The 115,343-nt window shown below is 36.2% G+C and carries 134 protein-coding genes (1 of these 134 running past the window's edge); 35 read left to right on the forward strand and 99 right to left on the reverse strand.

The features are described 5' to 3' along the window. Window positions 1-399: 399 nt before the first annotated feature. From salA to CD112_RS00620, 7 genes are all read right to left on the reverse strand, one after another. A complete protein-coding gene (salA, locus tag CD112_RS00590; RefSeq protein WP_002479500.1) occupies window positions 400-1,473 on the reverse strand; it encodes an iron-sulfur carrier protein/transcriptional regulator SalA in 1,074 nt (357 codons plus the stop codon). 174 nt (window positions 1,474-1,647) lie between these two features. Then, window positions 1,648-3,105: an MDR family MFS transporter gene (locus CD112_RS00595; protein WP_002479502.1), complete on the reverse strand. Its 1,458-nt coding sequence runs from the start codon at window positions 3,103-3,105 to the stop codon at window positions 1,648-1,650. 82 nt (window positions 3,106-3,187) lie between these two features. Then, complete coding sequence (locus tag CD112_RS00600; RefSeq protein ID WP_002479503.1) at window positions 3,188-3,646, reverse strand: SepA family multidrug efflux transporter; 459 nt, start codon at window positions 3,644-3,646, stop codon at window positions 3,188-3,190. Window positions 3,647-3,749: 103 nt separating this feature from the next. Next, a complete protein-coding gene (sdrM, locus tag CD112_RS00605) occupies window positions 3,750-5,087 on the reverse strand; it encodes a multidrug efflux MFS transporter SdrM (RefSeq protein WP_031262411.1) in 1,338 nt (445 codons plus the stop codon). An 83-nt stretch (window positions 5,088-5,170) separates the two neighbouring features. Next, on the reverse strand, window positions 5,171-5,854 hold the full coding sequence (gene trhA / locus CD112_RS00610) for a PAQR family membrane homeostasis protein TrhA (protein WP_023014942.1): 684 nt from the start codon (window positions 5,852-5,854) through the stop codon (window positions 5,171-5,173). A 20-nt stretch (window positions 5,855-5,874) separates the two neighbouring features. Continuing rightward, the gene (locus CD112_RS00615; RefSeq protein ID WP_023014943.1) at window positions 5,875-7,068 is read right to left on the reverse strand and encodes a UTP--glucose-1-phosphate uridylyltransferase; all 1,194 of its coding nucleotides are present in this window, start codon (window positions 7,066-7,068) and stop codon (window positions 5,875-5,877) included. 193 nt (window positions 7,069-7,261) lie between these two features. Continuing rightward, window positions 7,262-7,777 (reverse strand): metal-dependent hydrolase, encoded by a 516-nt coding sequence (locus tag CD112_RS00620; RefSeq protein ID WP_002479507.1) that lies wholly within the window; start codon window positions 7,775-7,777, stop codon window positions 7,262-7,264. A gap of 188 nt (window positions 7,778-7,965) precedes the next feature. On the opposite strand from CD112_RS00620, the gene CD112_RS00625 reads away from it, so the two are divergent. Beyond that, entirely contained in the window at window positions 7,966-8,226 is a 261-nt protein-coding gene (locus CD112_RS00625; RefSeq protein WP_002479508.1) for a SunI/YnzG family protein, read from the forward strand. Window positions 8,227-8,307: 81 nt separating this feature from the next. Here CD112_RS00625 and CD112_RS00630 read toward each other — a convergent pair whose 3' ends face one another. After that, on the reverse strand, window positions 8,308-9,399 hold the full coding sequence (locus CD112_RS00630) for a low temperature requirement protein A (protein ID WP_103363686.1): 1,092 nt from the start codon (window positions 9,397-9,399) through the stop codon (window positions 8,308-8,310). A gap of 149 nt (window positions 9,400-9,548) precedes the next feature. Here CD112_RS00630 and CD112_RS00635 point away from each other — a divergent pair, with 149 nt between their 5' ends. Next, complete coding sequence (locus tag CD112_RS00635) at window positions 9,549-9,884, forward strand: heme oxygenase (RefSeq protein ID WP_103363687.1); 336 nt, start codon at window positions 9,549-9,551, stop codon at window positions 9,882-9,884. Between the two features lie 50 nt (window positions 9,885-9,934). On the opposite strand, the gene CD112_RS00640 is transcribed toward CD112_RS00635, so the two are convergent. The 7 genes from CD112_RS00640 to CD112_RS00670 all read right to left on the reverse strand — a co-directional run bounded on the left by CD112_RS00640 (window position 9,935) and on the right by CD112_RS00670 (window position 18,776). Then, window positions 9,935-11,305, reverse strand: coding sequence for a YjiH family protein (locus CD112_RS00640; protein ID WP_002479511.1), 1,371 nt, complete (start codon window positions 11,303-11,305; stop codon window positions 9,935-9,937). Between the two features lie 175 nt (window positions 11,306-11,480). Then, entirely contained in the window at window positions 11,481-12,443 is a 963-nt protein-coding gene (locus tag CD112_RS00645; protein ID WP_002479512.1) for a FecCD family ABC transporter permease, read from the reverse strand. Then, a complete protein-coding gene (locus CD112_RS00650; protein ID WP_083309986.1) occupies window positions 12,440-13,465 on the reverse strand; it encodes a FecCD family ABC transporter permease in 1,026 nt (341 codons plus the stop codon). Before CD112_RS00650 ends, CD112_RS00645 begins: the two co-directional genes overlap by 4 nt. Window positions 13,466-13,496: 31 nt before the next feature. Continuing rightward, window positions 13,497-14,486, reverse strand: a complete 990-nt coding sequence (locus CD112_RS00655; RefSeq protein ID WP_002479514.1) for an ABC transporter substrate-binding protein — start codon at window positions 14,484-14,486, stop codon at window positions 13,497-13,499. 281 nt (window positions 14,487-14,767) lie between these two features. Then, window positions 14,768-15,838, reverse strand: a complete 1,071-nt coding sequence (locus tag CD112_RS00660) for an alanine racemase (protein ID WP_070626363.1) — start codon at window positions 15,836-15,838, stop codon at window positions 14,768-14,770. A 5-nt stretch (window positions 15,839-15,843) separates the two neighbouring features. Then, entirely contained in the window at window positions 15,844-17,601 is a 1,758-nt protein-coding gene (locus CD112_RS00665) for an IucA/IucC family protein (RefSeq protein ID WP_070626364.1), read from the reverse strand. After that, entirely contained in the window at window positions 17,598-18,776 is a 1,179-nt protein-coding gene (locus tag CD112_RS00670) for an MFS transporter (RefSeq protein WP_103363688.1), read from the reverse strand. The genes CD112_RS00665 and CD112_RS00670 overlap by 4 nt, the downstream gene beginning before the upstream one ends. Before the next feature lie 106 nt (window positions 18,777-18,882). On the opposite strand from CD112_RS00670, the gene CD112_RS00675 reads away from it, so the two are divergent. Further along, the gene (locus tag CD112_RS00675) at window positions 18,883-20,850 is read left to right on the forward strand and encodes an IucA/IucC family protein (RefSeq protein ID WP_070626365.1); all 1,968 of its coding nucleotides are present in this window, start codon (window positions 18,883-18,885) and stop codon (window positions 20,848-20,850) included. A gap of 92 nt (window positions 20,851-20,942) precedes the next feature. Here the strand turns inward: CD112_RS00675 and CD112_RS00680 are convergent, their stop codons facing one another. The 11 genes from CD112_RS00680 to ppdK all read right to left on the reverse strand — a co-directional run bounded on the left by CD112_RS00680 (window position 20,943) and on the right by ppdK (window position 33,088). After that, window positions 20,943-21,446 (reverse strand): Asp23/Gls24 family envelope stress response protein, encoded by a 504-nt coding sequence (locus CD112_RS00680; RefSeq protein ID WP_103363689.1) that lies wholly within the window; start codon window positions 21,444-21,446, stop codon window positions 20,943-20,945. A gap of 67 nt (window positions 21,447-21,513) precedes the next feature. Beyond that, window positions 21,514-21,753, reverse strand: a complete 240-nt coding sequence (locus tag CD112_RS00685; RefSeq protein WP_002479520.1) for a DUF2273 domain-containing protein — start codon at window positions 21,751-21,753, stop codon at window positions 21,514-21,516. A gap of 15 nt (window positions 21,754-21,768) precedes the next feature. Next, window positions 21,769-22,317 (reverse strand): alkaline shock response membrane anchor protein AmaP, encoded by a 549-nt coding sequence (amaP, locus tag CD112_RS00690; RefSeq protein ID WP_002479521.1) that lies wholly within the window; start codon window positions 22,315-22,317, stop codon window positions 21,769-21,771. Between the two features lie 151 nt (window positions 22,318-22,468). Then, window positions 22,469-24,025, reverse strand: a complete 1,557-nt coding sequence (locus CD112_RS00695; RefSeq protein ID WP_002479522.1) for a BCCT family transporter — start codon at window positions 24,023-24,025, stop codon at window positions 22,469-22,471. Between the two features lie 166 nt (window positions 24,026-24,191). Beyond that, entirely contained in the window at window positions 24,192-25,205 is a 1,014-nt protein-coding gene (locus tag CD112_RS00700; protein ID WP_103363691.1) for a zinc-binding alcohol dehydrogenase family protein, read from the reverse strand. Window positions 25,206-25,342: 137 nt separating this feature from the next. Beyond that, window positions 25,343-26,353: a zinc-binding alcohol dehydrogenase family protein gene (locus tag CD112_RS00705; protein ID WP_070625791.1), complete on the reverse strand. Its 1,011-nt coding sequence runs from the start codon at window positions 26,351-26,353 to the stop codon at window positions 25,343-25,345. A gap of 12 nt (window positions 26,354-26,365) precedes the next feature. Beyond that, on the reverse strand, window positions 26,366-27,385 hold the full coding sequence (locus CD112_RS00710; protein WP_070625712.1) for an NADP-dependent oxidoreductase: 1,020 nt from the start codon (window positions 27,383-27,385) through the stop codon (window positions 26,366-26,368). A gap of 58 nt (window positions 27,386-27,443) precedes the next feature. Next, window positions 27,444-28,331 carry an alpha/beta hydrolase gene (locus tag CD112_RS00715; RefSeq protein WP_070625714.1) on the reverse strand — a complete coding sequence of 296 codons (888 nt, stop codon included), beginning with the start codon at window positions 28,329-28,331 and terminating at the stop codon, window positions 27,444-27,446. A gap of 125 nt (window positions 28,332-28,456) precedes the next feature. Then, complete coding sequence (locus tag CD112_RS00720) at window positions 28,457-29,470, reverse strand: NADP-dependent oxidoreductase (RefSeq protein WP_070625716.1); 1,014 nt, start codon at window positions 29,468-29,470, stop codon at window positions 28,457-28,459. Window positions 29,471-29,643: 173 nt separating this feature from the next. Further along, complete coding sequence (locus CD112_RS00725) at window positions 29,644-30,459, reverse strand: pyruvate, water dikinase regulatory protein (RefSeq protein ID WP_103363693.1); 816 nt, start codon at window positions 30,457-30,459, stop codon at window positions 29,644-29,646. Continuing rightward, entirely contained in the window at window positions 30,446-33,088 is a 2,643-nt protein-coding gene (gene ppdK, locus CD112_RS00730; RefSeq protein WP_057509869.1) for a pyruvate, phosphate dikinase, read from the reverse strand. The genes CD112_RS00725 and ppdK overlap by 14 nt, the downstream gene beginning before the upstream one ends. Before the next feature lie 216 nt (window positions 33,089-33,304). On the opposite strand from ppdK, the gene CD112_RS00735 reads away from it, so the two are divergent. The 9 genes from CD112_RS00735 (at window position 33,305) to CD112_RS00775 (ending at window position 40,839) form a co-directional block, all read left to right on the forward strand. Next, window positions 33,305-33,946, forward strand: coding sequence for a Crp/Fnr family transcriptional regulator (locus tag CD112_RS00735; RefSeq protein ID WP_023014963.1), 642 nt, complete (start codon window positions 33,305-33,307; stop codon window positions 33,944-33,946). An 85-nt stretch (window positions 33,947-34,031) separates the two neighbouring features. Further along, on the forward strand, window positions 34,032-35,966 hold the full coding sequence (locus CD112_RS00740) for a heavy metal translocating P-type ATPase (RefSeq protein ID WP_070625720.1): 1,935 nt from the start codon (window positions 34,032-34,034) through the stop codon (window positions 35,964-35,966). Beyond that, window positions 35,905-36,120: a heavy-metal-associated domain-containing protein gene (locus tag CD112_RS00745; protein ID WP_057509872.1), complete on the forward strand. Its 216-nt coding sequence runs from the start codon at window positions 35,905-35,907 to the stop codon at window positions 36,118-36,120. The genes CD112_RS00740 and CD112_RS00745 overlap by 62 nt, the downstream gene beginning before the upstream one ends. A 102-nt stretch (window positions 36,121-36,222) precedes the next feature. Then, on the forward strand, window positions 36,223-36,747 hold the full coding sequence (locus CD112_RS00750; protein WP_060803675.1) for a YfiT family bacillithiol transferase: 525 nt from the start codon (window positions 36,223-36,225) through the stop codon (window positions 36,745-36,747). Between the two features lie 190 nt (window positions 36,748-36,937). Next, window positions 36,938-37,414 carry a PTS sugar transporter subunit IIA gene (locus tag CD112_RS00755; RefSeq protein ID WP_070625722.1) on the forward strand — a complete coding sequence of 159 codons (477 nt, stop codon included), beginning with the start codon at window positions 36,938-36,940 and terminating at the stop codon, window positions 37,412-37,414. A gap of 17 nt (window positions 37,415-37,431) precedes the next feature. Then, on the forward strand, window positions 37,432-37,734 hold the full coding sequence (locus tag CD112_RS00760; protein ID WP_070625724.1) for a PTS sugar transporter subunit IIB: 303 nt from the start codon (window positions 37,432-37,434) through the stop codon (window positions 37,732-37,734). Window positions 37,735-37,782: 48 nt separating this feature from the next. Further along, window positions 37,783-39,186 (forward strand): PTS galactitol transporter subunit IIC, encoded by a 1,404-nt coding sequence (locus CD112_RS00765; protein WP_070625726.1) that lies wholly within the window; start codon window positions 37,783-37,785, stop codon window positions 39,184-39,186. Between the two features lie 182 nt (window positions 39,187-39,368). Further along, window positions 39,369-39,848 (forward strand): PTS sugar transporter subunit IIA, encoded by a 480-nt coding sequence (locus tag CD112_RS00770; protein ID WP_002479534.1) that lies wholly within the window; start codon window positions 39,369-39,371, stop codon window positions 39,846-39,848. Window positions 39,849-39,993: 145 nt separating this feature from the next. Next, window positions 39,994-40,839 carry a CPBP family intramembrane glutamic endopeptidase gene (locus CD112_RS00775; RefSeq protein WP_070625730.1) on the forward strand — a complete coding sequence of 282 codons (846 nt, stop codon included), beginning with the start codon at window positions 39,994-39,996 and terminating at the stop codon, window positions 40,837-40,839. 75 nt (window positions 40,840-40,914) lie between these two features. Here the strand turns inward: CD112_RS00775 and CD112_RS00780 are convergent, their stop codons facing one another. The 39 genes from CD112_RS00780 to rpsJ all read right to left on the reverse strand — a co-directional run bounded on the left by CD112_RS00780 (window position 40,915) and on the right by rpsJ (window position 62,747). Next, complete coding sequence (locus tag CD112_RS00780; RefSeq protein ID WP_070625732.1) at window positions 40,915-42,135, reverse strand: PAS domain-containing protein; 1,221 nt, start codon at window positions 42,133-42,135, stop codon at window positions 40,915-40,917. A 96-nt stretch (window positions 42,136-42,231) separates the two neighbouring features. Continuing rightward, window positions 42,232-42,771 carry a histidine phosphatase family protein gene (locus CD112_RS00785; RefSeq protein WP_070625734.1) on the reverse strand — a complete coding sequence of 180 codons (540 nt, stop codon included), beginning with the start codon at window positions 42,769-42,771 and terminating at the stop codon, window positions 42,232-42,234. Beyond that, window positions 42,768-43,010, reverse strand: coding sequence for a DUF7695 domain-containing protein (locus CD112_RS00790; RefSeq protein WP_023014969.1), 243 nt, complete (start codon window positions 43,008-43,010; stop codon window positions 42,768-42,770). Before CD112_RS00790 ends, CD112_RS00785 begins: the two co-directional genes overlap by 4 nt. Before the next feature lie 32 nt (window positions 43,011-43,042). Then, window positions 43,043-43,885: a glycosyltransferase family 8 protein gene (locus tag CD112_RS00795; protein WP_070625735.1), complete on the reverse strand. Its 843-nt coding sequence runs from the start codon at window positions 43,883-43,885 to the stop codon at window positions 43,043-43,045. Between the two features lie 205 nt (window positions 43,886-44,090). Continuing rightward, window positions 44,091-44,483 carry a 30S ribosomal protein S9 gene (rpsI, locus tag CD112_RS00800; protein WP_002479540.1) on the reverse strand — a complete coding sequence of 131 codons (393 nt, stop codon included), beginning with the start codon at window positions 44,481-44,483 and terminating at the stop codon, window positions 44,091-44,093. Window positions 44,484-44,502: 19 nt separating this feature from the next. Next, on the reverse strand, window positions 44,503-44,940 hold the full coding sequence (gene rplM, locus CD112_RS00805) for a 50S ribosomal protein L13 (protein ID WP_002479541.1): 438 nt from the start codon (window positions 44,938-44,940) through the stop codon (window positions 44,503-44,505). A 213-nt stretch (window positions 44,941-45,153) separates the two neighbouring features. Continuing rightward, window positions 45,154-45,957: a tRNA pseudouridine(38-40) synthase TruA gene (truA, locus tag CD112_RS00810; protein ID WP_002479542.1), complete on the reverse strand. Its 804-nt coding sequence runs from the start codon at window positions 45,955-45,957 to the stop codon at window positions 45,154-45,156. A gap of 4 nt (window positions 45,958-45,961) precedes the next feature. Next, the gene (locus CD112_RS00815) at window positions 45,962-46,768 is read right to left on the reverse strand and encodes an energy-coupling factor transporter transmembrane component T family protein (RefSeq protein ID WP_002479543.1); all 807 of its coding nucleotides are present in this window, start codon (window positions 46,766-46,768) and stop codon (window positions 45,962-45,964) included. After that, window positions 46,758-47,618 carry an energy-coupling factor transporter ATPase gene (locus CD112_RS00820; protein WP_070625736.1) on the reverse strand — a complete coding sequence of 287 codons (861 nt, stop codon included), beginning with the start codon at window positions 47,616-47,618 and terminating at the stop codon, window positions 46,758-46,760. The genes CD112_RS00815 and CD112_RS00820 overlap by 11 nt, the downstream gene beginning before the upstream one ends. Further along, on the reverse strand, window positions 47,615-48,424 hold the full coding sequence (locus CD112_RS00825; RefSeq protein ID WP_031262423.1) for an energy-coupling factor transporter ATPase: 810 nt from the start codon (window positions 48,422-48,424) through the stop codon (window positions 47,615-47,617). Before CD112_RS00825 ends, CD112_RS00820 begins: the two co-directional genes overlap by 4 nt. Window positions 48,425-48,781: 357 nt before the next feature. After that, on the reverse strand, window positions 48,782-49,150 hold the full coding sequence (gene rplQ / locus CD112_RS00830; protein WP_002479546.1) for a 50S ribosomal protein L17: 369 nt from the start codon (window positions 49,148-49,150) through the stop codon (window positions 48,782-48,784). A 22-nt stretch (window positions 49,151-49,172) separates the two neighbouring features. Continuing rightward, complete coding sequence (locus tag CD112_RS00835) at window positions 49,173-50,117, reverse strand: DNA-directed RNA polymerase subunit alpha (RefSeq protein ID WP_002479547.1); 945 nt, start codon at window positions 50,115-50,117, stop codon at window positions 49,173-49,175. An 89-nt stretch (window positions 50,118-50,206) separates the two neighbouring features. Next, window positions 50,207-50,596, reverse strand: coding sequence for a 30S ribosomal protein S11 (gene rpsK / locus CD112_RS00840; RefSeq protein WP_002479548.1), 390 nt, complete (start codon window positions 50,594-50,596; stop codon window positions 50,207-50,209). A gap of 22 nt (window positions 50,597-50,618) precedes the next feature. Continuing rightward, window positions 50,619-50,984: a 30S ribosomal protein S13 gene (gene rpsM, locus CD112_RS00845; RefSeq protein ID WP_002479549.1), complete on the reverse strand. Its 366-nt coding sequence runs from the start codon at window positions 50,982-50,984 to the stop codon at window positions 50,619-50,621. A gap of 22 nt (window positions 50,985-51,006) precedes the next feature. After that, on the reverse strand, window positions 51,007-51,120 hold the full coding sequence (gene rpmJ / locus CD112_RS00850) for a 50S ribosomal protein L36 (protein ID WP_002479550.1): 114 nt from the start codon (window positions 51,118-51,120) through the stop codon (window positions 51,007-51,009). 33 nt (window positions 51,121-51,153) lie between these two features. Then, complete coding sequence (infA, locus tag CD112_RS00855; protein ID WP_002479551.1) at window positions 51,154-51,372, reverse strand: translation initiation factor IF-1; 219 nt, start codon at window positions 51,370-51,372, stop codon at window positions 51,154-51,156. A gap of 188 nt (window positions 51,373-51,560) precedes the next feature. Next, window positions 51,561-52,211 (reverse strand): adenylate kinase, encoded by a 651-nt coding sequence (locus tag CD112_RS00860; protein WP_002479552.1) that lies wholly within the window; start codon window positions 52,209-52,211, stop codon window positions 51,561-51,563. A gap of 16 nt (window positions 52,212-52,227) precedes the next feature. Then, window positions 52,228-53,520 carry a preprotein translocase subunit SecY gene (gene secY, locus CD112_RS00865; RefSeq protein WP_002479553.1) on the reverse strand — a complete coding sequence of 431 codons (1,293 nt, stop codon included), beginning with the start codon at window positions 53,518-53,520 and terminating at the stop codon, window positions 52,228-52,230. Next, window positions 53,520-53,960 (reverse strand): 50S ribosomal protein L15, encoded by a 441-nt coding sequence (rplO, locus tag CD112_RS00870; RefSeq protein WP_002479554.1) that lies wholly within the window; start codon window positions 53,958-53,960, stop codon window positions 53,520-53,522. Before rplO ends, secY begins: the two co-directional genes overlap by 1 nt. 27 nt (window positions 53,961-53,987) lie before the next feature. Beyond that, entirely contained in the window at window positions 53,988-54,173 is a 186-nt protein-coding gene (gene rpmD, locus CD112_RS00875; protein WP_002479555.1) for a 50S ribosomal protein L30, read from the reverse strand. Window positions 54,174-54,189: 16 nt separating this feature from the next. Beyond that, window positions 54,190-54,690, reverse strand: coding sequence for a 30S ribosomal protein S5 (rpsE, locus tag CD112_RS00880; protein ID WP_002479556.1), 501 nt, complete (start codon window positions 54,688-54,690; stop codon window positions 54,190-54,192). Window positions 54,691-54,711: 21 nt separating this feature from the next. Next, entirely contained in the window at window positions 54,712-55,074 is a 363-nt protein-coding gene (gene rplR, locus CD112_RS00885; RefSeq protein ID WP_002479557.1) for a 50S ribosomal protein L18, read from the reverse strand. A gap of 32 nt (window positions 55,075-55,106) precedes the next feature. Further along, window positions 55,107-55,643, reverse strand: a complete 537-nt coding sequence (gene rplF / locus CD112_RS00890; protein WP_070625738.1) for a 50S ribosomal protein L6 — start codon at window positions 55,641-55,643, stop codon at window positions 55,107-55,109. A 25-nt stretch (window positions 55,644-55,668) separates the two neighbouring features. After that, a complete protein-coding gene (rpsH, locus tag CD112_RS00895; RefSeq protein WP_002479559.1) occupies window positions 55,669-56,067 on the reverse strand; it encodes a 30S ribosomal protein S8 in 399 nt (132 codons plus the stop codon). A 32-nt stretch (window positions 56,068-56,099) separates the two neighbouring features. Beyond that, entirely contained in the window at window positions 56,100-56,285 is a 186-nt protein-coding gene (locus CD112_RS00900; protein WP_002479560.1) for a type Z 30S ribosomal protein S14, read from the reverse strand. 26 nt (window positions 56,286-56,311) lie between these two features. Next, window positions 56,312-56,851 carry a 50S ribosomal protein L5 gene (gene rplE, locus CD112_RS00905; RefSeq protein WP_002479561.1) on the reverse strand — a complete coding sequence of 180 codons (540 nt, stop codon included), beginning with the start codon at window positions 56,849-56,851 and terminating at the stop codon, window positions 56,312-56,314. A 25-nt stretch (window positions 56,852-56,876) separates the two neighbouring features. Next, window positions 56,877-57,194, reverse strand: coding sequence for a 50S ribosomal protein L24 (rplX, locus tag CD112_RS00910; RefSeq protein WP_002479562.1), 318 nt, complete (start codon window positions 57,192-57,194; stop codon window positions 56,877-56,879). A 32-nt stretch (window positions 57,195-57,226) separates the two neighbouring features. Further along, the gene (gene rplN / locus CD112_RS00915; protein WP_002479563.1) at window positions 57,227-57,595 is read right to left on the reverse strand and encodes a 50S ribosomal protein L14; all 369 of its coding nucleotides are present in this window, start codon (window positions 57,593-57,595) and stop codon (window positions 57,227-57,229) included. 28 nt (window positions 57,596-57,623) lie between these two features. Beyond that, complete coding sequence (gene rpsQ / locus CD112_RS00920) at window positions 57,624-57,887, reverse strand: 30S ribosomal protein S17 (protein ID WP_001829723.1); 264 nt, start codon at window positions 57,885-57,887, stop codon at window positions 57,624-57,626. Between the two features lie 24 nt (window positions 57,888-57,911). Beyond that, window positions 57,912-58,121, reverse strand: a complete 210-nt coding sequence (gene rpmC, locus CD112_RS00925) for a 50S ribosomal protein L29 (protein WP_000644737.1) — start codon at window positions 58,119-58,121, stop codon at window positions 57,912-57,914. After that, window positions 58,111-58,545, reverse strand: coding sequence for a 50S ribosomal protein L16 (rplP, locus tag CD112_RS00930; RefSeq protein WP_002479564.1), 435 nt, complete (start codon window positions 58,543-58,545; stop codon window positions 58,111-58,113). Before rplP ends, rpmC begins: the two co-directional genes overlap by 11 nt. 2 nt (window positions 58,546-58,547) lie before the next feature. After that, window positions 58,548-59,201, reverse strand: coding sequence for a 30S ribosomal protein S3 (rpsC, locus tag CD112_RS00935; RefSeq protein ID WP_002479565.1), 654 nt, complete (start codon window positions 59,199-59,201; stop codon window positions 58,548-58,550). 24 nt (window positions 59,202-59,225) lie between these two features. Continuing rightward, window positions 59,226-59,579, reverse strand: coding sequence for a 50S ribosomal protein L22 (rplV, locus tag CD112_RS00940; protein ID WP_002479566.1), 354 nt, complete (start codon window positions 59,577-59,579; stop codon window positions 59,226-59,228). A 32-nt stretch (window positions 59,580-59,611) separates the two neighbouring features. Next, window positions 59,612-59,890 (reverse strand): 30S ribosomal protein S19, encoded by a 279-nt coding sequence (rpsS, locus tag CD112_RS00945; protein WP_002479567.1) that lies wholly within the window; start codon window positions 59,888-59,890, stop codon window positions 59,612-59,614. A 64-nt stretch (window positions 59,891-59,954) separates the two neighbouring features. Further along, the gene (rplB, locus tag CD112_RS00950; RefSeq protein ID WP_002479568.1) at window positions 59,955-60,788 is read right to left on the reverse strand and encodes a 50S ribosomal protein L2; all 834 of its coding nucleotides are present in this window, start codon (window positions 60,786-60,788) and stop codon (window positions 59,955-59,957) included. 33 nt (window positions 60,789-60,821) lie between these two features. Continuing rightward, entirely contained in the window at window positions 60,822-61,097 is a 276-nt protein-coding gene (gene rplW, locus CD112_RS00955; RefSeq protein ID WP_002479569.1) for a 50S ribosomal protein L23, read from the reverse strand. Beyond that, window positions 61,097-61,720 carry a 50S ribosomal protein L4 gene (gene rplD / locus CD112_RS00960; RefSeq protein ID WP_002479570.1) on the reverse strand — a complete coding sequence of 208 codons (624 nt, stop codon included), beginning with the start codon at window positions 61,718-61,720 and terminating at the stop codon, window positions 61,097-61,099. The genes rplW and rplD overlap by 1 nt, the downstream gene beginning before the upstream one ends. A 28-nt stretch (window positions 61,721-61,748) precedes the next feature. Further along, entirely contained in the window at window positions 61,749-62,411 is a 663-nt protein-coding gene (gene rplC, locus CD112_RS00965; protein WP_023014975.1) for a 50S ribosomal protein L3, read from the reverse strand. 27 nt (window positions 62,412-62,438) lie between these two features. Continuing rightward, window positions 62,439-62,747, reverse strand: a complete 309-nt coding sequence (gene rpsJ / locus CD112_RS00970; protein WP_002479572.1) for a 30S ribosomal protein S10 — start codon at window positions 62,745-62,747, stop codon at window positions 62,439-62,441. A gap of 337 nt (window positions 62,748-63,084) precedes the next feature. On the opposite strand from rpsJ, the gene CD112_RS00975 reads away from it, so the two are divergent. Both CD112_RS00975 and CD112_RS00980 read left to right on the forward strand, forming a co-directional pair. Beyond that, a complete protein-coding gene (locus CD112_RS00975) occupies window positions 63,085-63,471 on the forward strand; it encodes a hypothetical protein (RefSeq protein ID WP_002479573.1) in 387 nt (128 codons plus the stop codon). A 242-nt stretch (window positions 63,472-63,713) separates the two neighbouring features. After that, window positions 63,714-64,505, forward strand: a complete 792-nt coding sequence (locus tag CD112_RS00980; RefSeq protein WP_103363694.1) for a glucose 1-dehydrogenase — start codon at window positions 63,714-63,716, stop codon at window positions 64,503-64,505. Between the two features lie 101 nt (window positions 64,506-64,606). Here CD112_RS00980 and CD112_RS00985 read toward each other — a convergent pair whose 3' ends face one another. Continuing rightward, on the reverse strand, window positions 64,607-65,941 hold the full coding sequence (locus tag CD112_RS00985; protein WP_002479575.1) for an NCS2 family permease: 1,335 nt from the start codon (window positions 65,939-65,941) through the stop codon (window positions 64,607-64,609). A 186-nt stretch (window positions 65,942-66,127) separates the two neighbouring features. Beyond that, window positions 66,128-68,260, reverse strand: a complete 2,133-nt coding sequence (locus CD112_RS00990) for a DNA topoisomerase III (protein WP_103363695.1) — start codon at window positions 68,258-68,260, stop codon at window positions 66,128-66,130. A gap of 143 nt (window positions 68,261-68,403) precedes the next feature. Here CD112_RS00990 and CD112_RS00995 point away from each other — a divergent pair, with 143 nt between their 5' ends. Beyond that, window positions 68,404-69,267 (forward strand): GNAT family N-acetyltransferase, encoded by an 864-nt coding sequence (locus CD112_RS00995; protein WP_070625743.1) that lies wholly within the window; start codon window positions 68,404-68,406, stop codon window positions 69,265-69,267. Between the two features lie 121 nt (window positions 69,268-69,388). Continuing rightward, entirely contained in the window at window positions 69,389-70,243 is an 855-nt protein-coding gene (locus tag CD112_RS01000) for a GRP family sugar transporter (RefSeq protein WP_002479578.1), read from the forward strand. An 87-nt stretch (window positions 70,244-70,330) separates the two neighbouring features. On the opposite strand, the gene CD112_RS01005 is transcribed toward CD112_RS01000, so the two are convergent. Beyond that, entirely contained in the window at window positions 70,331-71,242 is a 912-nt protein-coding gene (locus CD112_RS01005) for an AEC family transporter (RefSeq protein ID WP_002479579.1), read from the reverse strand. 135 nt (window positions 71,243-71,377) lie between these two features. On the opposite strand from CD112_RS01005, the gene CD112_RS13550 reads away from it, so the two are divergent. Continuing rightward, the gene (locus tag CD112_RS13550; protein WP_002479580.1) at window positions 71,378-71,545 is read left to right on the forward strand and encodes an SE1832 family protein; all 168 of its coding nucleotides are present in this window, start codon (window positions 71,378-71,380) and stop codon (window positions 71,543-71,545) included. 71 nt (window positions 71,546-71,616) lie between these two features. Continuing rightward, a complete protein-coding gene (gene mspA / locus CD112_RS01010) occupies window positions 71,617-71,934 on the forward strand; it encodes a membrane stabilizing protein MspA (protein WP_002479581.1) in 318 nt (105 codons plus the stop codon). A 72-nt stretch (window positions 71,935-72,006) separates the two neighbouring features. On the opposite strand, the gene CD112_RS01015 is transcribed toward mspA, so the two are convergent. Both CD112_RS01015 and CD112_RS01020 read right to left on the reverse strand, forming a co-directional pair. Beyond that, window positions 72,007-75,144 carry an efflux RND transporter permease subunit gene (locus CD112_RS01015; RefSeq protein ID WP_103363696.1) on the reverse strand — a complete coding sequence of 1,046 codons (3,138 nt, stop codon included), beginning with the start codon at window positions 75,142-75,144 and terminating at the stop codon, window positions 72,007-72,009. 165 nt (window positions 75,145-75,309) lie between these two features. Next, window positions 75,310-76,563 carry a lipid II:glycine glycyltransferase FemX gene (locus CD112_RS01020; RefSeq protein WP_023014981.1) on the reverse strand — a complete coding sequence of 418 codons (1,254 nt, stop codon included), beginning with the start codon at window positions 76,561-76,563 and terminating at the stop codon, window positions 75,310-75,312. Window positions 76,564-76,683: 120 nt separating this feature from the next. On the opposite strand from CD112_RS01020, the gene CD112_RS01025 reads away from it, so the two are divergent. After that, on the forward strand, window positions 76,684-76,935 hold the full coding sequence (locus CD112_RS01025; RefSeq protein WP_023014982.1) for a hypothetical protein: 252 nt from the start codon (window positions 76,684-76,686) through the stop codon (window positions 76,933-76,935). A 3-nt stretch (window positions 76,936-76,938) separates the two neighbouring features. On the opposite strand, the gene CD112_RS01030 is transcribed toward CD112_RS01025, so the two are convergent. Next, entirely contained in the window at window positions 76,939-77,694 is a 756-nt protein-coding gene (locus tag CD112_RS01030; protein WP_023014983.1) for a VOC family protein, read from the reverse strand. 259 nt (window positions 77,695-77,953) lie between these two features. On the opposite strand from CD112_RS01030, the gene CD112_RS01035 reads away from it, so the two are divergent. Both CD112_RS01035 and CD112_RS01040 read left to right on the forward strand, forming a co-directional pair. Beyond that, the gene (locus tag CD112_RS01035) at window positions 77,954-78,370 is read left to right on the forward strand and encodes a MarR family winged helix-turn-helix transcriptional regulator (protein ID WP_070625749.1); all 417 of its coding nucleotides are present in this window, start codon (window positions 77,954-77,956) and stop codon (window positions 78,368-78,370) included. A gap of 58 nt (window positions 78,371-78,428) precedes the next feature. Continuing rightward, complete coding sequence (locus tag CD112_RS01040; protein ID WP_052032787.1) at window positions 78,429-79,577, forward strand: MFS transporter; 1,149 nt, start codon at window positions 78,429-78,431, stop codon at window positions 79,575-79,577. A gap of 35 nt (window positions 79,578-79,612) precedes the next feature. Here the strand turns inward: CD112_RS01040 and CD112_RS01045 are convergent, their stop codons facing one another. Genes CD112_RS01045 through CD112_RS01060 form a run of 4 tightly spaced genes read right to left on the reverse strand, consistent with a single transcriptional unit; the run spans window position 79,613 to window position 82,900 of the window. Continuing rightward, window positions 79,613-80,218: a response regulator transcription factor gene (locus CD112_RS01045; RefSeq protein ID WP_023014986.1), complete on the reverse strand. Its 606-nt coding sequence runs from the start codon at window positions 80,216-80,218 to the stop codon at window positions 79,613-79,615. Beyond that, window positions 80,215-81,315: a sensor histidine kinase gene (locus CD112_RS01050; protein ID WP_180991543.1), complete on the reverse strand. Its 1,101-nt coding sequence runs from the start codon at window positions 81,313-81,315 to the stop codon at window positions 80,215-80,217. The genes CD112_RS01045 and CD112_RS01050 overlap by 4 nt, the downstream gene beginning before the upstream one ends. Next, complete coding sequence (locus CD112_RS01055) at window positions 81,315-82,046, reverse strand: ABC transporter permease (protein WP_070625751.1); 732 nt, start codon at window positions 82,044-82,046, stop codon at window positions 81,315-81,317. The genes CD112_RS01050 and CD112_RS01055 overlap by 1 nt, the downstream gene beginning before the upstream one ends. Next, window positions 82,043-82,900 (reverse strand): ABC transporter ATP-binding protein, encoded by an 858-nt coding sequence (locus CD112_RS01060; RefSeq protein WP_002479593.1) that lies wholly within the window; start codon window positions 82,898-82,900, stop codon window positions 82,043-82,045. Before CD112_RS01060 ends, CD112_RS01055 begins: the two co-directional genes overlap by 4 nt. A 305-nt stretch (window positions 82,901-83,205) precedes the next feature. On the opposite strand from CD112_RS01060, the gene CD112_RS01065 reads away from it, so the two are divergent. Continuing rightward, window positions 83,206-83,550 carry a transcriptional regulator, SarA/Rot family gene (locus tag CD112_RS01065; protein WP_002479594.1) on the forward strand — a complete coding sequence of 115 codons (345 nt, stop codon included), beginning with the start codon at window positions 83,206-83,208 and terminating at the stop codon, window positions 83,548-83,550. A 71-nt stretch (window positions 83,551-83,621) separates the two neighbouring features. Here the strand turns inward: CD112_RS01065 and moaA are convergent, their stop codons facing one another. From moaA to CD112_RS01095, 6 genes are read right to left on the reverse strand one after another with little or no spacing between them, the layout of a single operon-like run. After that, window positions 83,622-84,644 (reverse strand): GTP 3',8-cyclase MoaA, encoded by a 1,023-nt coding sequence (moaA, locus tag CD112_RS01070; RefSeq protein WP_023014989.1) that lies wholly within the window; start codon window positions 84,642-84,644, stop codon window positions 83,622-83,624. Between the two features lie 45 nt (window positions 84,645-84,689). Next, complete coding sequence (gene mobA, locus CD112_RS01075; RefSeq protein WP_070625753.1) at window positions 84,690-85,292, reverse strand: molybdenum cofactor guanylyltransferase MobA; 603 nt, start codon at window positions 85,290-85,292, stop codon at window positions 84,690-84,692. 4 nt (window positions 85,293-85,296) lie between these two features. After that, window positions 85,297-85,530, reverse strand: coding sequence for a molybdopterin converting factor subunit 1 (gene moaD / locus CD112_RS01080; protein ID WP_002479597.1), 234 nt, complete (start codon window positions 85,528-85,530; stop codon window positions 85,297-85,299). After that, window positions 85,527-85,982, reverse strand: a complete 456-nt coding sequence (locus CD112_RS01085; RefSeq protein WP_002479598.1) for a molybdenum cofactor biosynthesis protein MoaE — start codon at window positions 85,980-85,982, stop codon at window positions 85,527-85,529. Before CD112_RS01085 ends, moaD begins: the two co-directional genes overlap by 4 nt. After that, entirely contained in the window at window positions 85,979-86,461 is a 483-nt protein-coding gene (gene mobB / locus CD112_RS01090; RefSeq protein WP_057509892.1) for a molybdopterin-guanine dinucleotide biosynthesis protein B, read from the reverse strand. The genes CD112_RS01085 and mobB overlap by 4 nt, the downstream gene beginning before the upstream one ends. After that, window positions 86,458-87,717 (reverse strand): molybdopterin molybdotransferase MoeA, encoded by a 1,260-nt coding sequence (locus CD112_RS01095; protein ID WP_023014991.1) that lies wholly within the window; start codon window positions 87,715-87,717, stop codon window positions 86,458-86,460. The genes mobB and CD112_RS01095 overlap by 4 nt, the downstream gene beginning before the upstream one ends. 63 nt (window positions 87,718-87,780) lie before the next feature. On the opposite strand from CD112_RS01095, the gene moaC reads away from it, so the two are divergent. Further along, window positions 87,781-88,260, forward strand: a complete 480-nt coding sequence (moaC, locus tag CD112_RS01100) for a cyclic pyranopterin monophosphate synthase MoaC (protein ID WP_002479601.1) — start codon at window positions 87,781-87,783, stop codon at window positions 88,258-88,260. Between the two features lie 299 nt (window positions 88,261-88,559). On the opposite strand, the gene CD112_RS01105 is transcribed toward moaC, so the two are convergent. The 9 genes from CD112_RS01105 to CD112_RS01145 form a co-directional block, all read right to left on the reverse strand. Beyond that, complete coding sequence (locus tag CD112_RS01105) at window positions 88,560-89,069, reverse strand: MogA/MoaB family molybdenum cofactor biosynthesis protein (protein WP_070625755.1); 510 nt, start codon at window positions 89,067-89,069, stop codon at window positions 88,560-88,562. Between the two features lie 25 nt (window positions 89,070-89,094). Then, window positions 89,095-90,096 carry a ThiF family adenylyltransferase gene (locus CD112_RS01110; protein ID WP_070625757.1) on the reverse strand — a complete coding sequence of 334 codons (1,002 nt, stop codon included), beginning with the start codon at window positions 90,094-90,096 and terminating at the stop codon, window positions 89,095-89,097. 134 nt (window positions 90,097-90,230) lie between these two features. Then, window positions 90,231-90,851: an ATP-binding cassette domain-containing protein gene (locus tag CD112_RS01115; protein ID WP_070625760.1), complete on the reverse strand. Its 621-nt coding sequence runs from the start codon at window positions 90,849-90,851 to the stop codon at window positions 90,231-90,233. A 1-nt stretch (window position 90,852) separates the two neighbouring features. Beyond that, window positions 90,853-91,524 carry a molybdate ABC transporter permease subunit gene (gene modB, locus CD112_RS01120; protein ID WP_002479606.1) on the reverse strand — a complete coding sequence of 224 codons (672 nt, stop codon included), beginning with the start codon at window positions 91,522-91,524 and terminating at the stop codon, window positions 90,853-90,855. Window positions 91,525-91,535: 11 nt separating this feature from the next. After that, window positions 91,536-92,300 (reverse strand): molybdate ABC transporter substrate-binding protein, encoded by a 765-nt coding sequence (gene modA / locus CD112_RS01125; RefSeq protein ID WP_103363697.1) that lies wholly within the window; start codon window positions 92,298-92,300, stop codon window positions 91,536-91,538. A gap of 140 nt (window positions 92,301-92,440) precedes the next feature. Next, entirely contained in the window at window positions 92,441-93,934 is a 1,494-nt protein-coding gene (galT, locus tag CD112_RS01130) for a UDP-glucose--hexose-1-phosphate uridylyltransferase (RefSeq protein ID WP_070625765.1), read from the reverse strand. A gap of 16 nt (window positions 93,935-93,950) precedes the next feature. Further along, window positions 93,951-94,943 (reverse strand): UDP-glucose 4-epimerase GalE, encoded by a 993-nt coding sequence (gene galE, locus CD112_RS01135; protein ID WP_103363698.1) that lies wholly within the window; start codon window positions 94,941-94,943, stop codon window positions 93,951-93,953. Between the two features lie 11 nt (window positions 94,944-94,954). Continuing rightward, window positions 94,955-96,121 carry a galactokinase gene (locus CD112_RS01140; protein WP_070625767.1) on the reverse strand — a complete coding sequence of 389 codons (1,167 nt, stop codon included), beginning with the start codon at window positions 96,119-96,121 and terminating at the stop codon, window positions 94,955-94,957. Between the two features lie 84 nt (window positions 96,122-96,205). After that, window positions 96,206-97,204, reverse strand: coding sequence for a LacI family DNA-binding transcriptional regulator (locus CD112_RS01145; RefSeq protein WP_070625768.1), 999 nt, complete (start codon window positions 97,202-97,204; stop codon window positions 96,206-96,208). 147 nt (window positions 97,205-97,351) lie between these two features. Here CD112_RS01145 and fdhD point away from each other — a divergent pair, with 147 nt between their 5' ends. After that, entirely contained in the window at window positions 97,352-98,161 is an 810-nt protein-coding gene (gene fdhD / locus CD112_RS01150) for a formate dehydrogenase accessory sulfurtransferase FdhD (RefSeq protein ID WP_023014998.1), read from the forward strand. Window positions 98,162-98,188: 27 nt separating this feature from the next. On the opposite strand, the gene CD112_RS01155 is transcribed toward fdhD, so the two are convergent. The 3 genes from CD112_RS01155 to CD112_RS01165 all read right to left on the reverse strand — a co-directional run bounded on the left by CD112_RS01155 (window position 98,189) and on the right by CD112_RS01165 (window position 100,559). Further along, the gene (locus CD112_RS01155) at window positions 98,189-98,944 is read right to left on the reverse strand and encodes a GNAT family N-acetyltransferase (protein WP_070625771.1); all 756 of its coding nucleotides are present in this window, start codon (window positions 98,942-98,944) and stop codon (window positions 98,189-98,191) included. 22 nt (window positions 98,945-98,966) lie between these two features. Further along, on the reverse strand, window positions 98,967-99,518 hold the full coding sequence (locus tag CD112_RS01160; RefSeq protein ID WP_002479614.1) for a biotin transporter BioY: 552 nt from the start codon (window positions 99,516-99,518) through the stop codon (window positions 98,967-98,969). Between the two features lie 96 nt (window positions 99,519-99,614). Further along, window positions 99,615-100,559: a nucleoside hydrolase gene (locus CD112_RS01165; protein WP_103363699.1), complete on the reverse strand. Its 945-nt coding sequence runs from the start codon at window positions 100,557-100,559 to the stop codon at window positions 99,615-99,617. A gap of 194 nt (window positions 100,560-100,753) precedes the next feature. Here CD112_RS01165 and CD112_RS01170 point away from each other — a divergent pair, with 194 nt between their 5' ends. Together CD112_RS01170 and CD112_RS01175 are read left to right on the forward strand one after the other, a co-directional pair. Beyond that, complete coding sequence (locus CD112_RS01170; RefSeq protein ID WP_373364843.1) at window positions 100,754-101,905, forward strand: acyl-CoA dehydrogenase family protein; 1,152 nt, start codon at window positions 100,754-100,756, stop codon at window positions 101,903-101,905. A 164-nt stretch (window positions 101,906-102,069) separates the two neighbouring features. Next, the gene (locus CD112_RS01175; RefSeq protein WP_002479617.1) at window positions 102,070-102,996 is read left to right on the forward strand and encodes an iron-hydroxamate ABC transporter substrate-binding protein; all 927 of its coding nucleotides are present in this window, start codon (window positions 102,070-102,072) and stop codon (window positions 102,994-102,996) included. A 55-nt stretch (window positions 102,997-103,051) separates the two neighbouring features. Here the strand turns inward: CD112_RS01175 and yut are convergent, their stop codons facing one another. After that, window positions 103,052-103,981 carry an urea transporter gene (gene yut / locus CD112_RS01180; protein WP_002479618.1) on the reverse strand — a complete coding sequence of 310 codons (930 nt, stop codon included), beginning with the start codon at window positions 103,979-103,981 and terminating at the stop codon, window positions 103,052-103,054. Window positions 103,982-104,277: 296 nt separating this feature from the next. Here yut and CD112_RS01185 point away from each other — a divergent pair, with 296 nt between their 5' ends. From CD112_RS01185 to CD112_RS01215, 7 genes are read left to right on the forward strand one after another with little or no spacing between them, the layout of a single operon-like run. Continuing rightward, complete coding sequence (locus CD112_RS01185) at window positions 104,278-104,580, forward strand: urease subunit gamma (RefSeq protein WP_002479619.1); 303 nt, start codon at window positions 104,278-104,280, stop codon at window positions 104,578-104,580. 16 nt (window positions 104,581-104,596) lie between these two features. After that, complete coding sequence (locus CD112_RS01190; protein ID WP_023015003.1) at window positions 104,597-105,010, forward strand: urease subunit beta; 414 nt, start codon at window positions 104,597-104,599, stop codon at window positions 105,008-105,010. Next, the gene (ureC, locus tag CD112_RS01195; protein WP_103363701.1) at window positions 105,007-106,722 is read left to right on the forward strand and encodes an urease subunit alpha; all 1,716 of its coding nucleotides are present in this window, start codon (window positions 105,007-105,009) and stop codon (window positions 106,720-106,722) included. The genes CD112_RS01190 and ureC overlap by 4 nt, the downstream gene beginning before the upstream one ends. A gap of 13 nt (window positions 106,723-106,735) precedes the next feature. After that, entirely contained in the window at window positions 106,736-107,188 is a 453-nt protein-coding gene (gene ureE / locus CD112_RS01200; RefSeq protein ID WP_002479622.1) for an urease accessory protein UreE, read from the forward strand. Continuing rightward, entirely contained in the window at window positions 107,181-107,870 is a 690-nt protein-coding gene (locus tag CD112_RS01205; protein ID WP_002479623.1) for an urease accessory protein UreF, read from the forward strand. Before ureE ends, CD112_RS01205 begins: the two co-directional genes overlap by 8 nt. 12 nt (window positions 107,871-107,882) lie before the next feature. After that, complete coding sequence (gene ureG / locus CD112_RS01210) at window positions 107,883-108,497, forward strand: urease accessory protein UreG (RefSeq protein ID WP_002479624.1); 615 nt, start codon at window positions 107,883-107,885, stop codon at window positions 108,495-108,497. Further along, window positions 108,497-109,336, forward strand: coding sequence for an urease accessory protein UreD (locus tag CD112_RS01215; protein WP_103363702.1), 840 nt, complete (start codon window positions 108,497-108,499; stop codon window positions 109,334-109,336). Before ureG ends, CD112_RS01215 begins: the two co-directional genes overlap by 1 nt. A gap of 89 nt (window positions 109,337-109,425) precedes the next feature. Here CD112_RS01215 and CD112_RS01220 read toward each other — a convergent pair whose 3' ends face one another. Then, window positions 109,426-110,286 carry a patatin-like phospholipase family protein gene (locus CD112_RS01220; protein WP_103363703.1) on the reverse strand — a complete coding sequence of 287 codons (861 nt, stop codon included), beginning with the start codon at window positions 110,284-110,286 and terminating at the stop codon, window positions 109,426-109,428. Between the two features lie 36 nt (window positions 110,287-110,322). Beyond that, window positions 110,323-110,799 (reverse strand): TspO/MBR family protein, encoded by a 477-nt coding sequence (locus tag CD112_RS01225; RefSeq protein ID WP_023015009.1) that lies wholly within the window; start codon window positions 110,797-110,799, stop codon window positions 110,323-110,325. A gap of 178 nt (window positions 110,800-110,977) precedes the next feature. Here CD112_RS01225 and CD112_RS01230 point away from each other — a divergent pair, with 178 nt between their 5' ends. Continuing rightward, window positions 110,978-111,403, forward strand: a complete 426-nt coding sequence (locus CD112_RS01230) for a very short patch repair endonuclease (protein ID WP_057509910.1) — start codon at window positions 110,978-110,980, stop codon at window positions 111,401-111,403. 93 nt (window positions 111,404-111,496) lie between these two features. On the opposite strand, the gene CD112_RS01235 is transcribed toward CD112_RS01230, so the two are convergent. Beyond that, the gene (locus CD112_RS01235) at window positions 111,497-111,853 is read right to left on the reverse strand and encodes a transcriptional regulator, SarA/Rot family (RefSeq protein WP_002479629.1); all 357 of its coding nucleotides are present in this window, start codon (window positions 111,851-111,853) and stop codon (window positions 111,497-111,499) included. A 334-nt stretch (window positions 111,854-112,187) separates the two neighbouring features. Here CD112_RS01235 and CD112_RS01240 point away from each other — a divergent pair, with 334 nt between their 5' ends. Beyond that, window positions 112,188-114,449: an ATP-binding cassette domain-containing protein gene (locus CD112_RS01240; protein WP_002479630.1), complete on the forward strand. Its 2,262-nt coding sequence runs from the start codon at window positions 112,188-112,190 to the stop codon at window positions 114,447-114,449. Window positions 114,450-114,509: 60 nt separating this feature from the next. On the opposite strand, the gene CD112_RS01245 is transcribed toward CD112_RS01240, so the two are convergent. Together CD112_RS01245 and CD112_RS01250 are read right to left on the reverse strand one after the other, a co-directional pair. Then, window positions 114,510-114,866: a DoxX family protein gene (locus CD112_RS01245; protein ID WP_023015013.1), complete on the reverse strand. Its 357-nt coding sequence runs from the start codon at window positions 114,864-114,866 to the stop codon at window positions 114,510-114,512. A gap of 13 nt (window positions 114,867-114,879) precedes the next feature. After that, window positions 114,880-115,343, reverse strand: partial view of an LLM class flavin-dependent oxidoreductase gene (locus CD112_RS01250; protein ID WP_103363704.1) — the end only. It continues 589 nt past the right edge of the window; 464 of the gene's 1,053 nt are visible here — the last part of the coding sequence; its start codon lies beyond the right edge, outside the window; the stop codon is at window positions 114,880-114,882.

The raw sequence follows: 115,343 nt of genomic DNA on the forward strand, positions 1-115,343 counted from the left end.
ACTAATTGTTTTAAAACGTCCTTAGGACGTTTGTTAATTTGGAATTAACGTTGACATATTGTCATTCAGTTTTCAATGTTCATTTTTTCAGTAACGTTATCCATTGTAGCACTTCGTGTTTTCGAAGTCAACACTTAATTAACATTACTTTTACAATTTTAAAATGTTTTCTTCATTTCCGCAAGAGTAAGTTTTACACTCTTGATAACTCGTCGTTTTTTAGCGACTTTATTATCTTAGCACCTTCAAAGTGTTAAGTCAATAACTTTTTTTCAGGTTTTTTAAGTGTTTATTTAACTTGTTTTTCTCGCTCACAAAAATATATTCTAACAGGATTTCAGAAAAACGCAAGAGAAAAACGCAGATTTTTTGAAAAAACCTGCGTTTTATTTAGACTTCTTATTTTTTCATTGTTTTAGTGATAACTTTTTGCGCGATTTGTTGATAAATTTCACCAAGTTGATCATCAGGTTGATAAATAGAAGGTGAAAAATCTTTAGGATCCCATGTAGGTTGTGCTAATGGTAATTGACCTAATAAGTCAGCATTAAGTTCATCTGCTAGTTTTTTACCGCCATCTTTACCAAAGATATATTCTTTATTTCCAGTTTCCTTACTTTCGAAATAAGACATGTTTTCAATAACACCTAAAATAGAATGTTCTGTATGTTTTGCCATTGCTCCAGCACGTGCTGCTACAAATGCTGCAGTTGGATGAGGTGTTGTTACGATAATTTCTTTACTTGATGGCAACATTGTATGTACATCCAATGCCACATCACCTGTACCTGGAGGTAAATCTAATAGTAAGTAATCAAGATCTCCCCATTTTACGTCTGTAAAGAAGTTCGTCAACATTTTACCTAGCATTGGTCCACGCCAAATTACAGGTGCATTCTCTTCAACGAAGAATGCCATAGACATTACTTTTACACCATGACGTTCAACTGGTTTTACTGATTTACCTTCAATGCCTGGTTTATTATCGATACCCATCATATCAGGAACACTGAAACCATAAATGTCAGCATCGATTAAACCGACTTTTTTACCTTCACGTGCTAATGCCACAGCAAGGTTAACTGCTACTGTAGATTTACCTACGCCGCCTTTACCAGATGCAATCGCAATAAATTCAACAGGGTTACCTTTTGAAAGTAGACCTTCGATTGTTTGCGGTTGGTCTTCTGCTGGATCATCACCAGTAAACTTAGCAACCGTCTCAGAATCTAATTCTTCAAAACGAATACCAACTGTGTTTGCTCCATTTTCTTTCAATGTTTCAACAATTGCCATTTGCAAGTCTAATTGAGGTTTTCCACCTAATTTTGCCATCGCAATTTTGACACTGACATGTTCAATTTCTTCTTTAATCGTGATATTCACAATACCACCTGTATCTTTAAATGGTACATCTAAAATTGGATCTTTCAGATTCCCCACTAGTTCGTTGACTTGTTCAACTGTTAACAAAGTACGTCACCCCAAATATAAATTAATGTTTACTCTTATTATTTTAACAAACTTAATGTATAAGTGGTAACGAATAATCCAAAGAACTTCCCCTTTCCTAGAAAACCTAACAAAAACCAGCAAAACAATCTATATATTGCTTTGCTGGTTTTATGTTTAAAGATTGATTCAGTTTTAAATTTTACGTGCATTCATTTGCTTTTTAGTTTCACCTTTTATTCTATCTCTAATGAATAAACCTATAATGAAGCCAATTAATACAATAACTGTCACTACACCAAATGATAAATCCACACCACGCGCAATTGCTTCGCGATGGAATAATTCTTTAGAAGCCACTTCATTTGGATTTGGCGCAAATGTTCTTGTACCTAATGTCATTAATGCAACCATAATCGCTGTACCAATTGATGAAGCCATCATACGAGCGAAGTTCATAATTGCTGTACCGTGTGAAATATCTTTATTCGGTAATGCATTGACGCCCGCTGTATTAAGCGGCATCGCAAGTAATGACACTGAGAACATTCTTAACGCATAAATTAATACAAGATACCAGAATGGTGTATCTACTTTTAAGAATGCTAAGACTCCAGTAAATATAGTCAACATGGTAAAGCCGATAATCACTAATGGTCTAACACCGTATTTATCGTAGAACTTACCGGTGTAGATAGACATCACGCCATTGACCACTGCACCAGGTAATATCACAATACCTGATAAGAAAGCTGATAAGCCCATCGCATTTTGTACATAAATGGGAATCAACAGTGCTGGGCCAATCATTGATGTCATTACGATCATTGAACAAATAGCTGATAGCGTAAATGTTTTGTTTTTAAAGACGCGCAAGTTCAAGATTGGATTCTCGATTGTTAATTGACGTTTCACAAACACCCAAATGACAAATAGGCTGGCAATAAATGGTACATAGAACGTCCAGCTGTCAAAGCCTGAAGAACCCGCACTACTGAATGCTAATAACATTACACCGAATCCGATTGTTGAATAAATCACAGATTTCATATCTAATGTAATATCTTTAGGTTCATTGAAGCTTTTAATACTGATTGCTCCGAAGATATATCCAATTAACGCAATCACAGCTACTGCGATAAATGGTGTACGCCAACTTGAAACATCAATAATCAAACCTGAGACTGTAGGTCCGATAGCTGGTGCGAAGGAAATAACGAGACCAGCTAATCCCATTGCGAAGCCACGTTCATTTTTTGGGAAAAGTGTAAATAAAGTGAATTGCATCAACGGCATAATAATGCCTGCACCCATAGCTTGGATGACACGTGCAGTCATTAAAACACCGAAGTTCGGTGCAATTGCCGCTAATATAGTACCAATTAAAAATATTCCCATTGATGCTAAATATAACGGTCTGGTTTTGATTTTATCCATTAAGAAGGCAGTTAAAGGAATCATGACTCCGTTAACTAACATAAAACCAGTTACTAGCCATTGGGATGTGTTCTCTCCAATGTTGAAACTACGCATGATAGCAGGCAGTGCAGTATTAAGTAGCGTTTGGTTTAATATCGCAATGAATGCGCTCGTAATCATAACTGTGACAATCAAATTTCTTTTTTGCTTAGAAATAGTAGCCTGCTCTGGCATAGATATAAACACTCCTTTATAAACTTACCATAATATAATGCACTAAAAATAGTTAGCAAAGCAAACTAATTGCTCATGCAGGTCACTTATTTCTATTCAAGTCTTCACTATCAGGATAAAAGACTTCTTTACATACGTAAAAGAACGCCATAATCAACATAATGACCCAAAAATCAATGTTGATATATGCATAATGAATATGGACTACAAAATAGAACATTACCGTTGTAACGGAGTATGAAATCAAATGAAAGATTTCACCATGAAAATATGGGCTATGCGGCAATTTCTTTTTGAAATAATCCATCAGATATTCTACTAAGAACATTGTGAAGTAACCTAATACAATATAGCTGCCGTAGTAAAATAAGTTTTGGTAGAAACCTTTGTTATATCCGAAATACCCTAGATGCCAAAAAATAAGCAAACGACTCAATCCAAATAATACGAAGCCTAAAAGTGTGAGGAAAATCGCACCGGAAATCACAAACACTAATAGCACAATTAATGTAGATATTAAATTGAATATATTGAATTTCAAGTTTTCCTCACTCCTTTCGCTCTTTCTTTATACACCCGTATAATAACACAATATGATTTAAGTTATTAATTAAAAATATCCCGCATTTCAGCGGGATACCCAATTAGTCGTTTTGCGTTTGATTTCGATAAAAGACTATCCATAATAGGAATAGCATCATAATAAAGATGATAATCAAAACAACGTTATTTAAAATTCTTGCGCCTCCTACAACAAACGGTAAGGCATACATGCCGCCCATGATTGTAGAACCGATAGAATTACCTAAATTCTTAGAAAGAGAATAAAACGACATCATCCGCTTCATTTCTCTCGGTGACGTTTCCTCTTGCACAATCACACTGTCCTTTGTATAAACAATACCGAAACTTGCGCCTGCTAACATCAATGTTGCGGCTAATAATATCGGTGCTGCATGTGTAACAAAGACAATCACACTACATAATAGTAAAGAAGTGAAGGCAACAAGATACAACGCTTTTCTTGTTAACCCTGCTTCAATACGATGTAAATTGAAGTTAATCAACAACCAAGCTGCTGAAATCGGGAAAACCACAAATCCACTTTGGAGTGGCGATAATCCGATTTCTTCTTGTAAGTATATCGGCATGTATAAGTTATAGCCCATTAAGATCATCGCATATATAAAATCAGTAATAAAAATAATAGTGATGCGACGATTAAATTCTTCAATAGGTAAAAACGGTGTCGATACTTGTTTCTCAACTTTGACAAGTTTATAGGCAAATACGATACCAATCACAATCATGATACCTTTCAACCATAGTGATAACGGTGTTGTAATCGCACCTAATATAAAGATAAGGACTAAATAGAAGAAGAACAGACCTTTTTGATCAAATGCTTCTCCACTTGATACTTGTTCCTCATCAAAAATAAAGGTCGTAAATGCCAACACACCAGCAACCACAGCAATCGGAATATTAATAAAGAATAACCAATGCCATGTCGCAAATTCTAAGATTGCACCACCAAGTAAAGGACCGATAATACTTGAAATCCCCCATACACTGCCGACAATCCCCATTATTTTATATCGTAACGGAATTTCAAAGGCAAGTTTCGGTACAATTTGGCTGAGCACCATCATGACACCTGACCCTAAACCTTGGATAAAGCGAGAGATAATTAATAAAGTAAATGTACTGCTTAATCCAGACATCAAACTACCAACACTGAATAATAACAGTCCACCAATCGTTACATGTATAAGTTTAAAACGCGAAAGCAACTCCCCGACTAATGGATTCACAATAACTAAGGCAATAAAATAAATTGAGAACACAAGCGAAATCGAGCTCGTCACGTTTAAATCTGTTTTGATTGTAGGCAATGCTAAAGAAATGATAGATGTTTCGATAGCCGCCATAAACATAATTAAAATCAATGCGGTCACTACACCGATTGACTTCAAATCCATTTTCACACTTTGACACCTCTTTCTTTTTCTCAAATAAGAAAGAGGTCAAGGCTTCTATTCAACAAAAGCCTCAGCCTCTCCCCCTACATAAAATATAAAATTCCGATGAAATGACATAACGATGCTATCACAATAAAGATATGCCAGATCATATGAAAGTACGGACGATTCTTTTGTGCATAGAACCATGCACCAATCGTATAAGCAATACCGCCAAGCAAAATAAATAACATAAATTGCCATGAGGCTTCTCTCCAAATAATCGGAAGATATAAAATGCCGACCCAACCCATAATTAAATACATGAACAAACTGAGTTTAGGATTTACATTTTCAGCAATTGCTTTATACAAAATGCCCCATATCGTAATTCCCCATAGCAACACCATTATAATCCAGCCGAACCATCCGCCGACTACGACTAATGATACTGGTGTATAGGTACCAGATATTGCTATATAAATCATACTGTGATCGATAATACGCATAATATATTTATGCGGTGAGTTATTTTGCATCACATGATAAATCGTTGATGAAATCAGCATTAAAAAGATACTGATGACATATATAGATACACTGACTGATGCCAATGTACCGCCATGAATATAACTATGGACTGCCGCATAAGGCAATACGATTAGTGTAATCAAAGCCGCTGCCCCATGTGAGACTGCATTACCGATTTCTTCACCGAATGATAAAGGAATAATATCTTTAAAACGATTGAGACCACGTTCACTATGTGTATTTGAAGTCTGTTTCAACTATGACTCCACCTTTACAGTTAAATAAGATTTAAGCGTTTTAAATCTTGCGTTGCAGTTTCTACACTATCTTTGCCTTCACGATTTTTTAAAGGTGAAAACTCTTCTTCTCTAGGAACTTGCAGTGTAATAAAACTAGTTGCGTATTTAAAGATATCAAAATAGAACAGTTCAAATTTCAATGCAGGTGCTTTCACTACATTAAAGTCTTCATCTAATTGATTCAATTGTTTGATTGCTAAATGATATGGCAATTCACGATTGACTGCTGATTGGATAAATGCAAGTTTGAACGCATGAATACCGATATTCGCATTATGGAATGCATTTACATCTGAATCACCAAGTTCTGAGTATTCTAAGACACTATCTTTACAGTCAATATTGACTAAACGTCCAACACTTTCACCTTGTTTTGGTTCAATAGATTTTGTGCTGATATCACGATTAGCTTCTGCAGTAAATCCTGCAAAAACTGGATCCAATACACGTGCTAAAACATTATCAATATTGTTCATAAAGATAAACTTCACACCGTCTTCTTCCATTTTATCAAGATAGCCGTATGCATCTAACGCTTTAAATACGCCGCCATTTCCGTTTGGCGTTTCCATTACTTCAGCATTTTCTGTTAAGACAATCTCGCCTTTTTCGTTTAAAGCGACAATATTATCTTGTTTGAAGAAATGGATATAGTCAGGGTTATAGCCAAAATAGTTTTGTTGTTCAAAGAATTCTTGCGTTGCTTCATCATTGATATCGCTAGTCATAATATACCAGTCAATTGTACGTCCAGTTTCTTCGGCTAATTTTAATAGCTGTCTTGCTTGTAGTTCAAATAAGCTGACACCTTCAATTTCAAATGAACCTTTCGGACCATCATAACCAAGACGTGTACCTTGGCCACCTGCCATTAAGACAACCGCAAATTCACCCTTCTTAATCGCATCGATACCTTGAGCATAAAAGTTATTTAATTCTTCTGTTGAATAATCTTTGCGTACTCTATATTTAACTTCAGTCGCTTCAGATACTTCTTCAGTTTTATTTTGAGATTGTTCTACATAAAGTGATTCATACAAATCTAAAATTGCAGATAAGTCTAATGATTGTAATTTAGAAGCAATATTTTCTTTTTCGTTGGAACTCATTAATTTCTCCAATTCTAACAAATGTTGCTGATTGAATTTCTCTAATTTATTCTTATCTAACATGATACCTCTCCTTAAGTTTCTCCGCGATTACCAAGGGTTCTGTCTTTAAATATGTATTTGGCCAACATAAACCCTTCAATATTCTTGAATTATATCACAAATCAATTTTTCAAGCTTGAACCCCCACTTTAAAAAAGCAGAGGTTCTTAAAATCTTCTTTAATCATGTCGACAACACCTTGTCGTTCATTCTTTTATATATTCAAATGAAACCAGTGCATGAACCATTGATTGATGACTTCGCGGAATATAACATATGTTCCGCCAAAAGTAAATGCAGTGGCCAGTGATAAATCTACCATTCCACCAGTTTTAAATTGCATCGGCAGTTTAACTGATAATGGAAATGGATATAATAACTTAACACCTCTCGGCGTCAACATATCTAGAATGATATGAGAAACCATACCGCCGATAATTGCTGTCATATATACAGGAGGTGTATGTATAGTAGATAACAGCAACGCCACAAGTAGCGTAAATAAAATTGAATGTGTAAATGTTCGATGACCGAACAAAAGACGAACAATTAAGCTTAAAAACTTAAAACGACGCCCGATTTTACTTTGTGCATGACAAATGTCAGGCAATAAGCTTCCAGCCCCTGCTAAGACTACAGTGGTGATAGAAGTAAATAAATCGGGATGATAATAGTTGATGGCGAGTGTTCCTATGAGAAACCCGCATGATAAGTGTGTTTTCCCTGTCATCTCTATACTCCTTTCTAGTTGTTTTATTTTATCACAATTTCTTAATAAACACGAACATATTTTCGGACTGTATGTTCGGTTTTTAATTAGTATGACACATTTATAAAAAAGTATCTCACATTACTTGAAAACGGTTTCCAAATAGTGTATGATAGCAATACAAAAATAATTAAAGGATGTGTTCCATAATGGCAATGACAGTAAAGAAAAATAATGACGAAGTTCGTATCCAATGGAGAGTAGCAGACATCAAAATCCCAACAGCAGATATTAAAAACATTAGAGAAGATCAAGATATCCATGCGGTACCAGAAGACGATGGCAGAGAGGTATCTCGTATTGGTTCTACATTTGGTAAAACTAACCGCGTTATTATTGATACTGATGATCACGAATACATCATCTTCACTTTCAATGACAAGAAAGTCTATAATGAACTCACAAAATAAATGAATTAAAAAAGTATAAACTAAAACCCTCCGCTTCTAATTCTGAAGTGGAAGGTTTTTTATTGATTAAGTTCTTTTAACTTAATCTGTTAATATATCCCTATTTTCAATATAATACATGCTGCATAGTACGATAATACCTATGATTTGAACTACTGTTATCAAGTGAATATTTGGAATGATAAATCCAATGACTGTAGTTACTAAGATAATGCCAATATACAGACCTTTTTTCTTTGTAATATTGCGATGTAAAATCGTATCAAAGAATACACCAAATAAGAAAACACAAAATGCGACGGTATAACCGATGCCTTCCGCAAAACTTAAAGAATGATCTGATAAGCCTTTATTCATAATCAAGAAAATAAAGTTTGCAGAATAAATAATGAATAAATGCAGGAACATCGTTAAAAAGCCTGTTGCTTCATCTTTCTCCTGATCCAAGCTACCTTTGTAATGGAACGTATAAATCACAAATAAACTAATGACCATTAAGAAATAGACAACATCTAGTGCTTTAAATTGTGAAAGTTCCATATTATTGACGATTTGAACAATCCCTTCTCCAAATAATAAAATCATAAACAAACTCAGTCGTTCAGTTAAATGTTTAAAAATAACTGGATTCTCTTTAGATGCATTCGCAAAAAATGCAGGGAATGTGGCTGAAATCACGATACCGATAAAATATACCCAAAAGTTAATGCCTTTAGGTAGAAGTAAACCGACTACCGAAAACATGACTGTTAAAACAAGACCTGTTACATACACCTTTAAGAAACGTGCATTAATAGAATGGTCCACAAATTTATAACTTAAAAAATACTGAATTATAATACTGATAAAGATAACTGTAGTTGTTGATGCAAACGCAACAAATGTTTCTTGGAAATTACCATTAATCGCTTTAGACAGATATAAAATCAGAAACATATCTATAAATAAAAAGACATATTGATACCATTTCTGTTCAAAGAATCGATTGACCAGCAATGTATGATAAATCCAAATTGAGAAAAATACTAAAAACAACATAAAATTTTTACCAAGACTTTCCAAGTCGACTAATGAAGTAGAAATATGTTCCACTGTAATATTAATTGTCGAAAGTACATAAACAAAGACCAAATCAAAAAACAGTTCGGCCATACTGACTTCTTTTTTCTTCATTCACTTTTCCCCTATTAATTAAGATTCTTCTTTTTCTTTTTAAATATTGTACCACATGTTTTATAATCAAAATACTGATAACTACACACAATGAACATACAAAAAATCGGGTAAAGAAGATTAACAATAATTTTGAAAGGATGATAGTCTTGTATATTGTCACAAACCAAATAGAAGTGAAAAAAGGCTTTGCTGAAAAAATGGCAGTTCGCTTTACTTCCAACCCTCAATTAAAAGAAATGCCAGGATTTCATCGTGTTGAAGTTTCTTTAGTAGAAGGTGGTCAAAAAGATACTGAGTTCATGCATGTTTCAACATGGTGGGCATCTCAAGATGATTTTGAAAATTGGAAGAATAGCGATGCTTTCAAACAAGCACATCAACGCCCTAAATCTTCTGAGTCAAATGCCTCATCAGAATCTCCTGTTGTCGGAAACAACGTAGTAAAATCTCGTGTGTTGTCATCTTTAGGTACATTAGAATAATAAAAAAAGCTGAGTCGAGCAGTTTCTACTGCAAGACTCAGCTTTTATATTTAGAAGTATAAATGTGCCATTAAAGCAATAATTGGTAATACGATAATCGTTCTGAATAAGAAAATCACAAATAATTTCCAGACACTGACAGGAATCTTAGAACCTAAGATAACCCCACCGACTTCTGATAAGTAAATCAATTGTGAAATACTCAATGCACCGACAACAAATAAGGTAATTTGACTCTTCACACCATCAATTAAAATTGAAGGTAAGAACATATCCGCAAATCCAATCAACATAGTTTCAGATGCTCGTTCTGCTTCAGGAATGTGTAAGAGTTCAAGCAGCGGTACAAAAGGTTTCCCAATAATCTCAAAGACAGGTGTATATGTTGCGATAATCGTCGCAAGTGTCCCGATTGCCATAACAACTGGTAAAATTGCGAACCACATATCTGCAACAGTGACCAACCCTGATTTAAAGAATTGCAAAAGGCCTGGTGATTTGATTCCTTTTTCAGTCGCTAGATTAAATCCATGTTTGAAAGCTGATATGCCTTCAGGTTTAGATTCATCTTTCGCATATTCACTGTTTTCAACCGCATATTCATCTGGTACACTGCGTAACGGCCAAATTCTCGGCATAATCACTGCAGCAACTAAACAAGAAACGATAACTGTTAAATAGAAATAGAAGAAATGATTCTGCATCCCTACTGTTTCAGCCACTACAATCGCAAACGTCAGTGAAACAACACTGAATGTTGTTGAAATAACGGTCGCTTCACGTCTAGAGTAAAAGCCTTGATCATATTGCTTACTTGTAATGATAACACCAACTGTACCATCACCGATAAATGATGCAAGGTTATCCACTGTAGAACGGCCAGGCAAAGTGAATAATGGTCGCATGACTGGTCTGAAAATCGGTCCTAACATTTCTAATAAACCGAATTCCATAAGTAACGGTAAAAAGAGTGCCGCAAAAAAGAACACTGAGAATAACGTCGGCAATAAACTAGAAAAGATTAAATTTCCAGTATCGTCTGAATAAATCACTTTTGTACCAATATGTAAAAATGTCATCCATGCAAACACTACCGCTAATAATCTGACAACCAACCAAATCGGCGTCACATTAAACGTATTATTCAATAACCCATCAGACTTTAAGCGCTTCTTTAAGAAAGTCGAACAGCATAAAGTCAAAATACCAGATAATGTAATTACAATTAAAATTAAATACGGCATTGCTGGACCTAATACGTCCTTCAACCAACCTGCTAAAAATGCTACCAATAATGTCGTTTGTTGCTTTCCGTCTTGTGTCACCGGCACCGGTACTAAGAACAACATGATACCGAGCAATGACATGATAATGAACTTCAAACGTCCCTTGAAGATTTCTGATTTTGTATATTTTTCCATAGTCTCTCCCTTTCATTACAATACATTATAAGCGTATTGTAATGGTTAAGCAATAAGAATTTTAATACTTATACATAAATCTGTATAAATTTAACACCTTCAAATTCTAATACCCCAACTTCCCCATAAAAAAACTGCCTCTCATGTTAATAAGAGACAGTTGTCTATTTCCCTATTACATTTTGCGTAAAACATAAATAAAGTATGGCGCACCGACAATCGCAATAATCACACCGACTGGGATGTCTAACGGCGGATGAATGCCGCGTGCTAATGTATCACTGACTATAATTAAAATCGCACCGACTAATCCAGACATCATAATGATATGAATATGTTTATGGCCGACAATCGAACGTGCAATATGTGGTGCAATCAATCCTAAGAAACTCAGTCCGCCGACAACCGCAATAGAAGAACCTGCCAGCATAACCGCAAGTATCAACATTACCATTTTAACTGAACGAACTCTCGTACCAAGCGCAGTCGCTACTTGATCACCTAAATGAATAATATCTAAACGTTGCGCAAAAAATAAGATAAGCGGTACGGTCACAATAAACCACGGCAAGATTGAAATCACATGGTCCATGGAACGTCCGAATAAACTTCCTGTTAACCATACTAAAGCTAAGTTGGCTTCTAATGGGAATCGAATGAGTAAGTATTGCACAATTGCCATACAAATCGCACCGATGGCTAAACCGATTAACGCTAAGTTTGAACCTTGGACTTCTTTACGTGCGATTAAATAAGATAATAATAAGCTGATGACTAAAGCTCCGATAAACGAAGCAACCGGCAATACATAAATCGGTGCTTTCGGGAAGAGAATCAAGACTGAAACAGCTGCTAAACTCGCACCTTTAGTAATCCCGATAACATCTGGTGATGCTAAAGGATTTCGTACAACACCTTGAATTACTGCACCTGAAATTGCTAAACTGCTGCCGACTAATAAACCGACATAAAGTCTTGGTTCTCGGTATTCATTGACGATAAAGTCATCTTGCATAATCCAGCCTTTGAGGGCTTGAAGCGGATTTACAAATACGGCACCCACACATAATGAGAAGATGGAAACGACGATCAATATCGCAATCACAATTATATATTTACGCCCTAAATGTCTTGTCATACTCGTTTCACTCCTCTCAATGTTAAGCCTAAGAAGTAAACTGCACCGACGAAGGATGTCACAATACCGACCGGTGTCTCAAATGGAAATGCAATTAAACGGCTGATGACATCTGATAATAATAAAATGGCAGCACCGAAAATCATCGTCAGCGGTATAATCACAAAGTAATTATGAGAAGTATAATATTTTACAATGTGCGGAACAATCAAACCGATAAATCCGATAGGTCCGGCAATTGAAACGGATGCTCCGGCTAAAATTACCACCAACACCCCTAACAATAATCGGGTTAATTTAATGTTTTGACCTAGTCCTCGTGCTAACTCATCGCCAAGTTCTAACACTGAAATTTGACGTGCCATGAATAATGCACCGATGAACGCACCGATAATCCATGGTGTGATAGACAATACATCTCCCCATTTCAATGTTGAGAGTGTACCGACTAACCAGAAATAAACTGTCGTTGTAGAATCTTCATTTAATAAAATGATACCTTGTGTCAAACTTGTAAAGAACAAATGAACAGTCATACCAGCTAAAGCTAATTTGACTGGTGTCATGCCTTTCGTTGAGTCAGACAACATATAAACAATACTACCGCCAATAAACGCGCCGATAAACGCAAGTAATGTTGAAATTGAAGTCAATACCGGAAAGATGACTGTAATCACAACAATAATAAATGATGCTCCGGCATTCACACCGAAGATTTGCGGAGATGCCAATGGGTTACGCGTCATTGCCTGCATAAATAAACCAGCAACTGCTAAAGCTGCACCAATCAATAGCCCGCCTGCCATTCTTGGCATACGGATATTATGTATAATAAATGTATTTTTCGTGTCATGATGCCATATTAAATAATCTGCAATATCTTTAAATTTCATATGTGTTGTGCCGACAGTCAAATTGAAATACATCACGATAAAAAGAAAGCACACACTCCCGATAAAGAGGAGTGTGGTGCGTTTTCTTTGTTTCTTTTCAATAAGGCTGTGGCTAGATTGGTTTGTCATAGCCATTCACCCTTCTAATCATCTTAATCGCTTATTTGTTGTTTTGTTCTTTAGATAGTTCTACTAACTCTTTCGCAATTTCTTCTGATGAAATTAAACCACGAGAACGAGACCAAGTACTACGATCTACAGTGTAAACACGTTTATGTTTAACTGCGTCGATTGTTTGCCATACTTTGTCATTTTGTTGTTTCTCTAATAATGGTTTATCTTTTTCATCAATCATGATGAACATTTGTTTTGGATTTACTTTCGCAATTTGTTCCGTACTCATTTTCAAGTATGGACCATCTAGGTATTTAGGTAAATCTTTTGATACATCTTTATTTAATGCTTCTTTAAAGCCTAATTGATGGAACACTTGACCAACATAAGATTTATCTGAGTGCGCCATAATATCTGTTTTAGTTAATACAGCAGGTAAAGCAGCTAAGTCTTTATCTAAAGTAATATCTTTTGAGTATTTATCCATTTTCTTATTATGTTCGTCTAAACGTTTTTCGCCTTCTTTTTCTTTATTCAAGGCTTTTGCGATTGTTTTGAATGATTCGATGTTTGCATCATAGTCACCATCAAAACTTGGTAATAAGATAGTTGGTGCAATTTTGTTTAATTCTTTATAAATACCTTTATGGCGTTGTGCATCCGCAATAATCAAGTCAGGTTTTTCTTTACTGATTACTTCTAAGTTTGGTTGTTTACGTGTACCGACTGATTCGTAATTTCCGATTTTCTCACGGATAGGTTTGATAATACGATCTTTTTTATTATCGTCTGCAACCCCTACAGGTTTCACATCTAATGCAGCTAAAGCATCAACGAATGAATATTCTAAAGCAACGACACGTTTCGCATCTTTTTTCACTTTCGTTGTGCCCGCTTCATTTTTTACTGCGATTGTATCATCTGAAGATTTACTATCAGACTCTTTTGAACTATCTTTGCTGTTATTGCCGCAAGCCGCAACGACAGTCAAAGCAAGTACTAACATAAGAATACCAAGAAACTTTAATCTATTCATGTTTCCACTCCTTCATATTGTTAGATGCTCTATGAGGCAACAAATGAAATGTAGCTGAAGGTCAACTCAGTTATCTTTCTCGTTCCAAGTTATGTATGAAGGTCGTATGTATCTACGTACCATCCATTTAGATATATCCCATTTATCGCTCATTCAATCATCTTACTTTTTATTTTATTGATAACGATTCTCAATGTCAACATGGTTTTAGCAATAATAAACAAAAAACCGAACAAATTTTGTTCGGTTTACAATATTGTCAATTTTTTTGCCTATATCTATCAAGGATTAATTTGAACATGATCATGATTGACTTCAAAATGGTCCACTAAAATTTGTACACCAGCATCTCTGATATACACATGTTTCAGCGTCTTTTGATACATACTTTGTGCTAATGCATTATAACCTAGCGTAAACTCAATGATATCTCCTGTTTGATAATAATCTGTGTTTTGTAAATCAATCATGAGGTGATCACTTGTCGCACCCATAATTTTCACTTGATCATTTAAAGGAGTAATATCTTCTATCACAGTATCAATATGACCGATGTCTAAGATGGCCTGTAAATATGAACGATCATGTTGAATATCTATTCTTGGTTTGACTTCTATAATTTCTGCTTTCAAAGTAATCGCATTTTGGAAGAGATAATGAATCGGCTTTTGATCTACTGTACTGATACCGCGAAACAATGACTCACCTATTCTTAAATGGTTGATTCTGCCGAACGTACAATAATCAAGTAATGGTAACGCACTTGAGTTGCCACCTGAAATCATTTTTAAAGTATAACCCATTTCTTTTTCAACTGTTTGTACAAATTGATTCATACGTAAAATATCTTCTTCAGTCGGCGGAATATCTAAAAAGCACATAAAATTAAAAGCCAGTCCTGTTAAACATATATGAGACATATACATGATTTCTTCTATGTACTTAACAACGTCATACGTTAAGACACCTTCACGACTGTCCTTCCAATCTACCATTAATAATATTTTATGTTTTTTGCCCATTGATTTTGCAGTTTCATTCAATAAGCGAATTGTTTCAAGATCCGTTTGTATACTAATATCAGTTTTCTCAATACAATCTTCTAATTCACTGCGATTAGGCGTGCGGATCAACATATAAGAGAGTGCACCGTCATGAATTTGGTCAATATTGACCATACGTGCGTCACCCATCTGATCAAAACCAAGTGTTTTCAATGATTCAACAATCAGCTTATCTCCAGCGATACATTTAATCACTGGCATCATTTCTAAATTTCTTTGTGCCAGCTTTTCTTTCAACATCAATGCATTGAATTGGATTTTGGCTAAATCTATTTCTACATAAGCCATGGGGTTCACTCTCCTTCTTTCAATGGGTTATCTAAAATCGTATTTACGTATTTTTTTACTTTGCCTTCCATGCGCATTCTTAATAAAGATTTCACAGTAATCGTCGTTCCAAAGAGAATTTGGTTCAAGACTGTCGCATGTGGTTTATTCGGATCAATCGCATGGCGTGTAATTTCTTGAACAATCGTAAACAACTCTTGTTCTGTCACATCCTCATGCTGACTCAAATGATAAATTAATTCACCCATTTGATTTTGAATGACTGCGTGTTGAAATTTCGCAATCACCGCTTCAATATCTTCCGCAATTAAGCTTTCATTCTCAACTTTGACATTTGGAATTTTCTCTTTCATCGTTTCTAAATCTATACGAGAGCCGCCTAAATCTCTGACCATAAAGGCCATTTTATAGTCCTTGCCAAGTTTCACAATTGTATTTTGCATGTGCGCTTCTAACGCAATGCCATACTCTTGGATATAGGCAATTAATGGTGGGATTAAAGTATGTGCATAGACTGTCATGAAATGCTTGATTGATTGTGCTGAAATTTCACGATCAACCCATTCTAAGTAACTGTCCACCACTTTCATGTCATCTACAGGATTTTGATTTACTAAACTTGCGGTTACGACAGTTACACCTTCACCATCAATCATCGGGCGTTCTCTGACAATATAAGCTAATTGTCGTGCTTGGTCTGGTTCAATAGCTGCATGTAAGCCGAACGGTTCTCTCGCCACTTTAAGTTGCGGATAGACGTTCAACATATCTTGTAATTCATAACTTAATTTCGGTCCATCTACTGTCGTAACAGAAGAAACTGTACGAATGGCACTCGTTGCCTGAACTTGAACTGGCAATTTAATATGATAAGGACGCTCTAATAACGCCATCGTTCTAAATGATAAAGTTGCCTTTGACTTCAAAGTGATGGGTGTCGGTATTAAACGTTGTTCCTGAATCCAAGTTTTAAATTGTTCTACAATGACATGTTCATATTGCCATGGATGAATTATGACAATTTCAAAGTCATCGATATCATAACCGAGCGCTTTCGCATAATCTTTCAATTGGGCTTTATCATCTTTTAGAACTTCATTCAATATGAAATCAGGATCAGAAGAAGCGCTGGTTGTCACTGCATCTTCTTTTCTCAGCAACATGACTTTTAATGGAATGATTTGTTCGAACTCTGGCGCATAACGCATCACTTCTTCGTTCGTTAAAGGCAGTTTGGTTTTGGATAATGGATGAGTCGGATGTCCTTCGACAACTAAACTCTCTGAATATAATAAATCATCCATTTCACCTAATGCATTCATATGCGACATCCAAGCAAAATAATTCAAGCTCACTGGCATTCTCGAAAATTTCATACTATCTTGAATGAGCTGATGGCGTTTCTCCATTTGTGCATAAGTTAAATCAAAGCCACGTCGACTATGAATCAACTCTTGTTTTAAACGAGTCGGGAACACTACGTCAAAATCTTGTTCTAGCGTGTCGATTAGTTGTTCTAAGGATGCTATCGTCTGTTGTTTGTCTCCCTCTTGCAGTTCCAGCGGCCCTTGCATTTGATAGCGTTCAAATGCATATACACCATTAATGCTGACTGAGAGTACTTTACCTTGATATTGAACTTCTAACCGATGATTTTGTTTCGTAATACGTGTGCCTTCGTTAAAAATGTGTTCTTTAATCATGGCGTTGAATACACGATGCTGCATATTGATATCTGCTTGTTGTAATGTTGTTTGTCTCATATTACACTTCCTCTATTCTTAAGTTCTTTCATCCCATAAAAGAGTGCTGCAATGAGTAATGTACTAAGACCCATTGTAATAAATGTCGGTACAATGCCGATAAGTTCTGTTAATGCACTCATAATAACTGCACCTAATGGAATCATGCCGCGATCCATCATCACAATACTTAAAATTCTGCCACGTCTTTCAGGTTCAATATGTGTTTGAAAATATACACGATTCGTTGTCCGTGCACATTGACTAAATAAACCGATTAAAAAGATAAAGCCGAACAGCAGAATTGTATTCGGCATAACTACCATCAGTAATGCGATACCAAACAGGATAGAACTTAAATAGTATACATTAATTGAATAAAATAATTTCAGTATCTGCGGCAATAATAACGTTGCGGTAATACCACCGATAGCACTGAAGGTCATTGCGATGCCAAAGACTGAAGCCTGACCAGGAAAATTCAAACTGGTTAATACCGGTAATAAGGTGGTATAAGAGAAGCCAGTGGCCATAATCAACACTGACGTAATAAAGATATGGAGTCCTTGTCCATGTGTTTTAAAATAATCTTTGACGACCGTTGCAGAGAAACGTGCTGCACCTTCTTCATCTGAAGCTGAAGCGACTTTGAAATGAAGTGGCAAGCATAACAGCATAGCACCTATGTAAACCAAGGTTTGTGCTAAAAATGCATATTTCACATTCAACACTGCGATAATGCCCCCTGCAATCGCTGGTCCGATTGATCGACAAATATTAATGATAAACGAATGATACGATACTGCTTTGACTGTACTGATTTTATCAGATAAATCAGGCAAAATCGCCTGTCTGACAGGTGTCTCTACAGCATTAAGTATGCCCCTTAAACAAGCATAAATCAAAATAATATATATAGGTAATTCCCTGTATTCAAAGCTCAACAAACATAAGATTGCTGTTAAAGTTGTAGAACCTGTGACAGTTATTCGAATTAATCTCCCTCTATCGAATTTATCAGCTAAAGCCCCTGCCCAGATACTTAGAAATAAGATTGGTATCAGTCTGACGAAATTGACCAATCCCAAATAAAAAGCATTGTGATATTGTTCGTATACATACCAATTTAATGCGATTTGTCCGATCCAATTCCCCAAAAACAGTAGGAATGAACTTGGGAAAAAATATTTTGCCATTTTTTATTCCACCTGTCTTTTTAATTGATAATGATTATCATTACCGATATGATGGATTATACAAATCTTTAGTTGTTTTGTAAAATAATTAAATAAGAGGTGTATTATGGAAAATATATTACAACAAACAAATGAACAACCTATAAAGCTCACAGCAGAAGAACAATCTGCTTATGATTACCTTTCTGCATCCCATCCACAATGGGCTGAGCAATTTAAAGCTATTTTACTAACTGCAAGAGACTTGGTTACGAAACGTTTAGTCGTTTCAATTTATCGAGAAAATATGGTCAATCAAGGCCGACAAGCACAAATTATAAATAATACAGATTTACCTTTTGAGTTATCATCGAACACAGGCAAAGTCATGAAGATGGATTGGCCGACATCTAGACTGACACTCTATGCGCCAATTTCAGGATTTCATGCTTTTGATCGTATTGATATGGATGGTCCATTTTATTTCACAGAAATGGATAAACCAGAGACACACCAACGCATTATGCATCCAGAAGAAGTATTAGAAGTGATTTTAACAGAAGCACCTAAATTCAAAGGACCAGCAAGTGATCAATTCAGTGACGATATGATGAATAGTGTAGCCAATATGGCACTCGCACTCAGCTATCAACATATCACTTTAAAAGATGATACACGTGCTATGTTCGATATTATCGCACACGCATCAGATAGTTATTTACGTTCTGAACAATCAGTCATTGAAGGTCACCCGCTTCACCCAGGTGCCAAATTACGCAAAGGCTTAACACCACAAGAAAACATTCAATATTCTTCTGAATTCCAACAACCCATTGCATTAAAATGGATTGCGGTACACAATGACCTCGTTCGTACACAAACACTTGAGCATACATATAATGAAACGCTCTTTAAAAACTTCGAAGGTTTAGAAAGTGCCTTTAACCAAGCAATCCCTTCAGATGAACACAATCATTACAGCATGATTGTGTTACATCCTTGGCAATATGATGAGATTTTAGAACATGACTATGCACAAGAACTTGATACAGGTCAAATTAAGACAATCCCTTACGAAACATCTTATTATGCGGGACTGTCATTTAGAACTTTAATGCCGAAATGGCCAGAAACAACACCGCATGTCAAACTCTCAACCAATGTGCATATTACCGGAGAGATTCGAACATTGTCAGAACAAACCACATTTAATGGTCCACTTGTGACGCATATCGTTAACCAAATATTGACTGAAGACCCTTTATTTAAAGATATTCAAGCTTCTGGAATTTCTGAACTAGCGGGTATTCATTTCTATCACAAACAAGATCAAGGCGACTATCAAACAGAACGCAGTGAACAGCTTGGTTCACTCTTAAGAGAAAATGTTTATCACTTAACAGCACCTGATACTATTAACATCATTCCATCAAGTTTAGTAGTTAGTAATCCTAACGCTGAAATTGCAGTGATAAACTCGTTAATTGAACGTTATCAAAATGCGAAGCAAACAGAATCTTTTGAAGCTGCTTCAGAAGCTTGGCTTGCTGAATATGCGCAAGCATTAGTCGATATTGTGATTCCATTAATGGTGAAATATGGTATTGCTTTAGAAGCACATTTACAAAATGCAGTGTCTTCATTCAATGAAGATGGCAGCTTAAATCATATGTTCATTCGTGACTATGAAGGTTTACGTATTGATGAACAACAACTCAACGACAGTGGTTTCTCAACAGAACATTTCCATGAAAAATCACGTATCTTAACTAGCAAATCAACTTCTGTATTCAACAAGGCGTTCTATTCAACTATCCAAAACCATCTTGGAGAGCTAATTTTAACAATCGCGCAACATACACAAGAAAGCGTGATATCAGAAAACAAATTATGGGATGTTGTTAAACAGATTACACAAAAGAAATTCAATCAAATGCAAGCAGATCATACGATTGATAATGAACGTTTAGCTGACATCAAACACACATTCTTTGCTGAAACGATTGATTATAAATGTGTTACTACTATGCGCTTAGAAGATGAAGCACATGACTATACGTATGTAAAAGTTGAAAATCCTTTAGCAACAGAATAAAAAATGTATCAAAAAGAGGGCGGTATTTTGAAGTTATCTTCAAATCCGCCCTCTTACTTATTTATATTACTAAATCAAGGTACAACGCTGAATTATTGTAAACCTTTATCTTGGTTCTTTTGTTGCTCTTGATTATTTTTTTGTTTTTGTTCAAACTCTTTACGAGTCATAACATCTTCAACACGCATGTTTACTTCAACTACTTGAAGACCAGTCATATATTTTACTTGTTCTTTAATTAAGTCTGTCACTTTATTGAAGATTTTTGGTGCTGATTCACCATATTCTAAAACTACTTTTAAGTCTACTGCAGTTTGTTTTTCTCCTACTTCTACTGAAACACCTTGTGTCACATTTTCAGTGTTAGAGAATTGATTACTGATACTATCAACAAAGTTGCCTTTTAATGATAAGATACCGTTAACTTCACGTGCAGCAATACCTGAGATTTTTTCAATAACTTCATCTGCAAATGTTAATTTATTTTGGAATTTCGGTTGTTGGTTTTGTTGGTTTTCTTGTTGTTGCTGTTCCACTTTATTCACTCCAGTTTCTTGATCATATGCTTGTTTTGTTTTTGTATTATCTACTGCCATAGTACATTCTCCTTTTCAAACATATTATATTTCGTCTATACCCTTAAACTAATTTTCAAATTATAAATTAACTCCATCGATTTAAAAAGTTGAGAAATTGTTGCTTACGGTCTTTAATATACCCAATTCCTATTCCAATCAAACACAACACGATAATCAGGATGGTTTTCCAAAAGCCGAGTGTTAAGAATAAGATTGCGATAACTAAAAACACTAAAAATCCGACAATTCTACCAATATAACTTTTAATAAAATTCACCACGTGTTGTGTTGAATCATTTGGTTGTTGATTATTTTCGTTTGGCATCTGGGTCTCCCTCCTTTATAGTACTCTTGGACTTGATGGACTTTTCTGATCTTTCACATTAACCTCTAATTTTCTTACAGGAATTTCTGTGAAATATTCTACGTTTTTCTTAATATCTGTTCTGACATTTTCTGTTAAAGTTCGTGCATGAGTATCATCTGGTAAAAAGAAGTCCGCTTTTACATCTATGTACGACTTTTTCTTTTTACTGTAGCACTTCGTAACAACATTCGGTTGCATCAACTGCTCGTAATTAGCCATTGTGTCATACACGACTTTCTCGATTGATTTTCTTGAAATATATATATGACCATCTTTATAAAATTTATAAAGACCCGGCTTGCGATGTGTCGGCGCAAATAAGCTGAACACCAAAATAATACCTAACACAATTAACAGTCCAGCCAACGTAAAGAGTACTGGTAAGAACCATGCAAATGTCAGTAATTGTTGTTGGTAAGTTTCAACTTGTGGAATCTGCGGTACTTTAGCGAGCATAAACACTAACATTCCGACAACCACCACAATGATTAATCCTAAGATGAAATTCTTCAATCTTCTCACGGTGCTGCACCTCCTCATATCAATGTTTGTGACGTTACTTTTTTTATACCCCGACTCATTTATAAAAAAACACAATAAATTTTATTGTAAAAAATAAAAGCATAAGTTTGTTTATCTTATGATAAAGCAACTTATGCCTTCATTTTTTTAACTATTCTTCTATTTCTTCCCTGTTACTTTTATGCGATAAAACTTCCGAATGTTTATATCTGGGTTGTTGGTACCGTGGCTTTTCTTCACCTAATGCTCTAAACAACGACCACATCATTAAAATAATAACGATTGAGAATGGCAGTGCTGCGATAATTAATAAGTTTTGAATCGCTTGTGTTCCGCCTGTATAAATCATGATCAACGCAAAGAGTGCTAAAATCACACCCCAAGATACTTTAATTGCTGAAGCTGGGTGGATACTTCCTTTTGCACTTAACATACCAAGCACATAAGTTGCTGAGTCTGCTGAAGTGACGAAGAAAATCATGATAACTACTAACGAAACCAGACTTAATAAAAAGCCGAGCGGATAGTGTTGTAAAGTTGCGAAGGTAGCTGTTTCTGTTGCTTCTTTCGCAATATCCGCAATACCGTTTTTCTGTAAATAGATTGCAGCTGATCCGAAGACTGCAAAGAAGAAGAAACAAACTAAGGCTGGTACAAATAAAACACCTAAAATAAACTCTTTAATAGTACGACCGCGTGACACACGCGCAATAAAGATTCCTACGAATGGTGCCCATGAAATCCACCATGCCCAATAGAAGACTGTCCAGTTCTGCATCCATTGGAATTTTTCTCCGCCGTTTTGCGGAATACGTAAACTCATCCCAAAGAAATTGTAAATATAATTACCTAGTGAGTTTGTAAAATTATTTAAAGTAAAGAGTGTCGGTCCGACTGCGAATAATACGATTAAAACGATAAATGCTAAAATCATATTAATATTACTTAAAGTTTTAATCCCTTTATCGATACCTGACCATGCACTCCATGTAAATAAGAACGTCGCAATAATCACGATAATAACTTGCATGCCGAAGTTAGATGGTACTTTGAATAAATAGTTTAATCCTTCGTTAATTTGCAACGCACCAAACCCAAGTGTTGCCGCAACACCTGTTACTGTCGCAATAATTGCTAATACATCAATGGTACCGCCAAGCGGTCCATTCATACGTTTTTCACCTAATAACGGTACCAACGTTGCACTCACTAAACCTGCATAACCACGATGGAAACTGAAATAAGCGAATACTAACGCAACAATACCGTATACGGCCCAAGCATGAACGCCCCAGTGGAAGAACGCAAACTGCATCGCGTCATCAATGGCTGCTTGAGTTCCAGCTTTATGTATCGGCGTTTGAGTAAATGCATGACTGATAGGTTCAGCTGTTGTCCAGAAAACTAAACCGATACCCATACCTGCACTAAATAACATCGCAAACCATGATTGCAGTGAAAACTCTGGATCTTCTCCTTCTTCTCCCAAAGTGATATTTGAATAACGTGAGAAGAGTAAGTAAATACATACAATCAATATCACTAATAATAAAATCAGATAATACCATGTAAAGTATTTAGCGATGAAAGTTGTAATTTGTTGTGTCCCTGCTTCAAGTTGTTTTGGGAAAATCGCACCATAGATTACAAATAATGTACAAATGACGAGCGCAAACCAAAACACTTTGGTAATCTTTTTCTCTTTCATACCAATAATCCCTTCCTAAATTTGTTGATAACATGTAATTACCCGCTATGACGCTTTTCAATCTCATTTATACAATTATTTTTCTTCTCATAAAAAAACTTATCAAATTTATTATGCACTAAAATTAGAAGCACTGAGAAAATGATTCCCAGTGCTTCAAAAATAATTATTCGTTTTCCATATTAATCACTAACTTACCAATCATGGATTGATTTTCTAATAGTTGATGCGCTTCATATAGTGTTTCTGTAGTTAACCTTTGTATTTCTTTCGTTTTCGTGTGTTGATACGTACCCGCTTCTACCTTCTTAGTCAAATCTGTCAAATGACGATGGAACGTAATCACATTTAAACCATAGTCCGCACGACCAAACATATAATCATGTGTGAATGTCACGCTCTTACCTTTCAATAAGTTTAAATCTTGTTTTTCATCAAAGGCCACAATTGTGACAATATGACCACGTGCTTTAACTAAATCAATCATTAATTCATAATAGCCATCCGTGTCATACGTACAGAAAACATAATCAAATGGCGCAACTTGATGTTCATCTAATTGTGCTTTGATATCTTCTTTATGATTAATCACTAAGTCAGCACCCATTTTTTCTGACCAAGCTTTTGTTTCTTCACGTCCAGCAGTTGTCACTACTTCTAATCCATAAGCTTTCGCAATTTGTGTTGCGATACTGCCGACACCGCCTGCACCGTTAATAATGAATAATGATTTGCCTTTATTATTTTCAGGATTAGATGAAATGTTGAACGTATCGAATAACACTTCATACGCTGTTAGTGCTGTTAACGGTAAGCTAGCTGCTTCTGTAAATGTTAAGTTACTTGGTTTTTTACCTACATAACGTTCATCCATCACTTGGTACTCTTCATTTGAGCCATCATAAAAGCTCGCACCTGAATAGTAAACTTCATCGCCGACTTTAAATAATTCACAATCTGGTCCTGTTGCTTCTACCACACCTGCCGCATCAAACCCTAAAATCCGTGGTGCTTTTTCAACAGGCGCTTGGCGAATTTTAGTATCTACAGGATTAACACTGATGGCTTTGACTTTTACTAATAATTCATTGCCTTTTGGTTCAGGCTTCGTTTTATCAAATTCATAGAATAAATTACCTTCAGATAATTCAAATCCTCGATCTGCACCGATTGCTTTCATTTATATCGTTCCTTTCTTTATATGTTTGTGCCCTTATCATAGAATGACCGATATGAATAAGCAATTTTTCCGTCTTATAAAAAATGACACTAGAATTTCGCTTTGTCAGCATGCTTCTAGTGTCATTTATATTTTAATTATGATTCCATATCAAACACAATTTTACCTTTCATCACATGGTCTTCTAGTAATTGATGCGCTTCAAATAGCGTTTCTGGCGTTAATTCATCGAAGACTTTCGTCACTGTCGGTTGATAAACACCCGCTTCTACTTTTTTAGAAACGTCTGTTAAATAACGGTGATATTGAATCACATCTGTATTATTCAATGAACGTGCAAACATATTTTCATGTCCAAATGTTAAACTTTTACCTTTCAACAAGTTCAAATCTTGTTTTTCATTGAATGCGACAATCGTCGCAAGTGTACCGCGTGCTTTTACGAGATCAATCATTGCTTCATAATATAAATCTGTATCGAACGTGCAGAAAATAAAGTCAATGTCTTTAACATTGTTAGCTTCAAGTTGTGCTTTCATATCTTCTTTATAATTGATTACTAAATCTGCACCCATTTTTTCTGACCAGGCTTTAGTTTCTTCTCTGCCTGCTGTCGTAACGACTTTAAGTCCGTATGCTTTAGCGATTTGTGTCGCAATACTGCCGACACCGCCTGCACCATTGATAATTAATAAGGTTTTCCCTTTATTATTATCAGGGTTCGTAGAGATATTGAAAATATCGAAAAGAACTTCATACGCCGTAATAGAAGTTAATGGAAGACTTGCCGCTTCTGTATAAGATACATTGCTAGGTTTGGTCGCCACATAACGCTCATCCATCGTTTGATATTCGGCATTAGAACCATCAAATTTCAATGAACCGGAATAAAAGACTTCATCGCCAACTTGGTAAAGTTCACAGTTATCTCCTGTTGCTTCAACAACACCTACTGCATCATATCCTAAAATTCTAGGCGGTTGTTCAATAGGTCTTTGACGTTGTTTAGTGTCAATCGGGTTTGCGCTGATTGCTTTAACTTTAATTAATAATTCTCTATCTTTTGGCGTTGGTTTTTCTTTATCAAATTCATAAAATAAATTGCCCTCTGATAATTGAAAGGCACGATCTGCTCCAATTGCTTTCATCATCTATACACCTCATTTATCTAATACATCAGAAATTTTTATCACTTGTTTACCAAAATTCTCACCTGTGAAAAGATTATTGAAGGCTTTAGGGACTTGGTCAAAACCTTCTGCTACAGATGTTTTCGTTTTAATCTTACCTTCTTTAACCCATTGTGCTAATTCTTGACCTGCACGCGCAAAGTCATCTTTAAATTGATGCACTAAGAAACCTTGCATCAATGCTTGATGTTTAATTAACATCGGTTGCACTGCGGGTTCGTAAGAAACTTCTTTATCATTATATTTAGAAATAGAACCGCATACCGGTATACGTGCGAATGTATTTAAGTGTTTAAATACTTCATTTGCGACAGTTCCGCCAACGTTTTCAAAGTAGACATCTACGCCGTCCGGTACTGCTTGAGCTAAGGCTTCTGCATAATCTTCTTTCTTATAATCCACCGCTTCATCAAAGCCTAGTTCATCAATAAGATAGCTTGTTTTCTGATCTCCGCCTGCAATACCGACAACACGGGCACCTTTGATTTTTGCGATTTGGCCAACCACTGCACCGACTGCGCCAGAAGCCGCTGAAACCACGACTGTTTCACCAGCTTTTGGTTGACCGATATCTAACAAGCCGTGATAAGCTGTTTGACCAGTCATGCCTAAAACACCTAAGAATAAATAAGGTGGTACATCTAAATCTGGCAAATGCATTAAATCATCAGCTTTCACTGTACTGTATTTTTGCCATGGCAACATACCAGACACTGTGTCACCTTTTTTAAAGTCAGAATGATTGGATTCTGTTACTTGTCCTACTGCTAAACCTACAATCGGCTGGTCTAATTCAAAACCGCCGATATAAGAATTCGTATTCGGCTTCATACGATTACGCATATAAGGATCAGCTGAAATATAAGCTGTTTCAATTGTGACTTCTCCTTCTTCAGGTGAAGCAATATCAATCGTTTCAAAGCGAAAGTCCTCTGCTTTAGGCAATCCTTCTGGATATTGTGCTAACACAATTTGTTCATTTTGTGTCATTTCATCCGCTCCAATCTATTTGTCATTATATTATTAGTATTGCCGAATTGAGATTTTTCTAACCTTGCTTACTGCCCCATAAGAACTTAAAGATGTTTTTCGCAACTTTACCACTCTCATGAAGTTGACTATGTTGACCTTGTTTACCTTCTATCAAAAGTTCACGATAACTTTTCGCATGATCTATCATAATATATTTTAAAGATTTAGAAGAAGCATTTGTCACACGACCATCACTGTGTGTACCATCTTGGATATCTCCATAAATATTTAAGATTTCTACATTTTTATAGGCAGGATCTTTTTTCAACTTCAATATTTCTACATAACCATCTGTCATTTGATCAGGCTTCCCATTTTTATCTAATGTTACTTTTCCTGGTTCATCTCCCATACCGATGATGCCATTAAAGATACCTGCGATATTGACTTGTTTATGTAAAGTCGGCAAGTCTGGATTATTACTATTGTCTAACATGTACTTCGCAAACGACATATTACTCATAGAATGTGTCACAATGTTGAATTGTTTAAATTGATAATCTTGTTGTAACGCTTCAAGTACATTTTTAATCCAAAATGCATTCAGTTTCATGTCACCATTTTCGTTATCCTTCAAATTAACTAAAACAATCGGGTGTTTATCTTTCGTATCAAATTTACCTTTTAAAGTGACATGGCCATTTGCCCCTACTGTCGCGACGACCGGCTTTTTCGTATAGCCTTCTTTTTGTGCCTGTGTTTCAAAGAAGCGTAATGAATTCACACTGCCGCCATAACCATGCATAAAAATTGTAGGTGTATTGATTTTTGTTTCTTTATCTAACGGATTCGTCGGGTGATATTCAGCCCATATATACTTAACAATACCTAGTACGCCTAAAACAATCGCAATTATGGCGATAATTCTAATCGTTTTCGCATCAGGTTGATTTTGTTTCTCCATCTCTATCCCCTCGTTCTTTCCTGCTGATTGTATATTTTCACTTAAGTATAGAGGTTTCTTTAAAGGACTGCAATGAAAAATAGGCATTCTAAAAGTGGTGTATCACCTTTAGAATGCCTAAATGATTAATCTAATACGGAAGAAACTTGAACGATTTGTTTGCCAATTTCTTTACCTGTAAAGAGAGATCTGAATGCACTTGGGATGTTGCCGAAGCCTTTTACTAATGACGTTTTTGTTTTGAGTTTTCCATCTTTGATCCATTGTGCTAAGTCTTTTTCAGCACGTTCAAAATCATCTTTAAATTGAGAAGCTAAAAAGCCTTGCATCAATGCTTGATTTTTAATCAACATTGGTTGAACAGCGGGTTCATATGATATTTCTTTATCATTATAGTTAGAGATTGAACCACACACAGGTATTCGCGCAAATGAATTTAAATGCTTAAATACTTCATTCGCAACTGTACCGCCGACATTTTCATAGTATACATCGACACCATTTGGTACTGCTTTAGCTAATGCTTCAGCATAATCCTCTTTTTTGTAGTCGACTGCGTCATCAAATCCAAGTTCATCTATGAGGTATTGTGTTTTAGCTTTACCTCCGGCAATACCTACTACATAGCAACCTTTGATTTTCGCAATTTGACCGACGACTGAACCGACAGCACCTGATGCTGCTGAAACAACAACCGTTTCACCAGCTTTTGGTTGGCCAATTTCTAACAAACCATGATAAGCCGTTTGACCCGTTGCACCTAAAGCACCTAAATACCAATGCACTGGTATATCATCATCGACATTTAGCACTTCTAAATCTTCTGCCGGCATTGTATTATAACGTTTCCATTCAAACAGACCTCTGACAATGTCTCCTTCTTTGACTGTATTGTCTTTTGATTGAATTACTTTTGCGAGCCCTCTTCCCCATATTGGTTGATCAATTTTGAAGGCTGTCACATAAGAAGCCCCTTTAATCATGCCATTACGAAAATAAGGATCAATTGATAGGTATGCTGTTTCTAATAACACTTCACCTTGTTTTGGCTCTATGATTTCAGCTGGTTCATAACGAAACGTTTGTTCATCTGGTAATCCGTCTGGAAATTGTGCGAAGACAATTTGTTCATTTTCCATTTTAACCGCTCCTTTTTTTACTTATACTTCTAAATTAAATGTGAAATGCATAGAGTTCAATATAAGCAACTTAAAAAGCCGTAACTGAATGGAGGCAGTTACGGCTTCGTTTATATTTGTGAGAAGTTATTAAGGAATTTTCTATTATGTTTAATGGATGAATAGAATGGTTGTTATTTGTTCAGGTATTTTTCAATGTAAAATGCAGATTCTTCGATAGATTTATATTCCGTGTTAATGACAATGGCATTAAATTTATCAAAGACTTCTTCCGCATAACTTAATTCTTTTTTAATGCGATGTAAACTGTTGTAGTTGGCTGAACTTTTCATACCCAGTACACGGATGCGTTCTGTACGGATATTCATAATATAATCGGGACTTGCGGTTAAGCCGAATACTAACATTTTCTTGTTGAAGACTTCTTCAGGAATCGGTGCTTCAGGCACTAATGGAATATTGGCGATTTTATAACCTTTGTTCGCAAGATACATACTAAGAGGTGTTTTAGATGTTCGGGACACACCTAGAATCACCGCATCTGCTTCTTCAATACCGGTAAAAACTTTGCCGTCATCATATTTGACTGAGAATTCCATTGCCTCAATACGTTCAAAATAGTGCTGATCCATTTTGCGTAAGGCACCGCTTTCGCGTAAGGCTTTTTTATGTGTTTTGTTTTCAATTAAATTAAGCAAATCTGTCATATAATCTACATAAAGGATACCTTGCTCTTCAGCATAAGCTTGACCGATTTGATTAAATTTTGGATTCACGAGCGTTGTGATGACAATCGCATCACGCTGCTTTGCTAATTTTAAAATCGTTAGAAATTCTTCTTCATTTTTAATGAAGGGGAATTTCTTAATTTCTACGTCATCTTCTATATCAGGAAACTGCGTTAATGTCGCATGAATCATACGCTGCGCAGTTTCTCCGATAGAATCTGACACTATATATAATGCTAAATGTTCGTTATTGTTTTGCACCGATTGCTCTCTCACTTTCTGCTTGGCTTTGAGCAGCAGCCAACATTGCGCCAGGAACTCTGAATGGTGAGCATGAGACATAATCAATCGCTAAGTTATTGAAGTAATGAATTGATTTCGGATCACCGCCGAGTTCACCACAAACCCCAATTTTGATGTTTGGATTTGCAGCTTTAGCTTGCTCTACTGCTGTTTTAATCAACTGACCTACACCATCAACATCCAATGTTTGGAATGGGTCGACTTCAAGTAAGCCTCTGTTGATATATTCACTGATAAATTTACCTGCATCATCACGAGAGAATCCAAATGTTAATTGTGTTAAGTCATTCGTACCGAAACTGAAGAACTCTGATTCTTTCGCAAGTTGCCCTGCAATCAAGCAAGCTCTTGGTGTTTCAATCATTGTTCCGATTAAGTAATCGATCGACGTATTGTCTTTTGCTAACATGCTTTCAGCTGTCGCTTGGATTGTGTCTTTTAATGTTTTGAATTCTTCTACTGTAGATACAAGCGGTATCATAATTTCAGGTTGACTTTCGATACCCTCATTTTTTAATTTTAACACACTGCCGATAATCGCTTCAGTCTGCATTTCAGCAAGTTCTGGATAAGTTACTGCTAAACGGCAGCCACGGTGACCAAGCATTGGGTTAGTTTCATGCAAGTCAACAATACGTTTACGCAGCACGTCTTTATCAACATTTAATTGTTGTGAAACTAATTGAATTTCATCATTTGTTTTCGGTAAGAATTCATGTAATGGCGGATCCAGTAAACGTACAATTGTCGGACGGCCATTAGATAATCTGAAAATCTGTTCGAAGTCTTCAATTTGATATTTACGGATTTCATTTAATGCTTCGATTCGTTCTTCTTGTGAAGAAGCTAAGATGAAACGACGCATTTGAACTAAACGTTCTGCACCGAAGAACATATGCTCAGTTCTGACTAAGCCGATACCTGCTGCATCAAATTGGTAACCTGATGCGATGTCTTGAGGCGTTTCAGCGTTCATGCGTACATTTAAACGTGCAGTTTCTTGTGTCCATTGCATGAAGCGATCAAAGTCTTCACTGTGGTCAGCATCTGTTTTTTCAATATCGCCTAAATAAATGTTACCTGTTGAACCATCAACTGAAATGATGTCACCTTCATTTAACGTTTGGCCATGATATGTTACAACTTTATTTTCAGTATCGATATTTAAGTTTGAACAGCCCGTTACACAACATTTACCCATACCGCGAGCAACAACTGCCGCATGAGATGTCATACCGCCATGCGTTGTCACAATCGCTTCACTTGCGACCATACCTTCAATATCTTCAGGTGATGTTTCAGGTCGCATTAAAATTACTTTTTCACCTTGATCCGCTTGTACTTTCGCATCTTCTGCTGAGAAGACTACTTTACCTGTTGATGCACCCGGACTTGCGGGAAGACCTGCATCAGAAATTGCTTCTGCCGCTTCAATCGCTTCTGGTTTGAACGTCGGATGCAATAATGTATCAATTGATTTTACATCTACCTTTGTTAGCGCCTCTTCTTTAGTGATAACCCCTTCATCTACTAAATCAACCGCAATTTTCATTGCTGCTTTGGCTGTACGTTTCCCATTTCTTGTTTGTAAAATATAAAGTTTACCGTTTTCAATTGTGAATTCGATATCTTGCATATCTTTATAATGTGCTTCTAATTTCTCAGTCACATCTACGAACTCTTGATATACCTCAGGCATTTGTTGTGCCAGTGTTTCAATTTCTTTTGGTGTACGAATACCTGCCACAACGTCTTCACCTTGTGCATTTAATAAGTACTCACCAAAGACATGGTTATCACCTGTCACAGGGTTTCTTGTAAAAGCAACACCTGTACCACTGCGGTCTCCACTATTACCGAAGACCATTTCTTGGATGTTGACACCTGTACCGATATCGTGCGGGATATCATTTAAATCACGGTATACACGCGCACGGTCGTTATCCCAAGATTTAAATACCGCTTCAACTGCTTCAGTCAATTGTGTAAATGGATCTTGCGGGAATGGTTTATAAACTTCTTCTTCATAAATTTCTTTGAAACGTGCACTGATGACTTTTAAACCTTCTGCTGGAATTTCAGCATCAGTTTCATAACCATTATCTTCTTTATATTTGTCGAAGTAGCGATCAAATGCTGTCATGTTGATACCGTATACAACTTGTCCAAACATTTGAAGCAAGCGACGATAACAATCATACGCAAAGCGTGCATCATTTGTTTTTTCAGCTAACTTCTCAACATTTTCATCATTTAAACCTAAGTTTAAAATCGTGTCCATCATACCCGGCATTGAAATTTTCGCACCACTACGGACAGAAACTAACAACAAGTTGTCGTCAGATGAAAAAGATTTCCCAGTACGTTCTGAGAAAGCTTTGAGTTGTGTATGTAATTCCTCTTTTAACTCGTCAGATAATGTTGCGCCTTGTTTCAAATATTCAATACATGCTTCTGTAGTTATCGTAAAGCCATCTGGTACTGGTAAACCTAAGCGCATCATTTCAGCTAAGTTTGCACCTTTACCGCCAAGCAAATCCTTCATGGATTGACTACCTTCTTCAAATGCATAAATATATTTTGTCATTTGTAGATCACCTCATCTATTTTTATCAATGTGTCATACTAATCAGTTTATAGTATGTCATACTGAAAACGCTTTTACAATTAAAAACATACAATTGTTTCAATTAATTTGTTAAATATTTCACTAATTCGTTACATTTTAGTTAAAAGCAATGTTATTTACCCTTTTAATTAAATGAATTAAGCTAAAGATAAGAAGATTAAAGGAGCATCTATAATGAAAGGTTATGAATTATGTGTCAGTAAGGTACCCTTATTCCAAAATTTAGATACAGAAGCATTAGAACATGTCTTTTCAAAAGTTCATGCGACAAAAGTACGTAAAGGCGATTACCTCTTTATGGCTGGAGATGATGTGCATACTTTATTTGTGATTCATTCCGGCAAAGTACGCATCTATAGACTGACGGATGAAGGGGATGAACAATTAATCCGTATTTTAGAACATAGTGATTTTACAGGTGAGTTGACTTTATTTAATGCATCAGATAGTGCTAATACGTATGCAGAAGCGTTAGAGGACAGTGATGTTTGTACGATTAACCAATCCTCTATTCATCAATTAATGACAGATTATCCTGAAATCGGAATTAAAATGATTGAAGGTTTGGCAGAACGATTGAATCAATCTGAAACGATGACGACACAAATCGCATTGATGAGCAGTAAAGAGCGTTTACTGGAATACATCCAACTAGAGACAACAGACGGTTTATTAAAGCTTTCAATGACTAAAAAGAATTTAGCGACTTATTTAAGCATGCAGCCAGAAACACTAAATCGTACCTTCAAACAACTGGAACAAGAAGGTATTTTAGACAAAATCAATCACAATACCTATAAAGTACTGAAAAATTGATCTAGGTCAATTTTATTTCTCTCCTTCTCTCGTATCATTAAAAGTGAAAGCAGACATCACTTCATATGAGAGGAGGAGTTTTTTGATGTTTACAAAATGGATTTATCGTTATGAACAAACATTGACATTAGTCGCATTCATTGCCATTGTAGCTGGCATCTTGATACGTATCTTTCTAAAAGATATTGCTGTAATTGGAGATGCTTTGCTTATCTTTGCGACTGCTATTGCGATGTTGCCTATCGGATTACGTGCGATACAGGCACTACGATTTAAAATGTTCAGCATTGAACTGCTGATTAGTATCGCAGTCATCGGTGCACTCTTTATTGGTGAATTTATCGAGGCAGCTGTTGTAACGTTTCTATTCTTATTTGGAAGTTATTTAGAGAAAAAGACATTAGAACGGACACGTCGCTCCATTCAATCTTTAACGGAATTATCACCTGAAGAAGCCTTAATTAAACAAGCAGATGGATCACGTACTTTAGTATCAATCGAAGAAGTTTCAAGAGGTGATCGCATTATATTAACAGCAGGCAGCCGTGTACCTGTTGATGGTCACATCATTGAAGGTGAAGGTACATTTAACGAAGCTTCTATTACAGGTGAATCGGTTCCACTGACAAAGTGTCAACAAGATACGTTATACAGCAGTACGATATTAGAATCTGGCTATGTTGAAATGATTGCAGATAAAATCGGAGAAGATACTGCGTTTGCGAAGATTATTGATTTGATTGAAGAAGCTCAAGAAACTAAATCTAACACCGAACGTTTCTTAGACCGCTTCGCTAAATGGTATACACCCGCTGTCATTGTATTAGCCGCTATTGTTGGGCTTATCACTTGGAACTTGCATCTCGCAATTACTTTCCTCGTTATCGCATGCCCAGGTGCATTAATTATCGGTGCTCCTGTTTCAAGTGTTGCGGGTATAGGTAATGGCGCAAAACATGGTGCTTTGATCAAAGGCAGTGACATTATGGAGACCTTAGCACATATTGATGTGATGGTCTTTGATAAAACAGGTACATTGACTAAAGGACAACCAGAACTCTTACGTGTACAAACTTATAATAATCCACCTCATGATTTATTAGGTTTAATCGGTACTTTAGAACAAACCTCTGAACATCACTTAGCCCATGCGATAACAAGTTACGCTGAACAACATCATGTGTTGACGGATTATGTTGTAGAATCAACAACGCCGATTAAAGGAAAAGGCATTGCAGGTCAAGTTGATCATCAACAATTAATCGTCGGTAACCGTGCTTTGATGCAGGATCACCATATTGATATTTCACAAGCTGAACAAGATGCCTTATACGAAGAACAAACCGGTCATACTTTAGTCTTTGCGGCAATTAACGGAAAACTAGCAGCTGTTTTATCGATTAAAGATGAAGTACGTGAAGATGCGAAACAAGCCATTGACCTAATGAAACAACATGGTGTGAAACGTACCATTATGTTAACGGGTGATAATGCACATACTGCACGTGTGATAGCAGAACAGTTAGATATAGATGAGGTTGAAGCAGGCTTATTACCGGAAGATAAAACAGCTTACGTTAAACAACTACAAAATCAAGGTTATCATGTTGCGATGGCTGGTGATGGTATTAACGATGCCCCTGCGATTGCGACTGCAGATATCGGCTTAGCTATGGGAGATGGCGGTACAGATATTTCAATGGAAACCGCAGATATCGTATTAATGGCGGATCGTTTAAAACAATATGCTCATGCATTCTTATTAGCTAAAGCCACACACCGTAATATTAAACAAAATATCTGGATTGCGATGCTGACAGTATTCGCACTGCTCATCGGTGTACTCCTCGGCGGTGTGAACCTAGCGATTGGAATGTTTATCCATGAAGCAAGTGTCTTAGTTGTAATATTCAACGCTATGCGTTTAATCAAATTTAAAATTAAAGGAGAAGATTTAAATGAAACAACTCAAACTACAATTAGAAACCCTGACATGCCCTACTTGTATCAAGAAAATTGAAGGTGCTTTAAATAAAACAGAAGGTGTTGAATCAGCAAAAGTCTTATTCAACAGCAGTAAAGTCAAAGTTAAATATGAGGACACAATCATCTCTTCTGAACAAATCAGCGAAACAATAGAACAATTAGGGTATAGTGTCTTACAAGTAGCTTAGTCTTTCATACAGAATATTAAAGTAAAATAAGTCAATTATCTATTTAAATTCACGTGTGATATACTAGCACTTCATTCAATATTTGATGAAAGGTGATTAACCATGCTGAAAAATCAATTTCCAATCGGTAAGTTCCAAAAACCAGATCGTTATAGTGTAGAAGATTTAAACACGTGGATTGATGCGATTGAAGAATTGCCAGATATACTCACAACACTCACAACGAACGCATCTGCAGAAGAACGTCATGCGACCTATCGTGAAGGCAGTTTCGATGTTCAAACTTTAATTCACCATATTGCTGATAGCCACATGCACGGTTTTATTCGTACGAAACAAACATTGACTGAAGACCATCCATTTGTCACATCATTCCTACAAGATGCTTGGGCTGAAGCTCCAGACAATCAAGCACCCTTAGAATACTCACTAGAACTGATTGACGGCATGCATAAACGTTGGGCCATCTTATTACGTGACCTGCCTATCGAAGCATTTGACCGTACGTTCTACCATCCTGAAGAAGGTGAAGGTAGACTTGCAGATCTTGTAGCTAAAATGGCTTGGCATGGTAACCATCATCTAGAACATATTAAATTGGCACTAAAGGAAATTGAGGAAAGTTAATGAATTTTCAAGGACTCACAACACTATGTTGTGGGTCTTTTTTTGTTCAAATTTAAATTTAAATGTACTAATAATGGCAACTTTCCTACATCTTTTAAAAAGTATTGACGCTTCAAGTAAGCGGTTTTATACTTTAAGTGAACAAAAGGAAACATAAAGAAACACAAACCAACAAAGAAGGTGCATCTAAATGACTAAACTATTTTTTGAGGACACTGTTTTCGTAAGTGATGCAGACTCAAAAGAAGAAATTTTCAAAGAGGTATCAGAAGCTCTTGTTAAACAAGGAGATGTAAAAGATAGTTTCTTTGAACATGTAATCGAAAGAGAACATAACTACCCTACTGGCATGGATTTATCATTGTTAAATGGTAAGTATGCCAATATTGCAATTCCACATACTGAATCAGAATACGTAAATACTACAAAAATCGTACCTGTAAAATTGAACCATCCTGTTCATTTCAAAAACATGATTTCACCACACAATGATCTGGAAGTATCTTTTTTATTCATTATCTTAAATAGCGATAAAGCTAAACAAACACAGTTACTTGCTAGAATCATGGATTTTATCAATTCTCAAAAAGAAGAAGATATGCTTAAATTCTTCAACTTTAATAACTCAACAGACATCTATAACTACTTAGATAAAAACTTTAAATAATTAGGAGTGAAGACATCATGATTAAAATTTTAGCAGCATGTGGCGCAGGTGTTAACTCAAGCCACCAAATTAAAGCAGCACTAGAAGAAGAATTAACAAAAAGAGGTTATCAAGTTAGCTGTGATGCAGTAATGATTAAAGATGTTAACGAAGACTTATTAAGTGGATATGACATCTTTGCTCAAATTGCTAACACTGATTTCAGCTTCCCTATTACAATTCCGGTTGTTGACGCAGGTGCTATTCTTTATCGTGTGCCAGCTATGGCAGAACCTGTTTATCAAGCAATGGAAGATGCGATTAAATCTATTCAAAAATAAGAATTCATAATTTTAACCACTTAGAACAATCACCAAGGAGAGGATAAAATGAACTCGCTTATTGATTTAGCCAACACCATATTCAAACCTTTAATTGATTTAGGAGCTGCTCCATTAATGACTGTGATTCTTGCAATTATCACCTTCATTTTCACTAAAAAACTTTCTAAATCTCTTGAAGGCGGTTTGAAATTAGGTATCGCTTTAACAGGTATCGGTGCAATCATCGGGATCTTAACAACAGCATTCTCACAAGCCATGACAGATTTCGTTGAACGTACTGGATTATCTCTTAGTATTACTGACGTAGGTTGGGCACCATTAGCAACTATTACTTGGGGCTCCCCTTACACATTATATTTCTTAGCAGTAATGGTTATTGTGAATATCGTTTTATTATTCATTAACCGTACTAACACTTTAGATGTTGATATTTTTAACATCTGGCACTTATCTATTGTAGGATTATTTGCGATTTACTGCGGAGCAAATTTATTTGTCGCAACACTATTAGTTATCTTTATCGGCGTTATGAAAATCATTAACTCTGATTTAATGAAACCGACATTTAATGACTTATTAAATGTACCATCATCAAACCCTATGACATCTACTCATATGAACTATATGATGAACCCATTCTTGTTAATCATGGATAAAATCTTTGATAAAGTTTTCCCTTGGTTAGATAAATATGATTTTGATGCTGCAAAATTGAACAACAAAATTGGTTTCTGGGGTTCTAAATTTGCCATTGGTTTATATTTAGGTGTATTTGTTGGTTTACTTGCAGGACAATCACCTACTCAAATCTTTGCCTTAGCATTTACTGCTGCTGTTGCATTAGAGTTATTCTCTTTAATCGGATCTTGGTTCATCGCATCTGTAGAACCTTTATCTCAAGGTATTTCAAACTTTGCTAACAGTAAATTAAAAGGACGCCAATTAAACATCGGTTTAGACTGGCCATTCATTGCTGGTCGTGCAGAAATCTGGGCAGCAGCTAACGTATTAGCTCCTATCATGTTATTAGAAGCAATGATTTTACCAGGTAATAAACTTTTACCACTTGGTGGTATTATCGCAATGGGCGTTACCCCTGCTTTACTTGTTATTACTCGAGGTAAATTATTACGTATGATTATTATTGGCGCAATCGAATTACCATTATTCTTATGGGCAGGTACATTAATAGCTGAATTCGTAACTGAGACAGCTAAAAAAGCAGGTGCTTTCCCTAAAGGATTAAGCAGTGATACATTAATTTCACACACTACTATGGAAGGTCCACTAGAAAAATTCTTAAGTTATTTAGTAGGTCATGCAGTACATGGTGGCGGTATGTTTATTGTTTACGCTATCGTTGCACTTGCAATCTACTTACTTGCTTTCATCTGGTATGCATTTGAAATGAAAAAACGAAATAAAATTTACGAAGAACAAGGTAAATAAAATAATAATCAAAATAAACGTAGGTGTCTTACATCGATGTTTATTTATGACAAATATTTTAAAATTGTGGGATGTATTGTGGTATAAAACACATAATACATTGACATCTATCTATTCATTTACCTATACTTTAATTGACCAGATAAATATTAAAATACTTACTAACGAAGAAGGAGCAACTTATGACTCAATTATTTTCAAAAGATAGCGTTTTTGTATCAAATGCGGATAGTAAAGAAGCGGTACTAACAGAAGTATCAGAAGCATTAGTAAAAGCAGGTTATGTAAAAGACAATTTCTTAGAACATGTTTTAGATCGTGAAAAAAATTACCCAACAGCCCTAAGCTTATCAAATATCAGTGAAACATACCCTAATGTGGCAGTACCACATACTGAACCTGAATTTGTAAACACAACTAAAATTGTACCTGTTAAATTAACTAACCCTATCGTATTCCAAAATATGAGTTCACCTCATAAAGATTTACCAGTAGAATTCTTATTTGTGATTTTAAACGGTACAAAAGCAACTCAAGTACATTTATTATCAGACCTTATCGTGTTCTTTGAAAAACAAGATAAAGCTGAATTAGAAAAGTTCTTTAAATTGACTGATACAGATGCAATTTATGAGTATCTTCAAGCAAACTTTAAAAAATAATTTTTTCTACTAACGACATTCGTATATTGCTTTAATCCTCAAATCAAATTGGTTTGAGGATTTTTTACGTTTAAAGGACCAAAATTAAATAAAATTGGGTATTATTATTTAAATGCTTTTACAATTTAATATTAAGGAGAACGCCATGCAGAGAAATAAATTACGTTTATTGATTCCTATTGTCACTTTATTATTAATTTTGGTTTCAGCCTTATATGTACAAACTACACAAAACGGTTTGATTCAAACGAGCGCAGATACCAAGGATAAAACTCATTTTATGAATATTTGGTTGATCTATTTAATTCCACTTGTTTTGCTATTTGTTTTACCTTTACACTTTAAGTTTCAACCCCTTATTCAGAAACCTTTGAAGTCAGAACGTATTTTACTCATATTAGGTATTTTATATATCGTACTTGTGTTTCTTACACCTAAACCCTACTTTGAGCTCTTTTATATTTATAAATTTGTATTATTGTTGTTGATTCCTTTATGGATTATTAAGCGAGAAAAACTGTCCATACTCTCTAAAGCTAATCCAGTGATTGATTGGTCTCTTGCGCCTATTGTCTATGTAATTTGGTTAGTGCTCTATTTTAGTCCTTTGAACAACTTATCTCATATCTCTTATGATGAACCTTATCTTTTCGTACTGATATTTGCGATCATTTCAATATTAATGAATGCTGTATTAGAAGAAGTGTTTTACCGTGTGTGGCTACAAACACGTTTAGAACATTTGGGTATAGTGTCTTCTGTATGTATCAGCACAGTACTTTGGTCTTTATGGCATGCGGGCATCCAAGGACAAGGAAATCTTTTGGATTTGTCAGCACAAGCATTGGTCACACATGCGCTTGCGGGGATATTCCTTGGCTTTTTCTGGGCCAAATATCGAAATATCTACTTACTGATATTAATTCATATCTGTATGAATTTCCCGCTATACTTGATTACTTATTGGTCAAAATTCTTACCGTTTCTTTAAAACGACTGTGATAAATGAACAACCCACGAATCAATATTGGACTCGTGGGTTGTTCATTTTATTATTAATTAACGTTTATTGTTTAGTCGCATCTCGTTTGAACTTTTGTGGTAACTCAAAGAATGGTTGAATATCTTGTACATATTCTAAAATACCAATATATTCATCTTTTTCATCAAATAAAGCTTTGTATGTGACGTGAATGAATTGGTTACCTTTTTTAAACCACATGGATTCAGACTTTTTTTGTTTTGTTTTCAAATCACGAATAATCTGCATCACTTTGCTTAAACTTTTTGGTGGATGACAATTAGCCACATTTCTTCCAATAGAGATAGGTGTACGGATAAACATCATGTCAGACGCTTCAACTAAATCATTGAAATACTTAAAAGTGCCATTTTTATCTACAAACGTAATTTCTACTGGCAAGTTATTTAAAATAAGGTCCGCTTCTTTTGTCGTTAAGAAACCTCCACCAAAGCGCAAATTCTGTTGCCCTTGTTTTGCATCATATTTTGCGTCAATAGAAGTTAATTCTATTTCAGAATCGTGCCATATCTCAGGAACTTCTATCGCATAGCCAAAAGCACTGCTTTCTTGCGCAATTTGTTGCCACTCAACTGCACTGATGTCTTCCTGCATTAGTGGGATGAATAGTATCTCTTCTTGGCGTAATATGTCCGTTAAACTGCTTTCTAATTCAGTATAAGCATTTTGAATATGTCGCCAATCTACTTCTTCAAGTTTAGCTACACGTTTTTGTAGTTTATTCAACGCAAAACGAATCACATCATCATCAGCCCACATTTTTCTCGGTAAGATATACTCTCCTCTTCGTTCTATGACAGGAAAGATAATCTTTTCTTTACGATTAAAATGTGGAATTAAACCTGAAAGTGTTTGAACTTTCCATTTAAATAATTCAATCGCTTCTGTTTCATTCACCTTTACTTGATCTAACAAAGCGCTTGTTTCTTGAAGCAATGACTTAAATATATTAATTTCTTGTTTGAAGATATTCAGTGGATGCGTTTTATCATTTGAAAGTGTGATTTCTGTCAGTGATTGTTTTGTCACCTTTTCATATGTTGAGACAAAACGTTCTATTTCATACATAGACGTAAATTTTTCAATAAAGTAAAGCTGTCTAAGTGCTTCTGTTATTTTACTGCTTGATTCGTTTTGAGAGAGTTCTATTAACATGTCAGTAATATCTTCTTGATGTATATGTTGATCAATGAGTCCTTTAACTTCTTCTTTAACCTCATTTGAAACTGAACTAATATTAAACATCACAAACACCTGCAATTCTTATATTTCATCTCTTCTAGTATAACTGTTTAATATCAGTGACGATATTAGCATATTCACTGAATTTTATCAGATTAATCACTGAATATGTGTTAATATTTGTGTTTGCGTATCCCATTCATAGATCGCAGGCATTTTCATCTGAAGGAAATCTTCATATTGAAACTTGCCTTTAGTTAAATGATTAAATAACAGTGACATTGCGGTGCCATGTCCACATATTAATAATGTAGATACATTACTATTCTTTATAATTTGATCATAGGTTTGAACGATACGATTTTGTACTTCATTTAAAGACTCACCATTTTCCAACTTGTAGTCAAAATCTCGCCACTGCTTTTCCGCAAATTCATAAAAGTCTTCTACCCAATGTCCTATTTTTCTTTCACGCAATCCTTCTTCTTTATGAATTGGTAACTTTAACCTTTGTGAAGTTGGCAATATCGTTTGCATCACACGACGATAAGGACTGGCGTATATTTGTTCAATGTTTTTATCGTCAAAAAAAGATGCCAATGCTTCTGCTTTATTCAGCCCTTCTTTAGTTAAGGGTGCAATGACATCTTCTTTCACACTATTATCTCTTAATGAATGTCTGACAAAGTATATTTTCATTCTTTTTTATTCTCGTCCTCCTCATCCTCTTCTTCATAAATTGTTAAACTCAAATCAATATAATCTTCCATTTTACTACCTTTACCTTCTTGAGGATTCCACAGTACTCTTTGGTAATCTGTTCCTCCATCCAAAAAGATACAACCACATTTACAATTGACCATTTCATGTCTATGTGTAGATTCAATAATATCTCCGCACATTTTACATTTCGCAATACTTCTGATGATTTTTTTCATGATGTCCCCTTCTTTCAAGTATTGAGTTTTATTTAATCATTTAAGTTTTCAAGTTGTTCTAATCTTTTTTGATACTGAAGATATAACATGGTAAATCTACTGTTGCTTTTGTTATCCCAAGGTTTTGGACGACCACAAAAATGTAAGAACACAGTATGATAGGCAACCCAATGTGTATCGTACTTACCTACACTTTTTGTATAATACATATTTGCTTGTCTTGTGTCATAATTCCAAATTTCTTCCGGTATTTCTTTAATCTTATCACCATACAAACTATTCATAACGTCTTGATCAGGTAATAATAAGTATTGATTATTTTTCTCTATAAAATTAAAAATATCATCCATGCTTATTTCTTGTCTTGCTTTTTCTACATCAATCAACATAACTCCTGAATTGAAATATACTTGACCTTGTTTCGTACCTAAACGTAGATTATTCATGCCTTGTGAAAATTTTGTAAATCCTTCATGTGTTGCTGCCGCAAATATATTCCTTTCTAAATTCAGATTCCATAAATCGTCTATTGTATTAATCACTAAAATATCTGGATCTAAATAAAGTACTTTTGTCACTGATTCAGGCAGTAATTCACCACACGCTAATCTAAAGTACATTTCTTGAGGATAACGTTCAACTGTTTTCGCATTGCCAAAATAATTGGGCGGTACTTTAACTTCTTCTAATTCCATATTAAATGATGACAATAATTCTTCTAACTGCATTAGTTTACTTTGTGGTATTTTCTCATGAACCAACCAAACTTTAAATGATAAATGGGGATTCGTATCATGTAATGATAACAACATAACCTTTAATGGTTTCAAATAGTTTTCATTTAGCGTTACTAAAATATCTACTTTTTCATGCAATGTTACCGCCTCCTTCTTTTAAAATAATCATATCACACACAACTAATTAATTAGAATTGAAAGCACCAGCGAATTAATGATATGAAAGTATACCAGAAATGAAAAAATTTCTAAAAGGTCGATATGTAAATAACTTTTACAGGCATAAAAAAACACTCCCCAAACTTGGGAAGTGTTTGAATAATAGTAATCGTTTGTCCAACAATTAACGTTTTGAGAATTGTGGTGAACGACGTGCTTTTTTAAGACCTGGTTTTTTACGTTCTTTCATACGTGGGTCACGAGTAAGTAATCCAGCGCGTTTTAAAGAACTTCTGTATTCAGGATCTGCTTCTAATAATGCACGAGCGATACCGTGACGGATAGCTTGTGCTTGACCTGTGAAACCGCCACCGTTAACGTTAACTAAAACGTCGTAGTTACCTTGAGTTTCTGTAACTTCGAATGGTTGGTTTAAGTCTAAGATTAATGATTCGAATGGTAAATATTCACGTACGTCAACACCGTTTACAGTGATGTTACCTTCGCCTGGTACTAAACGTACACGTGCTACTGAGTGTTTACGACGGCCTGTGCCTCTATATTCAACTTGTGCCAATGTAATTTCCTCCTTCTAATTAACCACGTAACTCGTAGTTTTCTGGTTGTTGTGCAGCGTGTGGATGTTCAGCGCCACCATATACAAATAATTTTTTACCTTGTTTTTCACCTAAACGGTTGCTTGGTAACATACCTTTAATTGAAATTTCAAGTAAACGTGCTGGGTTTTTCTCTTTTAATTCACCAGCTGTGATTGATTTAATACCACCTGGGTAGTTTGAGTGACGGTAGTAAACTTTGTCAGATTCTTTTTTACCAGTCATTTCGATTTGTCCAGCGTTGATGATGATTACATAGTCACCGTTATCAACGTGTGGTGTGTAAGTTACTTTATGTTTTCCGCGTAAAATAGTTGCTACTTCTGATGATAAACGACCTAGTGTTTGGCCAGCCGCATCAATAACATACCATTTGCGCTCAATGTTTGATTCATTAGCCATAAATGTTTGACGCATAATAATTGTCCTCCTAATAATAACTGCGTGTTGAGTTGCTTTTTAAAAAATCAATGTTACGATTCAAAGCTCAGATAATTTCAGATTGTTGATTTCGTTTCGACTTTGCTTCTATATCTAGTAACACAATAAGTTTCCGGGGCTTATCGTGGGGTGATATAAAACAATACCGCATATAATCGTATAATTTATTAGTGTATTTGTCAATACGAATCAGTCATTTTGCAATGATTTTTTGCGATGAATTTTTATATCTGAACCAAAATCTTGTATCAGTGATTCTGGTGATAAATATATCTTTTCTAAATACAATCCTTCTGCGGGTGCAGTGAACGGTACTTGATTACGATCTTTCGCTTCTAATAAGCCTGGAACTTCGTCTGGTGATCGCTTACCTTTACCGACTTCGATTAAAAACGCGACTAACACACGTACCATATTATATAGAAAACCAGAGCCAGTCACAACATAGTCAAAGCCATTTTTTGTTTTAATAATTTCACTTTGATAAAGCGTACGCTCTTTACTTTCTACTTCGGTCTTTTGTGAACAAAATCCTGTAAAATCATGCGTACCGATAAATTGTTGTGCTGCTTGATTCATTTTATCTAAATCTAAGTCATAATCATTATAAGTTTTTAAACCGCTCATAAAAACATCGCGATGCGCACCTTGATACACCATATAACGATATCGCTTTCCTACGCAGTCATAGCGGCAATGAAAGTCGTCATCGACGATTGATACCTCTTTGACATAAATGTCGTCAGGCAGTGCGCTATTCATCGCATATTGCCATTGCTTAGGTGCGATATCTAGTTCTGTATCAAAATGGAAATATTGTTCCATCGCATGCACCCCTCTATCTGTTCTGCTTGAAGGATGGATACGTACATGACGCTTATGCATACGTTTTAAAATCTTCTCAAATTGTTGTTGCACGGTTCTACCGTGCTGTTGAATCTGAAAGCCTAAGAAGTTGCTTCCTTGATACGCTATATTAACTAAAATACGCACACGTCTACACTCCTAAATATTTTAATACAAATAATATAACCGCAATTGGAATCAATGAACCGATAAGCAAAGTATCTTTCCAATGCCATTCTAATTTACGGAAACTTGTACGTTTTGATTTTACATCATATCCACGTACTTCCATCGCAATTGCTAAATCTTCTGCACGTTGAAAGGCAGAAATAAATAGTGGAATCAGTAATGGAATAAATGCTTTGATTCTTTGTCCCATTGAACCTGAACTGATTTCAGATCCTCGTGATTTTTGCGCTAAAATAATTTTATCTAACTCTTCCATTAACGTTGGGATGAAACGTAGCGCAATGGACATCATCATGCTTAATTGTTGTACAGGGACTTTTACAACTTTAAGCGGCGATAAAATTTTATCAAAGGCATCTGTTAATGCGATCGGATTCGTTGTTAAAGTCATAATCGTTGAAGCCATCATAATGAACATCAACCGCATAGATATAAAGATCCCTTCTTTGATACCACCTGAATCAATCGAAATAAATTTCCAGCTGAACAACGTCGTTCCGCCTTTAGTTAAAAACAAATGCATTAAAAACGTAAAAATTAAAAAGAACAGTATTGGGGTTAAGCCTTTTAATAAATAAAACAGCTTGATTTTACCACAATACATAAATATCAATAACACTAACAACATCCACCCATACATCGGGAAGCTATGACAGAAAAAGACTAAGACAATATAGAAAAAGACAAATGCTAATTTAGCTCTAGGATCCATACGATGTACTATCGAATCCAGAGGTAAATAGCGACCAATGATAAATTTATTTTTCATTTCGCTGCCACTCCCTATAGAGTTCAATAAACTCTTCGTCAGTTAATGCTGTATCAGATAGTTTAGTCTGATGTTTGTGTTCAAAGTCTCTTTGTAGTTGCACAATGTCTGGTAAATCCAATGAATAATCATTAATACGCTCGGAATCACTGAATAATGCTCTTGGTGTCCCCTCATATACAAGCGTTCCTTTTTGTAAGACTTTAATACGATCTGCATATTGTGCAACGTCATTCATGTCATGAGTTACCAATACGATAGTCTTTCCTTCCTGCTGCAACTGTTTTAGTAAACCCATCACTTGCTTTCGACTGTGTGGATCTAAGCCTGCTGTCGGTTCATCTAACACAATGATGTCTGGATCCATCGCAAGAATTGAAACAATCGCAATTTTACGCATTTGTCCTCCAGACATTTGAAAGGGTGATTTGTTCATCACATCGCGATCAAAACCTAATTTCATCAGTAAGCGATATGCATAGTCCTTTACCTTGTCTAAGTTCATATTGAAATTTTTGGGACCGAACAGAATCTCACGCTCTACACTATCTTCAAAGAGTTGTGATTCTGGAAATTGAAAGACAAGCCCTACACGTTGTCTCATAGGGCGAATCGCTTTATCCTTAGTCTTTGCCTTCAGAATTAAATCATCAAGCGCTACGGTGCCGTAAGAGGGCTTTAACAAGCCATTAAAATGTTGGATTAATGTAGATTTGCCTGAACCTGTCTGACCAATAATCGCATAATAATGTCCTGGTTCAAACTCTGTATTGATTTGATGTAATGCTTCATATTCAAAAGGTGTGCCTTTTTGGTACACATATGTGACGTCGTTAAATTTTATACTCATAAACGTGCCACCAGTGCATCATATGTCAGAAACTCAGACGGGTTACCAAGCAATGAATTAATGCGCATTGGAAATGGTAAATCTAAACCTATTTCTGTTAATGATGCTCCTTTCTCAAAAATTGCTTCTGGTGTACCTTTTTCATACACCTCTCCACGATTCATCACAATCATATAATCTGAATCTAATGTTTCAGTTAAATCATGTGTAATCGAAATAATCGTTACATTTTTTTCAGTGTTCAAATGTCTGACCAGCTGCATCAGCGATTGTTTGCCTTCAGGATCTAACATAGATGTGGCTTCATCTAAAATAATCACATCAGGACTTAAAACTAATACACCAGCAATCGCAACACGTTGTTTTTGTCCGCCTGATAAGGCTTGTGGTTCATGATTGCGTTGCGCATACATTTCAACTTCTTTTAATACTTGCGGGACAGCTTGATGCATTTCTTCATAAGGGACTTCGAAATTTTCTAAACCGAATGCGACATCATATTGAACTGTAGAGCCCACAAATTGGTTCTCAGGATTTTGAAAGACTATGCCTAGGTGTTGACGAATCTCTGCTAAATTATCAGCTGTCATTGGTTGACCGTTTACAAGAATTTCCCCTTTTTGAAACGGCATCATACCCATCATCAGTTTTGCGATGGTAGATTTACCTGAACCATTATGACCGACAATAGAGGTCCATTTACCTTTAGGGATATTAAATGATAGATTTTTTAATGTGAACCATTCGTCGCCTTGGTATTGAAATGACACGTCATTAAATTCAATAATGTTCTCTGTGTTCAATATGACTCTGTCCCTTCTGTTTATTTTCACTCTACTTATTGTACATGAATATACGATATGTGTATATCCAAGACTATGTATCAAAAGCCCCTGTACCTAAAGAGAGTAAAGGGGCTTCGAAATAAAAAAGCGCGCACCCCATTCAATAATTGAGTTCACGCTTTAAAAAATATTAAGTTCTGTGAATGGGGTACTCTGAGCTAGACAATATTTGTATGTGGCAAACATTATCGTTGCACTCATTTGCTTTATATATTCATAAGTTCAGTGTGTTTACTTGTACAATGATAAGCGCACAATGTCATCACCATCGTGTGCTTCTACTTATCATCGTTGCTTTGTTACAAGTTAAAGTTGGAATTAAACGAATTCGATAATTGCTGCTTCAGCACCGTCTCCGCGACGAGGACCTACTTTAAGTACACGAGTGTATCCGCCTTGGCGTTCTGTGTAACGAGGAGCAATTTCACCGAATAATTTTTGTAAAGCTGTTTGTGTAGTTTCATCTTCGTTTAAGATTTCAACATCACGAACGATTCTAGCTGCTTGACGACGTGAAGCTAAATCTCCTTTTTTACCTAAAGTGATTAATTTATCAACCACACCGCGTAATTCTTTAGCGCGAGCTTCAGTTGTTTCAATACGCTCATTAACGATTAATGAAGTAGCTAAGTCACGTAACATTGCTTTACGTTGATCAGATGTACGACCTAATTTTCTGTAACCCATGAGTTAACCTCCTTTACCTTTATCAATCTTCTTTTCTTAGACCTAAACCTAAGTCTTCAAGTTTGTATTTTACTTCTTCTAAAGATTTACGACCTAAATTACGTACTTTCATCATATCTGCTTCAGATTTGTCAGCCAATTCTTGAACGCTGTTGATGCCTGCACGTTTTAGACAGTTATAAGAACGTACTGATAAGTCTAATTCTTCGATAGACATTTCAAGTACTTTTTCTTTTTGATCTTCTTCTTTCTCAATCATGATTTCAGCGTTTTTCGCTTCATCAGTGAGTCCAACAAAGATGTTCAAGTGTTCAGTCATAATTTTTGCTGCTAATGAAACTGATTCTTGTGGAGTGATTGATCCATCAGTCCATACATCTAATGTTAATTTATCAAAGTCACTGCTTTGACCTACACGAGTATTTTCTACTGTATAGTTAACTCTTTCTACTGGTGAGTATAAAGAGTCTACTGGTATAACACCAATTGGTAAATCACTAGTATTATTTTGTTCAGCTAATGCGTAACCTCTACCCTTATTCGCAACAAGACGGATTTTTAAATGTCCACCTTTAGCAACTGTAGCAATTTTAAGCTCTGGGTTTAAAATTTCAACATCACTATCATGAGTAATGTCAGCTGCAGTTACTTCGCCTTCATCTTTAACATCGATTTCTAATGTTTTATCTTCTTCAGAATAAATTTTAAGAGCTAGTTTCTTAATATTCATAATGATTGTAGATACGTCTTCAACCACATTTTCAATTGCTGAGAATTCGTGTAGAACTCCCTCAATTTCGATGTACTTAACGGCTGCACCTGGTAATGAAGATAGTAGGATACGACGTAAGGAGTTTCCTAGCGTAGTGCCATAGCCACGTTCTAGTGGTTCAACAACAAACTTACCGAATTTAGCATCTTCACTAATTTCAATTGTCTCAATTCTAGGTTTTTCAATTTCTATCATTATTTACATATCCTCCTTGGTTACGTCGACTTATAAGATACAGTTTATCTTAGTGATCTGCGGAAAATAACTATTTCTTGACAATAATATTATACGCGACGACGTTTTGGCGGACGGCAACCGTTATGAGGTACTGGAGTAACGTCTCTAATAGCTGTTACTTCTAAACCTGCTGATTGCAATGCACGGATAGCTGATTCACGGCCTGGACCAGGTCCTTTTACTGTTACTTCTACAGATTTTAAGCCATGTTCCATAGCTGCTTTTGAAGCAGTTTCTGAAGCCATTTGTGCTGCGAATGGTGTAGATTTTTTAGAACCTTTGAAACCAAGCGCACCTGCTGATGACCATGATAATGCGTTACCAAATTCATCAGTGATTGTTACGATTGTATTGTTGAAAGTTGAACGAATGTGAGCCACACCGTTTTCAACATTCTTTTTCACTCTGCGTTTACGAGATACTTGTTTACGTGCCATTAATATTTTCCTCCTTTACCTATTATTTTTTCTTGTTAGCTACAGTTTTAACTGGGCCTTTACGTGTACGAGCATTGTTTTTAGTTTTTTGACCGCGAACTGGTAAGCCACGACGGTGACGGATACCACGGTAAGATGAGATTTCCATTAAACGTTTGATGTTTAAGTTTTGCTCACGACGTAAGTCACCTTCTACTTTGTAGCTGTCTACAACTTCACGAAGACGACCTAATTCATCGTCAGTTAATTCGTTAGTACGAGTTTGTGGAGAAACTCCAGCTTCTGCTACGATTTTTTCAGCAGTTGATTTACCAATACCGTAAATATAAGTTAATGAAATTACAACGCGTTTTTCGCGTGGAATATCGACTCCTGCAATACGTGCCATATTATTTTACACCTCTCTTTTATTAACCTTGTCTTTGTTTGTGTTTCGGATTTTCACAAATGATCATTACTTTACCTTTACGTTTAATGACTTTACATTTTTCGCAAATAGGTTTTACTGATGGTCTTACTTTCATTTTAATACCTCCCTGTAATAATGGAGTGACGAATTATTTATAACGATAAGTGATTCTTCCGCGAGTTAAATCATACGGAGACATTTCTACTGTTACTTTGTCGCCAGGTAGAATACGAATATAATTCATTCTAATTTTACCACTCACATGTGCTAAAATTTCATGACCATTTTCTAATTCTACTTTAAACATTGCATTTGGTAAAGTATCTGTTACTGTACCTTCTAATTCAATTACATCTTGTTTTGCCATTAGAACAATTCCCCCTTTTGCATTATTAGTTAATGTCTATTGGAAAATGTTAGACATACTGCCCTTGTATCATTACGTTGAACAAAAATCGGGAATCATTATCGTTATGCTGTCACTCATAATTCGTTAGGCTGAGAGACAAACAATATCAGACTGCCTTCATTCAACATACAAGCAGCAATGTTGAATTACTTAAGATCTTCCAAGATATCGATAACTGAGCCAGTTACTTCTTGGATATCTTTAGAACCGTCAACGTTTTTCAAAACGCCTTCTTTATCATAGTATTCTAAGATAGGTTTAGACTGTTTTACGTTAACTTCTAAACGTTTTGCAACTGTTTCTGGATTGTCATCTTCACGTTGGTATAATTTACCGCCATCAAGATCACAAACACCATCCACTTTTGGAGGATTGAACACAAGATGATAAGTTGTTCCGCAAACTTCACAAACGCGACGTCCAGTCAAACGATTCATGAGTTCTTCTTCCGGAACTTCAATATTAATAACTGCATCAATCTTTCTGCCAAGTTCTGTCATGATTTTACTTAATGCTTCTGCTTGTTCAAGTGTACGTGGGAAACCATCTAATAAAAATCCTTTTTTCGCATCGTCTTCAGAAAGTCTTTCTTTAACGATACCCACAGTTACTTCATCAGGTACAAGTTCGCCACGGTCCATATAAGACTTAGCTTCTTTACCTAATTCAGTTTCATCTTTGATAGCTTTTCTAAACATATCACCTGTAGATATATGCGGAATAGGGAATTTCTTAACAATTTCACTCGCTTGAGTTCCTTTACCTGCGCCAGGTAAACCCATTAAGATGATATTCATATTGCCCTCCTACAAATTATCTACCACCAAAGCCTTTATATTCTTTTTGGTTAACTTGTGCTTCCAAGCTCTTCATAGTTTCGATTGCAACACCGATAACGATCAATAAGCTTGTACCGCCGACTTGAATCGATTGCGGTAAGTTCATAAATTTAGTAGCAAGAATCGGTAAAATAGCGATAACTGCTAAGAAGATAGAACCTACAAAAGTTAAACGATATAAAACTTTGGTAATATACTTTTTAGTTTTTTCACCAGGTCTGATACCCGGTACATAACTGCCTTGTTTCTTAAGGTTGTCAGCCATTTTTTCTGGATTAACTTGAACAAATGCATAGAAATAAGTGAATGCAATGATCAAGATAATATAAATTACCATTCCGATGTTACTTGATGGATTGGCTGTATTGGCAATTTGCTGCGCCCAGTCAGCTTTAGGGAAGAACATTGTTAATGTTCTCGGTAACAAGAAGAATGCCATAGCAAAGATAACCGGGATAACCCCTGCTGAGTTAACTTTCAACGGCAAATACGTTGCATTTCGTCCTAAACGCTGAGCGGATTGTTTTTTCGCATATTGAATAGGTATCTTACGAACAGCTTGTAATACGTACACAGCACCCATTGTTAGTAAAATCAAACCAATAACTAGCCCTGCTACTTGCAACCATGCGATTGTTGTATCACTTTGCCCTACAAAGGCTTGTTGATAGAACTGAATCAGTGATGATGGCAAAGTAGACAAGATACCGGCGAAGATAATAATGGAAATACCATTACCTACACCATATTGTGTTATCTGTTCACCTAACCATAATAAGAAAGCTGTTCCTGCTGTTAATACAATTGCAATCAACAAATAACTCATAGGTGAAGGATCAACAATCAATGCACCTTTAAGATAGTTATTGAATTGGAATGCCATCCCTATTGATTGGATGAATGCCAAAAGTATCGCAAAATAGCGCGTAACGTTGTTTAGTTTCTTACGACCAACGTCACCTTGTTTGGCCCATTCTGTAAACTTAGGAACTATATCCATTTGCAATAACTGCATAACGATTGAAGCAGTGATGTAGGGCATAATACCCATTGCAAAAATGGAAAAGTTCTTCAAGGCTCCCCCACCGAATGTATTCAATAGATCAGTGACACCTTGAGAACCTTGTTGACTTTCAAACGCTGCTGGATTGACTCCAGGCGCTGGTATATAAGTACCTATTTTAAAAATAACTAGCATTGCGAGCGTAAAAAAGATCTTGTTTCGCACTTCTTTTGTTTTAAAGAAGTTTACGAATGTGTCAAACATTAGATCACCTCGTGTGCTCCACCTTTAGCATCAATTGCTTCAGCTGCAGATGCAGAGAATTTATGTGCTTTTACTGTTAATTTTTTCTCTAGAGAACCATTACCTAATACTTTGATACCCGCTTTTGCGTTTTTAACTACGCCTGTTTCGATTAAAAGTTCAGGAGTAACTTCTGTACCTTCTTCAAAACGGTTTAATTGGTCTAAATTCACAACTGCGTATTCTTTACGGTTGATGTTTGTGAAACCGCGTTTAGGGATACGACGGAATAATGGTAATTGACCACCTTCGAAACCTGGTCTTACTTTACCACCTGAACGTGCTTTTTGACCTTTTTGACCACGTCCACTTGTTTTACCATTACCTGTAGCAGCACCACGACCTACGCGGTTGCGTTCTTTACGTGATCCTTCTGCTGGATGTAAATCATGTAATTTCATTACGGCACCTCCTTATATATTATCTAATTATGCGTCTAATTCTTCAACTTTTAGCAAGTGACTTACTTTGTTCACTTGTCCACGGATAGCTGGGTTGTCTTCTACAACTACTGTAGAGTTAGTTTTTTTCAAACCTAATGCTTCAACAGTTTTACGTTGTGTTTCTGGACGACCAATAACACTACGTGTGAGGGTAATTTGTAATTTAGCCATTATTCATTTTCCCTCCTTAATTGTATAATTCTTCTACTGATTTGCCGCGTAATTTCGCAACTTCTTCAGCACTTTTTAGATTTTCTAAACCATTGATTGTAGCACGAACCATGTTAATTGGTGTGTTAGAACCTAATGACTTACTTAAGATATCAGTGATACCTGCTAACTCTAATACGGCACGAACTGGTCCACCGGCGATAACCCCAGTACCAGGTGCTGCTGGTTTCAATAATACACTTCCTGAACCGAAACGGCCAGTGATTGTGTGTGGTGTTGTACCTTCAACACGGTTTACAGATACTAATTCTTTTTTAGCAGCTTCTACCGCTTTTTTGATCGCTTCTGGTACCTCTTGTGCTTTACCTGTACCGAATCCAACACGACCATTTTTGTCTCCAACTACTACTAATGCAGTGAAACGGAAACGACGTCCACCTTTTACAACTTTCGCAACACGGTTAATCGTAACAACGCGTTCTTCAAATTCTTTGTTTTCTTCATCTCTGCGAGCCATTATTTGTCCCTCCTTTTATGATTAAAATTCTAAGCCATTTTCACGTGCTGCATCTGCTAATGCTTTAACACGTCCATGGTATAAGTAACCTCCACGGTCGAAGACGATTGCAGTGATACCTTTATCAACTGCTTTCTTAGCGATTACTTCGCCCACTTTGGCTGATAATTCAACTTTTGAACCAGTTTCATTTTCGAAATCTTTATCTTGAGTTGATGCTTGAGCTAAAGTTACGCCTTTAGTATCATCAATGATTTGTGCATAGATGTGTTTGTTAGAACGATATACGTTTAAACGTGGTTTTTCAGAAGTACCAGTTAAGTTAGTACGTACACGTGCATGTCTTTTTAAGCGTACTTTATTTTTATCAATTTTGCTGATCATGCTTTATTCTCCTTTCTTTAGAGAGTTATTTATTATTTACCAGTTTTACCTTCTTTACGACGAACATATTCGCCTTGGTAACGGATACCTTTACCTTTATAAGGTTCTGGTGGTCTTACGGCACGGATTTTAGATGCTGTAGCACCAACTAATTCTTTAGAAATACCTTCAACTTTAACTGTTGTGTTTTTCTCAACTGTGAATGTGATACCATCTTCTGGTTTGAATTCAACTGGGTGAGAATAACCAACGTTAAGTACTAAGTTGCTACCTTGCAATTGTGCACGGTAACCAACACCGATAAGTTCTAAAGTTTTTTCGAAACCTTTAGCTACACCTTGTACCATATTGTTAATTAACGCACGAGTTGTTCCATGAACTGTTCTGTCTTTTTGAGAATCAGATGGACGTACAACTTCTAATGTGTTGTCTTCTAATTTGTAAGTCATGCTAGAATCCATAGTACGTGATAATTCACCTTTAGGACCTTTTACTGTAACTGTATTACCTTTGATGTCTACTGTAACATCGCTAGGAATTTCAATAATTTTCTTACCTACACGGCTCATTTACGGGCACCTCCTTAATTATTTATTACCAAACGTATGCTAATACTTCTCCGCCTACGTTACGTTTTCTTGCTTCTCTGTCAGTTACGATACCTTCAGATGTTGAAACTAATGCGATACCTAAACCGTTTAATACTTTAGGTACTTCGTCAGCTTTAGCATAGACACGTAAACCTGGTTTAGAAATACGTTTTAAGCCTGTGATAACGCGTTCGTTGTTTTGACCATATTTAAGGAATAAACGTAAAACACCTTGTTTATCATCTTCTACGAACTCAACGTTTTTAATGAAACCTTCATTTTTAAGGATTTCAGCAATTTGTTTTTTAATATTTGACGCAGGCAACTCGATTTTTTCATGACGCACCATGTTTGCGTTTCTTACACGAGTTAGCATATCTGCGATTGGATCTGACATTGTCATAGATTGTTGCCTCCTTTCAAGACTCTCTTTAATTACCAGCTAGCTTTACGAACGCCAGGGATTTGACCTTTATAAGCTAATTCACGGAAACAGATACGGCATAATTTAAATTTGCGGTATACAGAATGTGGGCGTCCACAGCGTTCACAACGAGTGTATTCGCGCACTGGGAATTTTTGCTTTTTAGCTTGTTTTACAACCATTGATTTTTTAGCCACTTAATTAGCCTCCTTTATATTAGAGCTTACTTTTGAAATGGCATACCGAATTGAGTTAACAATGCACGGGCTTCTTCGTCAGTGTTAGCAGTTGTAACAATAACGATATCCATTCCTCTTACTTTACTTACTTTATCATAATCGATTTCTGGGAAAATTAATTGTTCTTTGATACCTAATGTGTAGTTACCGCGACCGTCGAATGCTTTTTTAGAAACACCATGGAAGTCACGTACACGTGGTAATGATACTGAGATTAATTTATCAAGGAATTCATACATTCTTTCTCCGCGAAGAGTAACTTTTGCTCCGATTGGCATACCTTCACGTAAACGGAATGTTGCTACTGATTTTTTAGCTTTTGTGATTAATGGTTTTTGACCTGTAATTAATGTTAACTCTTCAACAGCATTGTCTAATACTTTAGAGTTTTGAACAGCGTCACCTACACCCATGTTCACAACGATTTTATCGATTTTAGGTACTTCCATTACTGAACTATAGTTGAATTCTTTCATTAAGTTCTCAGTAACTTCTGTATTGAATTTTTCTTTTAAACGGCTCAAAGTGGATCCTCCTTTCAACTAGTTATTAATTATTAGATTTGATTTCTTCGCCTGATTTTTTAGCGATACGAACTTTTTTACCATCAACAAATTTGTAACCTACACGAGTTGGTTCATTTGTTTTTGGGTCCAATAATTGTACGTTAGAAACATGAATAGCTGCTTCAGTTTCTAAGATTCCACCTTCTGGATTAAATTGAGTCGGTTTTTGGTGCTTTTTAATGATGTTCACACCTTCCACAACGACACGGTCTTTTTTAGGTTCTGTTGCTTGTACAACACCTGTTTTACCTTTATCTTTACCTGAGATAACGATTACGTTGTCACCTTTTTTGATATGCATGTGGGCACCTCCTTAGATTTTATTTATTAACATTATAGTACTTCTGGTGCTAATGAAATAATTTTCATGTAGTTGCTGTCACGTAATTCACGAGCTACTGGTCCGAAGATACGAGTACCGCGTGGACTCTTGTCGTCACGAATAACTACACATGCATTTTCATCAAATTTGATGTAAGAACCGTCTTTACGACGTACTCCTGATTTAGTACGTACTACAACAGCTTTAACAACTTCACCTTTTTTAACAACGCCTCCTGGTGTAGCATTTTTAACAGTACACACAATTACGTCGCCGATGTTCGCTGTTTTACGACCAGATCCGCCTAATACTTTGATTGTTAGAACTTCACGAGCACCTGAGTTGTCAGCTACTTTCAAGCGTGTTTCTTGTTGGATCATGAATTAAACCTCCCTTATCTTTAAATGATTAAATAATAACTGATTCTTCAACAATTTCTACTAAACGAAAACGTTTTGTTGCTGATAAAGGACGAGTTTCTTGAATCTTAACGATGTCTCCTAATTTAGCTGAATTGTTTTCATCATGAGTTTTATATTTTTTAGAATATTTTACTCGTTTACCATATAATTTATGAGTTTTGTAAGTCTCTACAAGTACAGTTACAGTTTTATCCATTTTGTCTGATACGACTCTACCTACATAAACTTTACGATCATTTCTTTCGCTCACTTTTGTAACCTCCTCTTTCAATTATTATTGATTAGCCTTACTTTGTTCAATTTCTCTTTCACGAGCAACAGTTTTTAGACGTGCAATCGTTTTTCTTACTGTACGAATACGTGCAGTTTCCTCTAATTGTCCTGTAGCTAACTGAAAGCGTAGGTTAAAAAGTTCTTCTTTTGAAGATTTGATTTGCTCTTCGATTTCTGAAGTGGTTAAGTCTCTAATTTCCTTAGCTTTCATTTGATTCACCACCCAATTCTTCACGTTTTACAAACTTAGATTTAACTGGAAGTTTGTGACTTGCTAAACGTAATGCTTCGCGTGCAACTTCTTCTGACACGCCTGCAACTTCAAATAAGATTCTACCTGGTTTAACTACTGCGATCCAGCCTTCTACTGCACCTTTACCAGCACCCATACGTACTTCTAAAGGTTTTTTAGTATATGGTGTATGAGGGAAGATTTTAATCCAAACTTTCCCGCCACGTTTCATATAACGAGTCATCGCAATACGAGCAGATTCGATTTGACGAGATGTGATCCAAGAAGTTGTAGTAGCTTGTAATCCATACTCACCAAATGTTACAAAGTTACCGCCTTTAGAACGTCCTTTTGTGTTTGGACGATGTTGACGACGATATTTAACGCGTTTTGGTAGCAACATTATTATTTTCCTCCTTCACTATTGTTCTTAGTAGGAAGAACTTCTCCACGATAGATCCATACTTTAACTCCAAGTTTACCGTATGTTGTATCAGCTTCAGCATGTGCGTAGTCAATGTCAGCACGTAATGTGTGAAGTGGAACAGTTCCTTCTGAATATTGTTCAGCACGAGCGATGTCAGCTCCGCCTAAACGACCTGAAACTTGAGTTTTAACACCTAAAGCTCCTAGTTTCATAGCTCTTTGAATAGCTTGTTTTTGTACACGACGGAATGATGCACGGTTTTCTAATTGACGAGCGATGTTCTCAGCAACTAAACGAGCATCTAAATCAACTTTTTTGATTTCGATCACGTTAATGTGTACACGTTTGTTAGTTAAGTTATTTAATTTGTTACGAAGTTTTTCAATTTCTGAACCGCCTTTACCAATTACCATACCTGGTTTACCAGTGTGGATTGCAATATTGATACGGTTAGCAGCACGTTCGATTTCTACGTGAGAAACTGATGCTTCTTTTAATTCGTTATCGATGAACTTACGGATTTTTAAATCTTCATGTAATAAAGTAGCGAAATCTTTTTCAGCATACCATTTAGCGTCCCAATCACGGATAACACCAACACGAAGTCCGATTGGATTAATTTTTTGACCCACAGTATTCCCTCCTTAGATAGTTTATTAAGCTTCTTTAGCTTCTTCTTTGCCGTCACTTACGACAATTGTAATGTGGCTTGTACGTTTGTTAATTGCACTTGCGCGTCCTTGAGCACGTGGACGGAAACGTTTTAAAGTTGGTCCTTCGTTAGCATATGCTTCTTTAACAACTAATTCATCTGTATTCATGTCATAGTTGTGCTCTGCATTAGCTAAAGCGGACATTAATAATTTTTCAACAACTGGTGATGATGCTTTGTTAGTTAATTTTAAAATAGCAACAGCTTCACCAACGTTTTTGCCTCTGATTAAGTCTAAAACTAATCTGACTTTACGAGGTGCGATTCTGATAGTTCTAGCAACCGCTTTTGCTTCCATTTGGTCTTCCTCCTCTACTTAATAGAAAGTATTTATCTTCTTGTTTTTTTGTCGTCTGCAGCATGTCCTTTGAATGTACGAGTTGGAGCAAATTCACCTAATTTGTGACCAACCATATCTTCAGTTACATAAACAGGTACATGTTTACGTCCATCGTATACTGCAAAAGTAATACCGATGAAGTTAGGGAAAATAGTTGAACGACGTGACCAAGTTTTAATCACAGTTTTTTTCTGATTACCTTCTTGCGCTTCCACTTTTTTCATCAAGTGGTCATCGACGAAAGGTCCTTTTTTAATACTACGAGCCATTATGGCGCCTCCCTTCTTATTATGTGCGTGCAGCGATTACGCCGCACACCCAAATAAATTGTTATTATTTTCTTTTACGTCTACGTACGATAAGTTTATCTGATGATTTTTTACCGCGACGAGTTTTCTTACCAAGAGTTGGTTTACCCCATGGTGACATTGGTGATGGCATACCGATTGGAGCACGACCTTCACCACCACCGTGTGGGTGATCGTTAGGGTTCATTACAGAACCACGAACTGTTGGACGGATACCTTTCCAACGAGAACGTCCGGCTTTACCAACGTTAACAAGTTCATGTTGTAAGTTACCAACTTGACCTACAGTTGCACGGCAAGTTGAAAGAATCATACGAACCTCACCTGAGCGAAGTCTTACTAATACGTATTTACCTTCTTTACCAAGTACTTGAGCACTTGCACCTGCTGAACGTGCGATTTGTCCGCCACGGCCAGGTTTTAATTCGATATTGTGAACTACAGTACCTACTGGAATGTTAGCTAATGGTAAAGCGTTACCTACTTTAATGTCAGCTTCTTCACCATTTTCTACTGTTTGTCCTACAACCAAACCTTTTGGAGCGATGATGTAACGTTTTTCACCATCTGCATATACTAACAATGCAATGTTAGCTGAACGGTTTGGATCGTATTGGATAGAATCAACTTTTGCTGGGATCCCATCTTTGTTACGTTTGAAATCAATAACACGGTATTGACGTTTGTGTCCGCCACCATGATGGCGTACTGTCATTTTACCTTGGTTGTTGCGTCCCGCTTTTTTCGGTAGCGGTTGTAATAATGACTTTTCTGGAGTCGTTTTTGTGATTTCAGCGAAATCCAATGAAGTCATATTACGACGACCATTTGTAATCGGCTTATAATGTTTAAGAGCCATTGTCGCTTACCTCCTTATTGGTAATTTTATTTTTTAGTTGAATAGATCGATTGATCCTTCTTTAAGTGTAACGATCGCTTTGCGTCTTCTGTTTGTATAGCCTTGGTAACGGCCCATACGTTTTTTCTTAGCTTTGTAGTTGACGATATTTACTTTGTCTACTTTAACATCGAAAATTTCTTCAACTGCAATTTTAACTTGTGTTTTATTCGCACGTGTATCTACATCAAAAGTGTATTTGTCTTCAGCCATTGCTTCTGAAGATTTTTCTGTGATTACGGGGCGCTTAAGAACGTCTCTTGCTTCCATTATCCGAGCACCTCCTCAACTTTTTTAGCAGCTGCTTCTGTAATTAATACACTGTCAGCGCTAGTGATGTCTAATACGTTTAAACCAGTTACAGTAGTGATTTGAACACCAGGAATGTTACGTGCTGATAATTCAACATTTACATCTTCTGATTCAGTAACTACTAAAACTTTTTTAGGTAATTCTAAGTTTGATAATACTTTAGTGAATTCTTTAGTTTTTGGTGCTTCTAAACCGAAAGCATCAATAATTTTGAATTCATTTTCTTGTACTTTGAAAGATAATGCAGAACGTAATGCTAAACGACGCATTTTCTTAGGCATTTTGTATGCATAGCTTCTTGGAGTCGGTCCGAATACGATACCGCCACCACGCCATTGTGGAGCACGGATAGTACCTTGACGCGCACGTCCTGTACCTTTTTGTCTCCATGGTTTACGTCCACCGCCGCGTACTGCTGAACGGTTTTTTACCGAATGCGTACCTTGGCGTAATGAAGCACGTTGTAAGTTAATTGCTTCGAAAAGAACATCTTTGTTTGGTTCAATTGCGAATACAGCATCGCTTAATTCAACTGAACCTGCTTTTGATCCGTCTACTTTTAATACATCATAATTTGCCATTATGCATTTTCCTCCTTTCGTTAATTAATTATTTGTTACCTTTTTTAATTGAAGTTTTGATTTCTACTAATCCTTTTTTAGGACCAGGCACATTACCTTTAACTAAGATAACGTTGTTTTCTGTATCGATTTGTACAACTTCTAAGTTTTGTACTGTCACTGTGTTGCCACCCATACGACCTGGCATTTTGTGACCTTTAAATACTTTAGATGCGTCAGATGCCATACCTACAGAACCTGGCGCTCTGTGGAAATGAGAACCGTGAGACATTGGTCCACGACCGTGGCCATGACGTTTGATATTGCCTTGGAAACCTTTACCTTTAGATACTCCAGTTACGTCAATGATGTCCCCAGCTTCAAATGTATCAACTGAGACTTCTTGACCTACTTCGTATTCATCAACATTGATGTTTCTGAATTCACGAATGAAGCGCTTAGGAGCTGTGTCAGCTTTTTTAGCGTGACCTTCAGCTGGTTTATTAGCATATTTATTTGACTTGCTGTCTTTTTTGTATGCTTGTTTGTCTTCAAAACCTACTTGGATAGCGTTGTAACCGTCTACCTCTTCAGTTTTCTTTTGTAATACTACGTTTTGTCCTGCTTCTACTACAGTTACTGGGATTAAGTCTCCGTTTTCACCGAATACTTGTGTCATCCCGATTTTTCTTCCTAAGATTCCTTTGGTCATCGAAAGTCCACCTCCTATGATTTTCTATTATAATTTAATTTCGATGTCTACACCTGATGGTAAGTTTAAGCCCATAAGAGCATCAACAGTTTTTGGTGTAGGGTTAACAATGTCGATTAAACGTTTATGAGTACGTTGTTCGAATTGCTCACGAGAATCTTTGTACTTATGCACCGCACGGATGATAGTGTAAATTGATTTTTCAGTTGGTAATGGAATTGGTCCAGAAACTTCTGCACCAGAACGTTTTGCTGTTTCAACAATTTTCTCAGCTGATTGATCAATTACTCTGTGATCATAAGCTTTTAATCTGATTCTGATTTTTTGTTTTGCCATAATTTTCCCTCCTTATATCGTCTACATTTAGTGATAGACTTCTCCACGAAAACTATCTCACACAACGCCATGGCAAAGCGGCCGGGTGTGTCAGTAACCTTTCGCTTCATCGCGTATTCAAAGTCCAACATTAGATATGTTACACGAATCAGCGCTTAGTTGCAACCATTTCATGTAACTTTTTTTATGTTAGACTTTTTCTCTAACACATACCAGTATATTTTACTGCAAATGATTGCACACTTCAACCCGTATAAAGATTTTTTTCTCTAAGTCTTCATATTTTTTCAATCGACTCACATCCTATATAATAGTAAATGAATGGTGGTGATTAAAAGTGAAACATAGTACAAGAATCGCATTAATCATTATAAGCATTATCTTGCTGCTCTCTGAACTTTTATATGGCATTCCTTTCTTAGGAGGTTCTATCATCGTTTCATTTGGTTGGCAGCCATTAATCATTAATGCTTTCTTCTATTTATTACTCGTTATCGCATTATTAGCTGACAGCCAAAGTACAATTCGTCCTATGGTCATTATTCCTTTATTAGGAATCGCTGGTTCGTTTATCGCAATTGTTCCTTTTGTCGGAATGATTGTACATTGGATTTTATTCTTCTTAATGTTGTTCTTCTTGTTTATTGTCATGAGCACTCCTATTTATATGCCAAATCGAAATGCGAGAGCTGTTTATGATGAACATGGACGTCGAATTAAATAAGTTATAGATAAATACCGGCAGATCTGTCGGTATCTTTTTATATTTACAAGTAATTTTATGAGTTTCTTCCTATTGTAATGTAAACGCTTCTATTTATATTTATTTTAGAAGTTAAAGGTGTTTGGATTATTAATTTTTAGAAGCGGGTATATTGATAGAGTTCATAATAACGATGAAACATATTGCTTTTTAACTATATTGAATAGAAATAAAGCATGATATAGATAAAAGGAGAAAGAGATATGTATCAAGATTTAGAAAATAAAGTAGTTATTGTCACAGGTAGTGGCAGCGGAATTGGTAAAGCTTACGCTGAAGCGTTTGGTAAAGCAAAAGCGAAAGTTGTTTTAAATTACCGTTCTTCTAAACACGAACCTGAGTTAGAAAAACTCAAAAAAGAAATCGAAGATCACGGTGGACAAGCTTTACCAGTCCAAGGTGATGTTACAACCGAAGAAGATATCATCAGCCTTGTAGAACAAGCCATCAAACATTTTGGCACTTTAGACATTATGATTAATAACGCTGGATTTGAAAATCCTGTTGCTTCACATGAAATGTCTGTTGAAGAGTTCCAAAAAGCACTTGATGTTAACTTAACAGGTGCATTCATCGGTTCAAGAGAAGCTGTTAAATACTTCCTTAAAGAAGATAAAAAAGGAGTAATCATTAATACAGCGAGTGTGCATGACATCATTCCATGGCCTTACTATGTAAATTATTCAGCAAGTAAAGCTGGCCTAAAAAGTATGATGGAAACAATGTCTATGGAATATGCACAATACGGTATCCGCATTAATAACATTTCACCAGGTGCAGTCGTTACAGAGCATACGAAAGAGAAATTCTCTGATCCTGAAACACGTGAAGAAACCCTTAAAATGATTCCTGCAAGAGAAATTGGCGAAACAGAGCAAGTGGCTAACGTTGCTTTATTCTTAGCATCTGATGCAGCAAGTTATATTCACGGCACAACAATTTATGTTGATGGCGGTATGACGAATTACCCTGCGTTCATGGGTGGTAAAGGTTAATATTATCTCTTGCAGTAAGACACTTGCGAATTGTGCAAGTGTCTTTTTTTGATATATAAAAAAACAAGCCCATATCTCATGAGCTTGCTTAATCGTTTGTTTTAACCGTGTACGAATACGAAGTATAAAATGAATAACACCATTAATACATACATAATTGGATGTACTTCTTTATGACGTTTCGTCACTAACATTGTAATTGGATAGAAGATGAAACCACATGCGATACCTGTCGCAATTGAATAAGATAGTGGCATCATAATAATTGTAATGAACGCTGGAACAGCCAATTCAAATTTCTTCCAATCAATTTGTGATAAGTTTCCTGCCATTAATACCCCTACTACAATTAATGCTGGAGCTGTGACTGCACTCGTAACAACAGCCATTAATGGACTGAAGAATAATGCTAATAAGAAACAGACACCTGTTACAATACTCGCAAAACCAGTTCTTGCACCTACAGCAACACCCGATGTTGATTCAATGTATGAAGTCGTTGTTGTTGTACCGAAAATAGAACCTACGATTGTAGCGATAGAATCTGAGAATAACGCACGACCTGCACGAGGTAATTTATTATCTTTCATCATACCTGCTTGTGAAGCCACTGCCACTAATGTTCCTGCTGTATCAAAGAAATCAATGAACAAGAACGTTAAAATAACAATTAAAAATTGTACTGTAAATAATTGACCTGGGTCTTTAAATGCTTCAAATGCTGCACCGAATGTTGGCGCAATACTTGGAATCTTTCCTACTACTGCATGTGGCATTTGAATTAAACCAGTTAATAATCCGCCGGCTGACGTTAAAATCATACCGATAAAGATAGCACCCGGTACTTTTTTAGCATAAAGTACAACCGTTACGATGATACCAAATACTGCTAATAATACTTTACCGTCTGTAATATGGCCTAAAGTTACAAGCGTAGAATCATTATTCACAATAATACCTGCACCTTGTAAACCAACAAAGGTAATAAACAAACCGATACCCGCTGTTACAGCCATTTTCATCTCATACGGTATGGCGTTAATAATGGTCTCCCGGAGTCCTGTTACGGTTAATATCGCAAAGAAGATACCTGAACATAACACACCTGTTAAACCGATTTGCCATGGAATCCCCATTGTTAACACAACAGTAAATGCGAAGAATGCATTCAGTCCCATACCTGGTGCTAATGCGATTGGATATCTAGCAATGAGTCCCATAAATAATGAACCCACAAATGCAGCTAAGGCTGTCGCAACAAATACTGCGCCCTGATCCATCTTCATATCATCTGGGATACCTTTTACACCTGCTAAACTTAAAATCTGCGGGTTAACAGCTAATATGTAAGCCATAGATAAGAAAGTTGTTAAACCGCCTAAAATCTCACGACGATAATTCGTTTGATACTTATCAAATTGGAAATATTTTTTCACTTTAAAGTCTCCTTAAATGAAATACCTTAATATTCTAATCCCTATTCAAAGAAAATACAATGAAGATTTAAGAAAAAACCAAACAATTTTAATAGAAATTTGAAAAACACACTCATTTTCGAACGATTTCAACACTATATTTTTAAATATTGTTCGTTAAAATTCGTTAATGAGTGTGTCTTCTAATTAAAGTTTCAAATTCTTCAAAGCATCTTGGAATGGATTATTGTTCATTTCTTCTTTACCCATATATTTCTTCATCTCACGTTTAGATACTTTGCCTTTACCTTTATTCTTATGTCTTTGATCCATTTGTTCTTGTGTTTCAGAGTGACCGCAAACACAACGATATGTCGCTTTTTTACCTTTACCGAATAATGTCATTTTCTTATGACAGTTTGGACAACGTGCATTCGTTTTACGTTGTACATTTTTCTTTGTCTTACATGCTGGGTCTTGGCATACAAGCATTTGACCATTTTTTGTTTTGACTTTAATCATGAATTTACCGCATGTCGGACATTCTGTAGTGGTCAAGTTATCATGTTTATATTTCTGTTCACTGTTTTTGATTTCATTCACAATAGTTTCAGTAAAATGTTTCATCTCTTTTATGAACTGACGTGCATCATATTTACCTTGTTCAATTTGCGTTAATTTTTCTTCCCATTCTGCTGTAAGCAATGGTGAAGTAAGTGATTGTGGTGCGAGTTCTAAAATTTGGCGTCCTTTAGACGTAACTTTAATATGACCATCTCTTGCTTCAATCGCATTCATATTAAACAACTTTTCGATTATATCTGCACGTGTTGCTACCGTACCAATACCGCCTGTTTGTTTCAGAGTTTGTGAATGTTTTTTATTTTTTAGTTCAAAGAACTTTTGAGGACTTTCCATTGCTTTTAACAATGTTCCCTCGTTAAAGTATGGCGGCGGTGTTGTTTCATGTTCTTGAATATGGAAACGTTGAACTTTATAAGTTGCACCTTGTTTAAATTGTATTGGTTCTGATTGTGTGGTTGATTCATTTAGTAATTGTTTGAAACCAAGTTGCAAGGTTACTTTATCTTGCAATTCAAAGGTCTGCTTACCGACCTTCAAGATAACTTTGACCGCTTCATACTCATACGGCGGCAACAAGTTCTCTATAAATCGTTCTGCAATCATTAAATAGACCTTTTGTTCACGTTGGCTTAAGTCATTCATGTTAGGACGAATTTCTGTTGGAATAATCGCATGATGATCTGATACCTTCTGATTATTTACGATACCCATTTTAGCACTGAACTGTTTATTGACTAATGGACGCACCGCTTCTTTATACTCAGTCGCAAGCAATGCTTGTAAACGTTCTTTAAATGTTTCTACCATATCATCCGTTAAATAGTTCGAATCTGTTCTTGGATACGTAACCAACTTATGACGTTCATATAAGTTTTGAAGTGTATTCAGTGTTTCTTTCGCACCCATACGATAACGTTGATAAGCTTCTTGTTGTAAATCAGTTAAACTGAACAACTTCGCAGGATATTGTTTCTTTCGTTTTGATGTTACTGATTCAACAATGCCCGTTTGTTGTTCTAATTGTTGAACCATATCTGTGAATACTTGTTTGTCATAGATACGTTGTTTTGAAATCAACTTAAAGTTTTGTCCATCCACTTGTGCTTCAAACGTATAATATTTAGATGGTCTAAAATGTCTGATTTCATCTTGGCGCATTTGAACAAGTTGAATCGTCGGTGTTTGAACACGACCTAATGATAACTGCGCATCATACTTCGTTGTTAATGCGCGCGTCGCATTAATCCCAACAATCCAGTCTGCCTCACTACGTGCTAATGCTGCACGATATAATGGCAAGTATGCTTTACCATCTTTTAAATGTTTGAACCCGTTACGAATCGCTTTGGCTGTAATCGAACTGATCCATAAACGTTTAATCGGTTTCTTATTATGCACCTTATCTAAAATCAAACGTGCAACGAGCTCCCCTTCTCTTCCAGCATCAGTCGCAATGATAATTTCTTTAACTACATCTTTTAACATCAATGATTTGACTGTATTGAATTGTTTCTTTGTTTTTGGAATAACGACTGTTTTCATATATTTTGGGATAATTGGCAGTTCTTGCAAATCCCATGTTTTAAACTTCGAATCATATTGTTCTGGAGTTGCATTCGTTACCAGATGACCTAAAGCCCATGTCACAATATGTTGATTGTTTTCAAAATAGCCATTGCGCTTTTGATGTACATTCAATGCGTTCGCAATATCACGGGCCACAGAAGGTTTCTCTGCTAGAATTAATGATTTCATCTTCATTTTCCTTTCTCAAAATCGTATTTCTATTGTAACATGATTTATTGTGCTTGTTTCTCGTACCTTTGCTTTTATCTCAACACAAAACAAAGTATAATAAATAAAAAGGTGTTCTTTATATAACAACCAAGGAGGTTCTTATGAAAGCCGTTAAAATTGAAGCTGTTCAAGACATCCAAAGTATTATTCACCAAGCCGATACATCCTATTGTTCCTATATTTATAAGCTTCACGAAAAAAACGTTTCATTGACACAAAGTATTGAGGCTTTAAAACAAGACACAGGCGTCTACGCGCTCATTGACGAAAGTGACAAAGTCCGTATGCTGATGGGTGGATTCTCCTATGATACTAACCATTTTAAAATGGTTGGGCCGTTCATCAATTCAAATGATCAATTAGATGCACAAGCTTTTAAAAGCCTTTTTGAAACTTTAATTGCAGATCAACCTGATCAATCTCATTTCAATTTTTCATTTGATATTACAGACGACTATAAAAGTTCATTGATGAAATCCATTGATGCACACTATACGTTCACTGACTATTATCTTTCAACTGATCACACAATTGAAACAAGTCCTGCGGCTGAACGTCAAATCATTCCATATCACAAAGCTTTTTTCGCACATTTCGATCGCTTACATCAGAAAAACTTCCGTCGTGAAGCAATGTCTGCTTCTGAAATTGTCAATACACTAGATGAGAACAATCATTTATTCTTTTTTGTCAGCGAAGGTATTTTAAAAGGCTACTTATATCTGCAAGTCAAACCTGATAAAAATAAAGCAGAAATTAAATATTTCTCATCTCATACGGATTATCGTTATGAAGGAATTGCTTTTAATTTATTAAGTCATGCGATTAACTTTGCTTTTAAATATGATGATATTAATAAAGTCTATTTCAAAATACGTAGTAAAAATGATCAATTAGTAGACCGCTTCAGTGAACTCGGTTTCGACATTCGTTCAGAACGTAAAAAATTCAAATATATCAAATAATATAAGCGTTTGTTATGAGGTTAACCTTCATAGCAAACGTTTTATTTTCCATTTATTTGTCTTTGTTTTATTCTTATTTTATTAAGGGGTAAGTTTAAATATAGAAAGGAAAAGATAGAAGATGGATTTACTTATCGCATTACTGCCTGCCCTCTTTTGGGGTAGTGTTGTTTTAATTAACGTTCTTGTTGGAGGCGGACCTTACAATCAAATCCGAGGCACGACACTCGGCGCATTGATTGTAGGTATTGTTCTCTTATTAACAGGACATTCTAGTTTTGAACCTAAAGTCATTATTGTCGGTTTGATCTCTGGTGCATTCTGGGCATTAGGTCAAGGTTACCAACTACGCTCTGTTGATTTAATCGGTGTTTCTAAAACTATGCCGATTTCTACAGGAATGCAGCTGGTTGGTACTACATTATTCAGCGCAATATTCCTAGGGGAATGGAGTACAGGAACACAAGTCGTTTTAGGTCTATTAGCGATGATTTTATTAGTGGGCGGTATCGCATTGACTTCACTTAAAGGTAAAAATGAATCGAGCGAAGGCCAATCTAAATTAGGTAAAGCAATTGTGATTTTATTAATTTCAACAGTCGGCTATGTCGTATATGTTGTTGTGGCGCAAATCTTTAGCGTTAATGGCTTAGATGCCTTATTCTTCCAATCAATTGGTATGGCAATCGGTGGTTTCTTATTATCAGCGAAACACCAAACGTCTACACGCTATACGTTACGTAACCTGTTGCCAGGTGTGATTTGGGCCATTGGTAACTTATTCTTGTTCTACTCACAACCTAAAGTCGGCGTCGCAACAAGTTTCTCATTCTCACAATTACTAGTAATCGTTTCAACACTCGGCGGTATCTTTATACTGAAAGAACGTAAAGATAAACGTCAAATGCTTGGAATTACTGCAGGGATTGTATTAATTGTCGTCGCAGCTTTCATTCTCGGCGGATTAAAAGCATAATGCTTTCTAATAAAATATTGAAGAAAATAATAGAAATTTTAAAGGGATTGTCAGCCACTTAAGTAATGATTGACAATCCCTTTTTTATTATACGAAAAACATTTGGAAGTAATAGAGTATGACGATACTGATCACAATCGTCATGTTGGTGGTCATGCCAATCAAAGGCAATGTACGGTATTGGAATTGAATGGAGTAAGGTATGACCGCAACGCCGATTGGCAACAACCAAATGACCATTAAAGTCGTTTTTATCATTTGGTCAGAGACTGGTAAAAAGAAATAAACGAGTAAGCCCGCTATGAGTCCAAAGCCATAATGAATGGCCAAATATTTCAAGGCAATCGGTAAATAACGACGTTCTACTCTAAAGTTCAACATTAAACCTAAGAGAATCATAGATAACGGCATATTCGCTTGTGCCAATACATCTAAGAAATTGATAACAGGATCTGGTAAATGCAGGTTACTCATATTTAAACCAAACATCATCAAATAAGTCATCAATGGAATAGAACGTAATAAATTCAATATAAGGAATCTAAGATTAAAAGTATTATTTCCGCTGCTGCTGAAATAATTGCCTATAAAATAAGTGATACCGAACATGACAATCGCACCGCCGATATCTGCCATACCGAAATAAATCATGCCGACTTTCGGCCAAATCGCTTGTACTAGCGGGTAAGCAAATAAGCCGATATTCAGTGATGCCATCATCATGCCGATGGTACCTCGCATCTCATTGTCATATTTTAAGAAAAAGCTGATAGCGATAACTTTCGCAATGATACCGTAAATGACCATCATAACCGGTAATACAGATAGTGAAATATCCAGTTCAGCTTTGTTTAAATTGACGATGACTAATGCAGGTAACGTCACATTCAGCACTAATTTAGCCAGTACTTGGTTATCTTCTTCTTTTAAAATATTGATACGTTTGAGTAAATACCCAAGCGCGATCAATATAACAATGACTGCGAATTTGCCTGTCATAAGTCACCCTTCTTTCTCTATTATCATTGAGACATTCATTCGTCATGAAATGTCATTTCTCGGTAATTACATCTCTAATCTTTCCATGATATACTATTATTATTGATAATAAAAATCAATAAGGTGGTGTATCTTTTGGATTTAGAAAGTCAATTAGCAGAATTAAAACAAGATTACGTACGTCTGCAAGACGATTTGGAAAAGCGTGAATCAACAGGTCAAGAAGTCGATCCATTGATTAAACAGCTTGAACAAATCGAACATGAAATCGCACACGTCCGTTCACAAATAAAACAGCAATAAAATCGACATCTTGAATAGAAACACGCCATGATTCAACGTGTTTTGCGATTATCAGAAAGGAAGTACACGCGATGCAACTCTATCTATTATTACTACCCGTTTTGTATTTATTTGTAAGTTATATCAGTATTTATAAAATGAATACAATCTACAGTAGTGTTTTACGCATGGTCATGGGTGGATTACTCATCCTTATTGTCGCAATGATTAACTTAACAGTTCCTCCAGTAGCATGGTGGGAGTTTGCGGTCATTGTGATGCTTGTAGGTAATGTGGAGATTACAGCCTTCAAGTATTCAAAAGGCGATCAAAAAGGTGTCTTCTTATTAAATGTGATGACCCTTTTAATTTTCGTGATCAGTACTATTTTAACATTTGTATTATATTAAGAAAGAAAAGCCCCTCAGCTGCGTATTATACGAGCTGAGGGACTTTTTTGATTAGCTATTTAAATTTTAAACTTAATTCTCTTTTTTACGTTTTGAGCTAAACATATGTGTTACTTTATCTTTCAGCGTAAATAGAATTTCATAAATAACTGGTACTACTATCAGTGTAAGAATAGTAGAAGAAACCAATCCGCCTATTACAGTTGCGGCTAAACCTTTGGAAATCAAGATAGAGCTGTCTTGTCCGAATAACATCGGTACAAGTGCGCCAATTGTCGCAAGTGCAGTCATTAAGATTGGACGTATTCTCGTTCCGCCCGCTTCTAACAACGCTTCTTTCATTTCCATACCTTTATGCTCATTATTGATAACTCGGTCTATGAGTACAATCGCATTGGTTACGACAATACCTATTAACATTAAGACCCCGATCATACTTGGTACAGAAAGTGTTTCTCCTGTGAATACTAAAGCTAACACCACACCAATCACAATGTAAGGAAGTGAGAATAGGATGGTAAATGGTGCTAAGCCGCCTTTGAATGTTAATACGAGTACAAGATAGACAATTACAACTGCCGCAATCATTGCTAGACTTAATTGCGTCATCGCTCTATTAATGTCATCTGTCGCACCGCCTGAATTGATTTTAACATTCGCTGGTTTATCGACTTTATTTACTTTATCCATCACTTTCGTTGAAATACCGCCGACATCTTTACCGCTGATTTTACCTGTTACAGTTGTAGTATAGTCGCCATCTTCTTTAATCAACTTACTTGGTGTTTGTGTTGATTTTAATGTTGCGATATCTTTCAGCTGAACCATTTCTCCTGTCGGTGTCGGAATTTCAAGATTGTTTAATTTCTCTTTGGTCCAGTTCGTTTGTTTTTCTTTTTCAACTTTTACATCGACTTTATGACCTTTTTCATTAATCGTTGTCAGTGTTGTTTCTGGAATGTTTTGATTTAAGCCCATCGCTAATTGACCCGCTGACAAGCCTTTTTCGGTTGCTTTGTTTTTATCAACATCAATTGTGTATTGGTCATAGACTTCAGTTAAATCGGATTTAACGTTCACTACACCTGATGTTTGTTTCATTTTATCTTCGATTGCTTTCACTGTGTCTTTGATTTCATGACCTGATGGACCAGATACTTTGACTTCAATTTCATTATTGCCGCCACCAGTACCCATGTCTAAGTATTTCCATTCGCCTTCTTGTTTAAAGCCTGCGATATGTTTTAATACTCTGTCTGGTTCTGTATCAAAGTTTTTCGTATCACTCGCATATTCAATCATCACAGCCATATTGTTTGTACTGCCTGTCGGATCAATTGGTGATGCACCACCTAGTGAATACTGAACTTTCTTCACTTTATCTTTACTGTTAAGATATTTTTGAACTTGTTCAGCATTTTTTAGTACTTGTTCTTTTGTTTCACCAGGTTTTGGTGTATAAGTCAACGCCATGAATTTATCTTCACCTGTGGAAATAAAGCTCGTTCCTATTTTCGCAGCACCTAATCCGATACTGCCGATTAAAATAACAGTCGTTATAATTAAGACAATCCATTTATGGTTTAACGACCAATTCAATACTTTTTTGTATCCTCGGCCTACTGCACCTAACGAACGTTGACGTTTTTGTTTGATACCATTTTTAAAGAATGTTGAAGCTAATGCCGGCACAATAGTGATAGACACTAGTAATGATGCTAATAAACTAAATGTAATTGCGAGTGCGAATGGTCTAAACATCTCACCGACTGAACCAGCCACAAAGACTAATGGTAAGAAGACGACAATCGTTACAAGTGTAGAAGACATAATCGGTTTGAATACTTCAGCTGTCGCGCTGATAACCAAGTTGTCTCCGCTCTCTCGCTCTTTCGGATCGGACATCCGTCTGTATATATTCTCAATAACAACAATAGAGTCATCAATTACACGTCCGATTGCGACGGTTAATGCACCTAAAGTCAAGATGTTCAATGAGACATCTGATAACTTCAAGGCAATCATCGCAATTAATAACGACATTGGAATTGAAACGACTGAAATTGCTGTTGTTCTGATATTACGTAAGAATAATAAGATGACAATAATCGCAACTATCGTACCAAGAATCGCTTTTTCAAGCATTGTATAAATAGAATCTTGGATTGGTTTTGCGGTATCCATAATCTTAGTTTGTGCTAAATCTTTATTATCTTTCACAAACGCTTTAATTTTCGCATCTGTATCTTTTTTCACTTGAACAGTATTGGCATCTTGTGCTTTTACGATTTGAACATCAATCGCATCTTTACCGTTCGTTCTGGAGATTGACTCACGTTCTTGTCCGATTTTTACATCGGCGATATCTGAAAGTTTCACCATGTCATTACTTTGTGGTCCTTGTGAACCTTGTGACATCATTGAACTTTCATCTGACCCAGATTGGCCTTGTTCTCCTTGTGCTGCGCTGACAGGAATTACAAAGTTTTTCAATGCATCTGCTGAAGTGAATTCTCCATTCACTACAATGGATTTTTCTTTTTTACCGAATTGGAATAAACCTAAAGGTGTTTTGCCAGAAGCATTTTTAATATAGTCCTCCACACCTTTAGCACTCATACCACGTTTTTGTAATTCGCTTTGTTTGAATTTAATCGTTGCTTGACGTGCAGTTTGACCGTTCATTTGTACATTTTGAACACCGTCAACAGTTTCTAATTTCGGAATGAGTTGTTTCTCAATCGCTTTCGTCGCTTTCTCTAAATTTCCATTTTTATCTGAAAATGAATAAACAACTACAGGGAATGCATTCATACTGTTCCTCATTAATTCAGGTTCCCTTGCATCCTCTGTGAGTTTAAGTTTATCAATTTCTTTCTTTAATGCTTCTTCAGCCTTATCCATATCTGTACCATCTTCATAGCTGACTTGGACCATAGAAACATTTTCTAACGATTGGCTTTTGACATTTTCGACATGCGCCATGCCTCTGATTTGATTATCTATTTTATCACTGATATCCTCTTGTACTGTCTGAGGTGTAGCACCCGGTAAGACAGTATTGACAGATATCATCGGTTCTTCTACATCAGGCAATAATTCTAAACGCATTTTTACACTGGAATAGACACCGCCCAAGATGACTAATACAACCATTAAAAATACAGCGAATTTATTGCCTAAAGAGAACTTCAGCAAACGATTAATCATGCGCTCTTTCCTCCTCATTTCTCGTTACTTTAAATTTAACACACCCCGCCTTAAAAGGTCGTTGATTTCACTCAACATTTTAGGTTTTTCCAAGAAAAAAGATTGAGACTAATTTTAGTCTCAACCCCTTTATCTATACTTATGAAAATATGTTGTCTAACTGTATTATTTTCTGCCTTTTATTTTGCGAGAAACTTTGATTTTAGCTTTTGTTAATGCTGGTTTTGCTTTTTCAATCATATAATACAATGGTTTATTTAAGACATAATCAAACTCACCGATTTTTTCACTTAAATACGTACCCCATGTTTTCTTAAATGCCCATAAACCATAATGTTCTGAGTCTTTATCCGGGTCATTATCTGTACCGCCGAAATCATATGTTGTAGCGCCTTTTTCACGCGCATAACGCATCATTTCAAACTGCATATGATGGTTCGGCAAGAAATCACGATAATCATTTGAAGATGCACCATATAAGTAATATGATTTGTGGCCACAGAACATAAGCAGTGCGCCTGATAAATAAACACCTTCTGGCTCACGTTGGTATAGTTCTTCCATTTGATCGATTAATTTTTGGTTACGCGCAATTTTAGCTTCAGCATCTTTGATTTTATTCAACGTCTTTTTATCTTGTTTCTTTTGTTTCAGACGTTCAATATCTTGTTCAACTTCTGCATTTTCACCTTTTAACTCTGCCAATACAGGTTTTGGTTCTAATTTAACCAAGAATAACTCTGCGTCGCCGTCAGGATGTAATGCATCGTAAATATTTTCAAAGTAGCTGATATCACGTGTCAAGAAACCATCACGTTCCCCAGTAATACGCATCAAGTCTGCGAAGATTTTAAGTTGATCGCGACCTGCACGTTCTACTTTCGTTCCACGTTTTAATGATAAACGTACTTTTGAACGGTTACGACGTTCAAAGCTTTGAATCAATTCATCATCTGTTTTATCAATCGGTGTAATCATTGTCATACGTGGTTGAATGTAATCTTTTGATAAGCCTTCTTTGAATCCTTTATGTTTGAATCCTAATTGTCTTAAATTACCTAAAGCATCCCCTGCTTTATCCACTTCTACATCTGGATCGATTTTAATCGCATAGGCTTTTTCATCTTCAGCAATTTCTTTTGTGTATTGAAGGAGGGCTTCGATGACTGCTTTATCATCATAATCTGCGACGAACCCTCTAGAGACATAACAAAGTGTATAAGGTAGTTTCGGTATTTTCTTGAATAATAATTGACCGACACCTTTAACTTTTCCATCTTCACCTACTGCGACACGTCTAGAGTACCAACCAGTCAGCTTTTTCGTTTCTGCCCATTGTGTGAGTTGAAGCAAATCACCATTGGGATGAGATTTAACAAATGCATCATGTTCTTGGTTCGTGATATTCATCTTTTCCATAAAATAAAAATCTCCTTTATTTTCCTTACACTATCTACTTATTATACAATGAAACTAAGTGACTTTCATGTCGTATCCTCACGTAACCCTATAAACTATAAAGATTCAGAGGTGAAAAGTGTGAGAAATATCTTTTTAATTATCATGATTATTTTAAATATCATTGTGATTAGTATAACATTAGTCAACCATGTTCAAATAGACAATCTCAGCTTGCGTGTATTCTTTACCGCATTTTCTATAGTAACTGCTGTTTATCTTGTCTTATTGCGTAAATCACGTGTTGATATGTGGCTAGCAATTATCTTATTCTTAATCGCTTTAACTTATGCGATTATGATTGCGAACGCAGTTTATCATTATGTGTACTAAACTTTAAGGTTCGAAGTGATAAGCCCCACCGCGTGTCACGATATGATAAGGTGTTTCGGCGGTTGTATCTTGAATAACAATCGCATACTTGTCTTTGCGTCCTGATTGAATACGATATTCAATCGCTTCATCAGGCAATTTTAAAGTTGTGATTTCTTCATTTTCAGATACCACTTCCATACCAAACCAATCCCGCCATTGATTGACCACTAACGCTTGTTGTGTGGTTTGAATTTCAATGGCTTTTATTTTGAATTGCGGTTGAAATCTATTTTCTAACGCCTCAACACGTTCTTCTTCTGACTTATTCCACTCTATAAAGAACGGCGGTTTCAATTTCGCATCCGGCTGATTCAAATATAATAAACGCCAAGACGTTTGTTCACCTTTTTTATTTTCTCGGCCCATTTCAATTGGTCCTACGACATCTAACCCTTTCGCTTCAAACTCATCTTTAAGTTTGTCTAAATCATTTGTGCGTAAGGCGATTGCTTTAAAGCCTTGTTCGAAATTATCTTGTACGATTTTCGCAACGAAAGATACACGTCCTTCATTCGATTTAATAACCTTCTTCAACTTTTCTTCATCGTTTACACCGATAATTTCAATATAAGCCAAATCTGTATAAACCAATTTATTATATGTACCATAGCGATTGTGTAAGCCGCCTGGTGATAACTTCATTACTTCTCCTGGATACTCAAACTCATCAATATGCTTGATATAATGGATGATATGATCAAATTTCAACTGAACCATTTAGACCATCCTCTCTTCATTTTTCTTCATCTTATCAAATTATGAATCGAATTGCCTTTTGAAAGACTAATTTCAAAAAATCTCTTGATTTTTATTTGAGAATTTTCTACAATAGTAAAGTAAATTAGTTAGCTTAGCTAACCTTTTTAACGAAATCAATCAATTACCCTGCAAAAAAATCAAACTGATTTCGTTTATATATGAGGTTGTGACGTTTTACTGAGGTCTCAACCTCTATCTTAATTTAAGGAGCTACAACATGGAAATCAATCAATTATTTAATAGCTTTACTGAATTATATAGACCTTATGTAAAAAGCGTTCAACCTTTACTTGATCAGTATCAGCTACATACTGCTCAATTTTTAGTTCTAAAGGATATTTACTTACATGAACCGACAACACTTGTCGAAATTTCTAAACGTCGTTGTATTGAAAAACCATCAACACGTAAATTATTAAAAGTGTTACATGAACACGACTTGCTGACTGTTACACCAGGGGAAGATAAAAGACAAAAACTATTAAGTCTGACAGACAAAGGTAATCAGATTTACCACGAAGTCATCGAAAAAGTAACAGCTCTTCAACAACAAATCGTTGAAGAAGCAGGTCTTAGTCAAGATGATATCGAGCAAACCATTCGAACGCTCAAAGCTATCAAACATCAGTTTTAAGGAGGGATTTCGCGTGGATCATTCTCAACACGCACCAATATGGACTAAAAGTTTCAATATGAACTTTATCGTCAACTTCTTCGTTTATCTTTGTATGTATCTGTTAATCGTTGTCATTGCAGGCTACAGTAAAAACGAATTTGGCGCTTCAGATAGTTTATCCGGATTAGTAACCGGATTATTTATTGTCGGCTCATTAATCGGCCGTTTTATTACAGGAAAATATGTCAATGCGATGGGACCTAAACGTACATTAATTATAGGATTGATTTTTCTTATCGTAACGCAAGCCCTTTACTTTATAGAAGGTTCATTAGGTTTCTTAATGTTTACCAGATTAATTAATGGTGTTGCGACAGCAGTAGCGACTACTGCGACAGGAACAATAGCTGCATACATCACACCACCTGAACGTAAAAGTGAAGGTATCAGCATGTTCTCTCTCAGTTTAGTTCTCGGAACAGCTGTCGGACCTTTCTTTGGTTTATTATTATCAAATCAATACTCCATTGATGTCTTATTCGCTTTATGCTTAGTATTAGGTATCATTGGTTTAGCTTTATCATTCTTCATTCATATCAATTTTGAAACAACTAAAGTTTCTGAAACTCAACCATCAAAAGGTTTCAGCTTAAGTCAATTTATCGCTAAAGATGCAGTACCGATTGCGATTGTAATTTTAGTAACTGGTGTGACTTACTCATCTATTCTGACATTCTTAAAATTCTTCGCAGAAGAGCGCAATCTAGTCGCAGTTTCAAGTTACTTCTTTATTTTCTATGCCTTAACATCATTAGTCACACGTCCAATTACAGGTCGTTTAATGGATAACAAAAACGAAAACGTTGTAGTTTATCCATCTTATTTCTTCTTACTTATCAGCTTTGTGCTTTTATTCTTTGCACATTCAGGCTGGATGTTATTACTTGCAGGTGCAGCGTTAGGTGTAGGTTACGGTAACTTATCATCACTTATGCAAGCTATTGCGATCAAAGTTACGACACCAGAAAAATATGGCCTAGCCACTTCTACTTTCTTTATCGGTATTGATTTCGGTATCGGCTTCGGCCCTTCTGTATTAGGTGTCTTCACTTCATCTATTACTTATGCACAACTTTATGGCTTCATGGCTATATTAACTATTATTACCGCAGGACTTTACTATGTCCTACATGGCCGCAAAGTAAAATATTTAGAACGTGCTTAATTATAAAAGTGCAGATCAAAACGGTCTGCACTTTTTTATATAATCCATCCTTTTTCAATAGCTTTTTTCCACGCATCAAAACGATTTTCTGTCTCCATTTTATCAATAATGACAGAAGTATAATTACGAACTGTCCCGTTTGAAAGAAAAAGCTTTTGTGCAATTTCTTTACTTGAATAACCATTGCCAATTTCTTTCAGTATTAATTGTTCTGAAGGCGTTAATGGATTTTTCTCATTAAAATATGTAGTCATCAATGTTTCACTATATTCTTTTTGTCCTGCCATAACATTATGCATGGTCTGAATCAGTTCTTCTACGGACCGTTCTTTTAATACATAAGCATCTACATCATTTGCGACTGCTCTTTCAAAATAACCTGGTCTTTTGAACGTCGTTACAATAATGACTTTTGTATTTAACTTTGCTTCTCTTATTTTATTCAATACTTCTAAACCTGTTAATTCCGGCATTTCAATATCTAGAATTGCAATGTCAGGCTGATTGGATTCAATCATTTGCCATGCCTCTGCTCCACTTGAAGTATCAGCAATAATGTTTATATTTCCATCCATCTCTATAAGTTGAACCATCGCTTTTCTCAGCATTTCTTGGTCTTCAGCTAGAACAACATTTATCATAAATTATCACCTCGTGGAATTCGAATCATTAATGTAACACCTTGTTCAGATTTTATTGTAACTTCACCATCTAATAATGCTGCACGCTCTCTTATACTATGCAGTGTAGCTTCAGGTTTACTGATACCTTTGCCATTATCACTAATTATCAACGTAATGATGTGTTGCGCTTCTTTTAATGTACCAGTTACTTTTGTCGCATGTGCATGTTTAATAATATTATTGACCGCTTCTCTCAATAGCATAGCTAATATAGACTGTTGTCCTTTATTTAATGTTCTAGCAATGGATTGTCCCTCAAAATCAAAAGTAATATCTGCTTGTTTTAATAGTTGATCTACAGACTTCACTTCTTCTTCAAAATCTTGAAATTTCAGGTGTTCTACAATAGTTCTGACTTTATTTAATGCCTCTTTAGAAAGTTGATTAACTGCTAACATTTCCTCTTTGGCTTTTTCTGGATTTTGATCTATCAATTTAGAAGCAAGCTCAGATTTTATGCTCAAGCTGGCAAATACATGACCTAACGTATCATGTAAATCTTGGCCGATTCTTTGACGTTCTTGTTCAGCAATCAATAAATTGATGTGACGATTTTTCTCTTTCATTTGCGCCCTTACTTTTTTATTTTCGATAAATCTAAAGTTAATGAACAACGAAATGATTACAACAAGAATCAGTACGATAACTATTGGTAAAGCTTTTGGAAGTAAGTATAATGAAAGACCAGATGCGATGAGTAAAGCAATATAAAATAGTATACTTTCCACTGACTTTACAGTCGCTTCATAAACATACGGCAACACATAAGAACCAAAAAAGAAAAACATGATAAATGTGCTGCCCATTGCCCAACAAAAATAAAGTGTGCCGATCAAATAAATCATCCATACAATCAACCGCTTCACTTTAAACTGATAAACATCAGATAAAATTAAAATACCATAATTAATTATGAATACAGCAATCACTATAACAGCAATTACTTTAGGTCCTTTGATGTCTTGATAAAATAAAGCGATAATTGGAAACAACAAGTAAATAAAACTCGCAACGCCCATTGGGTTTCCTTTTATTTTTCTAAGCAAAAAAGACATTACATCACGTCCGATTTCTTTTGAATAACTAAAGCAATGATTATAAATAGTATACAATACCCCAAAAGAAAACCAAGTGCCGCTATATTAATCGTTTGATGCTGAATAAAATCTAATCCTAGCTGTTTTAATCGGTAGGTCGGCATATATCGAGAGATAGAAGCTAGCCATTGAGGAAACAAGCTAATAGGAAACCATAATCCACCCACAATCGCTAAAACAAGATACAATAAATTACCTATACTACTTGCTTGCTTCACATCTTTATGTTGTGCCAGTAATAACCCTATGGACAAAAATAAACTGGATCCAATCCATAATAATAATCCTGATACTAACCATTCATTAAGAGACATATGAATGTGTCTAATCATTCCTCCAACACTAAACATCAGAATAATTGAAAATAAAAAAAGACTCATGATTTTGAATACTTTAGCTACATAATATTTAATGGGTGTCATCGGTGTCGCAAAAAGTTTTTTCTGCCATCCGTTTTGTTTATCCTGTACTAATTCAACAGGGAAGGTCAACAAACAATAACTAGTTAAACTAAAGACCGTCATACTCATCAAACTTTCTTTATAAATTTGATTGGCTTCTGATTGTGGTACTTTAGTTAATGAAGTGAAAATCAAGAAAAATACTAACGGCATCCCTACTGAAAGAATAAGATATATTTTTTGTCGCAAAGTGATTGTCCAATCTAATTTCAAATATTTAAAAATCATGATAGAATCTCCCCTTCACTTTCAAATACATAATCTTCTAATGAACTTTTCTTAATTTCTAACTCATTTAAATCTATATCTATTTCAATCAATTGTTGTAAAACTTTTTGAACCTCATCTGTTTTGATTTGAAGTTCACTTTGATCCTTTTGATAACTTAATTGAGTTTGATTTTGAATGATTGACTCAAATTGTTCAGGTAGATATATCGTTGATGTTTTATCAAGGTGTTTTAATTGTGAAGGTGAACTATCATTCATTATCTTTCCTTGTTTCAATACGATAACGCGATCCGCAACCTTCTCTACTTCTTCAATATAATGCGTCGTATATAATATGGTAATACCTCGAGCCTTCAAATCATTTATGATGTTCCAGAAATAACGTCTCGTTTTAGCATCCATCGCAGACGTCGGCTCATCTAAAAATATTAATAAAGGTTGTCCTGTTAACATCAATATAAAATCTAATAAACGTTGTTGACCTCCAGATAATTTAGTCGCGTATTGATTTAATTGTTTATCAGTAAACTGGGTCAATGTTTTAAACTTGTTGTAATCTAACGCTTTTTTATAAACCGATGAATAAAACGCATAGAGTTCTTTTACTTTGACCCATTCATTAAAGATTGATTTTTGAAATAATACGCCGATATTATTTTGTATAGCAGAATCCCTTTCAATACGCCCTTCATCTGGAACTAAATTACCTAAAATCAAATCAATCAATGTGGACTTACCTGCTCCATTTACGCCTATTAAAGCGATACATTCTCCTTCTTTTATTTCAAATGAAACATGATCTATTGCTTTAGTATTGTGGAATGATTTAGTTACACCGTTTACTTTTATCATTTAATCACCTCTTTATTTCCTTGATTTAATGATATATTTTTAAAAATTGTAAACATAGTAACGTTTGTCATAAATTCTCTATGACATTTGTCATTTTCTTGTTTTATACTTTTAGCACTTGAATCAACTTTTCTTTCAACATATTCAATTTCGGTTCATAATTTCCGTGATAACGCACTTTTTTTACTATTATAGTAAATTAAAGAGAATAGATTTATATTGAAATTCGTTATATAATATAATAAGTAAAATAATTATTATTCCTGGGGGAATACAACTATGAAAGGGCAAGAGGAGGAATATCAATGTCAAAGACAATTGATCATTTAATTGAGACAGAATGTAAACTTAGCCAGATTAAATATTGGCTAAAAGCAGAACATCATCTTACCATGGAGGAGTTCATTATTTTATACCGCTTCAATGGTACTGACAAAATTACAGGTAAAGTATTGAGGGATACCCTCCATTACGACATGAAATGGAATACGAGTAAAATTGATGTATTAATAAGAAAACTTTATAAAAGAGAACTGATCGCAAAAGAGCGTTCAGAAACTGATGAACGCCAAGTCTTTTATTTATTAGATAAGACACAACGTGAATTCGTCGCATCTGTCATCAAAGAATTTGAAACCTTCGCAAAGTAATCATTATGAAAAAGCACGCCTTTCCGAAAAAAATCAGAAAGACGTGCTTTTTATTATATATTTCATTCGACTTAACCGCCGATATAGTTCATATTAATTTTCTTACGTCTGCGATTTGCGACCGTTTGTTCAGTTCGTTCATCTGAATATCTGTCATCACGAATATGCCATAACTCTTCGAATTTCGCTTGTAATTCATCGTCCGTTTTACCAGAACGCATAAATTCTTTGACGTTAAATCCATCGACTGTGCTGAATAAGCAGCCATAGAATTTACCATCAGAAGATAAGCGTGCTCTCGTACATGTTGAACAGAATGACTGAGAAACACTCGTAATTAAACCGAACTGTGCTCCGTTATCTTTATGACGATAATATTTTGCGACTTCACCATAATATTTCGGTTCAACCGCTTCAATATCAAATTCATCTTCGACCATCGCAAGCATTTCATCTTTTGTGACAACCTTACTGAAGTCCCAACCATTGTCATTGCCGACATCCATAAACTCAATAAATCTTACAACAATATTTTTGTCTTTGAAGTACTGAATCATTGGGATAATTTGGTCATCATTGATACCTTTTTGCACAACAACGTTCACTTTCACTTTAAAACCGATTGATACTGCATAATCAATTTGTTCTAGGATGGTATCTGCTTTGATATTACGGTTATTGATAGATTGGAATAATTCGTTATCAATAGCATCTAAGCTGACATTGATACGTCTTAATCCTGCATCATAAAGTTTTTGTCCATGTTTTTTCAACAATAGACCATTGGTAGTCAGACCAATATCTTCTACACCGTCGATTTCATTAAGAGCGGCAATTAATTTATATAAATCTCTACGCATTAAAGGTTCCCCGCCAGTGATACGAATCTTCTTCACACCTAGGCGAGTATATACGCGAGCAATTCTTTCCATTTCACTAAAAGTCAATAATTCATCTTTGGGTAAAAAGACAAAGTCATCGCCGAAAATTTCTTTAGGCATACAATAATCACAGCGGAAATTACAGCGATCTGTCACGGATAATCTTAAGTCACGAATCGGGCGACCTAATTTATCTGTTATTTGTTTTACCATCTTTTGACCCCCTTTTCTTTCTCTCTTATCGCTTGATACATCTCATCAAAGCGATTGATCTCTGACTCTGGCTAAATCATCTTGGTAGTTAATATTTTGGTACCAATCAGGTCTTGTATCAACCTCATGAACATCCAGCCAATCAGAAGCGACTTGATTATAAACATGTTTCATACTATAATCATCAGATTCTAGTGCACGTGCAATGACTGGTAAACACGTCGGACTATAAAATGCGATAGTAGGAATCGGATACCCCTCTTCTTCATACCCCGCAATATCTAACTGATCTTCGATGACATGTTCAACCATAAATTGATATAACGTGCTGACAGCTTTTTCTGTGATTAACGGTGTATCTACTGAAATCACAAAGAATAGTTCTGCTTCAAAATCTTGCTTCATTACTGAGTAGATGCCTGAAAGCGGTCCTTTCGCTTGATGTTCTTCATCATCTACGACCACTTTGACATCTTCAAATTGATCAGCCAATTCCGCACTAGAACTAATGATAATCTCATTAAACATATTGGCTTCATTCAAGGCTTCGATAATATGTTGATAAAACATTTTATCATTGAGCCTCGCAAATGCCTTAGGCGAACCGAAACGTTCTGAACGTCCGCCTGCTAAAATAATTGCTTTCACTTTCTTAACCTCCGCTTACCGGTGGAATCAACGCAACGACATCAGAAGGTTGAATCATTTCATCATTTGGCACAAATTCTTCATTCAAGGCGATTTGGAATTGTTTGCCGCTGATTTCTGGATACGTTTCAAATAAATATTTTTTAAACGCCTCTACTGTCATTTCATTCTCTAGTTCAAATTCTTCTGTACCTTTTTGTAAGATTTCTTTAATCTCCGCAAAATAAAGGACTTTCATTCTGTTTGCCCCCTTTCAATGGCATCTTCATGGTAACCACGTTGATGACCGATCCATTGTGCGCCATCTTCCCATATTTCTTTCTTCCAAATCGGCACTACTTCTTTAATACGATCAATCGCATATTCATTTGCTGCATAGGCATCTTTTCTATGTGGTGAAGAAACTGCGATTAATACCGCAATATCGGAAATATGCAATGGTCCGATACGGTGAACAATGCTGACAATCGTGCCAGGCCATTGTTCGTTGATTTCATCGCCGATTTGAGCTAATTTTTTTTCAGCCATTGGCACATAAGCTTCGTACTCAAGATGTTCTGTACGAATGCCTTTTGTCCATTCTCTAACATGACCTGTAAAGACCACTACTGCACCTTGATGCGGTGTCAGTGTAAAGTCTCGATAAGGTTCTGTTTGAATCGGCTCAGTCACAACTTCAAATTGTTTCATTTTGACTCATCCTTTTTTCTATCGATAAAAGTTAATAACCACTTTTTAAAATGACTTAACTTTGTATTTTTTTGAAACGGTAACTTATATTGTACATGACTCAGCTCAGATAAAGAAACTAATTCCGCTTCATCTCTATAAATAATCACTTTATCATAATCCGCTTGTTTAAAGCCTTCAACTAGTAACACATCATAATCAATCGTGACTGCTGATTCAATAATGTGGGATAAAGTTTGTTCTGTTGTACGTGTGACTGTTTCTCTTAACGCATGACCTTGCACAATGCTTTGGTCTGCCCCTGCTTCAAAATGTTTCATATGATCGACTTCTGCTGCTTGTAAGGTAATATCTTCACTACCATGTCCATGATGTTTAATCGTCACTACACGATAACCTTGCGCTTTCAGAAACTTAACTGTTTCTGCCATCAAGGTTGTTTTGCCAGAATTTTTATATCCCACAATTTGTAAAATCATAGTGCTAATTCCTCTTCAAAGGTATCTGTTTCAGTCAGAATGACATCCACTGTGTAGCCTTTTTCAAAGCCGCGTGTACCGCTCGGCAACATAATCATCGCATTACTGTGTGCAATCGCGACAACCGCACCTGATTTGTTGAAACCAGAAGGCACTACTGTTGTTTGTAAACCATTTAATGTAGCTTTTGCACGAATGAAACGTGTGAATGGATTGGCTTTTTTGAAGTCTTCCATCAATGTGGCTTTTACAACTTGAGGGAAACGTTCAATCGCGCCCATCATATTTAAGACTGCTGGTTTTACGAACAATTCAAATCCTGTATAGCACGCAGATGGATTCCCTGATAAACCAAATAAATATTGGTTATTTGCGACAGCAACTGTTGTGACACTGCCTGGACGCATTTGTACTTTATTGAATAATACTTCTGCACCGATTTCTTTGTAGATAGCTGGTAAATAGTCGAAGTCACCAACAGATACACCGCCTGTTGTGATGACCATATCATGAGAAGCGAGTGCTTCTTTAACGACTGCTAAACTGCTGTCGAAATCATCTTCTTGAATTTTATAAACTTCACAGTCTAAGCCGAATTGATTTAGTAAGCCTTGAATCATCGGTCCATTGGAATTACGGATTTTACCTGGTTCTAATTCATCACCGACATCTAATAACTCACTGCCTGTCGCAATAATAGCTGCAGATGGTAAGCGACGTACAGGCACTTCTGTATAACCGAAGGTCGCAAGTACTGCGATAGCCCCAGCATTAATACGTTGGCCTTCTTTTAATACGACATCTCCGACTTCTGTTTCCTCACCTTTTAATGAAATATTTTCATTATGTTCGAAGGTTTTACGAATCGTAAATGAATGTTCACCTTCACGTGTTTGTTCTAACATCACAACTGCATCTGCACCTGCTGGAATTTCTGCCCCTGTCATAATACGGACAGCTTGGTTCGGTCCGACTGTTTTGTCTGACACACTGCCTGCACCGATGTGATCAATGACTTCAAATTCAATACGGTTGTCACCGCTTGCACCTTTTGTATCTTCACTTCTTAACGCAAAGCCGTCATAAGGTGATTTATTAAAACGTGGAATTTCATACGTTGCCACGATATCTTCAGACAGTATATATCCTAAACTGTCATTTAAAGGCACTTGTTGTGTTTCTGTACGAAATTCTTGTGCTACCACACGTTTGATTGCTTCTTTTACCGCAATTGGATTTCTTTTTTCAACTGGCATAAACTATCTGCTCCTAACATCTATTTTATTTCATGCTATAATGTCTAAGCGAGGAGGAATAACATGTCTGAATTTACTCATATCAACGCTCAAGGTAATGCGAAAATGGTCGACGTTTCTGATAAAGACATCACAAAACGTGTTGCGACAGCACATTCAAGCATTACTGTTAACGAAGCGATTTACAAGCAAATTGTAGAACATACAAATAAGAAAGGTAATGTGCTGAATACTGCCCAAATCGCGGGAATCATGGCAGCTAAGAATACCTCTACGATTATTCCTATGTGTCATCCGCTCTCACTGACGGGTATCGATATTGCCTTTGAATGGGATACAACATCGTCATATACACTTAATATTGAAGCTACAGTCTCTACATCAGGTAAAACCGGTGTAGAAATGGAAGCTCTCACAGCCGCTTCAGCAACGGCTTTAACCGTTTACGATATGACCAAAGCACTTGATAAAGGGATGGTCATCGGCGAAACTTACCTTATCTCAAAATCTGGCGGGAAATCCGGGGATTACCGCAGATCATAAACTGTTGTTGTTCATGTTTTACCCTTTTTATACGTAAACATGAACTTCACAACAGCACTACGGAACCATTGACGTTGTGATTTTACTGTCACAACGTACAATCGTTCCGTTTTTTTCATGTTACTCCTATTATATAATGCGAATTCTTTAAGTTAAATAGGCTGAATGGATGAAAAAACTGATGAAATCTTATGAAATCAGTGATTGGCTTCAGTGTTTTCCCTTATTCAATCAAACAGTACAGTGAAGAAGCGGTTAGTCTTCTACCTGAGTAAAATCTAACCGCTTCTTATTGCCTTTTATTTTGTTAATTCATGAATGAGATGATTCAATTCAGGTTTAATTAATTTTTCAATCGCTAATCTTACCGCACCAGATGAACCTGGCAATGAGAAAATCAATTGTTCACCTACTGTACCGCCGACAGCACGTGATAATAAAGCACGTGTTCCCACATCTTCAGCATAACTTAAATATCTGAATAACTCTCCGAAACCTTCAATTTCTTTTGTTAATAAAGGAGTTACTGCTTCAATCGTCACATCACGTTGTGCGATACCTGTACCGCCCGTCGTAATAATGACATCCACATCTTCATTCAACCATTGTTGTACTTGTTCAGTAATCGCTTGTTTATCATCTTTGACAATTGTGTAATGATCATCTGCAATTTCCACATTAATCTCTGATAATAATTCTTTAGCTAAATTACCGCCTTTATCTGTTTCTTTTGTTCTTGTATCAGACACAGTTAAGACTGCTGCGTTGATGGTTCTATCTAATTTGACATTCACGTGTTCATTTTTCATTCATTAGGCCTCCTATGTGTTTTACTCAACCGAGTAATTGGTTCATTAATTTAATCGCTTCTTCAGGTTTCGTCATGCCATGTATCAACATGCGTCCGCCTGAGAAACTGACGATTCGATGATTGTTGAATTCGAAGCGAATCATATAAGGGTTCGCATGATACTTAATATGATGCGTTTCAAGATATTCCTTCAACATTTCCTGGGTAATATCCTCATTATTGTATTGAACTGTATCTCTTCCGCATAATGTCGCAAACTGTAAATCAGTATGATTTAAATGCGGATAGGTCGCATGTTCACTACACGTATGACAATCAGCTTTAAACATACGACTGAACCCGAATGTATAGTGTGTCCCTTCCCAAATATCACCATAAGTTAATTTAGGCGTAAAAGGTGTTTCAGTCAGGATTTTTAACGCATCACGTGTTTGTAAACTCGTGGTCATGGTTACCGCTGGTTGAATTACCCCTACTGTATCACACGTCATGTTAATGACTGGTAATTGCGGCATCAGACAATTGAAACACGGAGTTTGTCCAGGAATGAAAGATGCTTCGATATATGTACTTTGTACAACCCCGCCATATATCCAAGGTATATTATATTTATACGCAAAATCATTCACTAATAAACGTGTATCGAAATTATCTGTCGCATCTAAAATTAAATCTACCTCAGTTCCATGCGTTTCTAGAAACTGGGGATTGACTTGAGCGATATGCGCCTCAATGATGACATCACTTCGGATTTCCTGCAGCTTTTCTTTCGCCGCAATCACTTTCGGCATCGCGTCTGTCGCATCTTGTTCTGTAAACAACATTTGACGTTGTAAGTTGCTGAACTCGATGTAGTCACGATCAACAATCGTTAACTGTTTGATGCCCGCTCTGACTAAACCGTCCGCAATGTGTGTTCCTAATGCACCCATGCCGATTATCAGCGCATGTTTTTGCGCAATTTTCTCTTGGCCTTCTCTGCCTATATGTTTAAACAAAATTTGTCTGGAATAACGTTCTGACATCTTTCGATTCCTTTCTTAAAGTGCATTGTCTTTATTATAAGACGAATAGAGACGTGTTACAATCGTTCGAATTGTAGTATGTCACCTAAAATCCGGTCATGCCAATAGAAGACAGACCGGATTGAAACTTTTTATTATTCAGCTGGTACAGAACTTAACGTTATAATTTCATCCGCCAATTGTTCTGCTTCGTAATTAGAATGTGTCACAAAAATAATCGGGATTTGCCATTCATCAAAGAGTCGTTTCACTAAACGCATACTTTCTTCTTTCGTCGCATCATCCAAACTAGAAAATGGTTCATCTAATAAAAGTAAATCAGGACGTGTGCTTAATGCACGTGCTAATGCGACACGTTGTGCTTCCCCGCCTGATAATCTAGCTGGAAATTGTTTTTGTAAATAACTGATGTTTAATTGATGCATCAACGCTGTAATATGTTCAGAAGGTTGCGCCATAAACGTGATATTTTGAAAAACTGTCATATTCGGAAACAATTGATAGTCCTGAAATAAATAGCCTAAATGACGCTCTTGAATTTTAACATTCACAGATGATTGCGTATCCGTTAACACACGTTCGTTGACTTTGATATAAGCGTTATCTGCAGCCCTTAAGCCTGCGATCATATTCAAAACAGTCGTTTTCCCCACTCCTGAAGGTCCTCGTATCGCATAAATTTTAGGTACTGTATCTTGAATATCTAACTTCAGTAACTGTCCTTTTAATTGATGTGTAATTTGGATGGTCAACATCTTAATCCACCTCCAAATAACGATCTTTGTTCATTAAGTTAATCGTACCAATAACAGTAATCGCAAATGCGACTAATACTAATACCCATAGCCAAGCTTGGTTCTCTTTGCCTTGTTCAACTAAGAAATAAATCTCTAAAGGCAACGTATTGGTTTTATTTGGAATATAACCCGCTACCATTAAGGTTGCGCCGAACTCACCGATTGCACGCGCAAATGCCATCATCACACCAGATAAAATAGCACGCTTTGATAGCGGTAAAATCAGTCTGAAGAAAATTTTATTTTCACTTGCACCCATTGTTCGTGCTGTATTCAACATTTTATGATTAATACCTCTAAAACCTTGAATCGTATGTTGATACATTAACGGAAAACTGACAATCACAGAGGCAATAATTGCACCAGTGATTGTGAATATGACAGGCATATGTAAAACATTTGTCATAAATGCGCCTACAGGGCTTCGTGGTGAGAAAACAATTAATAATAAGAACCCCATGACTGTCGGAGGTAACACAATCGGCAGGATAATAATACTCTCAAGAAGTGTCACAATACGTCCACGACGTCGATATAACAGTCTTGAAATTAAAATCCCAAGTACTGTTACAATAATCGTGCTGATTACAGCCACTTCAATTGATATCCAAAATGGCGTTAAATCAGGCATTTCCACTCCTCCTACGCTTCAAATTGATAATCTTTTAAGATTTGTTTCGCTTCATCTGATTTTAAGAACTCAATCCAAGCTTTCGCTGTCTTATTATCAGATGTTATTCCGGCTTCATAAACAATCGGTTGTTTTAATTTCACCGATTCGATTTCTTTTACTTTATCATTTTTAGTTTTGTTTTTATATAAATCCGTTTTATAAACAAAACCGAGTTGCGCGTTCCCTTTTTCCACATAATTCAAGACTTGACGGACATCTTTCGCAAAGACAAGATGATCTTTAACGCTGCTGTATAATCCATTGTCTTTTAAGTAACCTTCTGCGTATTTACCTGCAGGTACAGAGTTCACTTCGCCTATCGCAAGTTTTTGTCCATCTTTTAAACCTTTGACTGATTTTAAATCAGTGCCTTGTTCACCAATTAATACAAGTTGATTTCGCGCATAATCATAAGTGTTATCAGCTTTCTTCTTATCTTTTAACGCTTGGACATCTTTTGTGTTGGCTGACATAAACACATCAACAGGTGCACCTTTTTCAATTTGTTGTCTTAACGATCCTGATCCGCCGTAGTTAAATGTAATATCAACATCTGAATGTTTTTTCTTAAATGCTGTTTCTAAATCTTTCGTCACATCCGTTAAACTTGCGGCAGCTGCGACATGTAAAGTATTTTCTTTTTGATTACTGTTTGTTTCTTTTTTATCATTTGAACATCCAACAACAACTAAGCAGACGCTCAACAGTATAACCGCAAAGTATTTCAACTTCATCTTGAAGAAGCCTCCTAAAAATGATTAATTCACTCTCGATTATACGCTTTCGGTCCATAAATTCCAATTTGAATTTAACCATTATCTTTTGTATTCGCACAAGAAAAAAGGCCAATATGACATTGACCTTTTGATTATAATTATAAAGTTTGAACAAAACGTTTAAAGGCTTCTAAGCCTTCAGTATCACGTTTAAACACACCTGCATCTTCTAAGACACGTTTGAATTTCTGACCTACAGCATCTAAAACAATACCTTCAGCATTTTCAGGTGTAAATTGATGTTTCTCTTTTAGTTCATCTGCGAAATCTTGATGCACACCTAAATCTATATCAGTTTCACCTAAAACATATTGTTCGACTTGTTTAAGCTCATGTTTTAAACGTGCTGGTAAAATCGCAGTTCCCATCACTTCGATTAAACCGATGTTTTCTTTTTTAATGTGTTGTACATCTTGGTGCGGATGGAAAATACCATCTGGATAATCTTCTGATGTTTGATTGTCTCTTAGTACTAAATCTAATTCAAAACGACCTGTTTCTTGACGGTAACGTGCAATCGGTGTGATGGTATGATGACGTTCGCCCTCCTCACTTTGTGCTTTGACTTGAACACTTTCATCACTGTACGCATTCCATTGATTGAAAATATGTTCTGCCGCATCAATGAGTTGTGCTTGATTATTACCTTTTAAACGGATTACACTCATCGGCCAATCTAACAACACCGCTTCTACTTCAGGATAATCATCAATAGTAAAACGTTCTATTTCTGTCGCATTATCCATCGGGAAAGTGTGGCGCCCTGTTTGGTAATGGTTGTGAGACAAGATTGAACCGCCTACAATCGGCAAGTCCGCATTAGATCCCGCAAAATAGTGCGGAAATTGCTTCACAAAGTCTAATAAATTCACAAAAGTTTGTCGTCCGATCTTCATTGGCACATGTTGTGCAGATAATACGATACTATGTTCTGGGAAATAAGCGTATGGTGAAAATTGGAATCCCCAGTCTTCTCCATCTAACTTAATACGCGCAATTCGGTGATTACGACGTGCTGCTTGGGTTACAGAACCTTGGTAACCTTCATTTTCCATACATAACGCACATAAAGGATAACTTGTTTGTTTTGCTTCTCTTGCTGCCGCAATTTCTTTCGCATCTTTTTCAGGTTTAGACATATTAATTGTAATTTCTAAGTCACCATAGTTCGTTGGTGTATAGAAATGAATATTTTGTGCGATGGCATCTGCCTTAATATAGTGGTTGCGCATACAAATATCATATAAATATTGCGTCGCTTTCTCCGGGCTGTCTTGATACAACTGTCTAAAGTTGCGATTAATAGTTGAAGGTTTCGGTGTGATTAAATCTAATAGTTTCGTTTCAACCATTTCTTTTTGATATACCGCATCTTCTATTAAGTGATGTTCAATCATTCGATTAATCCAGTGTTGTGCAATCGCATTCGGTGTATCAAGTTCTGAGATATCTCTCTCCTCATGTTCGATATCTTCTGCTTGTGTAATCTCTAGCACTAGGTTTTGAATATAGAAAGCATCTTCCTTTTCAAAGTCCCCATATTCTACTGCATATGAAATAAAGCGTTGTATCAGCTGTTGATTCAGCTTCATGATACGGCCTCCCTTTTTATTTATCTTCGTAGCCATTCGGATGTGCGCGGTGCCAATGCCAAGCAGTTTCAATAATTTCATGAATATCATCATGTTTCGGCTCCCAGCCTAACACGTTACGTGCTTTATCACTTGAAGCGATTAATTTACTTGGATCACCTGCACGACGTTTGCCGATTTCTGATTTAATCTTTTCACCAGTCGCTTGGCGTGCTGCTTCCACAATTTCAATAACAGAATAACCTTGACTGCTGCCTAAGTTGAATGCGCCGCTCTCACCGCCATCTTTTAAGTAACGATACGCTAAAATATGCGCTTCAATTAAATCTGTGACATGTAAATAATCTCTGACACATGAACCATCTTCTGTATCATAATCTACACCGAATATCGTAATCGCATCTCGTTGTCCTAACGCTGCTTCTAATACAATAGGAATTAAATGTGTTTCCGGATTATGATCTTCACCAATCGTATCATCTTCACGTGCACCTGCGACGTTGAAGTAACGTAATGCTGCATAGTTCATACCATATGCGTTATGACACCAATGCATCATTTTTTCCATCATCAATTTACTTTCGCCATAAGGGTTGGTCGGTGCTTTTTTCGCATCCTCTGTAATCGGGACAACATCTGGTTCACCATAAACTGCTGCTGTTGAAGAAAAGACAATATCATTCACATCATGTGCTTTCATCACTTCAAGCAACACTTGCATACCATAGACGTTATTATTGAAATAATCTAAAGGTTTCTCTACCGATTCTCCAACTAATGAATAAGCACAAAAATGGAAGACACCTTCAACATTTTCCGTTGCGAACACTTGATTTAAGAATTCGCTGTCACGGATATCTCCTTCATAAAAACGTGCTGCTTTAGGCACGGCACCTCTATGACCTGTTCCTAAATTATCCACCACTGCGACATCATAACCAGCATCTATCAATTGATGCGCTGCATGGCTGCCGATATAACCGGCACCGCCTAATACTAAAACTGACATGATTTTCCTCCTTAAAGTTCGATTGTTTTCACGCCGTCACCGATATTGACATGGTAAAACGATGGCGCATAACCAATCTTGTCTGTATAAATACGAGAGACTTCATCTTCTAAATCTTTAACTTTTGATTGATGAACTAAAGCAATCGCACATCCTGCGAATCCTGCACCTGTCATACGTGCACCAAGGACTCCATCAACATTTTGTGCAGATTCTGCTAAAGTATCTAGCTCTTTGCCCGTCACTTCATAATCATCCTTCAATGAAGCATGGCTTTGGTTTAATAATTCACCAAAGCGTTCAAAGTCTGATTGCGCTAAAGCATCATACGCTTCTTTAACACGTGCGTTTTCAGTAACTGCGTGACGTGCACGACGACGTATCGTTTCATCTTCAATTAAATGCGCATATTTTTCGAACGTTTCAACGTCTAAATGTCCTAACGCTTCAATATCCAATTCTTGTTGAAGTAACGCTAATGCTTTCTGACATTCTTCTAACCGTTCATTATATTTAGATTCTGCTAATTCACGACGCTTATTCGTATTCATAATAGAAATCGTGTAATCTCCGAATTCAGTTGGAACATAATGATACTCTAACGTATGCGTATCTAATAAAATCGCTTGATCCTTTTGACCCATACCCACAATGAACTGGTCCATAATACCTGAATTGACACCGATAAATTTATTTTCTACTTTACGTCCAAGTTGAATTAATTCTAAGCGCTCTACATCTAAGTTAAAGAGTTGTTTCATTAACCAACCTGTCAGCATTTCAATAGAAGCTGAAGAAGATAAACTTGCGCCGTTTGGAATGTTACCTTCAACGATGACATCAAAGCCTGAGTCAATTTTGTAACCCGCTTCAATTAAAAACTTAACCATGCCTTTTGGATAGTTCGCCCAACTATGGTCAGCATTGAAATCTAAATCATCTAATGAAAATGAAATAATACCTTTTTCCTCAAAGTTCAAAGAGTAAAAACGAATCGTACGATCTTCACGTTTACGTGCTAAACCGTATGTGCCTAATTCAATAGCAGCTGGGAATACATAACCGCCATTATAATCTGTATGCTCTCCGATCAAATTAATACGTCCTGGTGCGAATGCGGCAACATCTGGCTTTGTTTCAAAATGCTTTTCAAATTGCGTTTGCATAGATGCCAACATAATATAACTCCTCTCACAAGGTAAATTTATTAGTAAACACAATTAAAGTTTATTTGTTTACTAAATGTTTTGTCAACACTTTCATTAGTTCTTAAAAGAAAAAGATTGTCGCTCTATTTGTTTCGTTTGTATCACAATATGCATGGCAGATTGACGTGTTTTTTGAATACGTTCTTTTGCCATTAAGACAGCACTTTTACCAAACTGCTCGATATCAATACGCACACTCGTCAATGATGGTGTTACATATTGATTTACATCTAAGTCATTAAATCCGATAACTCCAGCATCTTTAGGGATTGTGACACCTCTTTGTTGGAGGCCTTGAATTAGACCAATTGCGACCATATCATTACCCGCTATCAACACATCTGGGATAGTGTCTGCTTCTGTTATCGCTTCAAAACCATCTTCTCGTTCCCAACCGATTAAATTGCCATTCGGTATCTCATCATGTTGTTGACACCAAGAAAGATATGCGTGATATCTTGCATCATTTTCATATGCTTCTTTCCCATCTAAATTACGTTCTTCACGTATGCCTCCATAATAAGCGATATGTGCATCATGATAAGTGTCCCTGATTTGATTCAGCAGCTGATACATGGCTTGTTCTAGATCAGAGTACACTGCATCGATATAATCAGGAACTTGCTTATTATTAATCACCACCATATTAGGGTTATGGCGATAAATTTCTTTTAAAGCATCCAATGAGAAATTACCGATGACTAACACTGCACCTGCTTTTTTCACATCTTGTAAATCTTGTTTTTTAAATCCTGTTTCAATTCTAAGTGTCTTCTTTAATGTTAAATTTAATTTCTTAATTTCAGACTCTATTGCTAAACGCAATTCACGATGAAATGGGTCAGCCATTTCTCGTCTACGAGACGCATAAGTAATGATTTGAACTTGGCGATTTACACGTTCTGCTTTGTGATATTCAAGTTCTTTTGCGGTATTTAAAATACGAGTTCTTGTACTGTCGGCTACAGACAATGTCGGATCTTCATTAAGTACACGTGACACTGTACCTGGACTGACACCCGCTTGTTTTGCGATATCTCTAATACTTGCCATAATTGACACCTCTCTTTTGTTTACTTTAAGTTTACTACGCTCTGTTTACTTGTACAACTTTTCATTTTAAATAATGAAACATTTCATGCAAATCTTTTTTGTAAATTGAAGTGATGTAGTATATTGTTAAATTAAGGAGTCATGCATATGAATAAAGATAAAGATGTTTTAACGAATCAGACAATTGTCCGCTTTGAAGATGGAGAATTATTTGAAACAACTGATAGTTATGTTACAGAATTTCCATTAACTGTCATGGTTAATGGCGAAGAATTTGCAACCGTCATCTGCAGTCCAGACCACATGGAAGAATTGGTGCTGGGCTTTTTAGCGTCTGAAGGTGCAATTTTAAAACGCAGTGAATTGAAATCGATTCAAATAGATGACAGCAAGGGGTTTGCACATGTTGAATTAACGAAAGACTTAGGGGATCGTTTCGAGTATTCAACCAAGCGCATGATTGCTTCATGTTGCGGTAAAAGTCGTGAGTTTTATTTCCAAAATGATGCGGCAGTAGCTAAGACGTCATTGTCGAATATCACACTCACACCTCAACAGGTCATCAATATGATGACGAGACTACAAACTGCAAGTAAACTGTTCAAACGTACAGGCGGCTTGCATAACGCAGCCATCAGCGACGGAGATGCTTTCTTTGAACACCGTCAAGATATCGGTCGACATAACGCACTCGATAAGTTATATGGTTTCTGTATTGAACGTCATATTCCTGTTCGAGACAAAGTATTAATTTTCAGCGGTCGTATTTCATCAGAAATTCTGATTAAAGCGGCTAAAATCGGAGTTGGTGTTATTCTTTCTAAATCCGCACCGACTACGTTAGCTGTGACGCTTGCGAATGACTTAAACATAACAGCCATTGGATTTATCAGAGATGGCAACTTCAATATTTATAGTCACCCAGAACGAATAAAAGCTGTGTCCTCACAAGATTAACTTGTGAAACACAGCTTTTTTGTTTGCTTATATATTCTCTTTTATCACACTATAACAATAACTGATGAAGGTATAGCCTTGTTTAATATACATTTCCTTGGCAGTATCTTCACCGTCTGCGATTAAAATCAAAGGTTTATGCTTGGCATAATTTGCGACAAATCCCTGCATAGCACGTCCGATTCCTTGTCCACGCATTTCTTTGATCACACCGAAACTATCGATTTCAATCGTTTCTTCTGATTCAATCATATCTAATGTGCCGACTGGTTGATTATCTTTATAAGCAATCACCCGCTTCACATTCGTTGCGCCGTCAAATTGTTGTCTTAAAGTTTTAACCACTTCGTCTGCGTAGTCTTTACCGTAATCCAGTGAAAAATAACGACAGATTTTCAAATAATCATCCAAATGATAAATATCGACAAAACGGATATCTAAACCATCTGGAATGTCACCTGCAAGCTCATGTGCTTCGATCGCATACATTTCTAACAACACAACATCAAAATTCTCTCGTTCAAAATATGTACGAAACGTGGAATCTAAAGGTGTGTTTTCTGGAAAAGTAAATGCCAAATGGCGACTCTCTTGTTTGAGATGTGCGTGTGTTTGTGTTTTGACATCTTCTAACCAAGTTTCAAACGTCGGCATGTCATGATATACCCATTTGTTCGTATAATACGTTAAAGGTTCTTGTGGTGTTAAATAAATCGTCTTTTGTTCATCTTCATAAGCAATCGTTCCAGGTTGATCAATTAATCGCATGGATAGCGGCCCCATCTTTATCCCTCTTTCTGCTACCTCAGAAACGAATCAATTGTTTAAAGCGTGTGTGATTCAATAATGCTGCACCGATTAAGCATGCGATAATCGCTTTAATAATATCCCCCGGCATAAAGACAAATGATAAAAAGAATGCTTTTGATAATGGCATATGTGTAATCACGCCCATAATTAATGTGCCGACAATGTCTAATAATAAGACACCCGCAATTAATGTAGGTAAAAATAAACGACCGAAATTGATTCGTTCTATAGATTTATCGCGCGCATACCCAATTAAGAAAGCGACGACTGGATATAAGAATAAGAAACCTGCTGATGGACCAGCAAAAACTCCTATACCGCCACGACCGCCTGATAGTACAGGTAAACCGCACGCTGCTAAAATTAAAAATACAATTACGCTTAATGTACCATACTTTTTGCCTAAAAGAATACCTGCTAGAAAAATACCGACATTCTGCAAGACAATCGGTACTGGCATGAATGGAAGCGGAATAGGTGGAATCAGACCAAGCAATGCGATAATAGCTGTCATAATCGCAGTAAATGTGATATGTTTTGTTGTCATAATATAACCTCCTCAAAATCTTACATGGAAGATTATATCACATATGTTAACTTTAATTTACGATAAGTTAACATTTATTTGTATAATTTTACACGTCTAGACACGAACCTTTGCGGCAAGGTTTGTCATGTAGTCAAAGAATGCATCTCTGTGCACATCATCGATTAATCTGATTGTACGGCCACCCTCTTGAACACGTTTAGTTCGTCCTTGACTCGGTCCTTTTGTAATCACTTCTGTTTGTACTTCTTCAACATGTACTAACTCAGGTTTTCCGACAGAAGCTGTTGTTAAGACATCCCATAAGAAATACGTAGAGTTCGTCACAAAATGCGTTAATGGCGGAACTGCAGCATAACAAACACCTAAGAAATCTACACCTAAAATATCACGTTGATCTGCCCACATTTGTCTGACATCAATTGTTAACGGCACTTTATTTGTACTTTCTAACGCAACCATATCAATCGCAATATCTGTATCAAAAACCGTTGCGACTGCTTCTGGATCCCAAAAGGCATTCCATTCTGCAGTTCCATCATGTTCAGGTTCTTCAACATTGCCTTTCGTTAAGAATGTTCCCCCCATCCATACTAAGCGTTCAATTTTTTCTGTGATATGCGGAGCAACCTCTAATGCTTTAGCCAAATCTGTTAAAGGTCCAGTAAATAACAAGGTTACTGGTTTCTTACTCGCTTCTAATTTTTCTATTATATCTTCATATGCTTCAAGTTCTGATTGCGATGCTCGTTGTTCAGTACGTGATTCATTCAATACTGGTAATGCATCTACAAAGAAGGCATGCATACGCCATTCTTTAGGAAATGGATTCTTCCCTCTTTGTGATGATGCGGCAACTTTTAAATCTCTATCTGAAAAGCGGTTAATGATTTTAATAGACGCACTCACTGCGGGTTCTACATAACTGTCAGCACCAATTGCGCTGACACCGATTAATTCAACATCTTCCATCTGTAGTAATAAAAAGAGAGACACTAAATCATCTACACCGCCATCGTGGTTGAAATATATTTGTTTCATGTTCTACCTCCAAAATTTATGTATATTACTTATTAAATTGAAATTCACAACAAATGTAAAGTAAGCATTTAACCAGAAATTTAATTGTATGATGTCTAGCTTTTCTCGTAAAACAAATGCAGACCGCTAAAAACTACCAACTCTCTATTCCGAGTGATACACTAAACTTAACAAGGCAACAAACGTCAGGAGGAATGACATTGTTAGAATCAGGATTAATTCATACAGAGATTCAACGTAAATGGTTAACAAAATTACAATCAATCAAAGACGAATTTCAAGCACATGCAGCATACAATGATGCGCATAGCCGCTTCCCTCACGAGAATATTGATTGGCTCGTTAAAGAAGGTTATACCTTATTAACCTTGCCGAAAGCTTATGGCGGTGAAGGTGCGACAATTGAAGATATGGTTATCATCCAAAGTTATTTAGGTTCTATTGATGGTGCCACAGCTTTATCTATCGGTTGGCATTTAAGTACTGCAGGACAAATATTTGAAGAACAAAAATGGGAGCCTCACCTACTCGATCAATTAGCACAAGCTATTCAAGAAGGTGCGTTGATTAATAGAGCGGTGAGTGAAGCGGATACTGGAAGTCCGACACGTGGCGGCAAACCTTCAACACACGCTAAACGCTCAGGTTCAGAATATGTTTTAAACGGCGTTAAAACTTTTACTTCAATGTTGCCAGCTTTAACCCATTTCTTAGTCAGCGGCTACAATGAAGCCACAGACCAATTCGGTTTCTTCTTAGTTGAAAAAGAAACGCCTGGAGTGTCTGTTGCTGAAACTTGGAATGTGGTCGGCATGCGTGCGACTGAAAGCCATGACCTGGTATTAGAAGATGTGCATATACCACAAGAAAACTTTGTAGAAGTTGCGGGCGGTTCAAAAGGACCGAACGGTTGGATTCTGCATATCCCAAGTGTGTATTTAGGTATTGCACAAGCTGCGGCAGATTATGCGAAAGACTTCGCCAAAACACATCAGCCGAATAGTATTGATTACCCTATCGGACATCTTCCGACTGTCCAACAATCAATCGGTGAAATGGAGTCGTTATTACTTTCAGCACGTGCCTTTTTATGGTCTACAGCCCGTATGTATCATGAAGCCCCTGATGCACCTGTTTGGAATGAAACTTCCGCAAGTAAAATTTTAGTAATGAATCAATGTTTGAAAGTCATCGATTTAGCAATGCGCATTGTCGGTGCGAAAAGTTTAGAAATGGATCGCCCGCTTCAACGCTATTATCGTGACATGCGTGCTGGTCTGCATAATCCGCCAATGGAAGATGCGGCTTACACAAATATTGCCAAATCAGAACTCAACTTATTCTAGTGACTTAACACTATGTTCAATAGTCGAACATAGTGTTTTTCATTTTAAACAAATAATAAATGTTGATTTATTTAGAAATTTATATTGTGCTTTCTGCCAATACCCTTTATAATTTTCAATAACGCTAAACGATAATCGTTTTCAATTAGGAGGAAGATATAAAGATGAAAAAATTACTCATCCCACTGATTGTGTTAGTCCTTGTGCTTGCAGCATGCGGTAAACAATCCAGTGATCAAAAAGATTCAAAAAAAGAAACACGTTCATATACAATGGATAACGGTAAGAAAGTAGATATTCCGAAAGAACCTAAACGTATTGCGGTTGTTGCACCTACATACGCTGGCGGTGTAAAAAAATTAGGCGGTAACGTTGTAGCAGTCAACAGCCAAGTCGATGACAGCCCTATCTTAAAAGAAAAATTCAAAGGTGTTGAAAAAATCGGCGCCACTGGCAGCGAAGATGTTGAAAAAGTAATCAAACAAAAACCAGATTTAATCATTGTTTATTCAACAGATAAAAACATCAAGAAATATCAAAAAGCAGCTCCTACTGTAGTTTTCGACTACGCAAAACATAAGTACTTAGATCAACAAATTGAACTAGGTAAATTGTTAGGTAAAGAAGACGAAGCTAAAAAATGGACAGAGGATTGGAAAAAAGAAACTAAAAAAGATGGTAAAGAGATTCAAGATAAAATCGGTAAAGATTCAACAATCTCATTATTAGATGAATTCGACAAAAAACTTTATACGTACGGTCCAAACTGGGGCCGCGGCGGTGAAGTGATTTATCAAGCATTCGGCTTACAAATGCCAGAAAAACAAAAAGAACTAGTTAAAAAAGATGGTTGGGCAGAAATCAAACAAGAAAAAATCCCTGAATATGCAGGCGACTATATTGTATCAACACGTGCCGGCAAAGCTGAACCATCTTATACTCAAACAAACCTTTGGAAAAACCTTCCAGCAGTTAAAGAAGGACATGTCATCAAAGTAGATGCGAAAACATACTGGTTCAACGACCCTTACACATTAGAATTCATGCGTAAAGATTTAAAAGAAAAACTCGAACAAGCAGCTTCTAAATAATATGAAAAAACGGCTTACACAGTAAACAGGTTGTGTAAGCCGTTTTCTTTATATATTATTTATTTTCAGTTTCGCTTTCAACAGGCATCACATTTGGTTTACCTGCCATCAACATCAACCATGTTGCGACGATGAACGGTAATGTGAATACTGGCAAGCCGAAAGGTTTTAACCAAGTCACTAAACCAGCGTGTACAACCACTGTGATAAAAATACCAAATAACATACTTAAATATTTGTTAAATACTGAAGTTTCTTTAAAGGTAACACCTAAAGCCAATATTACTAAGATAACATTATAGCCATATAATCCTGTATTTATATCATCATGGTTCGCCCCAAATAACATTACCACAAAAACACCGATAATATTTGCGACGACTGAGAAGATACCTGCACGTTTAGAAGCAATAAAGATACCAATCAGTATCAATAAGCCCCCTACTGTACTTTTCACCAAGAAAATTTCACTAAAGCCATCTAAGAAAGTCATCACACCGTTAATCGCGTGATGTGAAAATGTAATCTCACGTACCGTAGAAGGTAAAATATTAACCCCAGCATTGACGTGTTCGAATTGGAAGGACATAAATAGAAACATCCAACTGATAAACACATACGGCATGGTCAACATCGGCAAGTCAAAACGCGATAATAAATGACGAAATGCGGCACCAAGCGGTAATGTCAATACAACCGCAAGTGCTGTCATACCAATACCTTTAATGTCTGGCACTAAGAATATGGTTAAAGCCACACCTGTCAGCACTGGATTAAAACCAGCTAGCCCCTCTTTGATTTCTTCTTTGGAATAATTTGTATAAGGTGCTAATACATAAGCAATCAAACTAGAAAGCAATGCTGCTAGCCCTACTTTCCAATTTGCTACAAATAAACCTGCTAAAATGAATAGCCCTGTCCAAGCATTATTTAACAATAATACTTGTGAGATATTCTTTAATACAACGTCGACTAATTGACGCATCGATCCTTCACCTGATTTCTCAAAATTTATAAACAGTTATAATTTTAACAAAATAGGATTGTGAATAAAACCTATTGCTCTCTATTTATAATTTTTTAAGATTAAAATACAACGTTTGTTTGAAAATGTACCAAAAAAGGTAAAACTCCCTTGGGTTAATTAAAGTGTATATTCAAGCCTTAACTTGTTAATTTGCAATTATATTTGGCACCACAAATATATATTTCTTGTATATCGATAAGTCGAGTCTTACAATGGATTAGTATTATTTAACATATATGAAAGAAGGGATTACTTTGCATTTTACTCAACGTGAACAAGATAAATTGATGTTGGTTATTGCGAATGACGTTGCACGCAGACGTCAAAAACGCGGTTTAAAATTAAACTATCCTGAAGCGGTAGCTATCATCAGTTACGAAATGTTAGAAGGTGCAAGAGATGGTAAGAGCGTTGCCGACCTTATGAGTTACGGCAGACAAATTTTAAATAAGGATGATGTAATGGAAGGTGTAGCAGATATGATCACAGACATCGAAGTTGAAGCTACATTCCCTGACGGCACAAAATTAATTACGATACATCATCCGATTGTTTAAAGGGGGATTATATATTATGAGACCTGGTGAAATTATAGTAAAACGTACTGAAATAGAAATAAATAAAGGTACTGATTCTACTGAAACAGTAATCGTTGTTAAAAATATAGGAGACCGCCCTATTCAAGTCGGTTCTCATTATCATTTTTTTGAAGTAAATGATGGCTTAAAATTTGATAGAGAGAAAGCATATGGTAAACATTTAGATATTCCAGCTGGCGCAGCTGTACGCTTTGAACCTGGGGATGAAAAGAAAGTACAACTTGTGGAATATAACGGTAATCGTCGTATTTACGGATTCCGAGGAATGGTTAATGGACCGATTGATGAAGATCGTGTCTTCCGTGTAGACGATGATCATCCGAACGCTGGTATTAAAGACGACGAAGGAATGAAAAATGCGAATAAAGAAAGTGGGTATGATCGATGAGCTTTAAAATGACACAATCTCAATATACAAGTTTATATGGTCCGACTGTCGGTGATTCTATTCGATTAGCTGATACAAACTTGTTTGCACGAGTAGAAAAAGACTATGCGTCATATGGGGATGAAGCTACTTTCGGCGGCGGTAAATCTGTGCGTGACGGTATGGCTCAAAACCCTAACGTAACACGTGATGACCGTAATGTTGCAGATACTGTTATTACAAACGCAGTTATTATTGATTACGATAAAGTATACAAAGCAGATATCGGAATTAAAAACGGCTATATCATGAGATATGGTAAAGCTGGTAACCCTGATATTATGGACAACGTTAATATCATTATCGGTGCAAACACTGATATCATTTCAGCTGAAGGTAAGATCGTAACAGCTGGCGGTATTGATACACACGTGCACTTTATTAACCCTGAACAATCATGGGTTGCGCTTGAAAGTGGTGTTACAACACATATCGGCGGCGGTACTGGTGCTTCTGAAGGTTCTAAAGCCACTACGGTTGCTCCAGGTCCATGGCATATGCACCGTATGTTAGAAGCAGCTGAAGCTTTACCAGTCAACGTTGGTTTCACTGGTAAAGGACAAGCACACAACCACACAGCATTAATTGAACAAATCCACGCTGGCGCAATCGGCTTGAAAGTCCATGAGGACTGGGGAGCAACACCATCTGCGCTAAGTCATGCATTAGACGTAGCTGATGATTATGATGTTCAAATCGCATTACACGCAGATACGTTGAATGAAGCGGGCTTCATGGAAGATACGATGAAAGCAATCAAAGACCGTGTCATTCATATGTACCACACTGAAGGTGCTGGTGGCGGACATGCGCCTGACTTAATCAAATCAGCAAGCTATCCTAATGTCCTTCCATCATCTACTAACCCAACACTACCTTACACAACAAATACAATTGATGAGCACTTAGATATGGTTATGATTACACACCACTTGAACGCTTCTATTCCTGAAGACGTAGCATTCGCTGATTCACGTATCCGTAAAGAAACAATTGCAGCGGAAGACGTATTACAAGATATGGGTGTATTCAGTATGGTCAGCTCTGACTCACAAGCAATGGGTCGTGTCGGTGAAGTTATCACACGTACATGGCAAGTCGCACACCGTATGAAAGAACAACGCGGTTATTTAGATGGCGACTCAGAATACAATGACAACAACCGTATCAAACGTTATATCGCAAAATACACAATCAACCCTGCGATTACACACGGTATCTCAGAATATGTCGGTTCAATTGAATCTGGCAAACTTGCGGATATTGTAATTTGGGAGCCTGCATTCTTTGGTGTAAAACCTGATGTTGTCTTAAAAGGCGGAATGATCAGTACAGCAATCAACGGTGATGCAAATGGTTCTATCCCAATCTCAGAACCTCTTAAATTCCGTAAAATGTACGGTCAACTTGGCGGTAACATGACAGGTACAAACATGACATTCGTATCAAACATTGCTTATATGAACGATATTCAACGTCAATTGAACTTGCATCGTTTAATCCGTCCAGTTAAAAATATCCGTAACCTACGTAAAACAGATATGAAAAACAATACAGCAACACCAAAATTAGACGTAGATCCACAAACGTATGAAGTGTTTGTAGATGGCGAAAAAATCACAAGCGAACCTGCTAAAGAGTTGCCATTAACACAACGTTACTTCTTATTCTAGGAGGCAAGCTTTCATGATAGTAGAAGAAATTCTTGGCAATATCGCCAATTTATCACCTGAAGAAAAACAAAAGCACACTGAAAAAGTGTATCTAGAAAACTCTGATTTAGTTAAACGCATCCAACGTGTTAAAACTGACCACGGTAATGAAATCGGAATCCGCTTAAAAAACCCTGTAGACTTGCAGTATGGCGATATCTTATATGAAGATGACAACAACCGTATCGTGGTTGATGTCAATTCTGAAGATATTTTGGTTATCAAACCACGTTCACTGCAAGAAATGGGAGATATTGCCCATCAGCTGGGTAACCGTCATTTACCTGCACAATTCACAGAAAGTGAAATGTTGGTACAATACGATTATTTAGTTGAAGATTTATTAAAATCATTAGGCATCCCCCACTCACGTGAGGATCGCAAAGTAAACAAAGCCTTCCGTCATATAGGACATTCACATGATTGATCATGCGTCTTTACGCTTGTTTCAATTTTGCGATTCGCAATTCCCTACAGGTGCTTTCAGCCATTCATTCGGATTAGAAACTTATATCCAAAGAGGGACTGTTCATGATGAACAGTCCTTCCAAGAATGGTTGAAACTGTTTTTAAGTGAACAACTCACATATGCGGATGGATTAGCGATGCGCTTCGTTTACGAAGCACTGAATCAGAATGATGAAAAAAGAGTGTTAGAATTAGATCGTTTATTATTTGTTCAAAATATGCCGAGAGAAACACGTGTCGGTACCAAACAAATGGGAACACGTATGGTGAAACTAGCTGATGAACTTTACGATAGTGAATGGATTCATTGGTATCACGAACAATATCAAGCAAAACAAGCGAAATTGCATCCAGCAATCTGCTTTACAATGCTTGGTCATTATCTCGGTGTCGATATTGAAATGATTATCGATTATTATTTATATCAAAACGTTTCATCTTTAACTCAAAATGCGGTCAGAGCCATTCCATTAGGACAAACTGCAGGTCAACGTATTGTGACGCAGATGATTCCTTTTATGAAACAAACACGCGACCATATTTTTGAGCTTAAAGCATCTGAATTCGGCATCACTGCACCAGGACTTGAAATCAATCAAATGGAACATGAAAAAGTGAATGTACGAATCTTTATTTCTTAGGAGGCAAGATTTATGACTCAACCTATTAAAATCGGAGTCGGCGGCCCTGTAGGCGCAGGTAAAACCGAACTTGTAGAAAAAGTAGTAAAACATCTTTCTAAAGAGTTAAGCATCGGTGTTATTACAAATGATATTTATACAAAAGAAGACGAAAAAATCTTAGTAAATTCTGGCGTACTTCCTGCAGATCGTATCATCGGAGTTGAAACTGGCGGTTGCCCTCATACAGCAATTCGTGAAGATGCTTCAATGAACTTTGCGGCAATTGATGAATTAGTTGAACGTCATGAAGATATTGAATTGATTTTCGTAGAATCAGGCGGCGACAACTTAGCTGCGACATTCAGTCCAGAACTTGTAGATTTCTCAATTTATATTATCGACGTTGCACAAGGTGAAAAAATCCCACGTAAAGGCGGACAAGGTATGATTAAATCTGATTTCTTCATCATCAACAAAACAGATTTAGCACCTTATGTCGGCGCATCTTTAGACCAAATGGCTGAAGATACACGTACTTTCCGTGGTGATCGTCCATTCACATTCACAAACCTTAAAACAGAAGAAGGTTTAGACAATGTGATTAACTGGATTGAACGTGATGTGCTGCTTAAAGGACTAGAGTAATGTCTGAAGAAAAGCAATGGACAGGACAGTTAGATATCACCGTCTTTAATGACGGTGAACGTTCTGTAGCACGCGATATCTTTTTTGAACAAGCATTAAAAGTGATTCGCCCTATTTATTTAAATGGCTCAAATATCCCGACATTCTATATTGTTAATGTCGGCGGCGGCTATTTAGATGGAGACCGTTATCGCTTAAATGTTAAGGTGAAAGAAAATGCGGCAACGACACTCACATCGCAAGGTGCAACAAAAATCTACAAAACATTGAAAGATCATGTTGAACAGTACCAAACGTTCACGATTGAAGATAACGCTTATATGGAATATGTAGGCGATCCGATTATAGCTTATAAAGATGCAAAGTTTTATCAGCATAATCAGTATCATCTGGCTAAAACCGGCGCAATGTTTTATACCGATATCTTAACGCCTGGTTATTCTCCAGATGAAGCGCACTTTACGTATGACTATCTTCATCTTCTTAATGAAATTTTCGTTGACGGTGAATTAGTCGTCTATGATAACTTGTTGTTGGATCCAAATAAAAATCGTGTAGATGCTTTAGGTTATATGGAAGGTTATTCTCATCTAGGGTCTTGTTATTTCATTCATCCAGATGCGAATAAAGAAACAGTTGAAGAACTTTATGAGATTATGGCACCTTATGCGAAACAAGAAGACTGCAGAGTCGGTATTACTGAACTTGCAACACATGGTATCAGTATCCGTATTCTTGCACATCAAACTGATTTAATTTTAGATATTCTAAATGACGTGCAACAACAACTTGTCAGAAAACATTATGACAGAGATGTAGATTTCTTAAGAAAATATTAATAGCAATCAAGTTATACACCTGATTGCAAACTAAAGGACGGTTATTCATTCTTTGATAACCGTCCTTTTTACATACATAATTTTATAAGTTACTGTTTGTTCCAAAATGCTTTCAGCGCTTGTGCTTCTTCATGCCCTTGTTGGCGTGCAGCTTCAGCTACTTCTTTACGTAATGCACCATTCATTGTATTATAATCATATTTTTCCAGAATACTCATTACAGTGCTATCTGGTTTGACTGTATACACACTTTGACCTCGTTCTTGCATATGGTCCACTAAACCAGATAATGCATACGGTGTTTTCACTGGTAAATTCGCAGCTAATACCACAACTTTATCCGCTTCACTGACATCTGGATTATCCATAGAATAAGAACCGCCATCATAATAGTGTTTATCATGCAGTTGAATCGTCGGATAAGCCCCTTGGAATGCGCCACTCGCCGCAATAGCTTTAACTAACGGTACATCAGAGTTTTCATCAAATACACGACGTTGATTTGTTTCTACTTCTGTCACTACAATTTTGATTTTAGGTGTCCAGCCCGAAACTGCATTGCCTAAGCTGTTTCTGATCATATTGAGTCGTTCTGTTTCAGGCAAATCTACTTTAGGATGCATAGCCATCCGACTCATACCATCAATCCATTCTTCTACAGTACGCGCATTTTTCTCTAATTGATCAAATTGCGCAAAGATATCTGCTAAATCATCATCCGTTAATGGATTTTCAGCTTCTCTTTGATAGTTTAGTTGTTCTTCCCATATTGTTTCCCAGTCTGCTTCTGATGCGAGAACTGTGCCCACTTGTGCACCCGCAGATGTTCCGACAAATTCATCGGCATCTCTCAAGTCTAAACCTTTCTCAGCTAAACCTCTTAAATAACCGATTTCCCATGCCATGCCGAATTGACCGCCGGCACCTAAAATTACTGATGTTGTTGCCATATGATTCACTTCCTTCAACTTTTATTATGACATGAATTATTGATCTTTGTTTAAAATCCAGCTTCCTGTCGCAAGATAGCTCGCAAATGCACACCATAATGCATAAGGCACCATTAACAAGCCGCTGCGTTTATCTGCTTTATAGAAATTGACTGCCGTGACGACAACAGATGCGAATAAAGCATAACTTTCAATCATTGCTGCTCCACGTAGTTTATATTTGAAATACAATACAGACCATAAGAAATTCAAACCAAGTTGTGTATAGTGTGAAATCGGTACAGATTTATCTTTACTTGCGTTACGTGCAATCATATATGCGACGCCCATCGCAAGATACAAACCTGACCAGACAATGGGATACGTAATACCTGGCGGTGAAAGCGGCGGGTTCTTTTCTTTTTGATAAACTTGACGTGCATTGCTTGTCGCATATTTTGCTACCAAAGTGCCCCCTACTGTCGGCGTTATTAAATGTACAATATCTCTCAGAACTTTGAATGGTTGTTTCAAACTATCCCTTCCTTCTGTTTCATATAATTATTTTCTTTACTTTATGTATCTACCCTTTAGAAAAAGTATTAAATATCATCGTTGTATGTTTATGTTATTATCTGCGTGATGCTGCATAACAACAGGCTTTTTCGGGAATATCAATATAGACCATCTTATATGTATGAGGTGAATTTATATGGCAGAATCTAAAGCCTATCGTTCTAAGATGATGTCTAAAATCAAAGGCACAGGCGGCAAAGCTGAAACACAACTTGCTAAAGCTTTATGGCACCAAGGTGTCCGTTATTTTAAGAATTATAAGAAGTTACCCGGCACTCCAGATATCGCTATCACTAAATATAACGTAATGGTATTTGTAGATGGGGAATTCTGGCATGGTTATGATTGGGAAAATGTTAAACAAAAAAGAATCCACACGAACCGTTCATATTGGATACCGAAATTAGAACGCAATATGGAAAGAGATCAAGAAGTGAATCAGAAATTAGAAGAAATGGGTTATACTGTCTTACGTTTTTGGGAGAAACATGAAGTGTTTAAGGACATGGATGCTTGTGTCCAACAAGTGTTAGATGCGATTGAACAAAATAAACAAAAATAAAAAAGTGAGCTATCTCAATGAATAACTCACTTTTTTATTACTAATTTTTTGTGCCTGTTGAAATAATCTTAAATTCCCCAACTTCTCCTATGATTAAAATACTTTGCTGACCGCTTTACAAAGAGCCTCGATTTCCTTTCTTTGCTCTGGATCAACTACTAAAATCACGGTTCTTTCATCATGTTTATTTCTTTTTTTAGTTAAGAGTTTACGCTCTTTAAGCTTTTGAATCGCTTTAGAAATAAAATATGGTTTTAAGTTGGAAAGTTGAATGATTTCTTTTACATTGAACTCTGTACGTTCTTTTTCACTGCTGTGAATGTAGTTTAAAATAAAGAGTTCTTCAAAAGTGATTTGAAACTCACTTTTTATTGTAGCACTGACCTCTCTTACTTTTTGTGCTACAGTGACGAATTTTGATAAATCATTAATTATGTTTTTATTGTTCATAGTGAAATTCACTCCTTCTTGATGTTTTTCGAAGATGTTTAGTGAATTGTTCTGATAATTTCAAGCAAGCCCCTACATAAACTAATTTTATTACAACTCTCATTAAATAACAATCTATTTTTGTTCCTAAAATAATCAAAATAGTAAACGTCATAATGTTGAAATCAGTCATCACGAATGTAAAGTTTTCACTAAGGTTAATTGGGTTAATAGGATGACTGTCTATTCAAAAAATCAAAAGCAATAAAAGTAGTAATAAATGAATATTGGGGAATACAATTAATCAATGTCATAATGAATGTGTATCACATATACAAACAAGGAGGATGAAAGGATGAAACAAGATTATATCCGTGTCAAAGGTGCGACACAGAATAATTTAAAATCCATCGATGTAGACATTCCGAAACATTTCATAACTGTATTTACAGGCCGTTCTGGTTCAGGAAAGTCTTCACTCGTTTTTAATACACTCGCAGCTGAATCAGAGCACCTTTTAAACGAAACTTATTCAAGTTACATACAGTTTCATCTTAATCAACAACCTAGACCTAGCGTCGATCACATAGACCATCTGCCTGTTGCGATGACAATCAGCCAACAACGTTATAACGGCAACTCTCGCTCAACAGTCGGCACAATTTCAGACATATACGCATCTGTGCGTTTATTATGGTCACGTATCGGCACACCTTTTGTAGGTTATTCTGATGTTTTTTCATTCAACAGCCCATCAGGCATGTGCAAAGAATGTGAAGGTTTAGGTTACATTGAATCAATTAATTTAGATGAATTGTTAGATTGGGATAAGTCATTAAATGAAGGTGCCATCGACTTCCCTTCTTTCGGTCCGGATAAAGAAAGAGGAAAAGCATATCGCGACAGCGGTTTGTTTGATAATGACAAAAAGTTAAAAGACTTTACCAAAGAAGAACTTGATTTATTTTTATATCAACAGCCGACAAAGCTTAAATATCCACCGAAAGAATGGAGAAAAACTGCGAAATATGTGGGATTGATTCCGCGTTTCAGCCGTATCTTTTTAGGCGATAAAACTTTTGCGAAAAAACGTTATGCACGCCATTTAAAACACGTCGTTACCACTAAAACATGTCCTGTTTGTGAAGGACAAAGACTAAATCAAAAGGTATTAAGTTGTAAAATCAATGGCTATAATATTTCTGATTTTACTAAAATGACAATTAAAGAGAACTTGGCTTTTTTAGATCAATTGAATCAACCAACTGCAGAATTTATTATTGCGCCGCTTCGAAAACAACTTGAAGCCCTAGATTTCATAGGATTAAGCTATCTAACACTCGACCGTGTCACAACAACACTTTCTGGTGGAGAAGCACAACGTCTTAAATTAATCCGTCATTTGAATAGTCCTTTATCTGATTTAGTTTATATTATTGATGAACCCAGTGTTGGTTTGCATCCTGAAGATATACAAAAAATCAATATTATTTTACAATCACTTAAAGAAAAAGGCAATACTGTTTTAATTGTTGAACATGATCCTGATGTTATTAAAGAAGCGGATTATGTCATTGATATGGGACCAGGTTCTGGTAAGAATGGTGGAGAAATTACATTTGAAGGAGATTATCCAGCATTATTAGAATCTGATACAGCGACAGGTCATGCGTTAAGAAAACCACATCACCTTAAAAATGACGTGCGTCAACCTGCAGGATATTTCCATCTCGGACCAATTACAGAAAATAATTTAAAAGATGTCACGGTTGATTTACCTAAACAAGTCATGACGGTTATGACAGGTGTTGCAGGTTCTGGTAAGAGTACTTTGGTCAAAAAAGGATTTGAAGATAATGAACATACTATCTTTGTTGATCAAAAAGCGGTTCAAGGTTCAAGCCGTTCTAACCTGCTGACTTATTTAGGTGTCTTTGATCAAGTACGAAAATTCTTCAGCCAACAAACCGGATTAAGCAAAGCGATGTTCAGCTATAATTCTAAAGGTGCATGCCCCAATTGCGGCGGTAAAGGTTATATTAAAACTGAACTAGCCTTTATGGCTGATTTTTCTCAGACTTGTGAAGTGTGTCATGGTAAACGCTATAAACCTGAAGTATTAGAAGCAACAGTTAACGGTTATAATATTGCGGATGTTTTAAACTTAACTGTAGATGAAGGTTTAGAATTCTTTAAAGGGCATCAAGAAATTGAAGATGCATTAGAGTCATTAAGCCAAACTGGATTAAATTATATGGCACTCGGTCAACCGCTAGACACCTTATCTGGCGGTGAGATTCAGCGCGTTAAATTAAGTCAGCATTTAGTCGAACCGACAACTGATTATGTTTATATCTTTGATGAGCCGACAACAGGTTTACATGAAGAAGACATTCCTCTACTATTGAATCGCTTCAATGATTTAATTGAAGCTGGGAATACAGTGATTCTGATTGAACATAACTTATCCATGATGTGTGAAGCGGATTGGCTCATTGATGTCGGACCAGGTCCTGGTTTAGAAGGAGGACAAATCTTATTCAGCGGCTTGCCTAAAGACTTCCTACAAACAGATACCTTAACTGCCAAACATTTAAAACGTTATACTCAAGCATAATAAAAAGGCTCAACCACAGTTTTGTGATTGAGCCTTATTCATATATACACTGATTATTTATTATTTTTTACTGCAAATTGTATCAGCTGAAGATAATGCAGCTAATTTCAATAAGTCAGTTGCGTGTTTAGCGCCTTCTTTACCATGACCTGCTTCGTAGTGTTTGTAAGCTGCAACACCTAATACACCTACTGCTAATAATGAAGCAACATTTGTCATTTTTTTGTTGCCGAAGCTTAGTAAATAGATTAAACCACTTGCTGCTTCTAAAGTACCTGCAACTGTTACCCATTTAGAATCAAGGCCGAACACATTTGCGAAAGTATCTTTCATACCTGCGTCACCTTTTAATTTTGGCTCTGAAGCCTGTAATAATTCCTTAGCGATTTTAATATTGTTTAAATAACGTAATAACATAATACAATCTCCTTTATTTATTATTAAAATATTCCTCTACAATAGGTTTTACCCTTTCTCCGTATAATTTAATTGCATGCATTACACGGTCATGTGGCATAGACCCTACTGGCAGGTGAATCATGAAACGATTCAAGTTCAATTCTTCGATTACTTTAATCATTTTCTTTGCGACTGTTTCCGGACTTCCTACAAACATTGCACCTTCATCGCTGATTTCACGTTGGAAATGCGCTTGATCGTATGGCGGCCAATTACGTTCTCTGGCGATGATATCATGTGTGACTTTAGTCGGCGCGTAAAACTCACGTTGTGCCGCTTCATCAGTCTCTGCGATATAACCCCAAGAATGTACTGCAACCGGCATATCTTCTGCGCGATAACCTCTGTTTTCAGCAACTGCACGATACACTGCAATATTACGTTTGAAACGTCTAGGATTACCACCGATAATCGCGTAGGTAATCGGTAAACCGA

Origin of the sequence: Staphylococcus simulans (assembly GCF_002902285.1) — a bacterium.
Lineage (GTDB): Bacteria > Bacillota > Bacilli > Staphylococcales > Staphylococcaceae > Staphylococcus > Staphylococcus simulans.

Bases quoted from the DNA above. Each gene is read 5' to 3' on its own strand.
- CD112_RS00700 (WP_103363691.1), bottom strand. From the start codon at position 25,205: ATGAAAGCAATCGGTGCAGATCGAGGATTTGAATTATCTGAAGGTAAT.
- CD112_RS00780 (WP_070625732.1), bottom strand. From the start codon at position 42,135: ATGTTTAATATTAGTTCAGTTTCAAATGAGGTTAAAGAAGAAGTTAAA.
- yut (WP_002479618.1), bottom strand. From the start codon at position 103,981: ATGCGTCAATTAGTCGACGTTGTATTAAAGAATATCTCACAAGTATTA.
- CD112_RS00620 (WP_002479507.1), bottom strand. From the start codon at position 7,777: ATGACAGGGAAAACACACTTATCATGCGGGTTTCTCATAGGAACACTC.
- CD112_RS01240 (WP_002479630.1), top strand. From the start codon at position 112,188: ATGAAACAAGATTATATCCGTGTCAAAGGTGCGACACAGAATAATTTA.
- CD112_RS00660 (WP_070626363.1), bottom strand. From the start codon at position 15,838: ATGGCTTATGTAGAAATAGATTTAGCCAAAATCCAATTCAATGCATTG.
- CD112_RS01060 (WP_002479593.1), bottom strand. From the start codon at position 82,900: ATGATAAAAGTAAACGGTGTAACTAAATCATTCCACAATACTAAAGCA.
- rpmD (WP_002479555.1), bottom strand. From the start codon at position 54,173: ATGGCTAAATTACAAATTACCCTCACACGTAGTGTTATTGGTCGTCCA.
- CD112_RS01170 (WP_373364843.1), top strand. From the start codon at position 100,754: ATGACATTGTTAGAATCAGGATTAATTCATACAGAGATTCAACGTAAA.
- rplC (WP_023014975.1), bottom strand. From the start codon at position 62,411: ATGACCAAAGGAATCTTAGGAAGAAAAATCGGGATGACACAAGTATTC.
- CD112_RS01030 (WP_023014983.1), bottom strand. From the start codon at position 77,694: ATGGTTCAGTTGAAATTTGATCATATCATCCATTATATCAAGCATATT.
- CD112_RS01155 (WP_070625771.1), bottom strand. From the start codon at position 98,944: ATGGGGCCGCTATCCATGCGATTAATTGATCAACCTGGAACGATTGCT.
- modB (WP_002479606.1), bottom strand. From the start codon at position 91,524: ATGCCTGATTTAACGCCATTTTGGATATCAATTGAAGTGGCTGTAATC.
- CD112_RS00770 (WP_002479534.1), top strand. From the start codon at position 39,369: ATGACTCAATTATTTTCAAAAGATAGCGTTTTTGTATCAAATGCGGAT.
- infA (WP_002479551.1), bottom strand. From the start codon at position 51,372: ATGGCAAAACAAGATGTAATTGAATTAGAAGGTACAGTAACAGATACT.
- CD112_RS00820 (WP_070625736.1), bottom strand. From the start codon at position 47,618: ATGAGTATAAAATTTAACGACGTCACATATGTGTACCAAAAAGGCACA.
- CD112_RS01015 (WP_103363696.1), bottom strand. From the start codon at position 75,144: ATGATTAATCGTTTGCTGAAGTTCTCTTTAGGCAATAAATTCGCTGTA.
- CD112_RS00785 (WP_070625734.1), bottom strand. From the start codon at position 42,771: ATGAAAATATACTTTGTCAGACATTCATTAAGAGATAATAGTGTGAAA.
- moaA (WP_023014989.1), bottom strand. From the start codon at position 84,644: ATGGTAAAACAAATAACAGATAAATTAGGTCGCCCGATTCGTGACTTA.
- ureC (WP_103363701.1), top strand. From the start codon at position 105,007: ATGAGCTTTAAAATGACACAATCTCAATATACAAGTTTATATGGTCCG.
- CD112_RS01085 (WP_002479598.1), bottom strand. From the start codon at position 85,982: ATGAAACAATTTGAAGTTGTGACTGAGCCGATTCAAACAGAACCTTAT.
- rplW (WP_002479569.1), bottom strand. From the start codon at position 61,097: ATGGAAGCAAGAGACGTTCTTAAGCGCCCCGTAATCACAGAAAAATCT.
- rplP (WP_002479564.1), bottom strand. From the start codon at position 58,545: ATGTTGCTACCAAAACGCGTTAAATATCGTCGTCAACATCGTCCAAAC.
- CD112_RS00775 (WP_070625730.1), top strand. From the start codon at position 39,994: ATGCAGAGAAATAAATTACGTTTATTGATTCCTATTGTCACTTTATTA.
- CD112_RS00675 (WP_070626365.1), top strand. From the start codon at position 18,883: ATGGAAAATATATTACAACAAACAAATGAACAACCTATAAAGCTCACA.
- CD112_RS00720 (WP_070625716.1), bottom strand. From the start codon at position 29,470: ATGGAAAATGAACAAATTGTCTTCGCACAATTTCCAGACGGATTACCA.
- rpmC (WP_000644737.1), bottom strand. From the start codon at position 58,121: ATGAAAGCTAAGGAAATTAGAGACTTAACCACTTCAGAAATCGAAGAG.
- CD112_RS01215 (WP_103363702.1), top strand. From the start codon at position 108,497: ATGTCTGAAGAAAAGCAATGGACAGGACAGTTAGATATCACCGTCTTT.
- CD112_RS01095 (WP_023014991.1), bottom strand. From the start codon at position 87,717: ATGCCAGTTGAAAAAAGAAATCCAATTGCGGTAAAAGAAGCAATCAAA.
- CD112_RS00765 (WP_070625726.1), top strand. From the start codon at position 37,783: ATGAACTCGCTTATTGATTTAGCCAACACCATATTCAAACCTTTAATT.
- rpsK (WP_002479548.1), bottom strand. From the start codon at position 50,596: ATGGCACGTAAACAAGTATCTCGTAAACGCAGAGTGAAAAAGAATGTT.
- CD112_RS00745 (WP_057509872.1), top strand. From the start codon at position 35,905: ATGAAACAACTCAAACTACAATTAGAAACCCTGACATGCCCTACTTGT.
- moaD (WP_002479597.1), bottom strand. From the start codon at position 85,530: ATGAAAGTCCTTTATTTTGCGGAGATTAAAGAAATCTTACAAAAAGGT.
- CD112_RS00705 (WP_070625791.1), bottom strand. From the start codon at position 26,353: ATGAAAGCAATTGGAGCAGATCGTGCCTTTCAATTATCAGAGGGCAAT.
- CD112_RS00835 (WP_002479547.1), bottom strand. From the start codon at position 50,117: ATGATAGAAATTGAAAAACCTAGAATTGAGACAATTGAAATTAGTGAA.
- mspA (WP_002479581.1), top strand. From the start codon at position 71,617: ATGCAACTCTATCTATTATTACTACCCGTTTTGTATTTATTTGTAAGT.
- rplR (WP_002479557.1), bottom strand. From the start codon at position 55,074: ATGATCAGCAAAATTGATAAAAATAAAGTACGCTTAAAAAGACATGCA.
- CD112_RS00595 (WP_002479502.1), bottom strand. From the start codon at position 3,105: ATGCCAGAGCAGGCTACTATTTCTAAGCAAAAAAGAAATTTGATTGTC.
- CD112_RS00665 (WP_070626364.1), bottom strand. From the start codon at position 17,601: ATGAGACAAACAACATTACAACAAGCAGATATCAATATGCAGCATCGT.
- fdhD (WP_023014998.1), top strand. From the start codon at position 97,352: ATGAATAAAGATAAAGATGTTTTAACGAATCAGACAATTGTCCGCTTT.
- CD112_RS00760 (WP_070625724.1), top strand. From the start codon at position 37,432: ATGATTAAAATTTTAGCAGCATGTGGCGCAGGTGTTAACTCAAGCCAC.
- CD112_RS01055 (WP_070625751.1), bottom strand. From the start codon at position 82,046: ATGATTTTTAAATATTTGAAATTAGATTGGACAATCACTTTGCGACAA.
- rpsJ (WP_002479572.1), bottom strand. From the start codon at position 62,747: ATGGCAAAACAAAAAATCAGAATCAGATTAAAAGCTTATGATCACAGA.
- CD112_RS00815 (WP_002479543.1), bottom strand. From the start codon at position 46,768: ATGAAAAATAAATTTATCATTGGTCGCTATTTACCTCTGGATTCGATA.
- moaC (WP_002479601.1), top strand. From the start codon at position 87,781: ATGTCTGAATTTACTCATATCAACGCTCAAGGTAATGCGAAAATGGTC.
- CD112_RS01110 (WP_070625757.1), bottom strand. From the start codon at position 90,096: ATGTCAGAACGTTATTCCAGACAAATTTTGTTTAAACATATAGGCAGA.
- CD112_RS01105 (WP_070625755.1), bottom strand. From the start codon at position 89,069: ATGAAAAATGAACACGTGAATGTCAAATTAGATAGAACCATCAACGCA.
- CD112_RS00695 (WP_002479522.1), bottom strand. From the start codon at position 24,025: ATGAAAGAGAAAAAGATTACCAAAGTGTTTTGGTTTGCGCTCGTCATT.
- rplO (WP_002479554.1), bottom strand. From the start codon at position 53,960: ATGAAATTACATGATTTACATCCAGCAGAAGGATCACGTAAAGAACGC.
- CD112_RS00990 (WP_103363695.1), bottom strand. From the start codon at position 68,260: ATGAAATCATTAATTCTAGCAGAGAAACCTTCTGTGGCCCGTGATATT.
- CD112_RS01045 (WP_023014986.1), bottom strand. From the start codon at position 80,218: ATGATAAATGTTGTTCTAGCTGAAGACCAAGAAATGCTGAGAAAAGCG.
- rplX (WP_002479562.1), bottom strand. From the start codon at position 57,194: ATGCATATCAAAAAAGGTGACAACGTAATCGTTATCTCAGGTAAAGAT.
- CD112_RS00640 (WP_002479511.1), bottom strand. From the start codon at position 11,305: ATGGAAAAATATACAAAATCAGAAATCTTCAAGGGACGTTTGAAGTTC.
- ureG (WP_002479624.1), top strand. From the start codon at position 107,883: ATGACTCAACCTATTAAAATCGGAGTCGGCGGCCCTGTAGGCGCAGGT.
- galE (WP_103363698.1), bottom strand. From the start codon at position 94,943: ATGTCAGTTTTAGTATTAGGCGGTGCCGGTTATATCGGCAGCCATGCA.
- CD112_RS00735 (WP_023014963.1), top strand. From the start codon at position 33,305: ATGAAAGGTTATGAATTATGTGTCAGTAAGGTACCCTTATTCCAAAAT.
- rplF (WP_070625738.1), bottom strand. From the start codon at position 55,643: ATGAGCCGTGTAGGTAAGAAAATTATTGAAATTCCTAGCGATGTTACA.
- secY (WP_002479553.1), bottom strand. From the start codon at position 53,520: ATGTTTGACACATTCGTAAACTTCTTTAAAACAAAAGAAGTGCGAAAC.
- CD112_RS00645 (WP_002479512.1), bottom strand. From the start codon at position 12,443: ATGACAAGACATTTAGGGCGTAAATATATAATTGTGATTGCGATATTG.
- CD112_RS00615 (WP_023014943.1), bottom strand. From the start codon at position 7,068: ATGTTAGATAAGAATAAATTAGAGAAATTCAATCAGCAACATTTGTTA.
- mobB (WP_057509892.1), bottom strand. From the start codon at position 86,461: ATGATTTTACAAATTGTGGGATATAAAAATTCTGGCAAAACAACCTTG.
- CD112_RS00625 (WP_002479508.1), top strand. From the start codon at position 7,966: ATGGCAATGACAGTAAAGAAAAATAATGACGAAGTTCGTATCCAATGG.
- CD112_RS00750 (WP_060803675.1), top strand. From the start codon at position 36,223: ATGCTGAAAAATCAATTTCCAATCGGTAAGTTCCAAAAACCAGATCGT.
- CD112_RS00980 (WP_103363694.1), top strand. From the start codon at position 63,714: ATGTATCAAGATTTAGAAAATAAAGTAGTTATTGTCACAGGTAGTGGC.
- CD112_RS01035 (WP_070625749.1), top strand. From the start codon at position 77,954: ATGGAAATCAATCAATTATTTAATAGCTTTACTGAATTATATAGACCT.
- rplQ (WP_002479546.1), bottom strand. From the start codon at position 49,150: ATGGGTTACAGAAAATTAGGTCGTACATCTGATCAACGTAAAGCAATG.
- CD112_RS01160 (WP_002479614.1), bottom strand. From the start codon at position 99,518: ATGACAACAAAACATATCACATTTACTGCGATTATGACAGCTATTATC.
- rplD (WP_002479570.1), bottom strand. From the start codon at position 61,720: ATGGCAAATTATGATGTATTAAAAGTAGACGGATCAAAAGCAGGTTCA.
- CD112_RS00715 (WP_070625714.1), bottom strand. From the start codon at position 28,331: ATGGAGAAACAAAATCAACCTGATGCGAAAACGATTAGAATTATCGCC.
- CD112_RS01115 (WP_070625760.1), bottom strand. From the start codon at position 90,851: ATGTTGACCATCCAAATTACACATCAATTAAAAGGACAGTTACTGAAG.
- CD112_RS01190 (WP_023015003.1), top strand. From the start codon at position 104,597: ATGAGACCTGGTGAAATTATAGTAAAACGTACTGAAATAGAAATAAAT.
- CD112_RS00860 (WP_002479552.1), bottom strand. From the start codon at position 52,211: ATGAATATCATCTTAATGGGTTTACCTGGCGCAGGTAAAGGAACTCAA.
- modA (WP_103363697.1), bottom strand. From the start codon at position 92,300: ATGAAGTTGAAATACTTTGCGGTTATACTGTTGAGCGTCTGCTTAGTT.
- rpsE (WP_002479556.1), bottom strand. From the start codon at position 54,690: ATGGCTCGCAGAGATGAAGAAAACAAAGAATTTGAAGAACGCGTTGTT.
- galT (WP_070625765.1), bottom strand. From the start codon at position 93,934: ATGAAGCTGAATCAACAGCTGATACAACGCTTTATTTCATATGCAGTA.
- rpsH (WP_002479559.1), bottom strand. From the start codon at position 56,067: ATGACAATGTCAGATCCAATCGCAGATATGCTAACTCGTGTAAGAAAC.
- CD112_RS01065 (WP_002479594.1), top strand. From the start codon at position 83,206: ATGTCAAAGACAATTGATCATTTAATTGAGACAGAATGTAAACTTAGC.
- CD112_RS00685 (WP_002479520.1), bottom strand. From the start codon at position 21,753: ATGCCAAACGAAAATAATCAACAACCAAATGATTCAACACAACACGTG.
- CD112_RS00755 (WP_070625722.1), top strand. From the start codon at position 36,938: ATGACTAAACTATTTTTTGAGGACACTGTTTTCGTAAGTGATGCAGAC.
- rpsS (WP_002479567.1), bottom strand. From the start codon at position 59,890: ATGGCTCGTAGTATTAAAAAAGGACCTTTCGTCGATGACCACTTGATG.
- CD112_RS00680 (WP_103363689.1), bottom strand. From the start codon at position 21,446: ATGGCAGTAGATAATACAAAAACAAAACAAGCATATGATCAAGAAACT.
- CD112_RS00630 (WP_103363686.1), bottom strand. From the start codon at position 9,399: ATGAAGAAAAAAGAAGTCAGTATGGCCGAACTGTTTTTTGATTTGGTC.
- CD112_RS01245 (WP_023015013.1), bottom strand. From the start codon at position 114,866: ATGTTATTACGTTATTTAAACAATATTAAAATCGCTAAGGAATTATTA.
- rplM (WP_002479541.1), bottom strand. From the start codon at position 44,940: ATGCGTCAAACATTTATGGCTAATGAATCAAACATTGAGCGCAAATGG.
- rplN (WP_002479563.1), bottom strand. From the start codon at position 57,595: ATGATCCAACAAGAAACACGCTTGAAAGTAGCTGACAACTCAGGTGCT.
- CD112_RS00790 (WP_023014969.1), bottom strand. From the start codon at position 43,010: ATGAAAAAAATCATCAGAAGTATTGCGAAATGTAAAATGTGCGGAGAT.
- rpmJ (WP_002479550.1), bottom strand. From the start codon at position 51,120: ATGAAAGTAAGACCATCAGTAAAACCTATTTGCGAAAAATGTAAAGTC.
- CD112_RS01205 (WP_002479623.1), top strand. From the start codon at position 107,181: ATGATTGATCATGCGTCTTTACGCTTGTTTCAATTTTGCGATTCGCAA.
- CD112_RS00655 (WP_002479514.1), bottom strand. From the start codon at position 14,486: ATGAATAGATTAAAGTTTCTTGGTATTCTTATGTTAGTACTTGCTTTG.
- CD112_RS01165 (WP_103363699.1), bottom strand. From the start codon at position 100,559: ATGAAACAAATATATTTCAACCACGATGGCGGTGTAGATGATTTAGTG.
- CD112_RS01175 (WP_002479617.1), top strand. From the start codon at position 102,070: ATGAAAAAATTACTCATCCCACTGATTGTGTTAGTCCTTGTGCTTGCA.
- CD112_RS01000 (WP_002479578.1), top strand. From the start codon at position 69,389: ATGGATTTACTTATCGCATTACTGCCTGCCCTCTTTTGGGGTAGTGTT.
- CD112_RS00710 (WP_070625712.1), bottom strand. From the start codon at position 27,385: ATGACACAAAATGAACAAATTGTGTTAGCACAATATCCAGAAGGATTG.
- CD112_RS01220 (WP_103363703.1), bottom strand. From the start codon at position 110,286: ATGGCAACAACATCAGTAATTTTAGGTGCCGGCGGTCAATTCGGCATG.
- rpsM (WP_002479549.1), bottom strand. From the start codon at position 50,984: ATGGCACGTATTGCAGGAGTCGATATTCCACGCGAAAAACGCGTTGTA.
- CD112_RS00740 (WP_070625720.1), top strand. From the start codon at position 34,032: ATGTTTACAAAATGGATTTATCGTTATGAACAAACATTGACATTAGTC.
- ppdK (WP_057509869.1), bottom strand. From the start codon at position 33,088: ATGACAAAATATATTTATGCATTTGAAGAAGGTAGTCAATCCATGAAG.
- ureE (WP_002479622.1), top strand. From the start codon at position 106,736: ATGATAGTAGAAGAAATTCTTGGCAATATCGCCAATTTATCACCTGAA.
- CD112_RS01050 (WP_180991543.1), bottom strand. From the start codon at position 81,315: ATGTCTTTTTTGCTTAGAAAAATAAAAGGAAACCCAATGGGCGTTGCG.
- CD112_RS01145 (WP_070625768.1), bottom strand. From the start codon at position 97,204: ATGGCAAGTATTAGAGATATCGCAAAACAAGCGGGTGTCAGTCCAGGT.
- CD112_RS01235 (WP_002479629.1), bottom strand. From the start codon at position 111,853: ATGAACAATAAAAACATAATTAATGATTTATCAAAATTCGTCACTGTA.
- CD112_RS00650 (WP_083309986.1), bottom strand. From the start codon at position 13,465: ATGACAAACCAATCTAGCCACAGCCTTATTGAAAAGAAACAAAGAAAA.
- CD112_RS01040 (WP_052032787.1), top strand. From the start codon at position 78,429: ATGAACTTTATCGTCAACTTCTTCGTTTATCTTTGTATGTATCTGTTA.
- rplV (WP_002479566.1), bottom strand. From the start codon at position 59,579: ATGGAAGCAAAAGCGGTTGCTAGAACTATCAGAATCGCACCTCGTAAA.
- sdrM (WP_031262411.1), bottom strand. From the start codon at position 5,087: ATGGATTTGAAGTCAATCGGTGTAGTGACCGCATTGATTTTAATTATG.
- CD112_RS01005 (WP_002479579.1), bottom strand. From the start codon at position 71,242: ATGACAGGCAAATTCGCAGTCATTGTTATATTGATCGCGCTTGGGTAT.
- CD112_RS01230 (WP_057509910.1), top strand. From the start codon at position 110,978: ATGGCAGAATCTAAAGCCTATCGTTCTAAGATGATGTCTAAAATCAAA.
- CD112_RS00670 (WP_103363688.1), bottom strand. From the start codon at position 18,776: ATGGCAAAATATTTTTTCCCAAGTTCATTCCTACTGTTTTTGGGGAAT.
- CD112_RS01020 (WP_023014981.1), bottom strand. From the start codon at position 76,563: ATGGAAAAGATGAATATCACGAACCAAGAACATGATGCATTTGTTAAA.
- rplB (WP_002479568.1), bottom strand. From the start codon at position 60,788: ATGGCTCTTAAACATTATAAGCCGATTACAAATGGTCGTCGTAATATG.
- CD112_RS00995 (WP_070625743.1), top strand. From the start codon at position 68,404: ATGAAAGCCGTTAAAATTGAAGCTGTTCAAGACATCCAAAGTATTATT.
- CD112_RS01140 (WP_070625767.1), bottom strand. From the start codon at position 96,121: ATGTTGGCATCTATGCAAACGCAATTTGAAAAGCATTTTGAAACAAAG.